The sequence below is a fragment of the Flavobacterium swingsii genome (genome assembly GCF_900111965.1).
GTDB classification, from domain to species: Bacteria; Bacteroidota; Bacteroidia; order Flavobacteriales; family Flavobacteriaceae; genus Flavobacterium; species Flavobacterium swingsii.
This window is the reverse complement of the sequence record NZ_FOJT01000005.1, coordinates 1-115,343: the sequence shown is the minus strand read 5'-3', so window position 1 is coordinate 115,343 and position 115,343 is coordinate 1. Positions and strand designations below refer to the sequence as shown.

At 33.0% G+C, this 115,343-nt stretch carries 117 protein-coding genes, 1 rRNA gene and 1 pseudogene (1 of these 119 running past the window's edge); 26 read left to right on the top strand and 93 right to left on the bottom strand.

Annotated features, from left to right (window positions below):
- From BM053_RS09685 to recR, 26 genes are all read right to left on the bottom strand, one after another.
- Positions 1-282, bottom strand: partial view of a GumC family protein gene (locus BM053_RS09685; RefSeq protein ID WP_091476892.1) — the 5' portion only. It extends 2,076 nt beyond the left edge of the window; only the first 282 of its 2,358 coding nucleotides appear in the window; it begins with the start codon at positions 280-282; its stop codon lies off the left edge, out of view.
- 8 nt (positions 283-290) lie between these two features.
- Entirely contained in the window at positions 291-1,088 is a 798-nt protein-coding gene (locus BM053_RS09680) for a polysaccharide biosynthesis/export family protein (protein ID WP_091476890.1), read from the bottom strand.
- A gap of 63 nt (positions 1,089-1,151) precedes the next feature.
- Positions 1,152-3,119: a polysaccharide biosynthesis protein gene (locus BM053_RS09675; protein WP_091476888.1), complete on the bottom strand. Its 1,968-nt coding sequence runs from the start codon at positions 3,117-3,119 to the stop codon at positions 1,152-1,154.
- Positions 3,120-3,226: 107 nt separating this feature from the next.
- Positions 3,227-4,363, bottom strand: coding sequence for a DegT/DnrJ/EryC1/StrS family aminotransferase (locus BM053_RS09670; RefSeq protein ID WP_091476886.1), 1,137 nt, complete (start codon positions 4,361-4,363; stop codon positions 3,227-3,229).
- On the bottom strand, positions 4,364-5,005 hold the full coding sequence (locus BM053_RS09665; protein ID WP_091476884.1) for an acetyltransferase: 642 nt from the start codon (positions 5,003-5,005) through the stop codon (positions 4,364-4,366).
- Positions 5,006-5,010: 5 nt separating this feature from the next.
- Complete coding sequence (locus tag BM053_RS09660; protein ID WP_091476882.1) at positions 5,011-5,616, bottom strand: sugar transferase; 606 nt, start codon at positions 5,614-5,616, stop codon at positions 5,011-5,013.
- A gap of 56 nt (positions 5,617-5,672) precedes the next feature.
- Complete coding sequence (locus BM053_RS09655) at positions 5,673-6,803, bottom strand: glycosyltransferase (RefSeq protein ID WP_091476880.1); 1,131 nt, start codon at positions 6,801-6,803, stop codon at positions 5,673-5,675.
- Positions 6,796-8,115 (bottom strand): glycosyltransferase, encoded by a 1,320-nt coding sequence (locus BM053_RS09650; RefSeq protein WP_091476878.1) that lies wholly within the window; start codon positions 8,113-8,115, stop codon positions 6,796-6,798. The genes BM053_RS09655 and BM053_RS09650 overlap by 8 nt, the downstream gene beginning before the upstream one ends.
- Complete coding sequence (locus tag BM053_RS09645; RefSeq protein ID WP_091476876.1) at positions 8,112-9,638, bottom strand: lipopolysaccharide biosynthesis protein; 1,527 nt, start codon at positions 9,636-9,638, stop codon at positions 8,112-8,114. Before BM053_RS09645 ends, BM053_RS09650 begins: the two co-directional genes overlap by 4 nt.
- Positions 9,639-9,644: 6 nt before the next feature.
- Entirely contained in the window at positions 9,645-10,643 is a 999-nt protein-coding gene (locus BM053_RS09640) for an acyltransferase family protein (protein ID WP_091476875.1), read from the bottom strand.
- 3 nt (positions 10,644-10,646) lie between these two features.
- Positions 10,647-11,651, bottom strand: a complete 1,005-nt coding sequence (locus BM053_RS09635; RefSeq protein WP_208600949.1) for a hypothetical protein — start codon at positions 11,649-11,651, stop codon at positions 10,647-10,649.
- Between the two features lie 29 nt (positions 11,652-11,680).
- On the bottom strand, positions 11,681-12,817 hold the full coding sequence (locus tag BM053_RS09630) for a glycosyltransferase family protein (protein WP_091476872.1): 1,137 nt from the start codon (positions 12,815-12,817) through the stop codon (positions 11,681-11,683).
- On the bottom strand, positions 12,817-13,953 hold the full coding sequence (locus BM053_RS09625; RefSeq protein WP_091476870.1) for an EpsG family protein: 1,137 nt from the start codon (positions 13,951-13,953) through the stop codon (positions 12,817-12,819). Before BM053_RS09625 ends, BM053_RS09630 begins: the two co-directional genes overlap by 1 nt.
- 4 nt (positions 13,954-13,957) lie before the next feature.
- Positions 13,958-15,163, bottom strand: a complete 1,206-nt coding sequence (locus BM053_RS09620) for a glycosyltransferase (RefSeq protein WP_091476868.1) — start codon at positions 15,161-15,163, stop codon at positions 13,958-13,960.
- A 6-nt stretch (positions 15,164-15,169) separates the two neighbouring features.
- A complete protein-coding gene (gene wecB, locus BM053_RS09615; protein WP_091476867.1) occupies positions 15,170-16,309 on the bottom strand; it encodes a non-hydrolyzing UDP-N-acetylglucosamine 2-epimerase in 1,140 nt (379 codons plus the stop codon).
- 14 nt (positions 16,310-16,323) lie between these two features.
- Positions 16,324-17,442: a polysaccharide biosynthesis C-terminal domain-containing protein gene (locus tag BM053_RS09610; protein ID WP_091476866.1), complete on the bottom strand. Its 1,119-nt coding sequence runs from the start codon at positions 17,440-17,442 to the stop codon at positions 16,324-16,326.
- A gap of 9 nt (positions 17,443-17,451) precedes the next feature.
- Complete coding sequence (locus tag BM053_RS09605; protein ID WP_091476865.1) at positions 17,452-17,868, bottom strand: cupin domain-containing protein; 417 nt, start codon at positions 17,866-17,868, stop codon at positions 17,452-17,454.
- Positions 17,869-17,875: 7 nt separating this feature from the next.
- Positions 17,876-18,907 carry a polysaccharide biosynthesis protein gene (locus BM053_RS09600; RefSeq protein ID WP_091476864.1) on the bottom strand — a complete coding sequence of 344 codons (1,032 nt, stop codon included), beginning with the start codon at positions 18,905-18,907 and terminating at the stop codon, positions 17,876-17,878.
- 18 nt (positions 18,908-18,925) lie between these two features.
- On the bottom strand, positions 18,926-19,798 hold the full coding sequence (gene rfbA, locus BM053_RS09595; protein ID WP_091476863.1) for a glucose-1-phosphate thymidylyltransferase RfbA: 873 nt from the start codon (positions 19,796-19,798) through the stop codon (positions 18,926-18,928).
- Between the two features lie 93 nt (positions 19,799-19,891).
- Complete coding sequence (rfbB, locus tag BM053_RS09590) at positions 19,892-20,938, bottom strand: dTDP-glucose 4,6-dehydratase (protein WP_091476862.1); 1,047 nt, start codon at positions 20,936-20,938, stop codon at positions 19,892-19,894.
- Positions 20,939-20,942: 4 nt separating this feature from the next.
- A complete protein-coding gene (locus tag BM053_RS09585) occupies positions 20,943-22,319 on the bottom strand; it encodes a UDP-glucose 6-dehydrogenase (RefSeq protein WP_091476861.1) in 1,377 nt (458 codons plus the stop codon).
- Positions 22,320-22,350: 31 nt separating this feature from the next.
- A complete protein-coding gene (locus BM053_RS09580) occupies positions 22,351-23,622 on the bottom strand; it encodes a nucleotide sugar dehydrogenase (RefSeq protein ID WP_091476859.1) in 1,272 nt (423 codons plus the stop codon).
- A gap of 22 nt (positions 23,623-23,644) precedes the next feature.
- A complete protein-coding gene (locus tag BM053_RS09575) occupies positions 23,645-24,625 on the bottom strand; it encodes an SDR family oxidoreductase (protein ID WP_091476858.1) in 981 nt (326 codons plus the stop codon).
- 2 nt (positions 24,626-24,627) lie between these two features.
- A complete protein-coding gene (locus BM053_RS09570) occupies positions 24,628-27,072 on the bottom strand; it encodes a polysaccharide biosynthesis tyrosine autokinase (RefSeq protein WP_091476856.1) in 2,445 nt (814 codons plus the stop codon).
- A gap of 9 nt (positions 27,073-27,081) precedes the next feature.
- Positions 27,082-27,873 carry a polysaccharide biosynthesis/export family protein gene (locus BM053_RS09565; RefSeq protein ID WP_091476855.1) on the bottom strand — a complete coding sequence of 264 codons (792 nt, stop codon included), beginning with the start codon at positions 27,871-27,873 and terminating at the stop codon, positions 27,082-27,084.
- A gap of 74 nt (positions 27,874-27,947) precedes the next feature.
- Positions 27,948-28,568, bottom strand: coding sequence for a recombination mediator RecR (recR, locus tag BM053_RS09560; RefSeq protein WP_091476854.1), 621 nt, complete (start codon positions 28,566-28,568; stop codon positions 27,948-27,950).
- A 145-nt stretch (positions 28,569-28,713) separates the two neighbouring features.
- Here recR and BM053_RS09555 point away from each other — a divergent pair, with 145 nt between their 5' ends.
- Positions 28,714-30,210 (top strand): sodium:solute symporter, encoded by a 1,497-nt coding sequence (locus BM053_RS09555; RefSeq protein ID WP_091476852.1) that lies wholly within the window; start codon positions 28,714-28,716, stop codon positions 30,208-30,210.
- Between the two features lie 58 nt (positions 30,211-30,268).
- On the top strand, positions 30,269-32,665 hold the full coding sequence (locus tag BM053_RS09550) for a T9SS type A sorting domain-containing protein (RefSeq protein WP_091476851.1): 2,397 nt from the start codon (positions 30,269-30,271) through the stop codon (positions 32,663-32,665).
- Between the two features lie 49 nt (positions 32,666-32,714).
- Here the strand turns inward: BM053_RS09550 and BM053_RS09545 are convergent, their stop codons facing one another.
- The gene (locus BM053_RS09545; protein WP_091476850.1) at positions 32,715-33,080 is read right to left on the bottom strand and encodes a CoA-binding protein; all 366 of its coding nucleotides are present in this window, start codon (positions 33,078-33,080) and stop codon (positions 32,715-32,717) included.
- 123 nt (positions 33,081-33,203) lie between these two features.
- On the opposite strand from BM053_RS09545, the gene BM053_RS09540 reads away from it, so the two are divergent.
- Complete coding sequence (locus BM053_RS09540) at positions 33,204-33,827, top strand: MarC family NAAT transporter (RefSeq protein WP_091476848.1); 624 nt, start codon at positions 33,204-33,206, stop codon at positions 33,825-33,827.
- Positions 33,828-33,892: 65 nt separating this feature from the next.
- Here the strand turns inward: BM053_RS09540 and ctlX are convergent, their stop codons facing one another.
- The 39 genes from ctlX to rpsL form a co-directional block, all read right to left on the bottom strand.
- On the bottom strand, positions 33,893-34,831 hold the full coding sequence (gene ctlX / locus BM053_RS09535; protein WP_091476846.1) for a citrulline utilization hydrolase CtlX: 939 nt from the start codon (positions 34,829-34,831) through the stop codon (positions 33,893-33,895).
- A 4-nt stretch (positions 34,832-34,835) separates the two neighbouring features.
- Entirely contained in the window at positions 34,836-35,789 is a 954-nt protein-coding gene (locus BM053_RS09530; protein ID WP_091476844.1) for an arginase, read from the bottom strand.
- Positions 35,790-35,918: 129 nt separating this feature from the next.
- Positions 35,919-37,319: a T9SS type A sorting domain-containing protein gene (locus BM053_RS09525; RefSeq protein ID WP_091476842.1), complete on the bottom strand. Its 1,401-nt coding sequence runs from the start codon at positions 37,317-37,319 to the stop codon at positions 35,919-35,921.
- Between the two features lie 27 nt (positions 37,320-37,346).
- Positions 37,347-38,987: a hypothetical protein gene (locus BM053_RS09520; protein WP_091476841.1), complete on the bottom strand. Its 1,641-nt coding sequence runs from the start codon at positions 38,985-38,987 to the stop codon at positions 37,347-37,349.
- 143 nt (positions 38,988-39,130) lie between these two features.
- The gene (locus BM053_RS09515; protein WP_091476839.1) at positions 39,131-40,414 is read right to left on the bottom strand and encodes a citrate synthase; all 1,284 of its coding nucleotides are present in this window, start codon (positions 40,412-40,414) and stop codon (positions 39,131-39,133) included.
- A 396-nt stretch (positions 40,415-40,810) separates the two neighbouring features.
- Positions 40,811-42,100 carry a phosphopyruvate hydratase gene (eno, locus tag BM053_RS09510; protein ID WP_091476837.1) on the bottom strand — a complete coding sequence of 430 codons (1,290 nt, stop codon included), beginning with the start codon at positions 42,098-42,100 and terminating at the stop codon, positions 40,811-40,813.
- A gap of 88 nt (positions 42,101-42,188) precedes the next feature.
- Complete coding sequence (gene carA / locus BM053_RS09505) at positions 42,189-43,298, bottom strand: glutamine-hydrolyzing carbamoyl-phosphate synthase small subunit (RefSeq protein ID WP_091476835.1); 1,110 nt, start codon at positions 43,296-43,298, stop codon at positions 42,189-42,191.
- Positions 43,299-43,553: 255 nt separating this feature from the next.
- Positions 43,554-44,042: a 50S ribosomal protein L17 gene (gene rplQ, locus BM053_RS09500; protein WP_091476833.1), complete on the bottom strand. Its 489-nt coding sequence runs from the start codon at positions 44,040-44,042 to the stop codon at positions 43,554-43,556.
- Positions 44,043-44,104: 62 nt separating this feature from the next.
- Positions 44,105-45,097, bottom strand: a complete 993-nt coding sequence (locus BM053_RS09495; RefSeq protein WP_091476831.1) for a DNA-directed RNA polymerase subunit alpha — start codon at positions 45,095-45,097, stop codon at positions 44,105-44,107.
- 24 nt (positions 45,098-45,121) lie between these two features.
- On the bottom strand, positions 45,122-45,727 hold the full coding sequence (gene rpsD, locus BM053_RS09490) for a 30S ribosomal protein S4 (protein WP_011963446.1): 606 nt from the start codon (positions 45,725-45,727) through the stop codon (positions 45,122-45,124).
- Between the two features lie 91 nt (positions 45,728-45,818).
- The gene (rpsK, locus tag BM053_RS09485; protein WP_091476829.1) at positions 45,819-46,202 is read right to left on the bottom strand and encodes a 30S ribosomal protein S11; all 384 of its coding nucleotides are present in this window, start codon (positions 46,200-46,202) and stop codon (positions 45,819-45,821) included.
- 8 nt (positions 46,203-46,210) lie between these two features.
- Complete coding sequence (gene rpsM / locus BM053_RS09480) at positions 46,211-46,585, bottom strand: 30S ribosomal protein S13 (RefSeq protein ID WP_011963448.1); 375 nt, start codon at positions 46,583-46,585, stop codon at positions 46,211-46,213.
- Between the two features lie 2 nt (positions 46,586-46,587).
- Positions 46,588-46,704: a type B 50S ribosomal protein L36 gene (gene ykgO / locus BM053_RS09475; protein ID WP_008992256.1), complete on the bottom strand. Its 117-nt coding sequence runs from the start codon at positions 46,702-46,704 to the stop codon at positions 46,588-46,590.
- Between the two features lie 3 nt (positions 46,705-46,707).
- Complete coding sequence (gene infA / locus BM053_RS09470; RefSeq protein WP_011963449.1) at positions 46,708-46,923, bottom strand: translation initiation factor IF-1; 216 nt, start codon at positions 46,921-46,923, stop codon at positions 46,708-46,710.
- A gap of 1 nt (position 46,924) precedes the next feature.
- Entirely contained in the window at positions 46,925-48,268 is a 1,344-nt protein-coding gene (gene secY, locus BM053_RS09465; RefSeq protein WP_091476827.1) for a preprotein translocase subunit SecY, read from the bottom strand.
- Between the two features lie 11 nt (positions 48,269-48,279).
- A complete protein-coding gene (rplO, locus tag BM053_RS09460; protein ID WP_059013710.1) occupies positions 48,280-48,732 on the bottom strand; it encodes a 50S ribosomal protein L15 in 453 nt (150 codons plus the stop codon).
- 12 nt (positions 48,733-48,744) lie between these two features.
- Positions 48,745-48,927 (bottom strand): 50S ribosomal protein L30, encoded by a 183-nt coding sequence (rpmD, locus tag BM053_RS09455; protein WP_011963452.1) that lies wholly within the window; start codon positions 48,925-48,927, stop codon positions 48,745-48,747.
- Positions 48,928-48,939: 12 nt separating this feature from the next.
- Positions 48,940-49,464 (bottom strand): 30S ribosomal protein S5, encoded by a 525-nt coding sequence (rpsE, locus tag BM053_RS09450; RefSeq protein ID WP_091476826.1) that lies wholly within the window; start codon positions 49,462-49,464, stop codon positions 48,940-48,942.
- A 6-nt stretch (positions 49,465-49,470) separates the two neighbouring features.
- Positions 49,471-49,821, bottom strand: coding sequence for a 50S ribosomal protein L18 (gene rplR, locus BM053_RS09445; protein WP_011963454.1), 351 nt, complete (start codon positions 49,819-49,821; stop codon positions 49,471-49,473).
- A gap of 11 nt (positions 49,822-49,832) precedes the next feature.
- Positions 49,833-50,378: a 50S ribosomal protein L6 gene (gene rplF / locus BM053_RS09440; protein ID WP_091476824.1), complete on the bottom strand. Its 546-nt coding sequence runs from the start codon at positions 50,376-50,378 to the stop codon at positions 49,833-49,835.
- Between the two features lie 16 nt (positions 50,379-50,394).
- Positions 50,395-50,793 carry a 30S ribosomal protein S8 gene (gene rpsH / locus BM053_RS09435; RefSeq protein WP_091476822.1) on the bottom strand — a complete coding sequence of 133 codons (399 nt, stop codon included), beginning with the start codon at positions 50,791-50,793 and terminating at the stop codon, positions 50,395-50,397.
- A 140-nt stretch (positions 50,794-50,933) separates the two neighbouring features.
- Complete coding sequence (gene rpsN / locus BM053_RS09430) at positions 50,934-51,203, bottom strand: 30S ribosomal protein S14 (protein ID WP_091476820.1); 270 nt, start codon at positions 51,201-51,203, stop codon at positions 50,934-50,936.
- A gap of 3 nt (positions 51,204-51,206) precedes the next feature.
- Complete coding sequence (gene rplE / locus BM053_RS09425; RefSeq protein WP_091476818.1) at positions 51,207-51,758, bottom strand: 50S ribosomal protein L5; 552 nt, start codon at positions 51,756-51,758, stop codon at positions 51,207-51,209.
- Positions 51,759-51,760: 2 nt separating this feature from the next.
- Positions 51,761-52,075 carry a 50S ribosomal protein L24 gene (gene rplX, locus BM053_RS09420; protein WP_091476816.1) on the bottom strand — a complete coding sequence of 105 codons (315 nt, stop codon included), beginning with the start codon at positions 52,073-52,075 and terminating at the stop codon, positions 51,761-51,763.
- Between the two features lie 12 nt (positions 52,076-52,087).
- Positions 52,088-52,456 carry a 50S ribosomal protein L14 gene (gene rplN / locus BM053_RS09415; protein ID WP_011963460.1) on the bottom strand — a complete coding sequence of 123 codons (369 nt, stop codon included), beginning with the start codon at positions 52,454-52,456 and terminating at the stop codon, positions 52,088-52,090.
- Positions 52,457-52,458: 2 nt separating this feature from the next.
- The gene (gene rpsQ, locus BM053_RS09410; protein ID WP_011963461.1) at positions 52,459-52,719 is read right to left on the bottom strand and encodes a 30S ribosomal protein S17; all 261 of its coding nucleotides are present in this window, start codon (positions 52,717-52,719) and stop codon (positions 52,459-52,461) included.
- 17 nt (positions 52,720-52,736) lie between these two features.
- Positions 52,737-52,928, bottom strand: coding sequence for a 50S ribosomal protein L29 (gene rpmC / locus BM053_RS09405; RefSeq protein ID WP_091476815.1), 192 nt, complete (start codon positions 52,926-52,928; stop codon positions 52,737-52,739).
- A gap of 11 nt (positions 52,929-52,939) precedes the next feature.
- A complete protein-coding gene (gene rplP / locus BM053_RS09400) occupies positions 52,940-53,365 on the bottom strand; it encodes a 50S ribosomal protein L16 (RefSeq protein ID WP_011963463.1) in 426 nt (141 codons plus the stop codon).
- 20 nt (positions 53,366-53,385) lie between these two features.
- Positions 53,386-54,147: a 30S ribosomal protein S3 gene (gene rpsC, locus BM053_RS09395; protein ID WP_011963464.1), complete on the bottom strand. Its 762-nt coding sequence runs from the start codon at positions 54,145-54,147 to the stop codon at positions 53,386-53,388.
- Positions 54,148-54,152: 5 nt separating this feature from the next.
- Positions 54,153-54,563: a 50S ribosomal protein L22 gene (rplV, locus tag BM053_RS09390; RefSeq protein ID WP_091476813.1), complete on the bottom strand. Its 411-nt coding sequence runs from the start codon at positions 54,561-54,563 to the stop codon at positions 54,153-54,155.
- 6 nt (positions 54,564-54,569) lie between these two features.
- Complete coding sequence (gene rpsS, locus BM053_RS09385; protein WP_007136562.1) at positions 54,570-54,848, bottom strand: 30S ribosomal protein S19; 279 nt, start codon at positions 54,846-54,848, stop codon at positions 54,570-54,572.
- 6 nt (positions 54,849-54,854) lie between these two features.
- Complete coding sequence (gene rplB, locus BM053_RS09380) at positions 54,855-55,679, bottom strand: 50S ribosomal protein L2 (protein WP_011963466.1); 825 nt, start codon at positions 55,677-55,679, stop codon at positions 54,855-54,857.
- A gap of 9 nt (positions 55,680-55,688) precedes the next feature.
- Positions 55,689-55,979 (bottom strand): 50S ribosomal protein L23, encoded by a 291-nt coding sequence (gene rplW, locus BM053_RS09375; protein ID WP_011963467.1) that lies wholly within the window; start codon positions 55,977-55,979, stop codon positions 55,689-55,691.
- A gap of 6 nt (positions 55,980-55,985) precedes the next feature.
- Complete coding sequence (gene rplD / locus BM053_RS09370) at positions 55,986-56,615, bottom strand: 50S ribosomal protein L4 (protein WP_091476811.1); 630 nt, start codon at positions 56,613-56,615, stop codon at positions 55,986-55,988.
- Complete coding sequence (rplC, locus tag BM053_RS09365; protein ID WP_091476810.1) at positions 56,615-57,232, bottom strand: 50S ribosomal protein L3; 618 nt, start codon at positions 57,230-57,232, stop codon at positions 56,615-56,617. The genes rplD and rplC overlap by 1 nt, the downstream gene beginning before the upstream one ends.
- Before the next feature lie 106 nt (positions 57,233-57,338).
- Positions 57,339-57,644, bottom strand: a complete 306-nt coding sequence (gene rpsJ, locus BM053_RS09360) for a 30S ribosomal protein S10 (RefSeq protein WP_011963470.1) — start codon at positions 57,642-57,644, stop codon at positions 57,339-57,341.
- 11 nt (positions 57,645-57,655) lie between these two features.
- Entirely contained in the window at positions 57,656-59,812 is a 2,157-nt protein-coding gene (gene fusA, locus BM053_RS09355) for an elongation factor G (protein WP_091476808.1), read from the bottom strand.
- Between the two features lie 10 nt (positions 59,813-59,822).
- Positions 59,823-60,299 carry a 30S ribosomal protein S7 gene (gene rpsG / locus BM053_RS09350; protein ID WP_011963472.1) on the bottom strand — a complete coding sequence of 159 codons (477 nt, stop codon included), beginning with the start codon at positions 60,297-60,299 and terminating at the stop codon, positions 59,823-59,825.
- Positions 60,300-60,325: 26 nt separating this feature from the next.
- On the bottom strand, positions 60,326-60,709 hold the full coding sequence (gene rpsL / locus BM053_RS09345; RefSeq protein ID WP_011963473.1) for a 30S ribosomal protein S12: 384 nt from the start codon (positions 60,707-60,709) through the stop codon (positions 60,326-60,328).
- A 400-nt stretch (positions 60,710-61,109) separates the two neighbouring features.
- On the opposite strand from rpsL, the gene BM053_RS09340 reads away from it, so the two are divergent.
- The 3 genes from BM053_RS09340 to BM053_RS09330 all read left to right on the top strand — a co-directional run bounded on the left by BM053_RS09340 (position 61,110) and on the right by BM053_RS09330 (position 64,672).
- Complete coding sequence (locus tag BM053_RS09340) at positions 61,110-62,759, top strand: BamA/TamA family outer membrane protein (protein WP_091477243.1); 1,650 nt, start codon at positions 61,110-61,112, stop codon at positions 62,757-62,759.
- A 116-nt stretch (positions 62,760-62,875) separates the two neighbouring features.
- The gene (gene rlmB / locus BM053_RS09335; protein WP_091476804.1) at positions 62,876-63,610 is read left to right on the top strand and encodes a 23S rRNA (guanosine(2251)-2'-O)-methyltransferase RlmB; all 735 of its coding nucleotides are present in this window, start codon (positions 62,876-62,878) and stop codon (positions 63,608-63,610) included.
- Between the two features lie 9 nt (positions 63,611-63,619).
- A complete protein-coding gene (locus BM053_RS09330; RefSeq protein WP_091476802.1) occupies positions 63,620-64,672 on the top strand; it encodes a hypothetical protein in 1,053 nt (350 codons plus the stop codon).
- 12 nt (positions 64,673-64,684) lie between these two features.
- Here the strand turns inward: BM053_RS09330 and BM053_RS09325 are convergent, their stop codons facing one another.
- Positions 64,685-65,455 carry a rhomboid family intramembrane serine protease gene (locus BM053_RS09325; RefSeq protein WP_091476798.1) on the bottom strand — a complete coding sequence of 257 codons (771 nt, stop codon included), beginning with the start codon at positions 65,453-65,455 and terminating at the stop codon, positions 64,685-64,687.
- A 207-nt stretch (positions 65,456-65,662) separates the two neighbouring features.
- On the opposite strand from BM053_RS09325, the gene BM053_RS09320 reads away from it, so the two are divergent.
- A complete protein-coding gene (locus BM053_RS09320) occupies positions 65,663-66,940 on the top strand; it encodes a replication-associated recombination protein A (protein ID WP_091476794.1) in 1,278 nt (425 codons plus the stop codon).
- A 150-nt stretch (positions 66,941-67,090) separates the two neighbouring features.
- On the opposite strand, the gene BM053_RS09315 is transcribed toward BM053_RS09320, so the two are convergent.
- From BM053_RS09315 to radC, 3 genes are read right to left on the bottom strand one after another with little or no spacing between them, the layout of a single operon-like run.
- Entirely contained in the window at positions 67,091-67,858 is a 768-nt protein-coding gene (locus BM053_RS09315) for a hypothetical protein (protein WP_091476791.1), read from the bottom strand.
- Between the two features lies 1 nt (position 67,859).
- Entirely contained in the window at positions 67,860-68,546 is a 687-nt protein-coding gene (locus tag BM053_RS09310; protein ID WP_091476788.1) for a YjjG family noncanonical pyrimidine nucleotidase, read from the bottom strand.
- A 3-nt stretch (positions 68,547-68,549) separates the two neighbouring features.
- Positions 68,550-69,239: a RadC family protein gene (gene radC, locus BM053_RS09305; RefSeq protein WP_091476786.1), complete on the bottom strand. Its 690-nt coding sequence runs from the start codon at positions 69,237-69,239 to the stop codon at positions 68,550-68,552.
- A gap of 53 nt (positions 69,240-69,292) precedes the next feature.
- On the opposite strand from radC, the gene BM053_RS09300 reads away from it, so the two are divergent.
- A complete protein-coding gene (locus BM053_RS09300; RefSeq protein ID WP_091476783.1) occupies positions 69,293-69,910 on the top strand; it encodes a DUF1287 domain-containing protein in 618 nt (205 codons plus the stop codon).
- Here the strand turns inward: BM053_RS09300 and BM053_RS09295 are convergent.
- From BM053_RS09295 to BM053_RS09285, 3 genes are all read right to left on the bottom strand, one after another.
- Positions 69,907-71,262, bottom strand: coding sequence for a UDP-N-acetylmuramate--L-alanine ligase (locus BM053_RS09295; protein ID WP_091476780.1), 1,356 nt, complete (start codon positions 71,260-71,262; stop codon positions 69,907-69,909). The two genes, BM053_RS09300 and BM053_RS09295, sit on opposite strands and share 4 nt — an antisense overlap.
- A 38-nt stretch (positions 71,263-71,300) precedes the next feature.
- Positions 71,301-71,993 (bottom strand): tetratricopeptide repeat protein, encoded by a 693-nt coding sequence (locus BM053_RS09290; protein WP_091476777.1) that lies wholly within the window; start codon positions 71,991-71,993, stop codon positions 71,301-71,303.
- An 81-nt stretch (positions 71,994-72,074) separates the two neighbouring features.
- A complete protein-coding gene (locus tag BM053_RS09285; protein ID WP_091476775.1) occupies positions 72,075-74,225 on the bottom strand; it encodes a S46 family peptidase in 2,151 nt (716 codons plus the stop codon).
- Between the two features lie 216 nt (positions 74,226-74,441).
- Between BM053_RS09285 and lysM the strand changes: the two genes are divergently transcribed.
- A complete protein-coding gene (gene lysM / locus BM053_RS09280) occupies positions 74,442-74,903 on the top strand; it encodes a peptidoglycan-binding protein LysM (protein WP_091476773.1) in 462 nt (153 codons plus the stop codon).
- A gap of 73 nt (positions 74,904-74,976) precedes the next feature.
- Here lysM and obgE read toward each other — a convergent pair whose 3' ends face one another.
- The 4 genes from obgE to hpt form a co-directional block, all read right to left on the bottom strand.
- Positions 74,977-75,984 (bottom strand): GTPase ObgE, encoded by a 1,008-nt coding sequence (gene obgE, locus BM053_RS09275; RefSeq protein WP_091476770.1) that lies wholly within the window; start codon positions 75,982-75,984, stop codon positions 74,977-74,979.
- Positions 75,985-76,206: 222 nt separating this feature from the next.
- A complete protein-coding gene (locus BM053_RS09270; protein WP_244148518.1) occupies positions 76,207-77,436 on the bottom strand; it encodes a hemolysin family protein in 1,230 nt (409 codons plus the stop codon).
- Positions 77,437-77,569: 133 nt separating this feature from the next.
- The gene (locus BM053_RS09265) at positions 77,570-78,142 is read right to left on the bottom strand and encodes an adenylate kinase (protein ID WP_091476765.1); all 573 of its coding nucleotides are present in this window, start codon (positions 78,140-78,142) and stop codon (positions 77,570-77,572) included.
- A gap of 33 nt (positions 78,143-78,175) precedes the next feature.
- On the bottom strand, positions 78,176-78,709 hold the full coding sequence (gene hpt / locus BM053_RS09260) for a hypoxanthine phosphoribosyltransferase (protein WP_091476763.1): 534 nt from the start codon (positions 78,707-78,709) through the stop codon (positions 78,176-78,178).
- Positions 78,710-78,782: 73 nt separating this feature from the next.
- On the opposite strand from hpt, the gene BM053_RS09255 reads away from it, so the two are divergent.
- Genes BM053_RS09255 through BM053_RS09235 form a run of 5 tightly spaced genes read left to right on the top strand, consistent with a single transcriptional unit; the run spans position 78,783 to position 83,545 of the window.
- A complete protein-coding gene (locus BM053_RS09255) occupies positions 78,783-79,313 on the top strand; it encodes a hypothetical protein (protein ID WP_091476760.1) in 531 nt (176 codons plus the stop codon).
- 51 nt (positions 79,314-79,364) lie between these two features.
- The gene (locus tag BM053_RS09250; RefSeq protein ID WP_091476758.1) at positions 79,365-80,516 is read left to right on the top strand and encodes a 5-(carboxyamino)imidazole ribonucleotide synthase; all 1,152 of its coding nucleotides are present in this window, start codon (positions 79,365-79,367) and stop codon (positions 80,514-80,516) included.
- A 6-nt stretch (positions 80,517-80,522) separates the two neighbouring features.
- Positions 80,523-81,008, top strand: a complete 486-nt coding sequence (purE, locus tag BM053_RS09245) for a 5-(carboxyamino)imidazole ribonucleotide mutase (protein WP_091476755.1) — start codon at positions 80,523-80,525, stop codon at positions 81,006-81,008.
- A gap of 56 nt (positions 81,009-81,064) precedes the next feature.
- Positions 81,065-83,092 carry a M3 family metallopeptidase gene (locus tag BM053_RS09240; protein WP_091476752.1) on the top strand — a complete coding sequence of 676 codons (2,028 nt, stop codon included), beginning with the start codon at positions 81,065-81,067 and terminating at the stop codon, positions 83,090-83,092.
- 3 nt (positions 83,093-83,095) lie between these two features.
- Positions 83,096-83,545, top strand: coding sequence for an SRPBCC family protein (locus tag BM053_RS09235; protein ID WP_091476749.1), 450 nt, complete (start codon positions 83,096-83,098; stop codon positions 83,543-83,545).
- A gap of 25 nt (positions 83,546-83,570) precedes the next feature.
- Here BM053_RS09235 and BM053_RS09230 read toward each other — a convergent pair whose 3' ends face one another.
- Complete coding sequence (locus tag BM053_RS09230) at positions 83,571-84,407, bottom strand: UbiA prenyltransferase family protein (RefSeq protein WP_091476747.1); 837 nt, start codon at positions 84,405-84,407, stop codon at positions 83,571-83,573.
- Positions 84,408-84,545: 138 nt separating this feature from the next.
- Here BM053_RS09230 and gcvP point away from each other — a divergent pair, with 138 nt between their 5' ends.
- The 3 genes and pseudogenes from gcvP to BM053_RS12125 form a co-directional block, all read left to right on the top strand.
- Positions 84,546-87,389, top strand: a complete 2,844-nt coding sequence (gene gcvP / locus BM053_RS09225; RefSeq protein ID WP_091476744.1) for an aminomethyl-transferring glycine dehydrogenase — start codon at positions 84,546-84,548, stop codon at positions 87,387-87,389.
- A gap of 127 nt (positions 87,390-87,516) precedes the next feature.
- Positions 87,517-87,894, top strand: a complete 378-nt coding sequence (locus BM053_RS09220; protein WP_091476742.1) for a group III truncated hemoglobin — start codon at positions 87,517-87,519, stop codon at positions 87,892-87,894.
- A gap of 9 nt (positions 87,895-87,903) precedes the next feature.
- Positions 87,904-88,046: pseudogene (locus BM053_RS12125) on the top strand (ketoacyl-ACP synthase III); the annotation flags it as partial.
- A 91-nt stretch (positions 88,047-88,137) separates the two neighbouring features.
- Here BM053_RS12125 and BM053_RS09215 read toward each other — a convergent pair.
- On the bottom strand, positions 88,138-89,283 hold the full coding sequence (locus BM053_RS09215; RefSeq protein WP_091476739.1) for a LamG-like jellyroll fold domain-containing protein: 1,146 nt from the start codon (positions 89,281-89,283) through the stop codon (positions 88,138-88,140).
- A 300-nt stretch (positions 89,284-89,583) separates the two neighbouring features.
- Positions 89,584-89,904 carry a hypothetical protein gene (locus BM053_RS09210; RefSeq protein ID WP_091476736.1) on the bottom strand — a complete coding sequence of 107 codons (321 nt, stop codon included), beginning with the start codon at positions 89,902-89,904 and terminating at the stop codon, positions 89,584-89,586.
- A 153-nt stretch (positions 89,905-90,057) separates the two neighbouring features.
- Here BM053_RS09210 and BM053_RS09205 point away from each other — a divergent pair, with 153 nt between their 5' ends.
- The 4 genes from BM053_RS09205 to BM053_RS09190 all read left to right on the top strand — a co-directional run bounded on the left by BM053_RS09205 (position 90,058) and on the right by BM053_RS09190 (position 94,202).
- Positions 90,058-91,908, top strand: coding sequence for a tetratricopeptide repeat-containing sensor histidine kinase (locus BM053_RS09205; RefSeq protein WP_091476733.1), 1,851 nt, complete (start codon positions 90,058-90,060; stop codon positions 91,906-91,908).
- Complete coding sequence (locus tag BM053_RS09200; RefSeq protein WP_091476730.1) at positions 91,901-92,662, top strand: LytR/AlgR family response regulator transcription factor; 762 nt, start codon at positions 91,901-91,903, stop codon at positions 92,660-92,662. The genes BM053_RS09205 and BM053_RS09200 overlap by 8 nt, the downstream gene beginning before the upstream one ends.
- A 182-nt stretch (positions 92,663-92,844) precedes the next feature.
- On the top strand, positions 92,845-93,018 hold the full coding sequence (locus BM053_RS09195) for a globin family protein (protein WP_208600948.1): 174 nt from the start codon (positions 92,845-92,847) through the stop codon (positions 93,016-93,018).
- A 125-nt stretch (positions 93,019-93,143) separates the two neighbouring features.
- Positions 93,144-94,202, top strand: coding sequence for a 3-oxoacyl-ACP synthase III family protein (locus BM053_RS09190; RefSeq protein WP_091476728.1), 1,059 nt, complete (start codon positions 93,144-93,146; stop codon positions 94,200-94,202).
- Here BM053_RS09190 and BM053_RS09185 read toward each other — a convergent pair.
- Positions 94,190-95,653 carry a lipopolysaccharide biosynthesis protein gene (locus BM053_RS09185; RefSeq protein WP_091476726.1) on the bottom strand — a complete coding sequence of 488 codons (1,464 nt, stop codon included), beginning with the start codon at positions 95,651-95,653 and terminating at the stop codon, positions 94,190-94,192. The genes BM053_RS09190 and BM053_RS09185 overlap by 13 nt on opposite strands.
- Positions 95,643-96,530: a glycosyltransferase family 2 protein gene (locus BM053_RS09180; protein ID WP_091477241.1), complete on the bottom strand. Its 888-nt coding sequence runs from the start codon at positions 96,528-96,530 to the stop codon at positions 95,643-95,645. Before BM053_RS09180 ends, BM053_RS09185 begins: the two co-directional genes overlap by 11 nt.
- 59 nt (positions 96,531-96,589) lie before the next feature.
- Here BM053_RS09180 and BM053_RS09175 point away from each other — a divergent pair, with 59 nt between their 5' ends.
- The 3 genes from BM053_RS09175 (at position 96,590) to BM053_RS09165 (ending at position 99,021) form a co-directional block, all read left to right on the top strand.
- Positions 96,590-97,441 (top strand): glycosyltransferase family 2 protein, encoded by an 852-nt coding sequence (locus tag BM053_RS09175; protein ID WP_091476724.1) that lies wholly within the window; start codon positions 96,590-96,592, stop codon positions 97,439-97,441.
- Between the two features lie 66 nt (positions 97,442-97,507).
- Positions 97,508-98,254 (top strand): MlaE family ABC transporter permease, encoded by a 747-nt coding sequence (locus BM053_RS09170; RefSeq protein WP_091476722.1) that lies wholly within the window; start codon positions 97,508-97,510, stop codon positions 98,252-98,254.
- Positions 98,254-99,021: an ABC transporter ATP-binding protein gene (locus tag BM053_RS09165; protein ID WP_091476720.1), complete on the top strand. Its 768-nt coding sequence runs from the start codon at positions 98,254-98,256 to the stop codon at positions 99,019-99,021. Before BM053_RS09170 ends, BM053_RS09165 begins: the two co-directional genes overlap by 1 nt.
- Before the next feature lie 114 nt (positions 99,022-99,135).
- Here the strand turns inward: BM053_RS09165 and BM053_RS09160 are convergent, their stop codons facing one another.
- The 9 genes from BM053_RS09160 to porU form a co-directional block, all read right to left on the bottom strand.
- On the bottom strand, positions 99,136-99,729 hold the full coding sequence (locus BM053_RS09160; RefSeq protein ID WP_091476717.1) for a super-infection exclusion protein B: 594 nt from the start codon (positions 99,727-99,729) through the stop codon (positions 99,136-99,138).
- Between the two features lie 58 nt (positions 99,730-99,787).
- Entirely contained in the window at positions 99,788-100,849 is a 1,062-nt protein-coding gene (locus BM053_RS09155) for a mannose-1-phosphate guanylyltransferase (RefSeq protein WP_091476714.1), read from the bottom strand.
- A gap of 9 nt (positions 100,850-100,858) precedes the next feature.
- Positions 100,859-101,458 carry a SprT-like domain-containing protein gene (locus tag BM053_RS09150; RefSeq protein ID WP_091476711.1) on the bottom strand — a complete coding sequence of 200 codons (600 nt, stop codon included), beginning with the start codon at positions 101,456-101,458 and terminating at the stop codon, positions 100,859-100,861.
- On the bottom strand, positions 101,459-102,136 hold the full coding sequence (locus tag BM053_RS09145; protein WP_091476709.1) for an SDR family NAD(P)-dependent oxidoreductase: 678 nt from the start codon (positions 102,134-102,136) through the stop codon (positions 101,459-101,461). It lies immediately after the preceding gene.
- Positions 102,137-102,220: 84 nt separating this feature from the next.
- Positions 102,221-103,837 carry a pyruvate dehydrogenase complex dihydrolipoamide acetyltransferase gene (locus BM053_RS09140; RefSeq protein ID WP_091476707.1) on the bottom strand — a complete coding sequence of 539 codons (1,617 nt, stop codon included), beginning with the start codon at positions 103,835-103,837 and terminating at the stop codon, positions 102,221-102,223.
- A gap of 2 nt (positions 103,838-103,839) precedes the next feature.
- Positions 103,840-104,838 carry a pyruvate dehydrogenase (acetyl-transferring) E1 component subunit alpha gene (gene pdhA / locus BM053_RS09135; RefSeq protein ID WP_091476704.1) on the bottom strand — a complete coding sequence of 333 codons (999 nt, stop codon included), beginning with the start codon at positions 104,836-104,838 and terminating at the stop codon, positions 103,840-103,842.
- A 140-nt stretch (positions 104,839-104,978) separates the two neighbouring features.
- The gene (gene cdd, locus BM053_RS09130; RefSeq protein ID WP_091476701.1) at positions 104,979-105,461 is read right to left on the bottom strand and encodes a cytidine deaminase; all 483 of its coding nucleotides are present in this window, start codon (positions 105,459-105,461) and stop codon (positions 104,979-104,981) included.
- 71 nt (positions 105,462-105,532) lie between these two features.
- Positions 105,533-106,726: a type IX secretion system outer membrane channel protein PorV gene (gene porV, locus BM053_RS09125; protein WP_091476699.1), complete on the bottom strand. Its 1,194-nt coding sequence runs from the start codon at positions 106,724-106,726 to the stop codon at positions 105,533-105,535.
- A 42-nt stretch (positions 106,727-106,768) separates the two neighbouring features.
- Complete coding sequence (porU, locus tag BM053_RS09120) at positions 106,769-110,593, bottom strand: type IX secretion system sortase PorU (protein ID WP_091476695.1); 3,825 nt, start codon at positions 110,591-110,593, stop codon at positions 106,769-106,771.
- A 203-nt stretch (positions 110,594-110,796) separates the two neighbouring features.
- Here porU and gldJ point away from each other — a divergent pair, with 203 nt between their 5' ends.
- A complete protein-coding gene (gldJ, locus tag BM053_RS09115) occupies positions 110,797-112,491 on the top strand; it encodes a gliding motility lipoprotein GldJ (RefSeq protein WP_091476693.1) in 1,695 nt (564 codons plus the stop codon).
- Positions 112,492-112,560: 69 nt separating this feature from the next.
- Positions 112,561-113,844, top strand: a complete 1,284-nt coding sequence (locus BM053_RS09110; protein WP_091476691.1) for a UDP-N-acetylmuramoyl-tripeptide--D-alanyl-D-alanine ligase — start codon at positions 112,561-112,563, stop codon at positions 113,842-113,844.
- 302 nt (positions 113,845-114,146) lie between these two features.
- Here BM053_RS09110 and BM053_RS09105 read toward each other — a convergent pair whose 3' ends face one another.
- Both BM053_RS09105 and rrf read right to left on the bottom strand, forming a co-directional pair.
- Positions 114,147-114,647, bottom strand: coding sequence for a CAP domain-containing protein (locus BM053_RS09105; RefSeq protein ID WP_091476687.1), 501 nt, complete (start codon positions 114,645-114,647; stop codon positions 114,147-114,149).
- A 373-nt stretch (positions 114,648-115,020) separates the two neighbouring features.
- Positions 115,021-115,130: ribosomal RNA gene (gene rrf, locus BM053_RS09100) — 5S ribosomal RNA — on the bottom strand.
- Positions 115,131-115,343: the final 213 nt, after the last annotated feature.

Below are 115,343 nucleotides of genomic sequence, written 5' to 3'. Positions count from 1 at the left end.
CTCCATCTCATCATCAATATCTCTTTTTACTCCGGAAAACATCGACAAATCTTGAAAAGCAGCGAGTTCAGAAGACATGCCTCCAGAATCTTCTCTTTTAATTAATAAAGTGGTTTGTGATCTGTATTCTGGAATTGAATACCTCAAATATAATTTAGCAAGAAATAAAAAGAAAAAAATACTTAATAAAAACCATTTCCATTGGCTTAAGTATTTTAAAATTTGCTCTCTTATGCCTGCAGAATTATCTTCGGACAAATCATTTATAGTATTGTTTAACATGAGTAAACTTAGTTTTTATTAATTATAAATATTGATAATACCACTGAAGATATTAATGAGGCTATGGCAATCCAAATAGGTCCATTTTGGGTAAATCCTGTCGAAGTGTTTGATTTGGCCTTATTTGGCTCGACATAAAGTAAATCATTTTGAGATAAATAATAATAAGGCGAATTGATAAAATCGGCTTTTGTAATATCTATTCTATTAAATGTTTTTTTGTTGTTTACTTCTCTAACCAAAATGATATTATCTCTTTTTCCGTAAATGGTTAAATCTCCAGCTAAACTTAGGGCTTCTGGCAAAGTAATGCGTTCGCTAGCAATAGTAAAACTTCCTGGCTTTACGACTTCTCCTTGTACGGTAACTTTAAAATTTACAATACGCATATTTACAATAGCGTCATTAATATATTTTTTAAGTTTACTTTTAATAACATTGATAACTTCCGATTTAGTTTGCCCTCCTGTTTTTATTTCCCCTAAAACTGGAAATTGAATAACTCCATTAGCATCTACTAGATACAATTGTTGTTGTTTTTGCGCTTGTGTTGTTTGTCCAATGGCGGTGGGAACAGAAATGGCTTCAAGATTAAATGGGGCTGAAGCTTCAGGATCAGGTGTAGAAACTACAATCATTAATAAATCATCTGGTTGAATTTTAGATTCAAAATTATTTGCGGTTTCCTGAGCCGCAACCTGATTGATATTTTGATAATAAGCAATTTGTTTTTTATCCCCACATGATGTTAGCAATAATAAGTTAAGTCCTAATAAAAAATATGATATTAAATTCCTTTTCTTCATTGTTTTAATTTTGCACTCAAAGATACTTTTTTTATTAAAAGTAGTTTGAACTCTGGTTTTTATTTAATTATCTAGAATTTCAAAAGTAGAATTCATACTTTTAAATTCTGGGATTAGCATTTTCATTTTTGTAACAATCAGATTATTATCGTAAATATTCGAAGCTTTAACTATTTCTAAAATTGCTGTTTCAACTTCACTATGAATATCGATTTCTTCTTGTGCCACCATTATTTTTTCGTGGTGAGTGGGTAGTGTTTTCGAATTATCGTTTAGTAATTCTTCGTATAATTTTTCGCCTGGACGTAATCCTACAATTTTAATTTTAATGTCCTTATCTGGAACAAAACCAGCCAAACGAATCATTTTTGTGGCCAAATCATATATTCTTACTGGTTTTCCCATATCAAAAATATAAATTTCCCCACCTTTGCCCATGGCACCTGCTTCTAGAACCAACTGACAAGCTTCGGAAATAGTCATAAAATAACGAATAATTTCTTCATGAGTGATGGTAATTGGACCTCCTTCGGCGATTTGTTTAGAAAATAGTGGGACTACCGACCCATTAGACCCCAATACATTCCCAAAACGGGTAGTTATAAATTTTGTTGTATGAGCATTATTCTTTTTTTGATCAAAATACAAGGATTGCACATATTTTTCGGCAATTCTCTTACTGGCGCCCATGACATTGCTAGGATTTACCGCTTTATCTGTAGAAACCATAACAAATTTTTCTACCTTATACTTTAAAGCTAAATCGGCTAAATTTTTTGTCCCCATCACATTTACAAATATCGCTTGCGATGGATTTTCTTCCATAAGTGGAACATGTTTGTAAGCAGCCGCATGGTATACTAAACTTGGTTGGTATTGTTCGAATATTCGTTCTAAACCAACTAAATCTCTGATATCTGCAATAAGAGAAACCAATTTGGTTTTTGAATTTAGTTTTTGAATCTCTAAGGTTAAATCATGCAAAGGGGTTTCGGCTTGGTCTAGTATGACCAAAGTTTCAGGATTAAAATCGATAATTTGTCTTACAATTTCACTTCCTATGGAACCTGCAGCTCCAGTAATTAAAATTGTTTTTCCTTTTATTTGCGAAGAAATTAATTTGTTATCTAAAACAATCAGTTTTCTTTCTAGTAAATCTTCAATTTGAAAACTCTTTATTTTTTTTGATATTTCTTTCTGATTTTCCCAATCTGAAATAAGTGGTACGGTATATACTTTCAGATTAAACTCTAAACATTCATCTACAATTGCGATTTGTTCTTCCTTTGTGAGTCCTTTGTCGGCAATGATTAAAGCATCTGCATTCATAGAACGCATAAGTACCGAAATCTTCTTTTTCTGATTTAAAATAGGTAAATCCAGAATCCTTTTTGATGAGTTTGAATTGTGCTTATCTATAAATCCCAACAACTTAAATCGCATAGGAATTTCGGAAATTAGTGCATTAGATACTGAAATCGCATTGGCATCGGAGCCGTAAACAATAGCGCTCACAAGTTTTTCATTCTGAATTCCTTTTAAGTAAGCTTCAAAAAACTGTTTCACCAATACCCTATATAAAAACAACAAACAAAAAGACACAATAATATTAATAACAAGTGCTGTGGTAAGAAACAAACTGTCTTTAAAATAGATTGAAAAAAGAAAATTAAAAAACACTAAAACTATAAAGGTGGAAACTTGTGAAAAAACAATTTTTATAGCATCTATAAATGAAGAATGCCTAATAATCCCTGAATAGGTTTTAAACCACCAAAAAAAGAAAATATTAGTTACAAAAAATAAAACAATTTTATAACCTTCATTATGGGATTTATAATATTGCAAACCTATTCCTTTAAACAAATAATAGGTTAATAATCCTGACATAAAAATAGCAAACACATCAATAGATAGAATTATCCACCTAGGCAAATAGCCTAAGTTTTTAATACTAAAACTTGATTTCGAACTATATCCAAGAATCTGTTTTAACACAGATTTTATTTTTGCTTTTTCTTCTATTTCCAAAGTAGCTTTACTTTAAAATACATTATGTTTTATTTTCGTAAGATAAAAACATCACGTAAACCTAGTTTCATTTCGGGTTTTCGTCTTTCGAAAAGTGTTGCAAAATACTAAAAAAATAGTTGAATTTCGGCAATTATTCTCTTTTTTTCTTCTTCCGTTAGATTTGAACCAGACGGCAAACACAATCCATTTTCAAATAATTGTTCCGAAACCTGAGTCCCGTAATAGGGATAGGATTCGAAAACGGGTTGTAAATGCATGGGTTTCCACAACGGGCGACTTTCTATATTGGCTTTTTCTAGTACCAATCGCAGGTCTTCACGAGTTTTTCCGTTTGTTTTTTCTGGGTTGATAATGATGGCACTTAGCCAATGGTTGGAAAAATAATCGGGGTTGGGCTCGGTAAGAACCGTAACACCCTCTATTGATGCAAAAGTATCGACATACAATTGATGCATTTCTCTTCTCAAACCAACATGTTTGTCTAAAACCTGCATTTGTCCGCGACCTATTCCCGCACAAATATTACTCATTCGGTAATTATAACCTACTTCGCTATGCTGATAATGTGGGGCATTGTCACGTGCTTGTGTGGCTAAAAAAACGGCGCGCTCTTTAATTTTTTCATCCTTAGCAACCAATGCGCCACCACCTGAAGTGGTGATAATTTTATTTCCATTGAATGATAAAACACCTATTTCTCCAAATGTTCCACATTTTTGCCCTTTGTACGAACTTCCCAAAGCTTCGGCACTATCTTCGAGAATCGGGATTTGATATTTATTTGATATGGCATCGATAGCATCAATTTGATATGGCATTCCGTAAAGGTGTACTGCTATAATTGCTTTTGGCTTATTCCCTTTTGAAATACTATCGATTATAGCTTCTTCAAGGGCTATTGGACACATATTCCAAGTTTCTAATTCACTATCAATAAAAACAGGTGTGGCACCCAAATACATAATAGGATTTGCTGATGCGGAGAATGTCATACTCTGACAGATTACTTCATCTCCTGCTTTAACACCTAATAAAATAAGTCCTAAATGCAAAGCTCCTGTCCCAGAACTTAACGCAGCAACATGTGTAGTTTGATCTAAGTATTTTTCTAAATCTTGTTCAAAACCATTTACGTTAGGCCCTAATGGTGCAACCCAGTTAGTATCAAACGCTTCTTGAACATATTTTTGTTCGTCACCGCCCATATGTGGAGAAGAAAGCCATATTTTTGAGTTATTCATTTAACTATTAAATTTTATAGTTTTAGCAGGAACGCCAACGGCAGTACAATTTTCAGGAATTGATTTTGAAACAACTGCCCCAGAACCAATAATTGAATACTTTCCAACTTTTACTTGATTTATTATTTTTGCGCCAGTTCCTATATAAACCCCTTCTTCAAGAACAACTTCTCCTGAAACATTTACTCCCGGCATGATTGAAACAAAATTTTCTAATACTGTATCATGACCAACTGAACACATTAAATTTATGGTAACAAAATTCTTGATTTCAATATTACAAGTTAGAACATTTCCGGCGCATATGATTGAGCCTTTACCTATTTCAACATACTCTCCTATCAATGCATTAGGATGAATTAAAGTCTCGAAACTAATTTTTTTATTATTAATTTTTTCTAAAATTGAGATTTTTGTTAATGGATTTCCAATAGCCATAGATATAGATAAAGGATACTCAACTTTATTTATATCTTCAATACTACCTAAAACAGGACAACCGTTTATCATGGTGTTTTTTTCAACTCCGTCATCAAAAAAACCTATAAATTCGTATACTTTATTTTTAAAATTTATTTGATCTATGAGCATCTTAACTTCTCTACCAAATCCTCCTGCTCCAATTATTGCTATTTTTTTCATATTTTTCAATATTGTCCTTGAAATGGTTCCATAGTTATATTTTTTCCTGCGTTAATTCCTTCTTTTTTAAAAACCTTTAAAATCGTTTTATATAAGATTTTAACATCTAATCTAAATGAACAATGATCTACATACCATACATCATATTCAAATTTTTTATCCCAACTTATTGCGTTGCGTCCATTTACTTGCGCCCAACCTGTTATTCCAGGTTTTATATCATGTCTTCTATTCTGAAAATCATTATACAAATGTAAATAATTTGTTAATAAAGGCCTTGGTCCTATAAGACTCATATCTCCTTTTAAAACATTTAGCAATTGCGGGATTTCATCTAAAGAGGTTTTACGTACAAAAGCACCAAATTTAGTTAATCTTTCTGCATCGGGAAGTAATTTACCATCACAGTCTTTTGCATCGGTCATTGTTTTGAACTTAATAATTTTGAAAGTTTTTCCATTTTTACCCGGACGTTCCTGGATAAAAAAAGCATCACCTCGATTTGCAATTTTAAGTAAAAGAAAAACCAAAATAAAAACTGGACTAATGAGTATAAACCCAATAAATGCGGCGAAAAAATCTAAAAAGGGCTTTGCAAAATTTTTATACATTTTTGATATTGATTCTTATTTAAAGTAATTATTTGCCAAATTTAAAATTAAATAATTTAATCGAGTAATGAATTATAATACTCTTTCCAAAGAACCGTTACTTTTTGTTTGGAAAAAAAATATTCGGTATACTTTCTCCCTTCAAAACCCATCTTATTCCTTTCGATTGGATAATCTATTAAATATTTCATTTTTTCGTAAAGTGAATTCGAATTGTATGTGACATGTCTTAATCCAGTCACATTATCAATAATTGTGTCTTGCAATCCGTATGTATCACTACAAACAATTGGCTTCTGGGAAGCAGAAGCTTCAACAACACTTAATCCAAAAGCTTCCCTATGGCTTGGAAGGCAAAAGACATCACAAACCTGCATTATTTTTTCAGGATTATCAGTTAAACCATAAATATGATATTTGTCTTTTGATTTTTGACTTAACAATTCTATAATATTTTCTTCGTCAGGTCCAACAATTAATAATTTCACATTAGAATAAACATCTGTAAGCTTATCAAATGCTTTTACCAAATCGAAAATGCCTTTATCTTTATTTAATCTTCCCAAGAACATAAAAACAATATCGCTTTCTTCATAATTCAATAACTTTCTTAATTCTTGTCTAACTTGAATATTGGGAGAAAATTTAGCCAGATCGATTCCGCTTATTGTTCCTTTACCTAAAACTAACGAATTCTTTTTTGTTATTATATTATTTTGAATTAAAAACTCCTGTTGTGGTCGTCCGTCTACTAAGATATTTGTGCTTAATGACACGACAAGTTTGTCGAGAAAAATTAAAAGCTTTTTAATAAAACCTTTTTTTGTATGCCATACTTGACCTGTGAAAAAATGTATTCTATGTTTTGTTTTAGCTAATTTCCCACTTACAATACCTATAAGTCCAGCTTTAGGAGTAAAAGTAGTTATAGCATCAAATTTATTTTGTCGCAAATATTTAGTTAACAAAAACAAGGATTTTAAATCTTCTATAAGGTTTATTTTTCGATTTATAGGAATATGTTTTATTTCCTGCAAATATTGATTTGAATAGTTAGGCAATTCTAAATCATCTAAGTTTGCTACTAGGTATACTTCATATTGCTTTGATAAACTTTCAAAATGATTCTCTAAAAATGCTTTTGCAGTATATGGAGTTGAAACTATGAAACATATTTTTTTACGCATAATCCTTTTTGTCTAACAAGTAAATCAAATCTGATTCAAAATTCTTTAATACATTATTTTTATTATGGTTTAAATTACCAAAATCCCATACTTTTTTAGCATATTCTTCTAATGAATTTGTATTGTCAATTAGTTTTAATAATTCCGAATGCAACTGCTCTTTGTTAGAAACCGTTATACCTATTTCATTCTCTTTAAGATAATTTATTGACGCCGAATGTTCCCAACCAATAGCTAAAATAGGTTTTGCAGCTTCAAAATAATCAACCAATTTAGTGGAGAAAGATAATGATGTAGCTAACATTTGTTCCTTTTCAAATGATTCTACATGCAGTAAAATATCGCTATTTGATAAAATTTTAGGTATTTCTTCATAAGGTACTTTACCCATAAGCTCCACCGCTTTATTATTTTCTAATTTCACTTTGATATTATCTTTTATTAAATTAGCAGTATAAATTTGTAATTTAATTTTTTGTTCATCTCTATTTATAATTGACAATACTTCCGATAACATAAGAATACTGTTTATTCTCCCATAAATTATGTTTCCTGTAAAAACAATATTGATTGGCAAGATTGTTTTTTTTACGGATGGATAAACTCTAAAACTTCCCGTTTTATATAATAATTTAAATTCTGAACGATAAATTGTACTGTATACTCTAGCTTGCTCATCTATTATACAATAATTTAAATCGGCCATTTTTATACTTTTATTCATATATTTTCGAAGGACAAATCTATTAACCCAATACCATGGAGATAGTGAATATTGCCTATAAGTAACTAAATCATCACAATGAAAATAAACGACTTTTGCCTTGGTTTTTTTTTGAACATAATACAGAACAGAGTGCATATAGAAAGAGTCATACGATGGAGAGTATATAATATCTGGACTAAATTCTTCTAAAAAATTATCTAATTCTTTGCTCTTCCATTTTCCTATAAACCATAACAACTCTCTTGCCCACAAAAAAATATGCCATCTATTATTTCTAAAAAAATCGTATAGTTTTTTTTCTGTTTTCTGGTATTCTATTTCATTGTCAACTTCTCTTGTTTCATCCAATCTTTTTTCAAACTTTAAACCAGCTACTTTTGTTTTTCGTAAAATTTTTCTAACAAGTAGGCTTTCAGAAATTTTAAAATATTGAGTACAAACTTTGTTGTTAGGAATTTCGTCTCTAAAATATAAATTAGCGATTTTATCAGATTCCCAGCATTGAAATAGATTGGACAAGGTGTTTCCACTATTGTTTGTATCATTCCAAGAATCTCGGCTTATTACTAAAACTTTAGGCTTCATACTAATTTTAGTTTTTGCAGCAATTTAGTTATTCCATTTTGAAACAACAATTTTTCATCCGTTTTAAGTCCAAAGAACCACATCATGATTAAATAAATAAAACTAATTATTATTACTTTCATAATAAATATTAATATACTTATTTGTGATATAAAATAGTTTACCGTTATGCCTACAAGTAATGTAACTACTATTGGCAAAACCATACTCAAATAGCATTCTTTAAAAAATCTGGGGATTTCCAGTTTAATTACTTTCCAATAAACATAATTCATTCCAAGAACATGACATAACATTGTAGCCGTAAATATCCCGATTGCACAACCAACAGCACCGTATTCTGGAGCCAAAACAAATGATATCAAGACACTTAATACCGAAGCAAAAACAAACATAATAGCTCTATACTTTAATTCATTTATAACAAATAAATAGGTATAACCAATTTCTTGGGTTAAGGTCACGAATCCTGGTAAGATTAATAAAATTGCTACATAATATGAGGTTTTAAAATCATCACCCATCCACAATATAATAAAGTCTTTTCCTAAAACAATTAATCCAATTAACAATAATCCCATTAAAAATAATTGTACTCTACCTACTCTAATCATAAGATTAGTAACCTGATGGAGGTTATTTTTTTGAGTATCTAATTGTGTTACTTTAGCCATAAACAGGCCGTTTAAAGCATGAGCAAATGTCCAAGTGTATCCTTCAATAATAATTCCAATAGAAAAAAGGGCTATTTGTGTTGTCCCGGAGAAAACACCTAAAATTGTTGGTGCAATATTAATTAGCAATCTTTGTGCAATACCAATAATAAAAACCCAAAACGAAAACTTGAGTAATTCTTTTAATACAGATTTGTCATGGTATTTTAAATTGACACTTACTGGTGTAAATTTAAATAAATAGACACATTTTACAATAATAATAAGCAATCCCACAACGGCATTGATAACTACTAAAGCAAATAAGTGATAACCTAAGAGTAAGGCTACAACCATAAAAATAACTATCCCAATTTTACTAATGGCATCACATAATTTTAGGACTATAAAACGCTCGTAAGCAATTAAAACACCATCGAGTGTTAGAAATGGAAAAGAAAACAAGCTAAAAGCGCCCGCAACAATATAAACTTTTTTAAACTTTTCTATTTCAGCAACTTCTAGTTCTACAAAAATATTAGCAATCAAAAAATACAGCATTATTAAAACAACACAAAGCAAGGCATTAATAAATAAGTAAAATTTAGTTGTTAACCCAAGTAGCTGATTGATTTTTTCTTGATTATTTTCTGTTCTATATTTAGCAATATATCTTGCAATAGTTTGACCCAAACCGAAATCCATAATAAAATATGACAAAAAAGAAGTAACTAAAATATACAAACCATAATCTGATTTGCCTATTGTTTTAATCATCCAAGGAGTATATAATATCCCTGCAACAATACTAAATGTGATTGCAAAATAAGAAATTAAGGCACCTGCCTTTATTTGATTTGTAGTTCCCATTAAAGTTTAATAAGCTTTTGATTTTTTGTTTACATTCCTAATTCCTAATAAAGTACAATATAAACCATCTAAGTTTATTAATTTAGAAATTCTCAAGCCTAATAGCAAAAAGACAACATTAAGTGATAAAATTATAAATGGATTGATAAATTCCATAAAAAAATAGGTGGGTAAGTATTTTCTAATGGGAAACATTAAAAAATGTGTCAAATAGATTCCAAAAGACAATTCGGCAATTCTAGCAAAAATGAAATGATTAAAAACGGGTAGTGTACACAGAGAAAACAGACACACGACCCCTATAAATTCCATAGGTAATGTCATTTTAGAAAAATACCCCCCCGATTCTGGTTCAATATAAACGCTAACAATCAAACAAATTAAATACAATCCAATTATGTAAATCATTTTTTTATTTAAAAAAAATAAAAAAGCTGCCATATTTTTTTTCAACAAAACACCTATAGAAAAAACACCTAACCAATTGAAAATGTTTAGATAATTATAAAAAACAATAGTTCCTTTGCTTAATTTAAAAACTAATAAATCTATATAACCATAACTTGTTAGAAAAATTGACAACGTCGTTAAAAAAACAAAAAAGTAGAGGTGGTTTTTTTTATTAAAAACACTTAAAACTAAAAAACAGCTCATGATAACTGTCAGGTAATACAAATATGTTTTGTAACCTATAATCCATAATAACCAATCGATTAAATCAAAATGCAATCCAACTAGATAAATTACTGTTCCTGTAAATACCCATGGAATGACTATGGTTTTTAGTTTGTTTTTAAAAAAAGGAACAAATCCATATTTATCAATATTAAAATAGTAACCCCCTATAATTAAAAAAGTTAAGACTCCTAGCGTACCTAATCTTTCGGTAATTGTACTTAAATAGTTATAATTTGTACTTCTAGAATGGGCAACAATAACTGATATGATAGCCAAAAATTTAGCCACATTCAACATGTTATTAGTACGTTCAACTGAATAACTCATATATTATTTGATAGAGAGTCTTCTCTTTAAACCTTTAATAATACTCTTGAAATCGCCATCTAAAACACGATATGAAATAGATTCGAAAAGACGGTATAAATTAACCAAAGGGTACCCGTTACCCATAATTCTGTCTATTCGTTTTTTATACTCTACATCCTCAATAACATACTTAGGATGTTTTAATGGAAATATTAATTCATGCGGTTTCATATAGAAAATTTTCTTAATCCCTTTAGGCAAAATTTTCATAGAAGTTGCTCCGTGAGTTGCATTTGAGTCGATTCCAATATTAGAAATCAAATTGTATTTAGGAACAATGTTTAATCTCGAGTTTAATATTGCTGCCGATCCAAAAATAGACTCATAATGAGCTCTACCTGTTGCTTTATGATTTTGACAGTTTTTATAAAAATTAGAGTACGCTTTTTTTCCTAAAACAGACTGGATACAGTGTTTGGCATAATTATCATTTAAGAAATCATATTCTTCTTCCCACTTATTAAAAACGCGTCTCCAAGAAGCCCAACCAGTTATTGAACCTGATTTTGAAAAAGTATAACTATGGGGTGTTTTGTCATAAACTTCCATTTGATTCATCCCACAAATCATATTTATTCTTTCATCAGTAGCGTAACGCTCTAATAATTCTTTGCAATAAGGAAAAAAACTTTGAGAAGGTATATCATCATCTTCTAAAACAATCCCATGTACTTCATTTTCAAACAGCCATTTTTGAGCCATATATTCAGATGGATCACAGCCAAAGTTTTTATCTTGGTAAATTTTAAAAACTTGACAATCCCAATCTATATGAGAAACTATCTCCCTGCATTTTTTAATATTCTCAACATCATCTTGACGGCCTTCTCTTGGCCCATCTTGATAAAGATAAAGTTTAGAAGGACGTGCAATTTTAACCTGTTCGAATACTTTTGCCAAAGGTTCTGGTCTAGCAAAGAAAAGTATTAAAACTGGTATATCTATTTTAAAGGAAGGTTCACTCATAATATTAATTAATCAAAGACAATAATAATTTATAATATAGCTTCTAAGTTTTTCTTAAAATCAAAGTCTAATTCTTTGATTCTAATAATTAGAGCTTCTCTATTTATTTCAGAAACATGAAGTACTGCGTTGGCAATAGACTCAGGCGTATCCTCATTATAATAAGTCACTAAATCGGCAATTTCAGATTTAACCACACAGGGTACGTAACATGAAACAACTGGTAATCCCATTCCAAGATAAGACAAAATTTTGCTAGGAAAAGAAGTATCTAAATAGGCTCCGCTCATTTTTTGAGTACTTAATCCAATATCACATTTCTTACAGTAATCAATGTATTCTTTATTTGTCTTAAGACCATCAAAAACAATTTTACAATCAGAAAACTCATTTATCATTTTTATTCTTTCTATAAGTTTTTGCGTTTCGCCAAAGCCAATAATATTAATTTGATAATTATCATTTAAATAGGGCGCTATTTCAATAGCATTAAATGCACCTGCCTTTTCAAAATCAATAATTCCCGCATATAACAAATGAATTTTTTTATCTGTTCTTATTATTAATTCATCATCTTCAAAAACAGAATAATTTCCGTAAATAATAACATAGGGTCTTTCATTCGCTAATTTTTCGGCTAACAATTCCGTAGAAAATAAGAAAGAGTCTGCTTTTTTAAATATTTTTTGTTCTAAACGATCAAAATAAGGATGCAATGAACCAACATCACTATATATTTCCTCAACTTCGAGAACTAGATGAAATCCTTTTATTTTTTTGGCAAATAGCACTGGAAAAACTAACCATGGAGAATGATACATGATAACTTTTTCTCCTTTTTTTGTATTTGATATTAAATAAAAAAACAGCCAAATTAAAGTAATTAATATTTTTATAGTCCTTGAAAATTTATTAGAAGTACCTATACTTGGCGCAAATACAATTGTTTTTTTTTCTGCTTTTGAAATTGTTTTTGAAGCAATAAACGGCGCGTTATTAGAAGAGTCTGCAATCCAAGAAGGAGAAATGATTTTAACACTACACCCTAATTCAATCATTGCTTGGGCAATATAATTCATTTTATTTATAGCCGCCTGAGCTCCAATACGATCGTATTGCAGTTCTGACAGATTGTAAAAACCAATATATTTAATGTTTTTTTGCATTAATCTGGAACAAAATAATGATTAGGCAAACGCATTTCTTCCCAAAAAAATCCGTACCGAACTTCCTGCGTAAAATTAGCTTTCAAAAATAATGAAATTAGAACTATCATAGTTAGAATAGTTACTTCATTTTTTATTTTTTTAGAAAATCTTTCAAATGATTTTAAAATTTCTGGAATAAATAAAACCATAAAAAAAGAAAAATATTGTACTACTCTCATATAACCATGAATTTGAAGCACAAATGCCATAAAGAATATTGCTATTGAAAAGGCTATAAAATAAAGCCTCGCATCAGGGTTTATTTTAATTATTCTGTCGTAATTTAAGGCTCCAACAAAAGTTAAAACCAGCATAAGTACAATAAAAGTAATTGGCCTATATTTTTCAGTAGCCTCATACTCACTATAAGAATTTGTCGCTGCAATAAAATAAGTAGATAAAGTATCGCTAAAAAATAGCAATATTGGGAATAACAACAAGACACTCCATGTAAGAATTTTTGCATTCTTTATATAAGATAAAAAATAAAATAAAATAAAAATCAATGCAGATTTATGAAAAAATGAAGCTAACAAAATAACCAAAAAATAGAGTATCATCCTTTTCTTTTTTAAGAATTCATACCCTAACAAAAGTATTGCTGTTGCTATTGTTTGCCTTATTCCTGTATAAGAATAAAATGTATAAAACATAATACTATACATAAAAAAAGCAATAATTAAATCACTTATTTTTGATGTATTTTTATACAAAAACCTTCCAAAAGCAGTAAAAAACAGAAAGGCCACAAAAAATAAAAAAACTTGAAAATCATTTGAAAAAATTTGAAAGAATTTTTGAAAAACTATAAACCCTGGATCTTTACCTATTCCATATCTAAAATAATCAAAAAAAATAGTCCTAACATTTTCCCATGATGTTCTACTAATATCATTAAATGCTAAATAATAAGTATAAGTATCTTCTCCAACAGCAACGTTTCTTAACCCTGATTGTAATATTAAAATAAAACATATAATCCTTATATATCTCTTTCTATTGGAAGAGCTATTTACAAGACCTAAAGTAGGAATATTATAAAAAACAAATCCAAAAAATAGGATTAAAAAAATCACACTTAAATTAACAATCATAACGTTAAATCAAACTTTTATAAACATCAATAGTTGTATTGATATTTGAATATATATTAAAATTTTCAACTACAAAATTTCGGCAATTTGCTGAATAAAATGTTTTTGAATTTTTCTTAATTGTGTTTATCGCACTTGCTATTTGATTTACATTACGTTTTTCAACGACATAACCACAGCCTTCTCCTATTATTTCTGGGCAAGCAGTAGAATCATACACAATAGCTGGAGTACCACAACTCAACGCTTCTGCAATTACTTTTCCGAAAGTATCTTCAGTGGACAAATGTACATAAACATCTGAAAAACTATACAATTGCGCTAGCTTAATTTTACTATTTATATAATTAATATGAAAAACATTTTCAGGTAATTTTGACTTGTTTTCAACATAACCAGCAACAATTAATTGTACATCGTTTGAAACAAGTTTCGACAATGCTAATAAATCTTTCCATTTTACATCATTCTCGTTCCAATGGGCACTCACTAAAAGTACTGTAAATTTATTTGTATTTAAACCATATCCTTTTATGACATCTTTTGAATCAGTAGATTTAAAAATTTCGGTATCTACCCAATTGTAAATGGTTTTGATAGTCCGTTCTTTAAAAAATGAATGTCTCACCTGCCCTTCTAACCATTCTGAAACCGTAATGACGCTCAGATTTTCAATACTTGTAAACCACTGTTTTTTATCGAAAAACATTGATTTTGACCTGTCTAAAAATAAACTTGGTGGGTATTTTTCAGTTTGCGGACAATGGTCACAAAAAGATTGCCACTTGTAACAAGCAACATCAGTATAATGGGCACATTTACCCGTAAAAGCCCAACAATCATGAAATGTCCACACAACAGGCTTGTTGTATTTTATTAGATAGGCAAATAAAAGTGGTAAGTTTAAATAATTACCATGTAAATTATGCAAGTGAATAACATCTGGACGAATTGAATCTATATAATTTAAGAGTTTTTTGGTTCCATTTGTAGTAAAATAACCTTGCTTCCCAAAAATTCTTGACCCTAAATTATGCAAGTGATTTTCAAGCTTAGTTCCAATTTTAAAGCCTTTTTTGTAATTAGTAGTCGCTTGACCATAAGCTATGAAACATTCATGCCCCTCCCTTTCAAGCACAAACGCAATGTCTTCACAAATTGTTCCAGTGCTTCCATATCCAGAAACAGAATTAATCATTAAAACTTTCATGTACTACTAAATATATTGTTTCCAGACATTCTGTTTAATATAGTCTGTATAACTTAAAAGTATGCGAACCATTTTCTCTGAAACATTTGGCATAGAATAATCGGCTACATAACGAAGATTTCGTTCGCTTCCTATTTTTTGATATTGAAGTTGTGTAAGTCCCTGCATAATTCTATCCACAGAAAGACCAACCATCATTACTGATGCTTCTTCCATAGCTTCAGGTCTTTCATGTGCTTCTCTAATATTTAAAGCTCTAAAATTTAAAATAGAAGACTCTTCTGAAATGGTTCCACTATCAGACAACACAGCAAAAGAATTCATTTGCAATGCATTATAATCATTAAACCCCATTGGCTTAAGAAATTGAATATGCGAATTCATTTCAATTTTTTCCTTTTCAATTCTATTTCTTGTGCGAGGATGTGTACTTACAATAATTGGATAATTGAATTTCTCAGCAATGGAATTTAAGCTTTTCATTAAATTGAAAAAATTCCTATCTGAACTAATATTTTCTTCTCGGTGTGCCGAAACCACAAAATATTTTTCTTTTTGTAGCCCTAAATCTTGAAGTATAGTTGATGATTTTATTGATGGTAAATAGTGTGTTAAAACCTCAAACATAGGCGAGCCTGTTTTTATTATTCTATCGGCAGGCAGGCCTTCTCTCAATAAATACTCTCTTGCTATATCACTGTATGTTAAATTGATATCAGCTGTATGATCTACAATTTTCCTATTGGTTTCTTCTGGAACTCTTTGATCAAAACAACGATTTCCAGCTTCCATATGAAATACTGGTATTTGTCTTTTTTTAGCTGGAATAGCGCATAAACAGCTATTAGTATCTCCTAAAACTAAAAAAGCATCTGGATTTTCAGAAATTAATAATGGATCAATTTTTATTAAAATTTGTCCAATTGTTTCCATGGCGCTATCACCAGCAGCGTTTAAAAAAAAGTCAGGTTTTCTAATTTGTAAGTCATCGAAAAATATTTGATTAAGTTCATAATCATAATTTTGACCCGTATGCACAATAATATGTTCAATTGCTTCCGAAGCATCTAAAGCAGCCATAACTCTTGAGAGTCTTATAATTTCGGGACGTGTCCCAACTACTGTCATTACTTTTAACTTTTTCATCATCATAAAATCAATTAAACATTTTCGAAATAAGTATCTGGATCGTTAGGATTGTAAGTTTCATTAATCCAAAAGTTGGTGTATAAAACCTCATCACCTACATTTTTTATATTATGGGTATACCAAATTGGCATATCAACATAGGCTGGACTATCACCGTCTAGATAGAAGTCTAAAACTTCTTGGGTTCCTATTTTTCGTAATTGTATCAAGGCTTTACCTTTTATGACTGAAAACCTTTCTATTTTTCTAGTATGAAAATGATTACCTCTTGTAATTTCTGGAAAAGTGGTCGAGAAAGAGACTTGACCTCCTATGCCTAATCTAATAATTTCAACAAAACTTCCCCTGTCATCTGTATGTTGTGTGTATTTTACTGGAAAATGTTTTTCTATATTCATATAACATCTGAATGTATTGAATAAATTTAATTCGAAAGTATTATTTATAACTGGAATTTCTCCACTATCCTGATATTTTGATTTATAGTTTTCCAACAAAGATAAAATTTCAGAAACTTTAGCTTCGGCAGTATGATTTAATAATACGAGTGGCTCTTGTTTTTTTTCTCTTATCTTAGTAATGATGGCTGAAACTAGCTCATCTACATAAATTAGTTTTAAATCACCATCTACTTGAATTTTAGGAACTTCATTATTAGTTAATTGATGCGAAAAAGTAGCTACAACTGAATTATAAAACGGCAACCCGAATGGTCCAAAAACATTAGGAATTACTAATCCTGTAAAAACAGCTCCTGAATTAAGCGCCCAGTTTGAAAGTAATTCTCGCCCTTCTTTTTTTGATTTTCCGTACAAATTGTCTTTTTCTTCTTGTGAAGAAGAAGACATAATAACATGTACTTTACTTTTAGTTCTTTCTAATGAATGAATAAGCTGATGAACTAAATTAATATTAGTATCATAAATCACTTGCGGATCAGCATGTCTATTCATCGCTGCTAAATGAACAATAACATCACATTGAGATACAAATTGATCTAAAAGCACATTGTTATTAAAGAAATTTTTATGAAAAATTACTCGTTCAAATTCTTTTTGATTCAGACCTAATGTATTAAACAAATGAGTTCCTACAAAACCTTGTTGTCCAGTTATTCCTACTCTTAACATATTTCTTTTTTAACTTTTAAAATAATCCGCTTCGAAACGATATTCATCGTGAATTTCTCCCAATAAATAATCTGACATAACGAGCAATTTTGACTCTTTTTCTAAAGATTGAATGCTACTAACATAACCAGAAGGAACATGAAGTACATCTAATTTTTCAGCCTTTAAATTGAATTCTGTTACTTCTAAATCTGTTGAAACTGATTCCCAATTATCGATTTTAATTAATTTGATTTTAAAAGCACCATTAGTGGCAGTAAACCAGCGTTGTTCTATTTTATGTCCTTGCCAAGCTCTTATAAAATCTACACTTTTATTTTCAATAATGTAAATTCTCCTAATTGCCGACAAATCAAAATTATTGTTATAAAACAAATTGCCTCTTTGATCTGTATGTAAATTGCCTTTTATTATTTTAGGAATCATATTACTTTTATCCTGGATATTGCATCACATCTTCACCAAAAACTTCTTTTCTAATAAGTGGTAAGCTGATTAATAATCGTTTCATTCCTTCAACATCTTGCTGTGATGTATTATGCGAATTATAATCATCTACTTCAGACAAGTCTTGTTCTCCTTCAGAGTAATATTGCGCATAATTTAAATCCCTGTTATCTGCAGGAATGCGATAAAAATCGCCCATATCTTCCGCTTTCACCATTTCTTCTCTAGTACATAGAGTTTCATAGAGTTTTTCACCGTGCCTAGTTCCTATAATTTTTATTTCACAATCTGATTTACAAATATCCTTTAATGCTTGAGCCAAATCTCCTATAGTTCCTGCAGGCGCTTTATTAACGAATAAATCCCCTGAATTCCCATGTTGGAAAGCGAATAGCACTAATTCTACTGCCTCTTCTAATGACATTAAAAAACGAGTCATTTTAGGGTCAGTAATAGTAATAATTTCATTGTTTTTAATTTGATTAAGAAACAATGGAATAACAGAACCTCTGGAAGCCATTACATTTCCGTAACGTGTCAGACAAACGGTGGTTTCGGTAACATTTCTAGAAGCTGCAATAGCTACTTTTTCCATTAATGCTTTAGATATTCCCATAGCATTAATAGGGTAAGCTGCTTTATCGGTACTTAAACAAATTACTTTTTTTACTTTACTAGCAATTGCTGCATCAATAACATTTTGCGTACCAAAAACATTAGTTTTTGTAGCTTCAATAGGGAAAAACTCACAAGAAGGCACTTGCTTTAAGGCTGCAGCGTGAAATACATAATCTACACCACGCATTGCAGTTTCAATACTTTTATAATCTCTAACGTCTCCAATATAAAACTTTAACTTATCGTTTTTCAATTGATTGCGCATATCATCTTGTTTCTTCTCATCTCGAGAAAAAATTCTAATTTCTTTAAAATGATCTGTATGAAGAAATCGTTGTAAAACTGCATTTCCAAATGAACCTGTTCCGCCAGTGATTAAAAGGATTTTATCTTTAAACATGTTTTGTTCTTCTTTTTATTATTTAGCTATTTTTCTCAAATAATCTGCATAGCTACTTTTTCCTAAATTGGTCGCTGTTTCTGCAAATTGTTCTTTGTTTATAAACCCTTTTCTATAAGCGACTTCTTCGATACAGGCTATTTTAAGCCCTGTACGTTTTTCTACTGCTTTGACAAATTCGGTGGCTTCGGTTAGTGACTCATGCGTTCCTGTATCTAGCCAAGCGAATCCACGACCCATCAATTGTAAATTTAGTTTTTTATCTTCAAGATACTCTTGATTTACGGTTGTAATTTCTAACTCACCGCGATGTGATGGTTTTACATTTTTAGCAATATTTACTACCGAATTTGGATAAAAATACAAACCAATAACCGCAAAATTAGATTTCGGATTTTCTGGTTTTTCTTCGATACTCAAAACTTTTCCGTCTTCAGAAAACTCGGCTACACCATAACGCTCTGGATCATCTACATAATAACCAAAGACAGTAGCTTCTTTCTTCTCAGTTACAATATTTACAGCATTATTTAGTAAGGTTTGCAATCCTGCTCCGTAAAAAATATTATCGCCAAGAACCAAACAAACATCGTCATTTCCAATAAAATCTTCTCCTAATATAAATGCTTGTGCTAATCCGTCTGGTGAAGGTTGCTCTACATAAGAAAGCGTCAATCCGATCTGGCTTCCATCTCCAAACAAACGTTTGAAATTAGGCAAATCTTGTGGTGTCGAAATAATTAAAATTTCTTTTATTCCTGCTAACATTAATACCGATAGCGGATAGTAAATCATTGGTTTATCGTAAATAGGTAACAATTGTTTTGATACCACTTGCGTCAAAGGGTGCAATCTTGTTCCAGAACCTCCTGCTAATATTATTCCTTTCATTTTTAGTTTTTTAGATTTCTTAGATTTTTAGACTTCTTAGATTTTTGGGTTCCATGCTTAAATGGTCTAAAAACCTAAGAAGTCTAAGCTAGTCTAATTATATTGTTTCTTATAGTAGTTGGCGTACTCTCCCGAAGTCACATTGTTTAACCAATCGGTATTACTTAAATACCAATCGATGGTTTGTTCTAATCCTTCTTCAAAAGTTACGGTTGGTTTCCAACCCAATTCGGTATTGATTTTGGAAGCATCAATTGCATAACGTAAATCGTGACCCGGACGGTCTTTTACGTAAGTGATTAATTTTGATGATTCGCCTTCTGAACGACCTAATTTTTCGTCCATTACTTTGCAAAGTAACTTCACTAAATCGATATTTTTCCATTCGTTGAAACCGCCAATATTATAGGTTTCGTGATTTTTTCCTTCGTGAAAAACCAAGTCAATCGCAATGGCATGATCTTTAACGAACAACCAATCACGAGTGTAATTTCCGTCGCCATATACAGGCAATGGTTTGTTATTGATGATATTATTAATGAACAATGGGATTAACTTTTCAGGAAAATGAAAAGGTCCATAATTATTAGAACAATTGGTTAAAACATAAGGCAAACCATACGTTTCACCGTAAGCTCTCACAAAGTGATCCGAACTCGCTTTTGATGCTGAATACGGTGAATTCGGGTCATAAGAAGTTGTTTCGGTAAACAAACCTTCTGCTCCAAGTGAACCATAAACCTCATCGGTTGAAATATGATAAAAGCGTTTGCCTTCCATATTATCTTTCCAAAGTTTTCGAGCTGCATTTAACAAATTCATCGTACCTATCACATTTGTTTTTACAAACGACAACGGATCTTCGATAGAACGGTCTACGTGAGATTCGGCAGCAAGATGCAAAACACCTTCAAAATTATATTTGGCAAACAATTCATTTATAAAACTTTCGTCGACAATATCTCCTTTTACGAAAGTATAATTTGATTCGTTTTCGATATCTTTTATATTCTCTAAATTCCCTGCATATGTCAAAGCATCTAAATTATAAATATGATAATTTGGATAATTTTGCACAAATCTTCTAACAACGTGCGAACCTATAAATCCTGCTCCTCCTGTAATTAATATGTTTTTCATTTTTTTATAAATTTGAACTTCCTACTGCAATATAAGTAAATCCTATTTTTGTCATTTGTTTTTTGTCTAAAAGATTTCTTCCATCGAAAATAAATGCAGGTTTTAGCATATTATTGTATATTTTTTGCCAATCATAAGTATTAAATTCGTCCCATTCGGTCAAGACTGCAATGGCATGGGAATTATGACAAGCTTCGTATGGATCTTGATTTACCTGTATTAATTTAAGTTGATTTTCGTCTAAACTGATTAAATCCTCTTTTATTTGCTTTTCAGAAACTTTAGGGTCATAAACAGCAATTTTTGCTTGTTCTGCAATGAGATTCTGAGCAATATTTATAGCCGCAGATTCCCTTGTATCATTGGTATCTTTCTTGAAAGCCCAACCCAAAAGCGTTATTTTTTTTCCCGAAATGGTATTATATAAAGTTTGCACAATATTTCTAGAAAAACGATTTTTCTGATGGTCATTCATAATTACTACTTGCTCCCAGTAATCGGCAACTTCATGTAAACCATACGATTTTGCAATATAAACTAGATTTAAAATATCTTTTTGAAAACAAGAACCGCCAAAACCCACTGAGGCTTTCAGAAATTTAGACCCAATTCGGACATCCATACCAATGGCTTTTGATACTTCTGAAACATCGGCACCTGTTTTTTCGCACAATTCAGAAATAGCATTTATCGAGGAAACTCTTTGTGCTAAAAAAGCATTGGCTGTTAGTTTAGACAATTCTGATGACCAAACATTTGTAGTTAATATTTTTTCCGCAGGAACCCAATTTGCATAAATATCGACTAAAGATTTGATTGCATCTTTATCTTCACCTCCAATAAGTACTCGGTCAGGATTGTGCAAATCTTGTACCGCAGTTCCTTCTGCTAGAAATTCTGGGTTGGATAATATTTGAAATTGAACCCCATTTCCTGTATGATCTAATATGTTTTTGATAGCTTCAGCAGTACGAACTGGCAAAGTCGATTTTTCGACAACGATTTTATCTTGTTTAGAAACACGGGCAATTTGACGGGCACACAATTCGATATATTTCAAATCGGCAGCCATTCCTTTTCCTGCTCCGTAATTTTTAGTGGGCGTATTTACCGAAATAAATATCATTTGGGCTTCATCTATAGCTTTGTCAACATCTGTCGAAAAAAATAAGTTTCTACCACGAGCTTCGGCAACCACGGCATCTAATCCTGGTTCGTAAACTGGTAAATTTTCTAAATTAGCATCATTCCAATCGGCAATTCTCGACTCATTTAAATCGACAACTGTAACTTTTATATGGGGACATTTTTGTGCAATCACAGCCATAGTAGGACCTCCTACATAACCTGCTCCGATACAACAAATAGAATTTATTTTCATGTAATGAAATTATTATAAAAATTTTACAAAATTAAAGTTTTCCATCGACATGATTGCCTAAAATCCCTTTAACATCATATAATATTGAATTTTCTTTTTGTAAAGATTTAAAATCTAAAGACAAGAACTCGTTGTGTGCAACACCTAAAATTATAGCATCAAATTTAGTTGATGGTAATTCTCTTGTTGTTTTCAAACTATACTCATGAGAAACTTCCGCTGGATTTACCCAAGGATCATATATGGTAACGTTTATTCCGTATTCTTTTAATGAGGAAATGACATCTACAATTTTTGTATTTCTGACATCAGGGCAATTTTCTTTGAAAGCAATTCCTAACATTAACAATTCGGCATTATTGATAGTAATTTCCTTTTTACTCATAAGCTTTACCACTTGCGAAGCCACGTATTCTCCCATACTATCATTAAGTCGTCTTCCCGCTAAAATAATTTCTGGATGGTAACCCATTTCTTGTGCTTTTTGAGCCAAATAATACGGATCGACACCTATGCAATGCCCTCCGACTAATCCTGGTTTGAATGGTAAAAAATTCCATTTAGTACCAGCCGCTTCTAAAACATCTTGGGTATCTATTCCTAAAACATTAAATATTTTTGCCAATTCGTTTACAAAAGCAATGTTGATATCGCGTTGTGAATTTTCAATCACTTTAGCCGCTTCAGCAACTCTAATGGTTGGAGCCAAATGTGTTCCTGCCGTAATTACCGATTTATATAATTCGTTTACTTTTATTCCAATTTCTGGTGTTGAACCTGAGGTTACTTTTAGGATTTTTTCGACTGTATGTTCTTTATCACCTGGATTGATGCGTTCTGGAGAATATCCTGCAAAGAAATCGATATTAAATTTTAATCCACTTACTTTTTCTAAAACAGGTACACATTCTTCTTCGGTAACACCAGGGTAAACAGTAGATTCGTAGACAACAATATCTCCTTTTTTTAATACTTTACCAACAGTTTCACTCGATTTATACAATGGTGTTAAGTCTGGTTTGTTGTTTTTATCGACTGGTGTAGGAACGGTAACAATATAATAATTACAATCTTTTATATCTTCAATATTAGTAGAACAAAGCAGACCATTTTTGTTGGTGTTTCCAGTTTTTAAAACAGATTTCAATAAGTCTTCACTAATTTCTAAAGTATTATCTAAACCAGAATTAAGTTCAGAAACTCTTTTAATATTGATATCAAAACCTATCACATCATATTTTGTAGCAAATAATCTTGCTAATGGCAAACCAACATATCCTAATCCTATTACCGCTATTTTCATGCTACTTAATCTAACTATTATTTTATTTTAAATTCCCCCAATACCATTTTACAGATTCTTTAAGTCCGTCTTTCATAGAGAATTTTGGGTTGTAATCTAACAGCCTCTTCGCTTTATCGATACTTGCCAACGAATGCGGAATATCGCCTGCACGATTTGGTCCGTAAATTATTTTTACATCGGCAATTTTCGAATCAAATTGTGCTAATTCAAATTGTAGTTTTTTTATTAAATCGTTTAATGTTGTTCTATCTCCAAAAGCAGTATTAAAAACGGTATTTATAGCTTCTGGATTTTGAGTAAACATGGCCAATTCATTCATTTGAATCACATTATCGATGTAGGTAAAATCGCGAGAATAATTTCCGTCTCCGTTTATCACAGGACTTTCATAATTCATAAATTGCTGAACAAATTTCGGAATTACTGCCGCATAAGCTCCTTTTGGATCTTGTTTTCTTCCAAAAACATTAAAATATCTTAAACCAATGGTTTCAATTCCGTATGTTTTACTAAAAATATCGGCATACAATTCGTTTACATATTTTGTAATGGCGTAAGGCGAAAGTGGTTTACCAATAATATCTTCTACTTTTGGCAAAGATTCAGAATCTCCGTAAGTTGATGAACTTGCCGCATATATAAATCTCTTTACATTCGCTTCTTTGGATGCTGATAACATATTCAGAAACCCGGAAACATTAACATCATTAGTCGTAATTGGATCTGAAATAGATCTTGGGACTGAACCCAATGCTGCTTGATGCAATACATAATCTACCCCAACCAATGCTTTCTGACAATCGGAATAATTGCGGATATCGCCTTCTATTAATGTGAAATTTTCATTATGCAACAAATTCTCAATATTATAACGATGTCCCGTCGAAAAATTATCTAGACAAACGACATTATGCCCTTTGTCTAAAAAATATTCGCACGAGTTAGAGCCTATAAACCCAGCTCCACCTGTTATAAGTATTTTAAATTTTGATGATTGCATCGTTATTTTTTGAATGTTTTTTTTACAAAATCCATAATCGGATTAACTGGTTTCTCTACTTCGTGATAACCATCTGCATAAGTTCCGTAACCGTAACCATAACCGTATTCATAACCGTATTTTGCTTTATTTTCGAAACCATTAAAAACAATACTAATATTACTTAGCTCACCTCGTTTGTGCTTATTATTAACCAAAGTTAGCATGTCTTTTTTAGTCACGTTTTGTCTCACAATATATAATGTAGCGTCACAATAAGGTGTTAGCTCTAAAGCGTCGGAAACCAAACCTACTGGTGGTGTATCTAGAATTATATAATCGTATTTTTTCTTCAATTCATCTAGCATTTCTTTCATACTTTCTCCCATAATTAACTCTGCTGGATTTGGCGGAACTGGTCCTGATGAAATAAAATCTAAAAAAGGAATTGATGTTTTTTGCGTAATTTCTTCGAGTGTTTTTTGTCCTATTAAGTAATTTACAGCACCAATCGTATTTTCTACATGAAAATCTTTAAAAATCTTAGGTTTTCTTAAATCGAGCCCAACGATTACTGTTTTCTTTTCGCTTAATGCAAAAACTGTTGCAATATTTATAGAACAAAAAGTTTTCCCTTCTCCACTTATAGAAGAAGTAAGCATTAATGTTTTTGCTCCTGCTTGTTGTTTTTTGTACAAAAATTGTAATGATGATCTTACGGCTCTAAAACTCTCGGCAAGTCCTGATTTGGGTTTTTCGAATACTGCTAAATTACTTTTGGTATTCTTTTTACCTACTACTCCTAAAACTGGAATTTTGGTTAATTTCGTTATTTCTTCTGTGTTTTTAATTGTATTATCAATTATAGTAACTCCAAATACCATCATTAAAGGGATTAGTAACCCTAAAAATAAAGCCAAAACATAATTTACATTTGTTTTTGGACCTAATAAGCCACCACCAGTATCTTTTGCAGGATCTATAACTTGTATGTCTGATAAATTTGCGGCTCTTACAATATCTGCTTCACTTCGTTTCTCAAGAAATGAGTTGTAAACGCTTTTATTTAAATCATATTTTCTATTAATTTTCACCAATTCTTGTTGTTGTCCTGGTAATTTTTTAATAGTATTTTCGGCCAATCCTAATTTCTTATTAACAACAGCCAAATCATATTGAATTGAAGCTTTTGCAGACGAAATGTTTTCGAGCAAGACTCTTTTTAAAGCGTCCATTTGAATGTCGAAATCTTTAAATTTTTTGTCGTTTTTTACAGCATAAGACATTTCTGCACGTTCTGCCGATAGCGATGTTAATTTTGACACATTTGAAATGATATTCGGATCATCTATTCCGGCAACAGACGGAGCTGGAAGCTTAGAATAATCGACACTATTTACTAAATAAGATTTTAGTGAGTTATAGTATGCAATTTTTCTGTTTATTAAATCTTTTTCAACATCTAGACTTGTTATCTGGTCGGTAAATTTTTCCCCGCCTAACTCTACTTCAAAAATATTTTTATCTCTGCTAAAATCTTTCAACTCGTTTTCGGTATCTTTTAACTGACCTTCCATGGCAACAAGTGTGCTGTCTATAAATCGAATTGTGTTGGTCGCAAACTGATTTTTAGCTTCCAATTGTCTGTTCATTAAAACGGAAATTGTTCCGTTCAAATAATCGACCATTCGGGCTTTATTTGTTCCTTGTAAATCGAGATCTATGATTGCACCACCTTTGGCATCGGTTTTGATTTCTAAATTTTTATAGGTTTCAACCACACCATTAAAATCGGCAAATCTAACCATATGACTAGAACCTTCGTAATAACCTGGATTGTCTGTTAGTTCTAACTTCCAATGCAAAAACGGCAACGAAACTTGCTCTCCAATTTTGTAACGTTTTTTGAATTCTCCTATCTGAACATTTGTATTACTTGACTTCTCTGTTGTATAATTCATCAAAGAAACACTTGGTTCTTCAAAATTTATAGATATTTCGTATTCGTTTGGGCTAATAAATTTTATATTGATTAGTTGGCCAGCAAGTTGCGGAAGGTTTTTATTGATATTTACATAAAAAGGAACTTCGCCATAAGCGTCTTGTATATTATATTTTCCTTGACGTAAATATTCTATGTAATAATTTAATTCTTTTACAACCCTTTCGTTATGAGAACGAGATTTTATAGTTGTCGTGAGGGTTTGCACCTGATCTGATGTTCCTCCCCAATTGAAAACCAAACTTGTATTTGCCGTAAAAAAAGGATTATTTTCTTCCTTGTAAGCAATGGTTGTAGAAATTCCGTATATTTTTTCTTTTCTTACATTTACTTGATATGCAATTGTAAAAGCTATTATTAAACTCACAAGAAACCAGTTCCAATGACCTAATATTTTTGTAAAAAAGGCTTTGAAATCGAAATTATTTTGTGCTTCAAAAAATGAAAAATCTTTAGTATCGAGCATTTGTGTAATTTATTTTTTTAGCAATAAAAAAGTAGTCATCAACAAGGTAAATGCAGTAAAAATAGCCGTAAACGACTGCAATCCATTAACACCAGTTCCCCAAGATTTTTGTTTGAGTGGCTTAATATATATAAAATCATTGGGTTGTACATAATAATATGGCGATTTTAGCGCTTCACTACTTGTTAGATCTATAGTATGCATTTCGGTTCCGTGAGGATATTGCCTAACTACCATAACATCTTTTCGGTTTCCTACCATTGTAATATCTCCTGAATTTGCAATCGCCTCAAGAATAGTAACCTTATCTTGAAAAAGAACTTTTGTTCCTGGGCTAGAAATTTCTCCATTTACAGTATAACGCATACCTGCAAGTTTTACCGTCACAAAAATATCCGCTTCTTTGTTAAAATATTCTTCCAATAATTGTTTCTCGACTTTTAGTCTAATTTCGTCTAATGTTAGCCCAAGCACATTTACTTCGCCTAAAACTGGCACACGAATATCGCCATGATCGTTTACAGAAAAACCATCAAAATAAAGCCCATCGGAAGAGTTTGTTTGCGTTCCTGCCGAAGTAGCTGGATTAAACATTTCTACCAGTTTCTGGTCTAATGCTTTTATTCTAACACTTAAAACATCGTTTACTTGTGCTCGGTAAGGTTTCAAAACTACTGGCGTTACAGCCGATTCTTGGCTTGAATTGTTTTTATTTTGAAGATATAGCAAATCTTTATTTGGTATACAAGAAGCAAACAAAAAAAGGACTACAAATGCGCAAAAACTATATATTTTATTCATTTTTAATGACAATTTTGGAAACAAATATAGTTTTTCATTTGGTAAAATAAAACCCTATATACTTTTTAATTCAATTAATTATTTTTAAAGGAATTTTCGAACGGAATTCTGTTCAAAATACTTCGTCCAAGTGTTACTTCATCGGCATATTCTAGTTCATCTCCCACTGAAATTCCTCTAGCAATTGATGATGTAATTATCTCACAATCTTTTATTTGTTTGTAGATATAAAAATTCGTTGTATCGCCTTCCATTGTTGAGCTTAATGCAAAAATAATTTCGAAAACATCTCCAGATTTTACTTTTTCTACCAATGATGTGATATTCAACTGGCTGGGACCAACACCATCAATAGGGGAAATTTTTCCACCCAAAACATGATAAATTCCACGAAATTGCCCTGTATTTTCAATCGCCATTACATCGCGAACATCTTCTACCACACAAACAATTTTATGATTTCGGTTATGATTTGAGCAAATTTCACAAATAGCTACATCGGAAATATTATGACAGCTTTTACAAAACCTAATTTCCTCACGCATAGTAAGCAACGATTGTGCCAAAAAACCAGTTTGCTCTTTGGGTTGTTTTAGCAAATGCAAAACCAATCGCAATGCCGTTCGTTTGCCTATTCCTGGCAACTGAGCCATTTCGTTTACCGCTTTTTCTAACAATTTTGATGAAAATTCCATGAGACAAAAGTAGTGTTTTTTGTTTATTTGTCGATTCGGTTATTTGTTTAACAAAAGACAAAACTATTACTATTTCCAAATAACCGAATAACCGAATCGACAAATAAACATTTTTTCGTATTTTGCGACAAATAAATTTTACTCAATGACACCATTTGCAATCTTATCACTTATTGTAATTTACTTCGGAATCTTATTTATAATCTCGCATGTTGTGAGCAAAAAAAACAGCGACAATGAAGCTTTTTTCAAAGCCAACAAAAACTCTAAATGGTATCTTGTCGCCTTCGGAATGATAGGAACAGCATTGTCTGGAGTAACTTTTATTTCCGTTCCGGGCGAAGTAGGAAATCCCGATTTGCAATTCAAATATTTCCAATTTGTATTAGGAAATGCGATTGGATTTATTATCATCGCAAAAGTATTGCTTCCTTTGTATTACCGAATGAATCTGACATCTATTTACGGATACATTGAACAACGATTGGGTGTAATTAGCTATAAAACTGCTGCGACCATTTTCTTGATTAGTCGCACGATTGGTTCGGCATTTAGATTGTATTTAGTGGTGATTGTTTTGCAACGTTATGTTTTCGATTATTATGGCGTTCCGTTTACATTTACAGTATTAATGTCGCTTTTATTGATTTTTGCTTACACTTACCGTGGCGGATTGAAAACGATAATTATTACTGATACTTTGCAAACATTCTTCTTAGTCTCATCAGTTTTTTTGACGATATTTTTTATTTGTAAAAGTTTAGATTTGAGTATCATTCAATCCTTTGAAGCTGTAAAAAACAGCAATTACTCTAAAGTTTTCTTTTTTGAAGATTATTTGAAAGGCAACTATTTTTGGAAACAAATTTTAGGCGGAATATTTGTAACTATTGCCATGGTTGGTTTAGATCAGGATTTAATGCAAAAGAATTTGAGTTGCAAAAACATTGGAGAAGCACAAAAAAACATGTTCACTTTTACAGGAATTTTTGTGATTATTAATATATTTTTCTTAAGTGTTGGAGCGTTGCTTTATATGTTTGCCGAGAAAAACGGAATTTCAGTTCCTATGGTTGATGGTGTTGCCAGAACCGACTTTTTGTTTCCTGAAATTGCGTTAAAATCTTTGGGATTAATTCCTGCAATTGTATTTTTATTAGGATTAACAGCTGCAACTTTCGCTACAACCGATTCTGCTTTAACAGCTTTAACAACTTCTTTTTGCGTCGATTTTTTAGGCATGGATAAGACCGAAAATTTAAATAAACCTAATATTGTAAGAACTCGTCATATTGTTCATCTAGGATTTTCGGGATTAATGTTTTTAGTGATTGTGATTTTCAATTCGTTTAACGATGCTTCAGTGGTGAAAATGATTTTCAAAATTGCATCTTACACTTACGGTCCACTTTTAGGATTGTATTGTTTCGGATTGTTTGTAAAATCGAAAACAGTACATGACAAATTGGTTCCTTTTATTTGTTTGATTTCTCCAGCGATTTGTTTTTTGATTTCTACTTATTCTAAGGAACTTTTTGGCAATTATGTGATTGATAATGAATTAATCATCATTAATGGATTAATTACTTTTGTTGGATTGTTTCTGATAAGCAAACCCGCAACGGAACAAACGAGGTTTTAAATTAAACTCAAATTAGCAAATTTGTTTCTCTTTATTTACCTTTGCAAAAAAATTGTACATGAAAAAAATTACCCTACTTATTGTATTGTTATTTGGATTATCAACTGGATTAAAAGCACAAATTCGTGCTTTTCAAGATTTCTTTTTTGTAGCCAATGGAGCACATGATTATAATGATTGCTTAATTTTTTCACCAGAAACATTTAATATTCTCGATAACGATTATTTAGACTTAACAAATAATATAAGAGCTACACCTAGTAATGTTACAATTGTAAATACGAACAATTTCCCATATTTAAATTCTAACGGTACAATAAATCTAACAACCTGTAATCTTGCACCTGGGAATTATTATATTCCTTATGATATTTATGAAACGGCAAATCCATCAAATATTAGTCAAACAACATTTGTATTGTATATTCCATTTCAAGATTCAGCAAAAGACGATTATTTTGAAATAGGAATCAGCGGAGGAGTTACACCAAATGTTTTGGCAAATGACTTTATTGATTGCCATCCATTATTTCCCCCATATAGTGAAATTGATAATGTACATTGGATCTCTACATCAAATGCACAATTTACACTTAATGTTAACGGAACCATAACTGTTACTCCTGAAACACCACCTGGGTTTTATACCTTTCAATATGCATATTATACTTTTAATTTAGGCACTTCAGATATTTCGAATGTAACCATAAACATAACCAACCCTATTAGCATATCTATTAATGGTAACTCCTACCAAGATTACAATGGTGATGGCATTACTAATGTAGGAGATGTTATTAATTACCAATACAGTATTACAAACAATGATACTTCACCTGTTACAAACATTAGTGTTACTTCACCTAATACTAGCATAACTGGCACTATTGCTTCCCTAAATGGCGGCGCAACCAATACGACTAGTATCACAGGAGTTTATGCACTCACTCAACAAGATATTAACGCTAGTTTTGTTACTGAAACCGCAACGGCTACTGGTTTAGATAGCTATAGCAATACACATACTGATATCACAGAAGCAATTACTAATTTAAACATAAGCAGCGGTATTAAACTAAATGCTTTTTATGACACTAACAATAATGGCACGCAAGATTCAGGAGAAGTAAATGTGAATTTTGGTGAGTTTCGTTATGAATTAAACAGTAGTGGCCAAATAAATAATGTTAGTTCTAATAATGGTACTGCTTATATTTTTGAAACAAATCCAGCAAACACTTATAATTTAGGATATATCTTAAACTCAGATTTTAGTGCAAATTATAGTGTTTCATCTAATTATACCAATGTAACTGTAACTAATGGTTCAGGAATTACTACTTATAATTTTCCTATTACTGCAACCAATGCTATTCGTGATTTAGCCATCACCACCATTCCTATAAGCGGTAATCCTCGCCCTGGATTTACTCATACGGTTCGTCTTAAATATGAAAACTTAGGCAACCAAATTAGTTATGGTGATATAGGTTTCGCTTATAATCCGAGTAATTACACTCACACAAGCTCCACTATTCCTCATTATTATTCTTTCAACAGTAATAATCTTGAATATCTATATTTTGATATTGGAGAAATACAACCTTTTACTTCAGGTTATATTGACATTGTACTCCAAGTTGCTACAATCCCCTCGGTTAACTTAAATGATATTGTAGAATTATATTCTGGAATCGGCGATCTATACGAAGATTACCCTAGCAACGTTGAAACAAATTATAATAATAACCAAAGTTATTTATACCAAACGGTTGTTGGTTCATACGATCCTAATGATAAAAACGAAAATCACCAAGCCGAAATTGATTATGACTCTTATTATATTAAAGACAAATTAACGTATACCATTCGATTTGAAAACACAGGAACGGCAAGCGCTATAAATGTGAAGGTAAATGATATGTTAGACACTAAATTAAATGCAAACACATTTAAAGTATTAGATGCAAGTCATCCATATAAAGTAGAACGTGTAGGCAGAAATTTAAGTTTTAAATTTGATGGAATAGATTTACCTCCTTCAGTTGCAAATACACAAATTGGAAAAGGATTTATAACTTATAATATTGAAGTTAATCCAACTTTAGAAGCTGGAGATATTGTTTCAAACACAGCAAATATCTTCTTCGATTTCAATCCGCCAATTGTGACCAATACTATTGACAGAGAATTTGTTTCGGCTTTAGGTACAAAAGAGTTTAATCATTCTAAATTTAGTTTATATCCAAATCCGGCGAAAACAATTCTAAACATTCAATCAGAAAAAAATATAGATTCGATTGAAATTATTGATACCAATGGAAGAGTAATTCACAAACAAAGAATTGATAATACAAACGGTACAGTAAATGTTGAAAGTTTTTCTAATGGAATTTATTTTATAAAACTACATAATGATCAAAACACAACAACCATTAAGTTTATCAAAAATTAATAATAGAAACAAAAAGGGCTTAGTTTAAAACTAAGCCCTTTTTTATTTATTAATATTGATTCGTAGTGAGAAGCACTAATGTACAAGCATCTTCAACTTTAATTCCGTTTGCTTTTAGCAACTGAGAAAACTCGGGATTTTCGGTTCCGGGATTGAAAATAACACGTTTTGGTTTGGTTTCTAATATATAGTTATAATAATCGCGCTGGCGTGTTGGATTAAGATAAAGTGTTACCGTATGAATGCTTGCCAACGGAATATTTTTAGTTCTAATGTTTATTCCGGCAACTTCCCCAGCATTTTGGCCTATTGCTATTACCGAATGACCTTTTTCGACCAACATCGTTATTGCCATAAATGCGTATCTATCTGGTTTTGTTGAAGCACCAAGTACCAACGTTTTTTTATTGCTCATTATATTATTTTTTTTACAAAAGTACTCAAAATTGTGGCTTTCCCTAAAAATATATACCTTTATGCAATATTGATGTTTTCGTAATAACCGAAAAAATCTAAACTATTACTTTTACAAAAAAACATGGAATTATTTATTTATTTATTCTTCGCTTTATTTTCTGTACTAAATCCAATAGGAACAATACCTATTTTTGTAGGACTTACGCAACATGATGACAAAAAAGAACGTTCTAGAATCTCTCTTTGGACATCGATAAATGTTTGTATTATTTTGATAATTTCTTTTTTTGTAGGTCAATATATTCTTTCCTTTTTTGGAATTACTATAAATGCCTTGCGAATTACTGGCGGAATTATTATTGCGAGTTCTGGTTTTTCGTTACTTTCTGGGAAGTTTAGCAAGAAAAGAGGTATTGGCAAAAAAGTACAAACCGATGTACAAAACAGAAATGATATTGCACTAACGCCACTTGCTATGCCCATGCTTGCAGGACCAGGATCTATATCGTTACTTATCGCTTTTTACCAAGAACACCATACAACAAATGAAATGATTCTTTCGTCGGCAGCAATATTAGCTATTTCAATTATTATCTATATAGTGTTACGAAGTGCCCATTATCTCTCTAAAATACTAGGAGCATCAGGAATTGTTGCAATTTCTAGAATTATTGGTTTCTTGACAATTGCGATTGGAGTTCAGTATATTATAAGTTCTATTTTGAGTATTGTGAGGGGAATATAAAAATAATTACGAATTATGAATTACGAGAAAATCATAATCCATAATTCGTAATTTATAATCAAAAACTAATCTTCTGTTGGTAAGAAAATTTCCGCCATCATACAACGAGCACTTCCACCACCACAAGCTTCGATAGTATCTAAACTTGAACTTACGATTGTGATGTGTTCTTCTAGTTGTGCAACTTGTTTTTTAGTTAAATTTTTGTGTGCCGATGCACTCATAATTAGATAACGACGTTCGTCGGCTCCTTGCAATTCGAGCATATTTCCTGCAAAATTATTCATTTGATCTTCTGTGATTAGAATAATTTCTTTTCCGTCAGATTTCAAACTATCGAGAACCATTTTTCGTTCTTTTTTATCGTCGATACAATCTGCACAAATAACGGCAAAAGTATCGGCAACACACATCATAACATTGGTATGATAAATAAGTTTTCGCTCAGTCCCTACTGTTTGAAAAGCTTCGAAAATAACTGGTGTATATTCGAAATCTTCACAGAATTCGATAAACAATTCTTCATCCGCACGAGGCGAAAGTGCACAATAGGCTTTGTCATTTTCTCTATCTAAAACAATACTTCCTGTTCCTTCTAGAAAAAAACCGTCTTCTTCTGCCGAAGAATAATCCATAATTTCGTTAACCACAAAACCTTTATCTTCAAGAACATCTAAAATTTCTTCACGGCGTTCTAATCTTCTATTTTCAGCAAACATAGGATATAAAGCTACATCGCCACTTTCGTGAAAAGAAATCCAGTTGTTAGGAAAAATAGAATCTGGCGTGCTTGGTTCTAATGTATCATCGACCACAGTCACATCAACACCAACCATTCGTAATTTATTTACGAAAGTGTCAAATTCTTCTTGTGCTTTGGCATTTACCGTTTCTGGTGACAAACCATCAATCACTTTTTGATAATAATTATTTACAGTCGTTTGTTCGTTCATACGAAACGCAACTGGGCGAATCATTAGTATGGAATTTGTAGTTTGTTTCACAGGATTATGTTTTAATAGTTTGAGTTATTGCTTCAACAATATCAAGTGTTATTTCGGCCATTGTATTTTCTTTTTCGTCAAGACATGGATTTACTTCAACCACTTCAATACAAATCGTTTTAGGATTTTTTGCCAATGCAATTAATATTTCTCTGGCTTCTTGAGGCGTTAATCCATCATCAACAGGAGTTCCTGTTCCATGTGAAGTTAAATCTGGATCCATTGAATCTACATCAAAAGAAACATAAATAATATCGCAATCTTTGAGTCTTTCATCGACAATTTTAATGATTTCAGAAACACCTTTTGAACGAACTTCAGATACCTGACAATTCTTAATATCCAAACGATCCATTATAGCATTCTCCTGAGCTTCGGTATCGCGAACACCAATATAAACGATATCTTCTGGCTTCACCTTTGGAGTGATATTTCCAACTTGTTTGAGTTGATTCCAAAACGAAACCGTTTCTTCATCTACTTCATTAGTTTTACATTCGAGATTATCAATATTTAAGGCTGTAGCCAAAGGCATACCGTGCATATTTCCAGACGGAGTGGTATAAGGCGTATGAATATCAGCGTGTGCATCAATCCATACAACACCTAATCTTTTTTGAGGAAAAGCGGACTTAATTCCTGCAATTGTCCCTCCTGCAGAACCATGATCGGCCGCTAATAAAATTGGAAAAGATTGATTGTTTAAAATCTCGGATACTTTCGTATTCAGCTCATTATATACATTCAGCAGTCCATCGATTCTTTTTGCAAATGGAAATTGAGTAGGTTTATCTAAGAAATTATTAACATTTAGTATTTTTTGAACTTCGTTCTCTCCAAAAATATAACTTCCTTTTTTCCGGGCGGCTGTCATTATCGCATCAGGCCCTAAAGAAGCGCCTCTTGTCCCTGCAGTTATTTCTGATTTATTGATTAAAAAAACAACATTCTTACTCATAAAGTATTTATTTGAAATATAGATTTAGATAAAAATCTACCTCTTACAACCTATTTGATTATTAGCAAATATAAAAAAAGCTTCCCGATTAAGAGAAGCTTTTCGTTTAAATTATTAAGAAATTATCTTTTAATTCTTAATAAGTTTTTCAGTAAGAATTGTACCATCAACCGTTAGTATTGATAAGGTATATATTCCGTTTTTAAAACCACTGATATCAAACTGATAACTATTTGTTGCTTCCATTTTCTGATTGTAAACCACTCTACCTTCCATCGAGGTTATCTTCACCTGATTGAATTTAGAATTGCTATAGCTTACATTAATCAAACTGTTTGTTGGATTAGGGTAAATAGTGATTTTGTTTTTGATTAAGTCAATTTGATTTATTTCTTCCTTAACACTATTATCTCCATTTTTATACACAAAGTCCCCTGAACAGCCTTCAATATAAGCTGAAAATTGTGAAGTATAAATTGCCTCGAATCCTGGATTTAACTCCACAAAATTACCTGCATGATATACAACACCATTCCCTTGTACACCATCTCCAAATGAAACCAAATCTGATGTTTTAATCCAATCTGACCTTTCCTCATGAATCATTGTGCTTATTGGCACAGAAGTTGTTAAAGTTGGCTGACAACAATTAGTAATGGCAACGACTAAAGGAGTTGTTGCACTATAACAGTTAATAGATTGATTATAAAAGGAAGCATAATAAGTTCCTACAGGAACAGCAGTGAGATCTAATACAGTATTCGCACTAGTCGCCGGAGTTGCGGTATGCCAGGTTAATATAGAATTACATGATATTAAATTACTAGCCGTAATATTTGTCAAATTAACAGTCGTAGCTGGACATACATTGCTTAATGTAGATGAACTTAATAAAGGCGCTGTCGCACACGAGTATTTTTGTAAGACGAAATTACAAGCATTACCTTGTACCCAACCTGAATGACCTCCTATATTTCTTAAAGTAATTTCAGTGAAAGGACAGGTAGAGTTAACTGTTATAGTAACATCTCCAAAAGTATCACTCCATGAACCCCATGAATCAGTTAAATTACAAGTTAAAACATCTCCAGCAACCGATACTCCACAAGGATTTACTAAACTTAGAGTCCCACCACCATCAATAAAAATTTGACCAACATCTGTATTCCCATGATAGTTGGCATTTACTGATGAATAAGTAATTGTAGCACTCATTATTGGCTGATTAAACTTATATATGACCCGCCCAATAGATGATGATGTCCAAGCCCCATTTCCTACATAAGATGCAGATGGCGCACAAAAAGTTGTTGACTGATTTGGCAGATACGCACCAACATTATCTCCTGTTACTGTAACATTTATACCATTATTTAAACAATTAACACCTGCCATAAGTCCCTGAGTCGTATCAGGCGGAAGAAGCTCACCTGAGTCATCTTCCTTATACTCTCCGTTAGCCATTAAAGTTTGTGAGATTCCTTCAAAGTTTATAAAAAGTATGAATATTATAAATATAAGTTTTTTCATTTTATCTTATTTTTAAAATTAAAATGATTACTTATTTTTATTTACTAAAGCATTTACTAAAACTTTCAGTTCTTCGATTTCTTTCTCTTGCTTTTCGATTTTCTTATTTTGCTCAATAGCATACAAAGTCAGCTCTTCAATTTTAGCCATTTGTTTGGCTTGCATTTCGCCTAAATCCAATCCTTCTTTCACAAGCTCTTCTGCTGAAGAAACCCCTGGTAAATGCTTATTTTCAGCAATAAAAGTTTCTACTTCTTTTAACGGCATTAATTTATAATCGTTTGCAAAAACGTAATCTGCCCAGTTAACAGAACTACTTAAAGCTACTTTCACTTTTTCGGTTAAAATTCCACCTTCAACTAACAATCTGTATTTACTTTCACTACCCGGTGTAAAATTTAAATTTGGAAAATTAACAGTATTTCCAATATAAATTCTTCCAAAACCATGCGTTCCTTCTACAAAACCACTATCAAATGTTTTGAAGAATAAGTTGGTATTTTTCATATCAACAGTTCTAAGATTATCTGAAGTGGCTGTAGTTGTCTGATTGATAAAACCATCATTTGCATAAATACTTGTGTCTGTATCACCGCCAGCTGTCAAAGCTACAGGAGTACTCGATACTCCATTTACAGTTGTTGTTAATTGACCTGTAGTTATCGTATTTACAACCGTATTTACAATAGGAGCATTAGCCACAACACTATTTACAGTACTTGTCATGGTATTTACAGCATTATTTGTCAAAGTATTTGTAGTTGGACTAGCAATTGTATATCCAGCGGTTGGATTTCCAGTTACAACTATATTTTGACCTGCAGTAACAACAGTACTTCCTGGACCACCCGTCCCTGATGCATTTTGCAATACCACATCTCCATTTGCATCAACTGTTAAAAATTTTGATGCTGTAGTAGTAGGTACAAATGTGCTATTTAAATTACTAAAACGCAATCCAGAATTACCCGATACACCATGTTTCACTTCCAATTTATTTTGAGGAATCACATTATTCCCAAGACCAATACCTGCATTTCCGTTAGAGTGAATATAAAGTCTTTGATTATTTAACCCGTCAGCAAGTATTATTGTACCATTAATTGTAGGCAAAGTTGAATTTATATTTCCTAAAAAAGTATTATAACTTCCTGTTGTAATTCCACTACCAGCAGCAACTCCAATAAATGTATTACTTTCTCCGCTGGAAATAACCGATCCTGATTGCCAACCTATAAATGTATTCTTTGATCCAGTTACAAGAGTTGTTCCACGTCCTGAATTATAACCTAAAAAAACATTATAATTACCCGTCGTGTTTTTAAATCCTGATAAAGCACCTGCAAATAAATTTTCACTCCCCGTATTATTATAAAATCCGGAAGCATTACCTAAAAAAGTGTTGTTTTTTCCTAATGAATTAGAAACTGTTCCAGTACCCGCTTGATGACCTACATAAGTATTAAAAAGACTCGTCCCAGCAATATTTGAAGAATTAAAAGGAATTGTATTTGTCCCTGCTTGTGAACCAACATATACGCTGTATCCAGAAGTTCCAGCTACATCTCCAAATGAAGTAACAAAATTATTCAACACTTGACAATTGCTATTACTAGTTACACCAAAAATCACTAAAAAGGTGATTAAAAAAAGATTGTTCGTTTTCAAAATTGTTTGTTTTAAATTAGTTCCCGTAAAGGAAAAGAAAAAAAATAGCTTTTGATTATTTTCTATTAAAACATATTAACAAAAAAATCCTCACATCAAATTAATTGATAATGAGGATTAGATTCGTTTAAATTATTAAGAAATTATCGTTTTTCTACAGCGACAAAATCCCTTAATGGATGTCCTGTATAAACTTGACGAGGACGACCAATAGGTTCTTTGTTTTCACGCATTTCTTTCCATTGTGCTATCCAACCTGGAAGACGACCAATTGCAAATAATACGGTAAACATATCTGTAGGAATTCCTAATGCTCTGTATATAATTCCTGAATAGAAATCGACATTTGGATATAATTTTCTTGATACAAAATACTCATCTACCAAAGCTGATTCTTCTAATTTTTTTGCAATTTGAAGAATTGGATCATCAACACCTAAAGTTCTTAAAACTTCATCGGCTGCTTTTTTGATGATTTTTGCTCTTGGGTCAAAGTTTTTGTACACTCTATGTCCGAATCCCATCAAACGGAATTCGTCATTTTTGTCTTTGGCTTTAGCTAAATATTTTTCGGCATCTCCACCATTTTTTTGAATTTCTTCAAGCATTTCTAACACTGCTTGGTTTGCACCACCGTGAAGTGGCCCCCAAAGTGCAGAAACTCCCGCTGATATTGACGCGAATAATCCTGCATGAGAAGATCCTACCATTCTTACTGTTGACGTAGAACAGTTTTGCTCATGGTCTGCATGAAGTATAAATAATTTATCTAATGCTGCTACTACAACTGGATTTGCAGCGTAAGGTCCTGTAGGCAATTTAAACATTAATTGCATGAAATTCTCTACATATCCTATTGTATTATCGTAATAATTTAGAGGATAACCCATGCTTTTTCTAAATGTCCAAGTGGCAAGAACTAGGAATTTACCCATAGTTTTGCAAACCGCTTCGTACATTTCTTTTTCATTTTCTACATTAACCACTTTTGGATTAAATGCAGTTAAAGCACTTGTTAGCGAAGACAAAACACCCATTGGATGTGCTGTTTTAGGAAAACCATCGATGATGTTTTTCATTTCTTCGTTTACTAAAGTGTATTTACGAATATTATTTTCAAATCTTTCTAATTCTGATTTTGTAGGTAATTCTCCAAAAATAACTAGGTAAGAGACTTCAAGAAAATCTGCTTTATCGGCTAAATCTTCGATTGAATATCCTCTGTAACGTAGGATTCCTTCTTCTCCGTCTAGGAATGTTATTTCTGATTTACAAACTCCTGAGTTTTTGTAACCTGGATCCATAGTGATGGCTCCTGTTAAATCTCTTAGTTTGCTAATATCTATAGCTACTTCGTTTTCGCTTCCTGTTATTGTTGGAAATTCATACTTTTTGCCATCAATTTCTATTGTTGCTGTATTTGACATAATATAATCTGGGAATTTATCTAAAAAATATATAATTTAACAAATCTAATGAATTCTTAATTAAATAAAAAAGTTTTGTGGTAAGGTTTTAGTTAAATAATTGATAAAAATAGTTTTATTTTAAAATTTATATTGAATATGGAAACTAATTCATTTCTTTTTGAACCATATAAGTTCATTTAAGTTTTGCATTAAGTGTTAATTTTTTTTAAATTTTGAATAACGAACGCTGAAATTCTAGCCCCGATTGAAGCGGAAAGCTACGAAATGAAAAAAACTCTTTTTTCTTGGAACAACAGAGCGACCAAAGGAAGCTCCTGTTGTTGTTTAGAAAAAAGAGTTTTTTGAATGAGTACTTGTAGTGGAAAGCAGGAATTGCTTCTCATTACAATATTTTTATTTTTTGAATGCTCTTGCTCCTGGAAAATAAGCCACATCGTTTAATTCCTCTTCGATACGCAACAATTGGTTGTATTTTGCCATACGATCTGAGCGTGAAGCAGAACCAGTTTTTATTTGTCCGCAATTTAATGCTACGGCTAAATCGGCAATGGTATTATCCTCGGTTTCGCCCGAACGATGCGACATTACTGAAGTATATCCTGCATTGTGAGCCATATTTACCGCTGCAATAGTTTCGGTTAATGTTCCAATTTGGTTTACTTTTACAAGGATTGAATTTGCAATTCCTTCTGAAATTCCGCGTGACAAACGAGTTACATTGGTTACAAATAAATCATCCCCAACGAGTTGTGTTTTGTGTCCGATTTTTTCGGTTAAGTATTTCCACCCTTTCCAATCGTCTTCGTACATTCCGTCTTCGATAGAAATAATTGGATATTTTGAAGCCAATTCGGCTAAATAATCTGCTTGTTCTTCTGATGTTCTGATTTTTCCTGTCGTTCCTTCAAATTTCGTGTAATCGTATTTTCCATCAACATAAAACTCAGAAGCAGCGCAATCTAAAGCAATCATAATATCGTCGCCAAAAGTATATCCTGCACTTTCTACAGCTTTTTTAATCGTATCTAAAGCGTCTTCCGTTCCGCCAGCTAAATTAGGCGCAAAACCACCTTCGTCACCAACAGCAGTTGACAATCCTCTGTCATGCAATACTTTTTTCAAACTGTGAAAAATTTCGGTTCCCATTTGCATGGCTTGTGTAAAAGAAGTTGCTTTTACTGGTATAATCATAAATTCTTGAAACGCAATGGGCGCATCAGAATGTGAACCACCATTGATGATATTCATCATAGGAACTGGTAAAGTATTGGCAGAAACGCCACCAATATATCTGTATAACGGCAATCCTAATTCGTTTGCTGCGGCTTTTGCTGCGGCTAAAGAAACTCCAAGAATTGCATTGGCACCTAGATTTGATTTATTAGGTGTTCCATCTAAATCGATCATGATTTTATCGATTAGATTTTGCTCGAAAATAGAAGTTCCAAGTAATTCGGAAGCGATTATTGTATTTACATTTTCTACGGCTTTTAGCACTCCTTTTCCAAGATAAGCTTTTCCGCCATCACGCAATTCCATCGCTTCATGTTCGCCTGTTGATGCTCCAGAAGGAACTGCTGCGCGTCCTAAAACCCCATTTTCGGTTACTACATCGACTTCGATAGTTGGATTTCCTCTTGAATCGAAAATTTGTCTTGCGTGAATTTTGATAATTATGCTCATTATAATTTTAGATTTATGATTTTAGACTTTACCCTTCGACTACGCTTAGGGTGATAGTACAAATATATTTAAAGTTTAAGATAACGTTTTAGTTTTTTGAAAGTTTTATATTTTCGATAAAATCATCAAACAAATAACTAGAATCGTGCGGACCAGGGCTTGCTTCTGGGTGGTATTGTACTGAAAAACAGTTTTTGCTTTTCATACGCATTCCCGCAACAGTCAAGTCATTGATATGTAAATGGGTTATTTCTAAATCGGGATGATTGTCTAACTCTTCTTTATTAACAGCAAATCCGTGGTTTTGAGAAGTTATTTCGCCTTTTCCTGTTACTAGATTTTTTACTGGATGATTGATTCCTCGGTGTCCGTTGAACATTTTATAAGTTGACACTCCGTTTGCCAAAGCAATAACTTGATGTCCCAAACAGATTCCAAAAAGTGGATTGTTGTTTGCTATGATTTCTTTAGCTACTGAAATAGCACTTTCTAAAGGATCAGGATCACCAGGACCATTGGACAAAAAATAACCATCTGGAGCAAAAGCTTTTAATTCTTGATAACTTGTATTGTATGGAAATACTTTGATGTAACAATCTCTTTTTGCTAGATTACGAAGTATATTGGTTTTTATTCCTAAATCTAAAGCTGAGATTTTATATTTTGCATTTTCATTTCCATAAAAATAGGGTGTTTTTGTAGATACTTTTGATGCCAACTCTAATCCTTTCATGTCTGGGATTTGAGCTAATTGCTTTTTAAGTTCTTCGATTGAAGTTCCGTCGGTTGAAATTACGGAATTCATAGCGCCGTTGTCACGGATATAACTCACGAGTGCTCGTGTATCTACATCGGAAATGCAAACTAGATTTTGTTTTTTGAAATAATCAAATAGGTTACTTTCTGAGTCTGGACGAGAATGAAAATCTGAGAAATTCTTGCAAACTAATCCTGAAATCATGATTCTATCCGATTCTATTTCGTCTTTATTTACTCCGTAGTTTCCTATGTGCGCATTGGTAGCAACCATGATTTGTCCAAAATATGATGGGTCGGTAAATATTTCTTGATAACCTGTTGTTCCTGTATTGAAACATACTTCTCCAAATGTAGTTCCGCTTATTCCGATTGATTTTCCGTGAAAAATGGTTCCGTCGCTTAGTAATAAAATTGCTGCTTGTTTTGTTGTGTGTTGCATTGTATTGTTTAGTTGTGGTGCAAAAATAAAGTTTTTTTCTTAAACTGTATTCAATCGATTAAGGAATATATTTCCAAGTATTCGAATAATTTACTCTTTAGCCCTGATGGAAGTGAAAATCCTCGTCATTTTTCTTGGCGAGATTGTAACGACAGCAGGAATATGATTTACTGGTAAAGCCCGAACAATTCGCTTCAAAAAAAAAGGATAAACTAGTAAAAGTTTATCCTTAATATTTATGAACTGAATGTCATATTATTCTGCACTATCAGTAGTTTCTTCAGTTGTGTCAGCTGCAGCATCAGTAGTTGGTTCAGCTTTTTTAGCTTTTCCACCACGACGGCTTTTAGTTTTCACTTCTTCTTTCTTACCACCGTTGTATAGTTCGTTAAAGTCTACTAATTCGATCATTGCCATATCAGCATTATCTCCTAAACGATTACCTAATTTGATAATACGTGTGTATCCTCCTGGACGATCACCTACTTTAGCTGCTACGTCTCTGAACAAGTCAGTTACTGCATATTTGCTACGTAAGTAAGCGAAACATATACGACGATTGTGAGTTGTATCGTCTTTAGATTTTGTTATAAGCGGCTCAACAAATTGTTTAAGCGCTTTTGCTTTAGCGACAGTAGTGTTAATACGTTTGTGCTCGATTAGAGAACAAGCCATATTTGCAAGCATTGCTGCTCTGTGACCTTTTTGTCTGCTTAAGTGATTGAATTTTTTTCCGTGTCTCATGACTATTTTTTTAAACCTTCATCTTGCTTCAATCCTCTTTGGAGAGCAAAATATGAAGTAATTTATTCTTTATCTAATTTGTATTTCGCTAAATCCATTCCGAAGGTTAAATTTTTAATAGCTACTAGTTCGTCTAGTTCTGTTAAAGATTTTTTACCAAAATTACGGAATTTCATTAAGTCATTTTTGTTGAATGATACTAAGTCTCCTAATGTATCAACTTCAGCTGCTTTTAAGCAATTTAATGCTCTTACAGAAAGATCCATATCAACAAGCTTAGTTTTAAGCAATTGTCTCATATGTAATGACTCTTCGTCATAAGATTCTGTTTGAGCTATTTCATCAGCTTCAAGTGTAATTCTTTCGTCAGAAAACAACATGAAATGGTGAATTAATACTTTTGCAGCTTCAGTAAGGGCGTCTTTTGGATTAATAGATCCGTCAGTTTTTATTTCAAAAACTAATTTTTCATAATCTGTTTTTTGCTCTACACGGAAGTTTTCAATTGCATACTTCACATTCTTTACTGGTGTAAAGATAGAATCGGTAAAAATAGTACCAATTGCAGCATTTTGTTTTTTGTTTTCCTCAGCTGGAACATATCCTCTACCTTTTTCGATAGTCATTTCCATGTTAAGGTTCACTTTACTATCCAAGTTACAAATTACCAATTCTGGGTTTAATACTTGAAATCCAGAAATATATTTTTGGAAATCACCAGCAGTAATTTGATTTTTTCCTGAGATTGCTAGTGTAACAGATTCGTTATCTATATCTTCAATTTGACGTTTGAAACGTACTTGTTTAAGATTAAGGATAATTTCTGTAACATCTTCAACAACTCCAGAAATAGTTGAGAATTCGTGATCTACACCTTCTATACGGATAGATGTGATTGCGTAACCTTCTAAAGCAGAAAGTAAAACTCTTCTAAGTGCGTTACCAACTGTTAATCCGTAACCAGGTTCTAAAGGTCTGAATTCAAACTTACCTTCAAAATCGGTTGAATCGATCATGATAACTTTATCGGGCTTCTGAAAATTAAATAATGCCATAAATTATAAGACTGATGTCAATTATTATTTGTTGTACAATTCGACGATTAGTTGTTCTTTAATGTTTTCTGGAATTTGCAATCTTGCAGGAACAGAAACAAAAGTTCCTTCCATTTGTGCAGTATTCCAAGTAATCCACTCATAAACATGACTTGAATTTGATAAAGAACGGTCGATAGCTTCTAATGATTTAGATTTTTCACGAACAGCAACTTTGTCACCAGGTTTTAAATGGTATGAAGGTACATTTACAAGTTCACCGTTTACAGTCACGTGTCTGTGAGAAACGATTTGTCTTGCTGCTCTTCTAGTTGGAGCAATACCCATTCTGTAAACTACGTTATCTAAACGCGCTTCACATAGTTGTAAAAGGATTTCACCAGTTACACCTTTAGAAGCTGCAGCTTTTTTAAATAAACCTCTGAATTGTTTTTCTAAAATTCCGTAAGAATATTTAGCTTTTTGTTTTTCCATTAACTGGATAGCAAATTCAGATTTTTTTCCTCTTTTTTTAGCCATCCCGTGTTGTCCGGGTGGGTAATTTCTTTTTTCGAATGATTTATCATCTCCGAAAATAGCTTCGCCAAATTTACGAGCTATTCTTGTACTTGGACCAGTATATCTTGCCATTTCTAAAAATTTAATTAAGGTAGAGATTATGAATTCAGGTCATATCCTTCGATAATCTTAAATTCTACCTATTATACTTACTACTATAAAATTATACTCTACGTCTTTTTGGAGGACGACATCCGTTGTGAGGAAGTGGTGTAACATCGATAATCTCTGTTACTTCAATTCCAGCATTGTGCAAAGAACGAATAGCAGACTCACGCCCGTTTCCTGGTCCTTTTACATATACTTTCACTTTTTTCATACCAGCTTCCATCGCTACTTTAGAACAATCTTCAGCAGCCATTTGAGCAGCATACGGAGTGTTCTTTTTAGAACCTCTAAAGCCCATTTTACCAGCTGACGACCAAGAAACAACTTCACCTTTTTTGTTTGTTAACGAAATGATGATGTTGTTAAAAGTTGCACTAATATGAGCTTCGCCTGTTGACTCTACTATAACTTTACGTTTTTTTGTACTTGCCTTAGCCATACTACTTATTATTTAGTTGCTTTTTTCTTGTTCGCAACAGTTTTTCTTTTACCTTTTCTAGTTCTAGAATTGTTCTTAGTTCTTTGACCTCTTAATGGAAGCCCAGATCTATGACGGATTCCTCTGTAACATCCGATATCCATTAAACGTTTGATGTTTAATGAAACTTCTGAACGCAATTCTCCTTCAATTTTATAAAAAGAAACTGCCTCACGGATACCACCGATTTCGTCATCATTCCAATCTTGTACTTTTTTGTCTTGGCTAACTTGAGCTTTTTCTAAAACCTCAATAGCTCTGCTTCTACCTACTCCGAAGATATAGGTTAATGCAATGACACCTCTCTTATTTTTGGGAATATCTACCCCTGCTATTCTTGCCATAATTATCCTTGTCTTTGTTTAAATCTAGGATTCTTTTTGTTAATAACGTACAATCTCCCTTTTCTACGTACAATTTTGCACTCGGGACTTCTCTTTTTTACTGATGCTCTTACTTTCATTTTTTAGTATCTATAAGTAATTCTTGCTTTTGACAAATCGTAAGGACTCATTTCAAGTTTCACTTTATCACCAGGTAATAATTTGATGTAATGCATTCGCATTTTTCCTGAAATGTGAGCAATAACGATATGCCCATTTTCTAATTCAACACGGAACATCGCATTTGATAATGCTTCGATGATAGCTCCGTCTTGTTCTATTGCTGATTGTTTTGCCATATTAAGCTATTGCTTTTCTGTTTTTACCACTTTTCATTAAACCATCATAATGTTTGTTTAACAAATATGAATTGATTTGCTGAACAGTGTCTATTACAACACCAACCATAATTAATAATGATGTACCTCCGAAGAAATGTGCCCATTGTGCTTGAACATCCATTACACTTACTACAATAGCTGGGAACACAGCAAGTAAAGCAAGACATAATGATCCTGGAAATGTAATCAAAGACATAATATGATCTAAAAAATCTGCAGTTTCGACACCTGGCTTAACACCTGGTATAAATCCACCGCTTCTTTTTAAATCATCTGCCATTTTATTAGTCGGAACTGTAATTGCGGTGTAAAAGTACGTAAAAATAACGATTAACAAAGCAAATAATAAATTATACTCCCAACCAAATACATTTTGAAATCTTGAAGCTAATGATTGTGCTGTTTCAGATTTTGATAATCCTGCAACCGCAGCTGGTATAAACATAATTGCTTGTGCAAAAATGATTGGCATAACTCCTGAAGCATTTAGTTTTAATGGGATAAATTGTCTGTCTCCACCTAGCAAATCTTGCTCTAAATCTCCTGTTACAGAACGACGAGCGTACTGAACTGGTATCCTACGAACTGCCATAACTATTAAGATACAACCAATAATTACCAATAACCAAAGAATAATTTCAAGAACAATTAACATTATTCCTCCAGTATTATTTGTTGTTACAGATGAAAATTCTTGAATAAATGCTTGAGGCATTCTAGCAAGAATCCCTGCCATAATCAATAATGAAATACCATTACCTATTCCTTTATCAGTGATTTTTTCACCTAACCACATTGCAAAAATTGTTCCTGTAGCTAATATTATTACTGAAGAGAAAATAAATGCTGGAGAATTTCCTAACAAAAATGCATCTTGTGGTAAAGTTCTGTATAGATTATAAATATAACCAGGACCTTGAACTAGTGTAATACCAATAGTTAACCATCTTGTAATTTGGTTCATTTTTTTTCTACCACTTTCTCCTTCTTTTTGAAGTTTTTGCAAATAAGGAATCGCAATTCCCATTAACTGAACAACAATCGAAGCAGAAATGTATGGCATGATTCCTAGCGCAAATACAGAGGCTTGTGAAAAAGCTCCTCCTGTAAATACGTCTATTAACCATCCAATTCCTTTATCAGTTTGATTTGTTAAATTTCCCAATTTAGTTACATCAATACCTGGCAACGGAACCTGTGCTCCAAAACGATAAACCAACAGAAATCCTAATGTAATTAGGATTCTGTTTTTTAGTTCCTCAATTTTCCAAACGCTTAAAAACGATTCAATAAGTTTTTTCATCGTTTAGAAAATTACAATTCTATCGCTTCTCCACCAGCAGCTTCAATAGCAGCTTTTGCAGTAGCAGTAAATTTATGTGCACTAACTTTTAATTTTGCTTTAAGCTCACCTCTACCTAAAATTTTAACAACTTCAGTTTTAGTAGCCAAACGGCTTGTAATAAATACTGTCATATCAACAGTATCAGTAACAATTCCGTTATCAACAAGTAATTGAAGATTGTCAAGATTTACACCTTGATACTCAATTCTATTGATGTTTGTGAAACCAAACTTAGGCACACGTCTTTGAAGTGGCATTTGCCCTCCTTCAAAACCAATCTTTTTAGAATACCCAGAACGAGATTTTGCTCCTTTGTGACCTCTTGCAGAAGTACCACCTTTTCCAGAACCTTCTCCTCTACCTAATCTTTTATTTTGATTATGTGTTGAACCTTCAGCTGGTTGTAAATTACTTAAATTCATAACAGTGTTTGGTTATTTAGCTTCTTCTACAGAAACTAAGTGTTTAACTTTGTTTATCATCCCAAGGATAGTTGGATTTGAATCATGCTCTACAACTTGACCCATTTTACGTAGACCCAAAGCTTCTAATCCTCTTTTTTGATCAAGTGGACAGTTGATTTTGCTTCTAACTTGTTTTACTAATAATTTAGCCATAATTTCCTTGAATTAACCTTTAAATACTTTCTCTAATGAAATTCCTCTTTGTCTTGACACTGTGTAAGCGCTTCTCATTTGCAATAATGCATCGAAAGTTGCTTTTACCACATTGTGTGGATTAGAAGATCCTTGAGATTTTGATAATACATCGTGAATACCTACAGATTCAAGTACCGAACGAACGGCACCACCTGCAATTACTCCAGTACCATGGGAAGCTGGCATTAAAAATACTCTTGCTCCACCAAATTTACCTTTTTGTTCGTGAGGAACTGATTGTCCACTTAAAGGAATTTTCACTAAATTTTTCTTAGCATCTTCTACTGCTTTCGCAATTGCTTCAGAAACATCTTTAGATTTTCCTAGTCCGTGTCCTACCACTCCGTTCTCGTCGCCTACAACTACAATAGCAGAAAAACCGAAAGCTCTACCACCTTTTGTAACTTTAGTAACACGATTTACACTTACCAGACGGTCTTTTAATTCAAGACCACTTGGTTTTACTAACTCTACGTTTTTGTATTTATGATACATAATTTCTTAGAATTTTAATCCGGCTGCTCTCGCACCTTCTGCTAATGATTTCACACGACCGTGGTATAAATAACCACCTCTATCGAAAGTAACTGTATCGATACCTGCTTTTAAAGCTGTTTCTCCAATTAGTTTCCCAACTGCAATTGCAACTTCAATTTTAGTACCTGTGTTTACACCTTTCTCACGTGATGATGCTGTAGCCAGTGTTACACCGTTTACATCGTCAATAAGTTGAGCATAAATTTCTTTGTTACTTCTGAATACAGATAAACGAGGTCTTGCAGCAGTTCCGCTAACAATCTTTCTAATTCTGTACTGTATTCTCTGTCTTCTATCAGATTTTGTTAATGACATAATCTTAATTTTTAAGCTGATTTACCTGCTTTTCTTCTTAATACTTCACCTACGAATTTAACCCCTTTTCCTTTGTATGGTTCTGGTTTGCGGAAACCTCTAATTTTCGCAGCCACTTGACCTAAAAGTTGTTTATCGAATGAAGTTAATTTTACAATTGGGTTTTTTCCTTTTTCAGATATTGTTTCTAAAGTAACTTCAGATGCAATTTCTAAAACGATGTTGTGAGAAAATCCTAAAGCTAAATCAAGTTTTTGACCTTGATTAGACGCTCTATAACCTACTCCAACAAGTTCTAACTCTTTTGTAAAACCAGTAGATACACCAGCAACCATGTTATTGATTAAAGCTCTATACAATCCGTGTTGAGCTCTTTCTTGTTTGCTATCAGCAGCTCTTTCTACTAAAACTTGACCATCTTCTAACTTTACAGTTACATTGTTGGTATAGCTTTGCGTAAGTTGCCCTAATTTTCCTTTTACGGTAACGATAGAATCATTGATTTCTACAGTTACTCCAGCAGGAATTGCAATTGGATTTTTACCTATTCTTGACATTTCTAGTAGTCTATTATTAGTATACGTAACAAATTACTTCTCCACCAACATTGAGTTGCTTAGCTTGTTTCCCAGTCATAAGACCTTTTGAAGTTGAAACTATAGCAATTCCTAATCCGTTAAGGATTCTTGGGATTGTAGAAGAACCTGAATACTTACGTAAACCTGGTTTACTAATTCTTTGGATATCTCTGATTACTGACTCTTTAGTAACTTTGTCGTACTTTAGAGCGATTTTGATTGAACCCTGAACAGCGTTGTCTTCAAATTTGTAACTTAAGATATATCCTTGATCGAATAAAATCTTTGTGATCTCTTTCTTCATGTTAGATGCTGGAATCTCAACCACTTTGTGGTTTGCTTTCGCTGCATTTCTAACTCTCGTAAGATAATCTGCAATTGGATCTGTATACATTATGTATCAATTTGCGGTTATGGTTTTCAGTATGATACTCATCAAACGAACCTTTAACCAGTTTATACTTGTTTAATTAAAAATATCAAATTACGAATTCGATTTAATTCAAATTCGTAATTTGAAATTCTAATTGAATTTTACCAAGAAGCTTTTTTAACTCCAGGTATCAATCCGTTGTTTGCCATTTCACGAAATGTAACACGTGAAAGACCGAATTGACGCATATACCCTCTTGGTCTTCCTGTTAATTTACAACGATTGTGCAAACGAACTGGTGAAGCATTCTTCGGTAATTTTTGCAAACCTACGAAATCTCCAGCTTCTTTCAAAGCTTTTCTTTTCTCAGCATATTTAGCTACCGTATTTTCTCTTTTTACCTCACGGGCTTTCATTGATTCTTTAGCCATGTCTTAGTTCTTTTTAAATGGTAAACCCAATTCAGTTAATAATGACTTTGCTTCTTTGTCTGTAGCAGCAGATGTTACGAAAGTAATATCCATACCTGAGATTTTATTCACTTTATCAATATCAATTTCTGGAAAGATAATTTGCTCAAGAACACCTAAGTTGTAATTTCCTCTTCCGTCGAAACCTGTAGCTTTAATACCACTAAAATCTCTTACACGTGGTAAAGATGAAGTAACTAATCTGTCTAAGAATTCATACATTCTTTCTCCACGAAGTGTTACTTTAGCTCCAATTGGCATTCCTTTTCTCAATTTAAAAGACGCAACGTCTTTTTTAGAGATAGTAGCTACCGCTTTTTGTCCAGTAATTTTCGTTAACTCTTCTACAGCATAATCAATCAATTTCTTGTCTGATACTGCCGCACCAACTCCTTTACTAATCACGATTTTTTCAAGTTTTGGAACTTGCATTACGTTTTTGTAACCGAATTCTTCCGTAAGAGCAGAGATAACTCTACTCTTATATTCTTCTTTTAGTCTAGGTATATAAGCCATTACTATAGTACTTGATTAGATTTTTTTGAAAATCTTACTTTCTTATCTCCTTCAACTCTAATTCCTACTCTTGTAGCTTCCTTAGTTTTAGGATCTATTAGAGAAATGTTAGATATTTGGATAGGAGCTTCTTTCTTAACGATACCACCTTGAGGGCTTTTTGCACTTGGTTTAGTATGTTTCGAAACCATGTTTACACCTTCAACGATCGCTTTATTTTTCTCACGATCTACCTTTACAACTTTACCTTCAGCACCTTTGTGGTCTCCAGCAATAACTCTAACGATATCTCCTGTTTTTATTTTTAACTTTATCATCTTAATAAATAATTAAAGCACCTCTGGCGCTAATGATACAATTTTCATGAATTGTTTTTCACGAAGTTCTCTTGCAACTGGACCAAAAACACGAGTTCCTCTCATTTCTCCTGCAGCATTCAAAAGAACACATGCATTGTCATCGAAACGGATATAAGAACCATCGGCTCTTCTCACTTCTTTTTTAGTACGTACAACAACTGCAGTTGAAACTGACCCCTTTTTAACGCTTCCGTTAGGAGCAGTATCTTTGATTGAAACTACAATTTTATCTCCAACAGATGCATACCTTCTTTTGGTACCACCTAATACACGGATAGTCAAAACTTCTTTTGCTCCTGTGTTATCTGCGACTCTTAGTCTTGATTCTTGTTGTACCATAATTATTTAGCTCTTTCAATGATTTCAACTAGTCTCCAACATTTAGATTTAGATAAAGGTCTTGTTTCCATGATCTTTACTGTATCTCCAACGTTACAGTCGTTTGTTTCGTCGTGTGCTACAAATTTCTTTGTTTTTAACACGAACTTACCGTATAATGGGTGTTTTACTCTAGTTACTTGTGCAACAACAATAGATTTATCCATTTTGTCTGAAGTAACAACACCAATTCTTTCTTTTCTTAAATTTCTTTTATCTTCCATCTTTAGCAGAATACAAATTATAGTAGCTCTCTTTTGCTAATTTCAGTGGCAATTCTTGCAACTGAACGTCTTAAACTTCTTATTTGAAGTGGGTTCTCGATTGGCGAAATTGCATGTGCGATTTTTATATCGTTATACATTTTCTTTAACTGAACTAATTTAGCTTGTAACTCAGCAGCAGATAGATCTTTAATTTCTAATTGTTTCATAATTATATTTATTATGCTTCGAAATCTCTAGCAACGACGAATTTAGTTTTACATGGAAGTTTTTGTGCTGCAAGACGTAACGCCTCTTTTGCAACTGACAAAGGTACTCCTCCAACTTCAAACATAATTCTTCCTGGTTTAACAACAGCAGCCCAGTATTCAACTGCACCTTTACCTTTACCCATACGTACTTCAAGAGGCTTCTTTGTTATTGGTTTGTCTGGGAATATTTTGATCCATAATTGACCTTCTCTTTTCATAAAACGAGTTGCAGCAATACGTGCAGCTTCGATTTGACGTGATGTTAAAAACATACCATCTTCATGAACAGATTTAATTCCAAACATTCCATTTGAAAGTTCATGTCCTCTTTGAGAATTTCCTTTCATTTTACCTTTCTGTACCTTACGGTATTTTGTTCTTTTAGGCTGTAACATTTTTCTTTAAATTTTAAAAATTACTTTCTTTTACGAGCGTCTGGTTTTCCACCTTTATTAAAAGGTTTTCTATCGCCTCTTGGAGAATCTCCACCTTTACCACCACCTTGACCAGCTTGTTTTTTGTCCATGCCTGCAAGCGGAGAAAGATCTCTTTTTCCATAAACTTCACCTTTCATGATCCATACTTTGATACCCATTCTACCGTAAGTAGTATGTGCTTCAGCCAAAGCATAATCAATATCGGCTCTGAAAGTTGATAAAGGAACTCTTCCTTCTTTGAAACCTTCTGAACGTGCCATTTCAGCACCATTCAAACGACCAGAAATTAAAACTTTAATTCCTTCTGCATTCATACGCATAGAGGCTGCGATTGCCATTTTGATTGCTCTTCTGTATGAGATACGGCTTTCAATTTGACGACAAATGCTAGTAGCAACTAAAAATGCATCTAGTTCAGGTCTTTTGATTTCAAAGATGTTTATTTGAACCTCTTTGTCAGTAACTTTCTTAAGTTCTTCTTTCAACTTGTCTACCTCTTGTCCACCTTTTCCGATAATAATACCAGGTCTAGCTGTAGTGATAGTAACGGTTACAAGTTTTAAAGTTCTCTCGATGATTACTTTTGATACACTAGCTTTTGATAAACGAGCGTGGATATACTTTCTGATTTTGTAGTCTTCAGCGATTTTATCACCGTAGTCATTACCACCATACCAGTTAGAGTCCCATCCTCTGATGATACCAAGTCTATTTCCAATTGGATTTGTCTTTTGTCCCATCTTTATTAATTTGCTTGTGTGTTATTAATAGATCCTAACACGATTGTTACGTGATTAGAACGTTTTCTAATTCTGTGTGCTCTACCTTGTGGCGCTGGACGAAGTCTTTTTAACATCATTCCACCATCAACAGTGATAGTTTTTACAAATAAGCCTGCTTCTTCCATATTAGCGTCAGGGTTTTTTGCTTGCCAGTTGGCAATAACAGATAAAACCAATTTTTCTAATTTTCTTGAAGCTTCTTTAGAGCTAAATCTTAATATATTAAGTGCTCTATCCACTTTCTGACCTCTTACCAAGTCCGCAACTAAGCGCATTTTTCTAGGTGAAGTAGGGCAGTTATTTAACTTTGCGAAGGCTAAAGACTTATTAGCCTCTTTTCTTGCGTCTGCTGTTTCTCTTTTACGAACTCCCATTGCTTCTTATTTTTTACCTTTATTTTTTGCTCCAGCGTGACCTCTAAACGATCTTGTTGGTGAAAATTCTCCTAATTTGTGACCTACCATATTTTCAGTAACATAAACTGGTACGAATTGACGACCGTTGTGAACTGCAATAGTTTGACCTACGAAATCTGGAGTAATCATAGATGCGCGAGACCAAGTCTTTACAACACCTTTGTTTCCACCTGCAATATTTTCTTGAACTTTCTTGTCTAATTTATAGTGTACGAAAGGTCCTTTTTTTAATGAACGTGCCATATCTTATTATTTCTTTCTACGTTCTACAATATACTTGTTACTTGGGTTTTTCTTAGAACGAGTTCTATAACCTTTAGCTGGGATACCATTTCTAGAACGTGGGTGACCTCCTGAAGAACGTCCTTCACCACCACCCATTGGGTGATCGACAGGGTTCATTGCAACTGGTCTTGTTCTTGGTCTTCTACCTAACCATCTAGTTCTACCTGCTTTTCCAGATACAATTAATTGATGATCAGAGTTAGATACAGCTCCAATAGTCGCTGAACAAGTAAGCAAGATTAATCTTGTTTCACCTGAAGGCATTTTAATTGTTGCGTATTTCCCGTCTCTTGCCATTAACTGAGCAAATGTTCCAGCTGAACGAGCAATAACTGCTCCTTGACCTGGACGTAACTCGATACAAGATATTACAGTTCCTAATGGAATTTTGCTTAATGGTAATGTATTTCCAATTTCTGGCGCTGAACCTTCTCCTGAAACTACTTTTTGACCAACTTGCAATCCGTTTTGAGCAATAATATATGTTTTCTCTCCATCAGCATAAGCTAATAAAGCGATAAATGCAGTTCTGTTTGGATCGTATTCGATAGATTTTACTGAAGCTGGAATCCCATCTTTAGTTCTCTTGAAATCGATAATACGATAACGCTGCTTGTGACCACCACCCGTATAACGCATGGTCATCTTTCCTTGACTATTTCTACCGCCTGAGTTTTTTATCGGTGCGATCAATGAACGCTCCGGCTTATCAGTTGTAATGGCGTCAAAACCATTAACAACTCTAAAACGCTGACCCGGGGTAATAGGTTTTAATTTTCTTACTGACATCTTATTCTATTAGATATTGTTGTAAAAATCGATTGTTTCTCCTTCTTGTACTTGAACAATTGCTTTTTTGTAAGCATTTGTTTTTCCAGTAATCAATCCACTTTTTGTGTATTTAGTAGATCTATCTGGGCGTACGTTCATTGTATTTACATCAACAACTTTAACACCATAAGCAGCCTCAACAGCTTTCTTAATTTGCACTTTGTTTGCTTTTTTGTCTACAACGAAGCCAAAACGGTTGAATACTTCACCTGCTTTGGTCATTTTTTCTGTTACGATAGGTTTAATTATGATACTCATGGCCTATTATTTGCTTAAATTTTCTTCAATTCCTTCTAAAGATCCTTCTAAAAGAACTAAATTATTTGCGTTTAATATCGCATAAGTACTTAATTCTGAGTTAGTTAACACATTAGACGCTTTTAAATTACGTGACGACAAATATACATTTTTATTTGAATCACCCAACACGAACAATGATTTTTTATCTTCTAACCCTAACGCTTTCAAAACATTAATGAAATTTTTAGTGTTTGGAGCTTCGAATGTGAAGTCTTCTAATACTATAATATTTGCTTCTTGTGCTTTGATTGAAAAGGCTGATCTTCTAGCCAAACGTTTTACAGATTTATTCAATTTGAATGAATAACTTCTTGGACGTGGACCAAAAACTCTACCTCCACCTTTAAACAATGGATTCTTTGCACTACCCGCACGAGCAGTTCCAGTTCCTTTTTGTTTTTTTATCTTACGAGTACTTCCAGCAACTTCAGCTCTTTCTTTAGCTTTGTGAGTTCCTTGTCTTTGATTTGCTAAGTATTGCTTAACATCAAGATATACTGCGTGCTTATTAGGCTCGATTGCGAAAACTGAATCAGATAGTTGAACTTTTCTGCCAGTTTCTTTTCCGTTGATATTTAAAACTTTTACTTCCATTACTTCTGAATGATTACGTAAGAGTTGTTACAACCAGGAATACATCCCTTAATAACAAGTAGGTTCTTTTCAGCTACTACTTTTAAAACTCTTAGATTTTGTACTTTTACATTATCTCCACCCATTCTTCCAGCCATTCGCATTCCTTTGAATACTCTAGATGGATAAGAAGAAGCCCCTACAGATCCTGGCGCTCTTAAACGGTTGTGTTGTCCGTGAGTTGCTTGTCCAACACCACCAAAACCGTGACGTTTAACTACACCTTGGAAACCCTTACCTTTAGATACACCTTGTACATCTACAAATTCTCCTTCTGAGAATAAATCAACAGAGATAACATCTCCTAATTTGTGCTCACTTACAAAATCTTGGAATTCAACGACTTTTTTCTTAGCTACAGTTCCAGCTTTTTTAGCATGACCTAAGTCAGCTTTAGTGGAGTGTTTCTCGTTTTTGTCATCGAAACCAAGTTGCAAGGCCTCATACCCGTCAACACCAATGGTTCTGACTTGGGTAACTACGCATGGTCCTGCTTCAATAACAGTACAAGGAATATTCTTCCCGTTCTCGTCAAAGATGCTAGTCATGCCAATTTTTCTTCCGATTAACCCAGACATATTTAATTAATTATAATTACTACTTATTATTTTTTGAGTGTGCAAAAGTAGGGATTAAGTTTTGATTATCAAAACTTAATCCCTAAATACTTTTTTATCTAACTAATTAGACTTTTATCTCTACTTCAACTCCTGAAGGCAACTCTAATTTCATTAGAGCGTCAATTGTTTTTGATGAAGAAGAATAAATATCAATTAATCTCTTATATGACATCACTTCAAATTGCTCTCTCGCTTTTTTGTTAACGTGTGGAGAACGTAATACAGTGAAAAGTTTTTTGTGAGTTGGCAACGGAATTGGACCAGTTACAACAGCACCTGTACTTTTTACAGTTTTTACAATCTTTTCAGCAGACTTGTCTACCAACATATGATCGTAAGATTTCAATTTTATTCTGATTTTTTGACTCATTTTCTTAAGAATTAGGCGTTACCTTTTGCTTTTTTAATTACCGCTTCTGAAATATTAGAAGGTGTTTCTGCATAGTGTGAAAACTCCATTGTTGAAGTTGCTCTACCAGATGACAATGTTCTTAACGTTGTTACATAACCGAACATTTCTGATAAAGGCACATCAGCCTTGATTGTTTTAGCACCATTTCTGTCACCCATGTCATTCACTTGACCTCTACGACGATTGATATCACCAACGATATCTCCCATGTTTTCTTCAGGTGTAATAACTTCCATTTTCATGATTGGCTCAAGAACAATTGCTCCAGCAGCTTTAGCTACTTCTCTATAACCCATTCTTGCTGCAAGTTCAAAAGAAAGTGCATCTGAATCGACTGGGTGAAAAGATCCGTCAGTTAAAGTTACTTTTAAACTATCTACTTGGTATCCTGCAAGAGGACCAGTTTTCATAGCTTCACGGAAACCTTTTTCTACAGATGGAATATATTCTTTAGGAACGTTACCACCTTTTACTGCATTAATAAACTGTAATCCAACAGGAGCTTTACCGTCAACTAAATCAGCAGGCTCTAATGTAAATACGATATCACCGAATTTACCACGACCTCCAGATTGTTTTTTGTAAGTTTCTCTGTGTGTTGCAGATCTTGTAAATGCTTCTTTGTATTCAACTTGAGGCTCACCTTGGTTTACTTCAACTTTGAATTCACGACGCATTCTATCAACAAGAATATCTAAGTGAAGCTCACCCATTCCTGAGATAATAGTTTGCCCTGAAGCCTCATCAGTTCTAACTGTAAATGTAGGATCCTCTTCAGCTAATTTAGCTAAAGCCATACCCATTTTATCTACGTCAGCTTTTGTTTTAGGCTCGATTGCAATACCAATTACTGGCGCAGGGAATTTCATAGACTCAAGAATGATTGGGTGTTTTTCATCACACAATGTATCTCCAGTTTTGATATCTTTAAATCCAACTGCCGCTCCAATATCTCCAGCTTCGATATATTCGATTGGATTTTGTTTGTTAGCGTGCATTTGATAGATACGAGAAATTCTTTCTTTATTACCAGAACGAGTATTTAAAACATACGAACCTGCGTCTAAACGACCAGAATAAGCACGGAAGAAAGCTAAACGACCTACGAATGGGTCGGTAGCAATTTTAAATGCTAAAGCAGCGAATGGCTCTTTAACATCTGGCTTACGCAAAATTTTAGTTTGATCTTCTTCTAATAATTCAGCATCATCAGGATGAATCCCTTCGATACCTTCTTTATCCATAGGAGAAGGTAAATATTTACAAACAGCATCTAACATGAATTGAACTCCTTTGTTTTTGAAAGAAGATCCAGCAATCATTGGAATGATAGCCATATCCATTACGGCTGCTCTCAAAGCTATATTGATTTCCTCCTCTGTAATAGATTCTGGATTCTCCATATACTTATCAAGTAAATTCTCATCATAATCAGCTACTGCCTCAATAAGAATGTCTCTGTATTCTTTAACTTCGTCTAGCATTTCAGCAGGAATATCTACAACTTCATAAGTTGCTCCCATTCCAGCGTCGTCCCATACAATAGCTTGGTTTTTTACTAAATCGACAACACCTTTGAAATCATTTTCTTCACCAATTGGCAAAGTGATTGCAACTGCGTTAGATTTTAACATATCTCTTACTTGTTGACATACCATCAAAAAGTTAGAACCTTGTCTATCCATTTTATTAACAAAACCGATACGTGGCACTCTGTATTGATCAGCCAATCTCCAGTTAGTTTCCGATTGAGGCTCAACACCATCAACAGCACTAAATAAGAAAACCAAACCATCAAGTACACGCAAAGAACGGTTTACTTCAACTGTAAAGTCAACGTGTCCTGGGGTATCGATAATATTAAAGTGATAAGGCAATGTTTCTGGCAACATTTTACCTTGAGTAGTTGGGAAATTCCATTCACAAGTTGTAGCTGCCGATGTAATTGTAATACCTCTTTCTTGCTCTTGCGCCATCCAGTCCATTGTTGCAGCACCATCGTGCACTTCACCAATTTTGTGTGATTTTCCTGTATAAAATAAGATACGCTCTGTTGTTGTTGTTTTACCAGCATCAATATGAGCAGCGATTCCTATATTTCTTGTATATTTAAGTTCTCTAGCCATTTCTTAAGAATTAAAATCTAAAGTGAGAGAAAGCCTTGTTAGCTTCTGCCATTTTGTGAGTATCCATTCTCTTTTTTACAGCAGCTCCTTCTTCTTTAGCCGCAGCTAAAACTTCTGAAGCTAACTTTTGAGCCATAGATTTTTCATTCCTTCTTCTTGAATAAAGAATCATCCATTTCATCGCCATAGAAATTTTTCTATCTGGACGAATTTGCATAGGAATTTGGAATGTTGCTCCACCTACTCTACGACTACGTACTTCTACGTGAGGCATAACGTTTGTAAGCGCATCTTTCCAGATATCTACTGACGATTTTTCTTGATCTTGCTTCTTAGCTTCTACGATATCCATTGCATCATAAAACACTTTGAAAGCTGTTGATTTCTTACCATCCCACATTAAGTTGTTCACAAAACGCGTTACCAGTTGGTCATTAAACCTTGGATCTGGTAAAAGTGGTCTTTTCTTTGCCGCTCTTTTTCTCATTTCTTTTTCTTAAAAGTTTTTAAAAATTACTTTTTAGCCTCTTTTGGGCGTTTTGCTCCGTACTTAGATCTTCTTTGTGTTCTTCCTGCCACACCTGATGTATCAAGCGCACCACGAACAATGTGATACCTAACTCCTGGCAAATCTTTTACCCTTCCACCTCTGACTAATACTATCGAGTGCTCTTGAAGATTGTGTCCTTCTCCAGGGATGTAGGCATTTACTTCGTTACCATTTGTCAAACGTACACGCGCAACTTTACGCATTGCAGAGTTTGGTTTTTTTGGAGTCGTAGTGTAAACACGCGTACAAACACCTCTTCTTTGAGGACAAGAATCTAGGGCAACCGATTTAGACTTCTTAGTCATTTTGGTTCTTCCTATTCTTACTAATTGTTGAATTGTTGGCATAATTAAATACTAAAAATTACTTGTTTATAAAATTCCCGCTTTTTACGGGGTTGCAAATGTATAAAATATTTTTGATGAAACAAATCATAATTCATTAATTTTCAATGTTATTTTATACTTTTGAGTTTTAATAAGAAACTCTGCATTTTTTGCGTTAGTTCTAAACGAGAGAAAATAGATGGTAGATAAAAGACCATCATAGTTGAATTAAAAATTTAGACTATTTTTCTTTTTGAATGTTTAAAGTTAATTTTGAATGTTTAATTTTAATGAATGCCCGCGTGAGGGATTGAAGCGGAAAGCCCACAGCCTGACGAAGGAAGTGCGAGGACTTGGAACGGAAAGCCAGACCCCGCCATTAAAAGCGGGATCACGCCCAAAAAAACTTAAAAAAAATAATTTGAAATTTCTTTTATCTATTATTACCATCTTCATTTGTCAAAATATTTTGGCACAAAATTCTTATTTGCAAATAAAAGGAAGCAACGAAACGGAAAATAAAACAATCGATTCGCTGACTTACTCTAAGAAACATACCAATACAAAATTGCTTATTGATGAAGTAAATTCTTTTTCTGATAAATTATTACAAAACGGCTATTTGGCTTCTAAACACGAGGAAGTGATTAAGGTAAATGATTCTACTTTTTTGTTTAATTATAATCTTGGATTGCGAAATAAATTTATACATATATATATAGGTGAAAATTTCGAATTATTAAATTTGAAAAACAACTCGCTAAAAATGTCACTTTCTGAAACCGAAAACTTTATGAATACGGCTTTGCTTTTATTAGAAAAGAAAGGGTATTCGCTAGCGAGATTGCAGCTCATTAATTTTAAAAAAGAAAATAACGAACTTTTTGCCGATTTGAGTTTAGCAGCAGAAAAAATTAGAACGCTCGACGATATTGTAATAAATGGTTATGATAAATTTCCTGCAGGCCACAAAAAACAAATTAAAAGATTGTACAGAAAGAAAGTTTTCAACCAAGAAAATTTAAAAAAAGTATATACCGATTTTGAAAAATTTAGATTTGTAAGCCAGCCAAAATATCCCGAAATTCTGTTTACCAAAGATTCCACCAAAGTGTATGTGTATCTCGAAAAAGCAAAGCCGAATACTTTTGATGGCTTTATAGGATTTACCAATGGCGAGCAAAAAAAACTAATTGTAAATGGTTATCTCGACCTGCAGTTACAGAATATTTTGAATGGCGGCGAGAAAATTTCTATTTATTGGAAAAGCGACGGAAAGGATCAAAAAACCTTTAATGGTGCGATTGAAATTCCTTATATTTTTAAAAGTCCATTGGGATTGAAAACACAATTAAATATTTTTAAGCAAGACAGTTTGTTTCAAAACACACAAACAGCAATCGATTTGGGCTATTATTTCAACTACAATACCAAAGTTTTTTTAGGTTACCAAAGTGCCGAATCTAGCGACATTCAAAACACAAATAATAGCACAATAAGCGATTACAAAAATTCATTTATTACGACGCATTTAGATTTTTCGGTTTACAATCCAGACGATTATTTATTTCCTGACAAAACCCAAATTTATTTTAAACTTGGTACCGGAAAAAGAGATTTAGAATTCAGCAGCAATAAACAAGTTTTTACAGAATTAAACCTGAGTCATAATTTTTATTTGAACAAGAAAAACATCGTTAACATACGGAGTTTGAATCATTATTTAAACAGTGATTCTTATATTATTAATGAGTTGCATCGTTTTGGAGGCATCAATTCAATAAGAGGTTTTAATGAAAATAGTTTACAAGGCAATACTTTCACTTCTATTCTGACAGAATATAGATATGTTGCCAATTCCAATGTTTACATTCATTCCATTATCGATTATGGTTATTACCAAGACAAATCTTCCAATACATCGAACAGTTTAATTGGTTTGGGCTTCGGATTTGGACTACTCACAAAAAACGGTCTTTTCAATTTAGTTTATGCCAATGGAAGCACGAAAGAGCAAGCTATTAAGCTATCTAATTCGATAGTTCATATTAGTTTTAAAGCTAGATTTTAAAGTAGATTGTTAGAATTTTAGATTGTTAGACTACTTAGATTATTTTTAGCGATTAAACTATCTAGGTTGTCTAAAATCTAATTGCCTAAGTAGTCTAAAAAAACTATCTTTGCCCCATGGAAAAAGAAAACCAAATATTTGGAATACGTGCGATTATCGAAGCTATAAATGCTAAAAAAGAAATTGATAAGGTCTTTATACAAAGCGACGCACAAAGTGAATTGATGCAAGAATTACAAAAATTGATGAAGAAAAATAGCATCAATTTCTCGTATGTTCCTGTCGAAAAACTAAACAGATTAACTCCTAACAATCACCAAGGCGCTGTGGCAACCATTGCTCCTATTACATTTCAGGATTTAGAAAAACTAATAGACACCGTTGTAGAAAGTGGCAAAAAACCATTATTCCTTATTTTAGACCAATTGTCTGATGCAAGAAATTTTGGCGCTATTATTCGTACTGCCGAATGTACTGGTGTTGATGGAATTATTGTACAAAAACAAGGTTCTGCTCCAGTAAACGGAGATACTGTAAAAACTTCTGCTGGCGCTGTTTTTAATGTGCCAATTTGCAAAGTAGATCATATAAAAGACGCTGTATTCTTACTACAAGCTTCTGGTATAAAAATCGTAGCAGCTACCGAAAAAACAGAAAGTAATATTTATGACATTTCACTAAACGAAGGAGTTGCCATTATTATGGGAAGCGAAGATCGCGGTGTAAATCCTTCTGTTTTAAAAATTGTAGATGAAAAAGCTAAGTTACCAATGTTCGGAACTATTGGTTCGCTAAATGTTTCTGTAGCTTGTGGCGCATTCCTTTATGAAACCGTTCGCCAACGTTCATAAAACTAATTTATGGCTCAAAAAGATGTCAAAATAAAGTTTAGAAAAGAAAACTATCGTATTTCTGATGAATTATTTCATTATTTAGAAAAATATGGTCGTATTACAAAAACCAGCGTTTTTTATGATGATTTACTTCGCTTTTCTGGCTTTATTAATCTAGAAGATAAAGACGGAAACGACACTTTATGGCATCGCGTGTATTACCCAGAATTTGAGCAACAAGAACTTGAAGCAAATATAAATAAGATATATACTTTGCTTCATTCAGACGGAGATGTGAAGACACTTCCCTATCTTCATGTCGATTCTATAGATTATTGTACTTTTGGAAATTCGAACCCGTTTCGAGTAAAAGTAAGAAATATCCTGAATGACAATTTCACCAATTTTTATATCAAAAAAGCTGATGCTTCCCGTATATATGGTTTAGAGTTAGAAGAAATATTATCTCCAAACCGTATCAATTATTTGGTTTACAAAGACACACTAATCGAGGAGCATATTATTGGGATTCCTGGAGATATTTTCATCAAAAAAATACTGCCAACTTGTACCGAACACGAAAAATCGCAAATCGCAAAAGAGTTTGTTAAGTTTAACGAACGTTGTATTATTGGATTATTAGGTGACATGAGATCCTACAATTATGTCATTATTCCAATTCATGATTTTGATCATGTCGAATTCCGCATTCGTCCCATCGATTTCGATCAACAGTCTTATGAAGGCAATATAAAAATATATTTTCCGCAGTTTTACAAAGAAAATTTTCAGATGGTAAAATTGGTAATCGACAAGCTTAAACCAAATTCGATAGAACAATACAGAAAAGAAGTTCGATCGGCAACAGTAAAAAGAATTCATGGACAAGAAACACGATTTGAAGAATTGATTTCTATCATGAAAAAAGAAGAACTCGCTCCAATTGAACATATCGAATCTTTAAAAAAATCGCTTCAAAGATTTACGCACGATATGAAGTTTAAAAAATGTAAAACTATGGGTGAAATTGTGGCGACTGGACTTGATTACATTTTAAAAAATTATAAAAACTCATTTTAAATTATTATTTTCTTATAATTTATTTGCATTGTAGAAATAAACTACAGTTGCATTATCTACAGATGTATTAGTTATTTTTAATTCTTCGTCAGTAATTTCATCTTCTACAACTTCTTTCGGAATAGGTGCAAAATTTCCATCTTCGTCAAAGTGCTTCATAAACTCGTCTTGACTTGGGTCGAAATCCGGACGTTCCCAATCGTATTTTATAGGTTTTTGATACTCACCGGTTTTGGTATAAAAAGACAATAAATAACCTGCAATAAATCCTGACAAATGGCCTTCCCAAGAAATATTTTCCTCTACCGAAGGAAATACGAACCAAATCATTCCGCCGTAAACAACTACAATTGCTAAAGACAAAGCGACTAATCTGAAATATTTAGATTGTATTCCTTTGAAGAAAATAAAACTCACCAAAACATAAATTAATCCGCTGGCGCCAATGTGATAACTTTCTCTTCCTATAAGCCAAGTGCCAAATCCTGAAAGCAAAACACCCAAAACCAAAACTTGCAAAGATTGATTTCGGTAAAAGAAACGTAGAGCTGCCACCAAGAAAAATAAAGGAAGTGAATTGTTAAATAAATGCATAATATTGCCATGTAAAAACGGACTCAACACTATTCCTTTGAGTCCTGAAACTGTTCTTGGCAAGATTCCGAAATGAGAAAAATCACCCGGAAAAATAATTTCAATAGTGTAAACCAACCAAAGCAATAGCACAAGATACAATGGCCATGCTAGTACTGATACAGAAAATTTGAAATCGGTTTCTTTCATTAGTAATTTAAAGATTCAAAAATTGAATGATTTAAAGATTTGTAGTCAAAAATACTACCAAAGTGAAATTAGTGATATTTTGTCATAAATAGGTTATTTGGTTATTTGTTTATTCGGTTATTTGTTAATTTGAAAGTAAAAATGTCATAAATTTGAAGCTGTATTATTCGATTAAACGAATAACCAAATAACCGAATCAACAATCAATTGGAAGCACCGTTAGCAGAGCGAATTCGTCCGCAAAATTTACAGGATTATATAAGTCAGTCACATTTAGTTGGCGAAAACGGCTCGTTGACGCATCAAATTGCGAAGGGAATTATTCCGTCGCTCATTTTTTGGGGACCACCTGGCACAGGAAAAACGACTTTGGCACAAATTATTGCCCAAGAAAGTAAACGTCCGTTTTATATTTTGAGTGCGATAAATTCTGGTGTAAAAGACATTCGCGACGTGATTGAAAAAGCCAAGCAAAGTGGCGGATTATTTACTGCTCGAAATCCTATTTTGTTTATAGATGAGATTCACCGTTTTAGTAAATCGCAACAAGATTCTTTATTGGCTGCCGTCGAAAAAGGATGGATTACACTGATTGGAGCTACTACCGAAAATCCAAGTTTTGAAGTAATTCCCGCTTTATTGTCAAGATGTCAGGTTTATATTTTGAATGCTTTTTCGAAACAAGATCTCGAAGCGCTTTTGCATCGCGCTATGACAACTGATGCTTTTTTGAAGACGAAAAATATCGAATTAGCCGAAACTGAAGCTTTATTACGACTTTCTGGTGGCGACGGACGCAAACTATTAAATATTTTTGAACTGGTCGTAAACGCAACGAGTGAAGACCGCATTTTGATTACCAATGAAAAAGTAATGCAATTGGTTCAGAAAAATACAGTTTTGTATGACAAGACAGGTGAACAACATTACGATATTGTTTCGGCATTTATAAAATCTATTCGTGGTAGTGATCCGAACGGCGCAGTTTATTGGCTCGCAAGAATGATTGAAGGTGGTGAAGATGTGAAATTTATTGCTCGAAGAATGCTCATTTTATCCAGTGAAGATATTGGCAATGCCAACCCAACGGCTTTTATTATGGCCAACAATACTTTTCAGGCAGTAACAACAATTGGTTATCCTGAAAGCAGAATTATTTTGAGCCAATGTGCTGTTTATTTAGCAACTTCTCCTAAAAGCAACGCGAGTTATCTAGCTATTGGTGAAGCGCAAAAAGTCGTCAAACAAACTGGTGATTTGCCTGTTCCTATTCATTTGCGAAATGCACCCACAAAACTCATGAAGGAATTAGGTTATGGTGATGAGTACAAATATTCTCATGATTACAGTAATAATTTTGCCGAACAAGAATTCTTGCCGAACGAAATTTCGGAAACTGTTTTTTATAACCCTGGAAATAATTCTCGTGAAAACGGAACTAGAGAATTTTTAAAAAATAGATGGAAGGATAAGTATGGTTATTGAAAAAATTACGAATTACGAATTACGAATTAATAACATTATAATTTATATTAAAATCCAATTATAAAAGCTTGTTGTCATTCCGACGAAGGAGGAATCTCATAAGAGAATCTAATACTGAGATTCCTCCTTCGTCGGAATGACAAAATAAAACTAAAGTTTAATATCTAATTTCTCTGAAACTACTTTATCGTTTTCTAAATATTCGAAAAACCAAATATTGTTTTTAGAAACCACAACTCCATTTTTATCATTTTGCGTACATAAATAAACGCTAGGTTTTGATGTTTTATACAATGACATTTCTGTTTTGTTAATCAGATTAACAACTTTAACAAACAATACCACTTCCTCAAGTTTCTCAGTTTTTTCAACTTTTTCGTATTTTGTTTCATTTTCAGACTTTGTTACCTTAGTAACTTGTGTCGAAACATTTTCTACATCATGAGATTTTAGTTTTTCTTGCGCTTCTTCATCATAATAAGTTCTTCCTGAAAACTTATATTTAGCTTTGTCGAAAGATTTTAAAGTTATTAATAACGTTTGATTGTAAGCTTTTGCAAGATCTTTTTCTCTACTTTCCGCTAAATCGGTGGTGAATAAAACTGCATTTTTACAATCTTTAAATTCGATTTTTATTTTTGTCGAAAACACAGTGTTTTCTTCTAGAACGTTTACAAAAACTTTATTGCAATTGTAATCTAAAAATCCTTCTGGCAAAGCATCGCTCGAGAGATAAACTTCGAATCCTTTTTGTTTTAGATAAGCTTTAATTGTTGAATTAATTCTGTACTGATTGTCTTCTTTTTGGAATTCAAATTTTGCAGGAATTATCGCCATTTCATAATCATTCAAAGAGGATTGAGAAAACGACAAACTTGAAATTAAAGCAAATACGAGTATAGAAAGATGTTTTTTCATTTTAAAAAAGTTTTTTTAGTTCTGCTAAGTTAATAATTTGATTGATACTTTGTACTACTTCTATTTGATTTGGATTAAAAAAAATAGCTTCCATTCCAAAATCTAACGCACCATTTATATCCGCATCGAGACAATCTCCTATCATAACGCTTTCTTTTTTATGAGCATTGGCAAGGCTTAAAGCGTGTTCGAAAATAATTGGATTCGGTTTTTTAGCACCTGCTAATTCTGAATTTGTAATGGTTTCGAAATAATGATTAATATTAGAGTTGCTCATTTTTTTATATTGTACTTCGGCAAAACCATTGGTAATTATGTGTAACTGATACTTTCCTTTTAAAAAATCTAAAACTTCGATGGCATCATCAAACAAATGATTGAAATCGGGTAGAAATTCGATATATTCTTCTGAAATCACATCAATTTGTTCGTCAGTAATTTCTTGTTTCAAAATATCGAAAGTATCTTTTAATCTTTTGTAACGCAATTCTTGGTGCGTGATTTTGTCTTTTTGATATAGTTTCCAACATACTTGATTGATTGGCGCATAAATTTTGACAAAATCTTCAACCTTAATATTTGGAAAATAATTGTTTAAAATTCGCTCGAAAGCCAATTCCGAATTTTTGTCAAAATCCCAAAGTGTGTGATCTAAATCGAAAAAAATATGCTTTATTCTGTTTTTCATATTTTAAAAAATATTTTCGTCTTGAAAACTTAAGTACCCATTTTCAGTAATAATAATGTGATCTAAAACAGGAATTGACAGTTGTTGCCCAGCTAATTTTAACTGTTTGGTTAATATTTTATCGGCATCACTTGCCTCGAGTTTTCCTGAAGGATGATTGTGCGTCAAGATTATCGAAGTTGCATTTTGCTCTAATGCCATTTTAAAAACCATACGGACATCGACTACAGTCCCAGTAATTCCGCCTTTGCTAATTTGCGATTTATAAATTACTTTATTAGAATTATTGAGAAACAAAACCCAAAATTCTTCATGTACTAATTCGCCAATAATGGGTTGCATCATATCGAAAACTGCTTTGCTAGAAGTGATTTTTGTAAGCTCTACCGTTTCTTCAGCTCGGCGACGACGACCTAATTCGGTTGCGGCAACGATTGAAATGGCTTTCGCTTCTCCAATTCCTTTAAATTCTATTAATTGTTTGATAGACAATTTTCCTAATGCATTCAGGTTATTATCGACGCTAGACAAAATTCGTTGTGATAATTGCACGGCGCTTTCCGACCGACTTCCTGAACCAATGAGAATCGCAACCAACTCAGCATCACTTAAAACTTGTTTGCCCTTTAGCATCAGTTTTTCTCGTGGTTGGTCGTCTTCTGACCAATTTTTTATGGATAGATTTTGTTCCATGGCTTATACAATTACATTTGTGTTTTTTACGTTACTAATATAAATACAAAATAATGAAAGTAATTTATCTTATACTATTCTCTTTATCTTTTTTTACTTGTAGTTATAATTCTAAAGAAAATACTAGTCAAGAAACTATTATAAAAACCTTTGAAGAACAACTATCTGACGTTGCTATTTCTATAATTGATGAAAATATCGAATATGACCCGTCTTATTTTGCCATAAAATATCCAAATGGGGATATTCCAAAAAATAAAGGAGTATGCACAGATGTTGTTATTCGTTCTTATAGAAAATTAAATATCGATTTGCAAAAAGAGGTTCATGAAGATTTGAAAACTAACTTCTCAAAATATCCAAATTTAAAAAAATGGGGATTAACAAAACCAGACACAAATATCGATCATAGACGAGTTCCTAACTTAGAAATATTCTTTTCGAGAAAAGGTCAGAAATTAAAGATTACGAATAATTCTGATGATTATAAAGTTGGCGAAATTATAACTTGGATGATTAATAATAAATTACCGCATATAGGAATTATTACAAATAAAAAATCATTGGACGGAAAACGCCCAATGATTGTTCATAATGTAGGAAATGGTCAAGTTCTTCAAGACTGCTTATTCAGTTATGAAATCGTTGGACATTATAAATATGGAAATTAACCTATAAGTCCCTTAACCTCATCAAAATTTAATCCCCCGTAATTCCCTGAACTCATTAATAATAATGCAGAATTTTCTAAATTAAGGTTAAATAAATAATCTTTAAAATCTTTTGGATTCGTATAAATAATCAAATCTTCTCTATTAAATGCTTTTGCAATTTGCTCATAAGTCACTTCTTCGAGTTGTTTAATTTTTACAGCATCTGGCGAGTAGAAAACAACGGCAACATCGGCATATTCTAACGCGCCTTCATATTCTTTAAGAAACTCAGCATTCAAACTACTATAAGTATGCAATTCTAAACAAGCCACAACATTTCTGTTAGGATATTGTTCTTTTACGGCTTTTGTCGTTGCCGAAACTTTACTGGGTGAATGTGCAAAATCTTTGTAAGCTACTTTTGTTTTGCTTTCTGCAATTTTTTCTAATCTTTTTGAAGCCCCTTTGAAACTAGCAATGGCTTGGTAAAAATCGGCTTCATCTACACCCATATTTTGACAAATCCATTTGGCACCAGCCAGATTATTGAGATTATGAGCTCCAAAAACCTCGATTGGCATGTCACCTTCTGGTGTTTCTAACAGAGTTATTCCATCGTTTACAGTATATTTTGGCGTATGATAAGCAATTCGTCGAATAGGATTGGTTGATGCTTCAGCAACTCGTTTTACTTCCGAATCGTCTTCATTGTAAACTAGAATTCCGCCATTGGTAATTTTTTGAATAAAAATTTCGAATTGTTCTACATAATTTTCATACGTCGGAAAAACATTTATATGATCCCAAGCAATACCTGAAATTAATGCAATATTAGGTTGGTATAAATGAAATTTTGGTCTTCTATCCATTGGTGAAGACAAATATTCGTCACCTTCCAGAACAATAAAATCGTTTTCTTCGGTAAGATGCACCATCGTATCGAAACCTTCTAATTGTGCTCCAACCATATAATCGACTTCGATATTATGATAATGCATTACGTGTAAAATCATAGACGTAATCGTTGTTTTTCCGTGAGAACCACCTATAACAACACGTGTTTTATTTTTAGATTGTTCGTATAAAAATTCTGGATACGAATATATTTTCAATCCTAATTCTTGTGCTTTTAGCAATTCTGGATTATCGTCTTTGGCATGCATTCCTAGAATTATCGACTCGATATCTGAAGTGATTTTTTCAGGAAACCACCCTAACTCTATTGGCAGAATTCCTTTTTTTTCTAAACGCGATTTTGATGGTTCGAAAATCGCATCATCGCTTCCTGTAACTTGATATCCTTTATTATGTAAGGCCAATGCTAAATTGTGCATTGCGCTTCCGCCAATGGCGATAAAATGTGTACGCATTTCTATTTATTTGGTTATTTGGCAAATCGAATTAACGATTAAACCTTTTTATCGAATTCTTCTTTTAATTTTTGAGCTTTTTGTTTGTCTTTCAATTTATTCAAATATAAATCATATAATTTATTGAAAGTAGTTTTTGAGTCACCAATTTCTCGGGCTTTCTTATAATTTTTTTCGGCATCTTGATAGCGTTTGAAATACACATCGATATAGCCTTTTGCGAGATAACCATCTACTTTTGAAATCCCTATCAATTCATTGGCATATTTCTGGGATTTGGTTTCGCTTCCACCAAGAATTGCTGGTAATTCGACATAAAAAATGACTAACGCCCAACGGGTTTCTATGTGTTTTACATCGAGTTTTGCTGCAGTTAAAAACGCCTTCTCTATATCGTCAATCATTCCTATTGCCTTGAATTTATTGATAGATTTTGCTTTCAATCCTAATGCACCACCAAATTTGAACCAATAATTAGCATTTTTTGGAAACGTAGTTATTAGTTTTTTATAGTAATAAATAGCATGATTCCATTTTTGTTCATATCCCGAAATATCCCCCAAATACTCGATAGTTTTTGAATTGGTTGGATTCTCTTTCAAATAGTTTTCAAATAACGGTTCTGCCAAAACATATTTTCCTTGCTCGAAAAAGATCTTACCTTTTTCGAACGATGTTTGCGACCAAATAAACATTGGTAACAATAGAAAAACAACTATTATTTGTTTCATTTTTCAAAAGTAAGGAAATGCTATCAATAAAAAAACCGCTCCAAGAATGGAACGGTTTAATTTTATTTATTTTGACGGTGATTATTTCACCAAAGTCATTTCATCGACAATATGTTTTGCTCCAGAGAAGTTCTCGATTACCCAAAGCACGTAACGAATATCTACGTTGATTGTTCTTTGTAATTTAGAATCGAAAATAACATCACCAGCCATAGCTTCAATATTACCATCGAAAGCAAGACCAATTAGTTCTCCTTTTCCGTTAAGTACTGGAGAGCCTGAGTTACCACCTGTAATATCATTGTCAGTCAAGAAATTCACGTGAAGTGAACCGTCTTTGTCTGCAAAACGACCAAAATCTTTGTTTTTGTTCATTTCTAATACACGAGTTGGTAAATCAAATTCTTGATCTCCTTTTTTGTATTTTTTTACTTGACCATCAAGAGTTGTGTAGTTGTTTACTTTAGCATCATTACGTTTGTCAGCAGGTAACGAACGTACTTTTCCGTAAGTTAAACGCAATGTTGAATTTGCATCTGGATATTTAATTGCTCCAATTTTAGACTCACGCAATCCTTCAACCAATAAACGGAAAGATGCTCCGTAATCGTTTTGCGCTTTTGCAATTACATCAGATTTTGATCTAAAATGTGTCATCATATCGTTTGAAAGCGTGTACAACGGATCGTTTGCTAATGCTTCGGCAGTAGGCAATTCTAAGAAAGCTTTAATTTTTTCTTTTGAAGTAAAAATACTAGCATCGAAAGTGTCATTTACATATTTAGTAAAGTCATTGTTGTTTTCTTTTCCAATTTTCTCAACCATTGGTGCAATTGCATAACCTGTAGATTTTGTAGCATATAATTTTAATTGTGCTGCCATAATATCTTTTTCAGCTGGAAGATGTAATTCTTTGAACATTTCTTCTGCCATTCCTGAAATTTTTGGCGCTAATTCTGCACGTTTTACAACATCAGCTTTCACATAAGTATCTAATTGTTTTCCTAAAGTTCCTCCAACAGTTGCAAAAGCATTAGTTCTGAATAATTGAGTTATATAATTATCATGACGTGACTTTTCGTTTGTTAAAGCGTAGAAATTGTTGATTGTTGAAACTACATTTCCGTATTTCGCTTTGTTAGCTGGTAAGTTAGCCCATTTGTTGAATTTAGCTTCTTGAGCAGCTTTAGATTTTGCAGTACCAAATTTAGTTAATGCATCAATCATACCTTGACGGTTTTTCCAGTAGTTGGCAACACCCGCATATTTTGAAGCATATACAAGGTTAAGCGCATCGCTTTGATCCATGTATTTTTTCATATTATCCATACCTGTTTTAGATCCTTCAACCCAAGCAGGATAAGCAAATTTTACGTTTTGTTCAATTCCACCAGCTGGCATCCAACGGTTTGTACGTCCTGGATAACCTAAAATCATAGCGAAATCATTTTCTTTTACTCCACCTAAATTAACTGGCAAGTAATGTTTTGGTTGTAATGGAACATTGTTCTCAGCATAATCTGCTGGGTTTCCGTTAGCATCTCCGTAAATACGGAACATAGAGAAATCGGCAGTGTGACGTGGCCATTCCCAGTTGTCAGTATCCCCACCAAATTTTCCTAAACTTTCAGGAGGTGTACCTACTAAACGAACGTCTTTGTAATCTTGGTAAACGAAATAATAGTATTCGTTTCCTTGAAAGAAAGGACGAACAGAAACAGTATATTTTCCACCTTCGTTATTTTCTTTTTCGATTAAAGCAATTTCTTTATTTATAGCTGCTTCACGCTCCAATTCAGTCATTGAAGGGTTCACTTTTGCCAAAATACGTTTAGAACAATCGTCCATACGAACAAAGAAACGTACAAATAAACTTGATGGTTTGATTTCTGCTTTTCTGTTTTCTGCCCAGAAACCATCTTTTAGAAGATTTTTCTCAGCAGTAGAAAGTTCAGCGATTGCATCGTAGCCACAGTGGTGGTTTGTTAATACTAATCCGTCTTTTGAAATTACTTCGGCAGTACAACCACCATTAAACTGAACGATAGCATCTTTTAAACTATGGTGATTGATACTGTAAATTTCTTCAGCAGTTAGTTGCAATCCCATTTTTTGCATGTCACGGTGATTTAAACGTTCTATGAACATTAAAAACCACATTCCTTCGTCAGCTTTTACACTTGTAGGAACAAGCATAATTGAAACGATTAAGGATAAAATAATTTTTTTCATAATTGATATTTTTTGTGGTGCGAATATAATTTATTTTTGAAAAATCTGAAAGAATACCTTAACTAATAACAGTTTGTTAAGACAATTTTAACTTAATGTTTAAAAATCAATATATTAGCAATAATTTAAATATAAATTTAAAAAAACACATGGGGTTTTTAAACTTTGGCATTTATTTTGCTAAATTTGAGTTTATAACAATTAAAAAAATTAATTATGGGATTATTTTCGTTTATTAAAGGTGCTGGAAAAAAATTATTTGGCGCAAAAGAAGAAGCTGCTCCAGCTGAGGAGAAATCACAATTGAAAGCAAGTGCTTTATTAGCACACGTACAAGCATTAGGTTTGGCTTTCAAAACTTTAAAAGTTTCGGTAATGGCAGATGAGTCTGTAGTTGTAAGCGGGGAAGTTGACCAACAAGCGGATTCAGAAAAAATCGTTTTGGCTTTAGGAAATGTTGACGGTGTTGAAACTGTTGACAACCAAATGACTGTTGCTATTCCTGCTCCAGAAGCTAGATATCATACAGTTGTGGAAGGTGATTGGTTGTCTAAAATTGCTAAAACATATTATGATGACGCTACTAAATATGATGTTATTTTTGAAGCTAACAAGCCAATGCTTGCAGATCCAGACGAAATTTATCCAGGTCAGGTTTTAAGAATTCCTAATTTGTAATCATTACTTTTTAAGATAAAAAAAGGGCTTCAAGTTTATTTGAAGCCCTTTTCGTTTTGGTTTTTATTTTATTTTAAACCTCCGTATTTAGCATTGCCCATAATTTGTCTTTCAATTCAGTTAGCCCTTGTTGCGCTACTGATGAGATAAATAAATAAGGAATGTCTTTGAAATCTTTATCCAATTGTTTTTTCATTTCTACTTGTAATTCTGCGTCAAGCATATCGCATTTAGAAACAACAATTAGTCGGTCTTTATCTAGCATTTCTGGGTTGTAACGACGCAATTCGTCTAGTAGAATATCATATTCTTTCTTAATATCATCAGCATCAGCAGGAACAAGAAACAATAATGTCGAGTTACGCTCGATGTGACGCAAGAAATAATGTCCTAATCCTTTTCCTTCGGCTGCTCCTTCTATAATCCCTGGAATGTCGGCGATTACAAATGATTGATAATCACGATAAGCTACAATTCCTAAATTTGGTTTTAGCGTTGTAAAGGGATAATCGGCAATTTTTGGTTTTGCAGAAGTCAATACAGACAATAAAGTCGATTTTCCTGCATTAGGAAAACCTACTAAACCTACATCGGCCAAAACTTTTAGTTCTAATACAATATCCGCTTCTTGAGCTGGTAATCCTGGTTGAGAATATCTTGGCGTTTGATTCGTTGAACTACGAAAATGCCAGTTTCCTAAACCGCCTTTCCCGCCTTCGGCGATGATTCTTTTTTCTCCGTCTTCGGTGATTTCGAAAAGGATTTCGTTGGTTTCTTTGTCACGAACTACGGTTCCTAACGGTACTTCGATATACTTATCTTCTCCATCACTTCCTGTGCTTCGTGAGCTTCCGCCATCGCCACCATGTCCTGCTTTTACGTGTCGTGCAAATTTTAGGTGAAATAAGGTCCAAAGTGCTTTGTTTCCTACCAAAAACACGTGCCCACCGCGACCACCGTCACCACCATCTGGCCCTCCTTTTTCGATAAATTTTTCTCTATGTAAGTGCGTAGATCCTTTTCCTCCTTTTCCAGAGGATACATATATTTTTGTGTAGTCTACGAAATTTCCTTCAGTCATTTTATTTTAGATTTCAGTGTTTAGAGTTTAGATTTTCGTATTAAAGTGAAAATCATTTCTAAAAACTATTTTTTCAAGTAGGCGAATAATTTGCTTTTTAACCCCGATTGCAGCGGAAATCCTTTGCTTTTTTTCTTTAGAAAAGCAAAGATTATAGCGAAAAGCGGGGATATGGTTTGCTAAAAAAGCCCGAACTATTCGTTCTTGATAATTATTATTATTTTATTTTTCTGCTAATGAACTTACTAAAACTTTATCGATTTTTACGCCGTCCATATCGATTACTTCGAGTTGCATTTTGTTCCAGATGAGTTTTTCTCCTACTTTTGGAATGTATGATAACTCGGTCATTATGAGTCCGCTAACCGTAGTTACGTCGTAATCATTTATGAGGTCGTCCATATCGAAATAAGTTAAGAAATCGTGTAGGGAATAATGTCCGTCGACCAACCATGTGCCGTCTTCACGGGCGTTTAGCTGAAATTCTTCTTCGTAAAAATCGGCCGCATCGCCTACTAACGCTTCTAGAATATCGTTTAGGGTTATAATTCCTTGTATCATTCCGTGCTCATCGGTCACGAGGGCATAATGTACTTTAGATTTTTTGAATATTTCTAAGGCTTTGTACGCTGATGTGTGTTCGATAAAATAGACTGGCTCTTTTGTGATGGCTCGCAAATCGAAATTTCCTTTTTCGAAACTGGCGAACAAATCTTTTAGAAACACAATTCCGACAACTTCATCTAGATTGTCCTCGCAAACTGGATAAACAGAATGTAATTCGTTAAGCATTTTTGCTTTTAGTGAAGTGATATCGTCATCTTCGATTGATAGGTAAACTAATGAATTTCTGTGTGTCATTAGCGAGTTTACTTTCCTGTCCCCAATATGAAAAACACGTTCTACGATGTCTTGCTCTATTTCTTGTACTTCTCCGCCTTCAGTTCCTTCTTTGATAATTGCTTTTATTTCTTCTTCGGTTACTTTCCCGTCGGCTGTTGGTTTTATTTTTAGAATATCTAAAATAAAATCGGTTGTCGTGGTTAGCAACCAGATAAATGGCGCGGTTATTATCGAAACTATTTTCATAGGAACAGCAACTGCTTTTGCAATCGCTTCCGGATGATTCAATCCGATTCTTTTAGGTAATAATTCGCCTAAAACTAAAGAGAAAAAAGTTAGAATAACTACTACAATTCCTACCGATAAATTATGCGAATAAGGTTGCAAAACTGTAAATCCTTCTAGAAATAATCTGACATCGGTTGTTATTTTGTCGCCAGAATATATACCAGTAAGAATTCCTATTAAGGTGATTCCTATTTGTACTGTCGACAGGAATTTGTTTGGCGAATTGGCTAAATCTAAAGCTGTTTTTGCACTGGTATTTCCTTTTTTTGCCGCCGATTCTAGTCGGTTTTTACGAGCAGAAATCAATGCTATTTCTGACATTGAGAACACTCCGTTTAAAAGAATTAAAAAGAAAATGATAAGTATTTCCACTTTTTATTGATTTGGTTATTCGTTTATTTATCTATTCGGGATAACGAAACCGTTTTGTTATTAATTTTTTCTTATTGCTAAGTTACAAATTATCAATGACTTTACTAAGTCGTTCGGTAATTTCTTGAATTGTTCCAATTCCGTTTACAGCATGAAACTTGTCTTGATTTTTGTAATAATTCATCAATGGTGCTGTTTTTTCGTTGTATTCTTGGTAACGATTTCTTATTTTTTCTTCGTCTTGATCATCAATTCTTCCAGATGTTTTTCCTCTTTCTAATAATCGTTGCACCAAGATTTCATCATTAGCTTCAAGCGCTACAGTTGCTGTAATGCTTTGTTTTTTTGATAATAAAAATTCATCTAAAGCGTTTGCTTGTGCTAAAGTTCTCGGAAATCCATCAAACAAAAATCCTTTTGAATGTTGGTTTTTATCTACTTCCGATTCTAGCATTTTGATAGTTACTTCATCTGGAACCAAATCGCCTTTATCGATAAATGTTTTGGCTAACTTTCCTAATTCAGTTTCATTTTTTATATTAAATCTAAAAATATCTCCTGTAGAAAGATGTGTTAGATTGTATTTTTCTTTCAAAAATTCTGCTTGTGTACCTTTTCCTGCACCCGGTTTCCCGAAAAGAACTATGTTAATCATTTTAAAAAAATTGTGTAGTTATGTTGTATTTATTTAATCTTTTAATTGATAAACCTCTGGCAAATTTCTACCCAAACCATCGTAATCTAATCCGAATCCGACGATAAATTTATTGGGAATTCTAATACCTATATAATCTAGTTTAATATCTTTTTTGTAGGCTTCTGGTTTAAAGAAAAGCGTCGCAATTTTGAAATGTTTTACGCCTTTATTTTTGAATAAAATCTTCAACTCTTCGACCGTATTTCCAGTATCTACAATGTCTTCGATAACAATTACCGTTCTTCCTGTTAAATCCTGATTGATACCTATAAGTTGTTTTACTTCGTTTGTCGAAGCCGTTCCTTCATAAGAAGCCATTTTGATAAAACTAACTTCGCAAGGCGATTTGTAGTGTTTCATAAAATCTGAAACTACCATAAATGCACCGTTTAAAACACCCACAAAAACAGGTGTTTCGTCAGCAAAATCAGCTTCTACTTGAGCTGCCATGGTTGCAATTGCAAAATCTATTTCTTGTGCCGAAATAAAAGGAACAAAATGTTTGTCGTGTAATTTGATTTCCATAGTTATTTTATAGAATAATTCGCAAAGATAACAAATTAGCGTTCATTTAGAAGATTTTATTTATTTTTGAAGTATGAATTTAGAATTACTTCAAAGAATCGAAAAAAGCTCTGCTCATAGAAAAAGTCGGGAAGACAATGCACAATATATTTTAAACAATCATGAACAGTTTTCGGAGTTAATAAAATTTGCTTTTAACACAAGTAATAAAAATCATTATAAATCCTGCTGGATTTTAGAATTGATATTAGAAGAAAGACTTCATTTAATAGTTCCATTTTTAGATACATTTAGTAATGAAATTTCGAAATACACTAATGAAAGTGCTCTACGTTCAATTTCCAAAATCTGCATGTTCCTTGCCAAGCACATGGTATTGACTAAAGATCAAGAACAAAAAATCATTGAATCTTGTTTCGATTGGCTCATTCTTGAGAATGTAAAAGTAGCAACCAAGGCATATTCAATTAGAGCATTATTTGAATTAGGCAAAAAAAACGAGTGGATTTATCTAGAATTGAAACGGATTATTTCTGAGGATTACACAAAATATTCTGCAGCTTACAAAGCCGTTGCAAGGGAAATTTTAAAGAAATTAGAATAGATTTTTCTCTATTAAACCTTTATAAAGTATCTTTGCCCAAACACAACTACAATGAATTATTTTTCTTCCGATTTTAAATTAGGAATTCTCGGCGGCGGACAATTAGGCAAAATGTTATTGGCCGAAACCAGAAAATTCGACATCCAAACTTATGTGCTCGACCCGAGCGACGAAGCTCCTTGCAAAATAGCTTGTAATCATTTTGTTCAAGGAAGTTTGATGGATTTTGAAACCGTTTACAACTTCGGAAAACAAGTCGATGTTCTAACTTTCGAAATAGAACTCGTTAATCTCGAAGCATTAGAAAAATTAGAAAACGAAGGCAAAAAAGTATATCCGTCTCCAAAAACTTTAAAACTGATTCAAAACAAAGGAATTCAGAAAGAATTTTATATTCAAAATAATATTCCGACAGCTCCTTTTGAAAAATTTGAAAGTCTCGAAAATCTAAAATCTAAAATCCAAAATCTAAAATTACCATTTATCTGGAAATGTACCGAATTTGGTTACGACGGAACAGGTGTAAAAGTAGTAAGAGCAATTTCCGATTTAGAAAATTTACCCAACGTAGAATGTATTGCCGAAGAAATGATTGCTTTCAAAAATGAATTGGCAGTTATTGTTGTTCGAAATGTTTCAGGCGAAGTAAAAACCTATCCTGTGGTCGAAATGGAGTTTCACCCAGAAGCTAATCAGGTAGAATATGTAATTTGTCCGGCAAGAATTGATGATAAAATTGCACAAAAAGCACAAGAAATTGCTTTACAAGTTTCCAAAAAATTTAATCACGTTGGTTTATTGGCTGTAGAAATGTTTCAAACCCAAAACGATGAAATATTAGTAAACGAAGTGGCACCAAGACCACATAATTCAGGACATCACACAATCGAAGCCAGTTATACATCACAATTTGAAAATCATTTGCGAGCAACTTTAAATCTTCCTTTAGGAAATTGCGATAGCAAAGTTGCCGGAATTATGGTAAATTTGGTTGGCGAAGAAAATTTTTCTGGACCAGTAGTTTATGAAAACATCGAAAAAATAATGGCAATAAACGGAGTAACTCCACACATTTACGGAAAAAAAGAAACACGCCCGTTCAGAAAAATGGGACACGTTACCATTGTAAATGAAGATATGAAAATTGCCCGAAAAATTGCCGAAGAAGTCAAGAATAGTATTAGAGTAATAAGTACAAAATAAAACCATATGAGCAAAGTAGCCATAATAATGGGAAGCATTTCCGACATGCCAGTAATGCAAGAAGCCATCGACATCTTAAAAGAATTTAATATAGAAACCGAAGTCGATATTGTTTCGGCTCACAGAACGCCCGAAAAATTATTCGATTTTAGCAAAAACGCACACACTCGCGGCATTTCGGTAATTATTGCAGGAGCAGGTGGCGCAGCGCATTTGCCAGGAATGGTCGCTTCAATGTCACCATTACCAATAATTGGTGTTCCGGTAAAATCGAGCAATTCTATCGATGGTTGGGATTCTGTTTTGTCTATTCTTCAAATGCCAGGTGGTGTTCCCGTGGCAACTGTCGCTTTAAACGGCGCAAAAAATGCTGGAATATTAGCAGCTCAAATCATTGGCTCTTCAAATAAATCGGTTTTAGATAAAATTATTTCTTACAAAGAAAGTTTGAAAGACGCTGTGAATAAATCTTCGCAAAATTTAAAGAAATAAAACATTCCTAACCCTATCAGGGTTCAAAACCCTGATAGGGCTAAATTTTACACGAAATGAAAATACTTACTCAAAAATTCAACACAAAATACGATACTGCGCCATTTTCTCAAATAAAATTAGAAGATTACAAACCCGCTTTTATCGAAAATATAGCCGCTGCAAAAGCAGAAATCGACACCATAATAAACAATTCTGAAACTCCAACTTTCGAAAACACTATCGAAGTATTGGATTTTTCAGGAAACGCTTTAGACAGATTATCGTCTGTTTTCTTCAATCTAAATTCAGCAGAAACCAGCGACGAAATGCAAAAAATCGCACAAGAAGTTTCACCTTTATTAACGGAATTCAGCAACGACATTACACTAAACGAAGATTTATTCAAAAGAATAAAAACCGTTTACGAGCAAAAAGACAATTTAAATCTATCAACAGAGCAAGCGACTTTATTAGACAAAAAATTCAAAAGTTTTTCTCGAAATGGAGCTTTATTATCGGAAGAAAAAAAATCAAAACTTCGTGAAATTGATACCGAATTGGCAAAGTTAAAATTGACTTATGGAGAAAATGTTTTGGCTGAAACCAATAATTATCAATTGCACGTTACCAACGAATCTGATTTAAAAGGTTTACCAGAAGGAACAATCGAAGCCGCAAAAGCATTGGCTAAATCTAAAAACTTAGAAGGTTACATTTTTACGCTCGATATGCCAAGTTATTTGCCGTTTGTAACCTATGCTGAAAATCGTGAGTTGCGAAAAGAAATTTCTATCGCAGCAGGGAAAAAAGCATTCCAAAATAACGAATTCGATAATCAGGAAATCACGCTTAAAATTGCAAAATTACGTTTCGAAAGAGCCAATTTATTAGGCTATGAAACCCATTCCCATTTTGTTCTCGAAGAACGAATGGCGCAAAATCCAGACAAGGTAAAATCATTTTTGAATGATTTATTGGTTAAAGCAAAACCTGCGGCCAAACGTGAATTTGCAGAATTAACAGCATTCGCCAAAGAAATAGACGGAATTGAACAACTCGAAAAATGGGACGGTTCTTATTATTCAGAAAAATTGAAACAGAAATTATTCAATTTAGATGACGAAAAATTGAAACCTTATTTTCAATTAGAAAATGTTCTGAATGGTGCTTTTACCATCGCAGGAAAATTATACGGATTAACATTTACCGAAGTTTTCAATATCGATAAATATCATGAAGAAGTAACAACTTATGAAGTAAAAGACGAATTTAACGAACTGGTTGCCATTTTTTATGCCGATTTCTTTCCAAGAAAAGGAAAACGAAATGGTGCTTGGATGACGAGTTTCAAATCACAATATATAAAGGACGGAAAAAACGAACGACCACATATTTCCAATGTTTGTAATTTTACACCGCCAACAAACAGTAAACCATCTTTATTAACTTTCAATGAAGTAACCACTTTATTCCACGAATTTGGTCACGGATTGCACGGAATGTTAGCAAACACTGTTTACCCAAGTTTGTCAGGAACATCAGTTTATTGGGATTTTGTAGAATTACCAAGCCAAGTAATGGAAAACTGGTGTTACGAGCCAGAAGCATTGGCAATTTTCGCCAAACATTATGAAACTGGCGAAATTATTCCACAAGAATATGTCGAAAAAATCAAAGAAAGTGCGAGCTTTCAGGAAGGAATGGCAACTTTGCGTCAAATTAGTTTCGGATTGCTTGATATGGCTTTTCACAGCAACAATCCATCCCAAATTACCAATGTAAAAACATTCGAAAAAGCAGCTTTTGAAGGCACAACTTTATATCCTGATGTGGCCGAAAATTGTATGTCAGTTTCCTTTTCACATATTTTTGCTGGCGGATATTCTTCTGGATATTACAGCTACAAATGGGCAGAAGTTCTCGATGCCGATGCTTTTGCGTATTTCCAAGAAAAAGGAATTTTCAATAAAGAAGTAGCAACAAAATTCAAAGACAACGTACTTTCTAAAGGTGGAACCGAATTACCAATGGAATTGTACAAACGTTTTCGTGGTCAAGAACCAAAACCAGATGCATTGTTGAAACGTGCTGGATTGATTTAGATTATGACAACAATAAATATAATTACTAAAGTAAACGCGCCAATTCAGAAAGTTTTTGATATTAATCGAGATATTGATATTCATCAAAAATCCGCAAGCAAAACCAACGAAGTCGCTATTGCTGGCGTAACTTCTGGATTAATAAATCTTAATGAAACCGTGACTTGGCGTGGCAAACATTTCGGAATTTATCTTACACATAAAAGCCGAATGACGGCTATGAATTTTTATGATTATTTTGTTGATGAAATGGAAGAAGGTAAATTTAAATTCTTCAAACACGAACATTTTTTTGAAGAACAAAACGGAGTTACCACTATGACCGATAAGTTGTGCTATGAAACTCCATTTGGTTTTTTTGGAAAAATATTTGATAATTTATTCTTAAAAAAATATCTAACTCAGTTTTTATTGGAACGTAATCAAGTTTTAAAAGAATTGTCCGAGAATTAAATTTTTATTGATTCACCAATATCAATTACTTACTCAATAAAATAAGTGAAATCCACAAAACTATCGGAATACTTTCTACCCAAAAGGAAGTGTAATATTTGGGACGTTTTTCGTTAGCAAAAAATATAAAAATTGCAATAATAACGGCTATAATCGATTGTAATGACAATGAAAAAAAATGATTACTGAGATTGTCATTTCCATTGACATTAAAAACCTCTAATGCACAAAAAATCAGCAATAAAACATAGCCTAAATATTTCGTTCGCTTCACTCCTATTTGTTGCGGAACAGTTTTCAAATGCGGGTCATCATATTGCAAATCGATGATTTCGAAAATTAAAACCAGAACAAAAACTAAAATAAAACGTTGAACACATTTTAAATAAAAATCAGAAGTGATTTCAATTCCTGAATTCAAGATAGGTAAAACTAAGGTAACTCCAACCCAACTTAAGGCAACAATATAAATTTTGACACCAGCCCAATTTCTCGCATTTTTTCTATTAGGAAAAAACGGAAGTGTATATAATAATGTCAGTCCCAAAAAAACAACTGCGACAATTTGGGTATATTTCTGCAATTGAAAAAAACAAATTCCAACAGCAATTAATGACACAAAACTTAAAAAAGCGATTGCTTTTAGTTCATTTCGCATTTGTAGTTTTTTGATTCTAGCCAAAGCATCATACTTTACAAAATTATAACCTACGATTGTTCCGAAAAAAGCAAAACAAACCATGGCTTCGTCATCGGAAACATGAAACATATATTGTGTCATTTTCACCAACGCATAAACGGACAAAGCCACGTGAATACTACTGTTTATATAAAAATCGAATATTTGTTTAAAAATCTTCATTCAACAAAATTAGTCAAACTGTTAATAAGATTCTTATTTAGTTGAAAAATCGATAAAAAATTGAACTTTAAAACTACATTTATTAGCAGATTAATATTTATTTTTGCAATCAAAATTACACAACACATTTCTACCTATATGAAAACAGATGCTTTTGCTTTAAGACACATTGGAACTGGTGAAAACGACCTAAGTCACATGTTAAAAACTATTGGAGTTGAATCAGTAGATCAATTACTTTACGAAACTTTTCCTGATGGAATTCGTTTAAAAAAAGAATTGAATTTAGAAGAACCTATGTCGGAATATGAGTACTTAAATCACATTCAAGAATTAGGCAAAAAAAATAAAGTATTCAAATCATATATAGGTTTAGGATATAATCCTGCAATTGTACCTGCAGTTATTCAAAGAAATATTTTTGAAAACCCAGGTTGGTATACAGCTTACACACCTTATCAAGCAGAAATTGCTCAAGGGCGTTTAGAAGCGATATTAAATTTCCAAACTACAGTTATCGAATTAACTGGAATGGAAATTGCAAATGCGTCTTTATTAGATGAAGGAACTGCTGCTGCTGAAGCAATGGCATTATTATTTGATGTTCGTTCTCGTGATCAAAAAAAGAACAACGTAAATAAATTTTTCGTTTCTGAGGAAATTTTACCACAAACACTTTCTGTATTGCAAACTCGTTCTACACCAATTGGAGTAGAATTAGTAGTTGGAAACCACGAAACTTTCGATTTCTCTACAGAATTTTTCGGAGCAATGTTACAATATCCAGGAAAATATGGTCAAGTTAATGATTATACTGGATTTATCGCAAAAGCGAAAGAAAACGGAATTAAAGTTGGTGTAGCTGCAGATATTTTATCTCTAGTAAAATTAACTTCACCTGGTGAGATGGGCGCTGATGTTGTAGTTGGAACTTCGCAACGTTTTGGTATTCCAATGGGTTACGGTGGACCACACGCCGCTTTCTTCGCAACAAAAGACGAATACAAACGTTCTATGCCAGGAAGAATTATTGGAGTTTCTATCGATGTTAACGGAAACCGTGCTTTACGTATGGCATTAGGTACTCGTGAACAACATATTAAACGTGAAAAAGCGACTTCAAACATTTGTACAGCGCAAGTTTTATTAGCGGTTATGGCTGGAATGTATGCTGTTTATCACGGACCAAAAGGTTTACAATATATTGCAAATAAAGTACACGCATCAGCAAATACAATTGCTGAAGCATTAAATAAATTAGGTATTTACCAAACTAATACATCTTTCTTCGATACGATTTTAGTAAAAGCAGATGCTGCTAAAGTAAAAGCGATTGCCGAAAGAAATGAAGTGAATTTCTATTATGTAGATGCAGAAACAATTTCAATTTCATTCAACGAAACGACTTCAATTGCAGATATCAATCAAATTATTGGAATTTTCGCTGAAGCAGTTGGAAAAGAATTTACTCCGGTTAAAATCCTTTTACCTTCTGGTAGAATTGCTGAAAGTTCAGTAAGAACGTCAACTTTCTTACAACATGATGTTTTCAACAACCATCATTCTGAAAGTCAGTTAATGCGTTATATCAAAAAATTAGAGCGTAAAGATTTATCGTTAAATCATTCGATGATTTCTTTAGGTTCTTGTACTATGAAATTAAATGCTGCTGCCGAAATGTTGCCTTTATCTATGGCGAATTGGAACAGTATTCACCCTTTTGCTCCTATCGAACAAGCTGAAGGATATATCACAATGCTTAAAAAACTAGAACAACAATTAAATGTGGTTACTGGTTTCACAGGTACAACTTTACAACCAAATTCTGGTGCGCAAGGTGAATATGCTGGTTTAATGGCAATTCGTGCATATCACGCTTCTCGTGGAGACGAGCACAGAACAGTTTGTTTAATTCCTTCATCTGCTCACGGAACAAATCCGGCTTCTGCAGCAATGGCTGGAATGGACATTATCGTTACAAAAACAACTCCAGAAGGAAATATTGACGTTGAAGATTTAAGAGCAAGAGCGATTGAATTTAAAGATAGATTATCATGTTTAATGGTAACTTATCCATCAACTCACGGGGTTTACGAATCATCAATTATTGAAATTACACAATTAATTCACGAAAATGGTGGATTAGTATATATGGATGGTGCAAATATGAATGCACAAGTTGGATTAACAAATCCAGCTACAATTGGCGCTGATGTTTGTCACTTAAACTTACACAAAACGTTCGCTATTCCTCATGGTGGTGGTGGACCAGGTGTTGGACCAATTTGTGTGAACGATAAATTAGTTCCATTTTTACCATCAAATCCTGTAATTCATGTTGGTGGTGATCAAGCAATTACTGCTATTTCATCTGCTCCTTATGGTTCTGCTTTAGTTTGTTTAATTTCTTACGGATACATCTGTATGTTAGGTGCTGAAGGTTTAACTCAATCTACTAAACATGCTATTTTAAATGCGAATTATATGAAAGCGCGTTTAGAAGCTCATTATCCAATTTTATATTCTGGAGAAATGGGAAGAGCGGCTCACGAAATGATTTTAGATTGTCGTTCTTTTGAAGACAACGGAATTAAAGTTACAGATATCGCAAAACGTTTAATGGATTATGGTTTCCACGCTCCAACGGTTTCTTTCCCAGTTGCTGGAACATTAATGATCGAACCAACAGAATCTGAAGATTTACCAGAATTAGATCGTTTCTGTGATGCTATGATTTCAATTCGTAAAGAAATTGAAGCTTCAACAAAAGATGATGTTCAAAATATCTTGAAAAACGCACCTCATACTTTAGCAATGGTGACTTCTGACGAATGGGTTTTCCCATACACAAGAGAAAACGCTGCATTCCCATTAGAGTATATTGCTGAAAACAAATTCTGGCCATCAGTTCGTCGTGTAGATGAAGCGTATGGAGACAGAAATTTAGTTTGTAGCTGTGCTCCAATTGAAGCATATATGTAATTAAAAATATTACCCAATAACAAAAGGTTTCAAGTTTTATAATTTGAAACCTTTTTTGTTTATAAACTGATTTTTATCAGTAATTTTAAAATTGAATTACAATACTTTTGAAATTTAAAAGACAATAATGAAAGATATACAAAACCAAGAAGATTTATATTTGCTCGTCGATTCGTTTTATAAAAAACTACTTTCGGACGATTCGATAAGTTATATTTTTACTGCTGTTGTGAAAATAAAAATCGAAGAACATTTACCCATATTAGTTACCTTTTGGTCGCAAGCCATTTTAGGAACTGGCGGCTACACAAAAAATCTAACCCAAATACATTTGGATATTGATAAAAAAGAGCATCTAACTCCAGAGTTATTCAAAATTTGGCTACATCATTTTTACACTACTGTTGATGAAAATTTTATCGGCGAAAAAGCCGAACAAATAAAAACCCAAGCTTTGAGTATTGCTACAATAATGCAAATTAAAATCATACAACAAAATGAATAATTTTTTTAATTAAAAATGGAAAGTGACACTTATGTCTATGACGAAGCTAATTATTTATTCTTTAGAAAATCATACAATCCAGATTTAGAAAAGAAGATACTCGCTACATCAAGATGTATGGTCGTAAAATTTATGAATTTGCATTAAGCAATGAAAAGCTACTTTGTTTATCGATATTAAAAAAGCAAAAACCCTTTTAAGAAAAATTTCTTAAAAGGGTTTTTCAATTAATAAAAATACTTATTATTGTTTCACTATCTTTTTAGTAACAACTCTATTATTTTCATCTTGAATTCTTACTAAATAAATTCCAACAGATAAATCAGAAACATTGATTTTGTGTTCTTTTGAAGATAGTACTTTCTGACCTTGTAAAGCATACACTTCTACAGATGAAATCTCCTCTTTCATATCAATATTTAAAACATCATTTACAGGATTTGGGAACAAAGAAACTTTTAAATTGTTTTGTGCAAAATTGGATGTAAAAAGTGCATTATTATTAAAAATCTCACCAACCTGAGTAGCTGTTAACTCATAATTATAAAATTGTAAGTCGTCAAATTCAACTATTGCAGCGTTTCCACCTAATCTAAAAGTAGACGTATCTGTATTTAGTGTCATTGTTGTAGAATCTTTAAAATTTCCATTTGTATAGAGTTTTACAATACCATTTTTGAAAGTAACAACACTATGTACCCAAACACCACCACCTGTAGAGCTCGATGGAAAGGTATAATCTGTTCCGTAACTTTGAAATACATAATTACCATTTGCAGCCAAATATAGTCCAAATGTTCGCCCACTAGAACCTGTGCCATAAGCAAACAATCCTATTGCTACAGAATGTGCTGGTTTTTTATGCCAAAATGATATCGATCTTTCTGAATTCCCTACTGGTAAATTTGGAATTGTTGCAGTTGCAGGGACTGATGTACTTCCTACTCTAATAGCAGATATTATTTGGCTATTTCTGTTGTTAACAAAACTAGTGTTGGCTGCTGCAAAAGGGCTGTTTCCTTCCGAATTATTTAATGAGTTATCAAAAGGATAGTTTGCAATTTGGGTAGGTAGCGCAGATCTTGTAAAATTACCAATTGAACTTGTCGAAGTTCCTGCAGAGTTTGTTGCTTCCACTTGATAAAAGTAAGTGGTGTTTTGACTTAATCCTGATAAACTAACATTTCCCGCAATAGTTGTGTTTCCCGAAACTGAAAAACCCGTAACTTCCGTGGTAAGATTACCACTAGACAAACCGTATCTTACTAATGAAGTTGTTGCCAATTCTTTGTCCCATATGGAATAGTTTATTGTAGCAGAATTTGTAGTTATTGCGGAAGAAGTTACACTATAAATTCCGGGTGCTTGTGTGTCGGTTGTAAAACTCAATATAGCACCCGTGGAAGTACCCGCAGAATTAGTAGCTTCGATTTGAAAATAATATGTAGTGTTAGATAAAAGTCCTGATAAGTTAGCAAATGCAGAAATAGCAGAAGTTCCTGATGCAGACGAACCTATAACTTGATTAGATAAATTTCCACTTGTTAATCCATATCTAATTAACGAAGTTGTTGCAAATCCATTAGCATTTAAAGAGTAATTTACAGTAGCTGTGCTATAAGTACCCGGACTATTTGTAAAAGTGATTGTTGGAGCAGCACTTAAAGTTGTAAAAGTGCCCGTTGTAGATTAGGAAGTTCCAGAAGCATTATCACATCTATATCTAAAATAATAAGTAGTATTTGGCGTTAATCCCGTCAAATTTTTCGGCGAAACCCAAGTTCCTGCGGCACTTCCTCCAGCTCCAGAAAGTGGCGCAAGAGCTACATTTCCAGCATTACCCGTAGCCAATTGAGAATAAAGTGTTGTGGTAGTACTTGATGTTACCTGAAAGCTAATTGTTGCCGAAGTAGCTGTAATATTATACGATGATGGAGCAGAGAATGTAGCGACCTGAGCCTTGGCAAAAGAAAATGCCATAAACATAAAAAATAGTAAACGTGTTTTCATAATAGATAGTTTTTAAGATTATGAAGCAAAACTATTGTAACAATCAAAACAAAAACCCGCCAGTTTGAGAACTGCCGCTTTGAGTTTGAGAACCATCTTTTTATATTGTATATTTCCTATACTTTTACAAAAAAATAATTTAGTGTATCGCAGATGAAAAAAATAGTACTCCTTTTTATCCTTACAAGCTATTGTTTTGGACAGTCCAACCCAAAAGATGCTTTAAAAAAAATAAACTCTTATTCTAAAAAAGACACTGTAAAGGTCGAAATGATTGTAGATTATTGCGTAGCCAATACTTTTTCAAACTCTGCCAAAGTGTTGAAAATGGCGCAAGAAGCTTATGTAATTTCAAAAGAAATTAAATATACATTAGGCGAAATCCGTTCGCTCAATTGTATTGGAAACTCCTATTACCAACAAGCCATCTATGATAAAGCAATTGCTAATTATACCAAAGCACTTTCTATAGCCGAAAAATTAAAAGACACCAAAAATATCGTCATTGGAAAAAATAATTTAGGAAATCTTTATGTTCGAACCAATCAACCCGAAAAAGCATTGCCAATTCTAAAAGAAGCCGACTCTATTTTAGTAGAATCTGGACAAGAATTTACTCAAACCCGGGCTGCAATTCTGACCAATATTGGCGGGTTATATTCTTCGTTAAAAAAACACAAGGAGGCCATCGAATACCACAAAAAAACATTAAAACTTTGCGAAAAACTGAAAATATCTTTTGGAATTGCCATTGCCACTTGCAATATTGGCGAAGAATATGTCCTGTTACAGGATTATAAAACAGCTTTCGGGTATCTAAAAAAATCTCAACTACTATCCGAAAAAGAAGGTTTTGATAATTTTCTAGGAAAGAATTATAAAAATATTGGAGTTGTACTTTGGCATCAAAACAAAAAAGAAGAAGCTTTTGAATATCTAAAAAAAGCCATAGTAGTTTGCGAAAAAACAAACGAACAAAACGTAATAATCGAAACATTAGAAATACTACAACAATATTATGCCGAAAGCAACGACTATAAAAATGCTTTTCTTACCAGTTTAAAATTGAAGAAAGTAAATCATAGCGTCATTAGCATCGAAAAACAAAAAGCCGTTTCCGAAATCAACACCAAATACGAAACCGAGAAAAAACAAAATCATATAGTATCACTAAAGAAAGACAATGATATTGCCAATCTAGAAAATAAACGGCAAAAATCAATTGTATTATCACTTTCATTATTTATTCTTTCGTTATTAATTTTCGGCTATTTTATATTCAATCGTTTCAAAATAAAGAAACAAAACGAGCTTTTAAAACTGCAACTTCTCGAAGCCGAGAAAACAATTATTGCAGAGAAAAAAGCATCACAAAGTGAACTTAAAGCATTGAAATCGCAAATGAATCCGCATTTTTTCTTCAATGCACTCAACACCATCCAATCGTATATCGCAACAAATGAAACGGAAGAAGCCACTGATTATTTGAATAAATTTTCGAAACTGACTCGAATAATCCTAGAAATGACCGACAAAAACTGGATTACTATTGATGAAGAAATAAAAATGCAAACCTTGTATTTGAATCTGCAAAAAACACGTTTATCTAATTTTGATTTTCAAATCAACATCAAAAACAACAGCATTCACAACGCAACCATTCCCACCATGCTCTTACAACCTTACATCGAAAATGCGGTCATTCACGGACTTTCGCACAAATTAGGAAAAAGAAATCTATGGGTTAATTTTGAAATAAATACCAAAAACCAATTGAAAATCGAAATAAAAGACAACGGAATTGGACTAACCAAAGCCAACGAAATCAATCAGAAAAACGCGAATAAAAACACTTCCTTTGCAACAAAAGCAACACTGGAACGATTGGAAATCATCAACAGAAATGATTTGAAAATTGCCATCGAAACAAACGAATTATTCGACGACAACGAAAAGTCGGAAGGAACAGAAATAAAAATCACAATGGATTTGCGTTATGAATAAATACAAAACCATCATCATCGAAGACGAAAAAAGAGCACAAATTCTTTTGCAAAACATCTTGGAAAAATATTTTCCAAATGTCGAAATTATGGCTATTGCCGACGATTTGCCTTCTGGAGTAAAAGCTATTCACAAATACAAACCCGATTTTGTTTTCCTTGATATTGAAATGCCCAATTTTAGCGGATTGGAAATTTTGGATTTTTTCAATGAAAAAGAAGTTGATTTTTCTATCATTTTCACTACCGCCTATAATCATTATGCTATAGAAGCGCTGAAAATTGCTGCCGTAGATTATTTGCTAAAACCTTTAAACAAAGAAGATATAAAAGAAGCATTAGAACGCTTTGAAAAGAAAAATAACACTTACAATCAAGAATCTTTTTCGAGTTTAAAAAGCATTATTTTGGATAAAAAAATCAACAAAATCGCAGTTCCAGAAGGCAGTCAACTGCATTTTATAAAACCCGAAGATATTGTTTACATCAAGGCAGACAATTCGTATTCGGAACTTTATTTAGAAAACGGAAAACAAATGATTGTGAGCCGTTCCATAAAAAACTTCGAAGATGGACTAAAAGAAAATTCGTATTTTTGCCGAATCCACAAATCCTATTTAATCAATACCCGTTTCGTGGAGAAATACGACAAATCGAATGGTGGCTGGATCACACTTTCCAATAAAAAAGAACTTCCAGTTTCTTCTGAAAGAATTGATGCTTTTTTGGGTTTAATCAACAAAATCTCTCGCTAAATTTGATTTCAAAAAGATATCAAAACTTTATACATTTACAGTTTAATTAAACTCCAGAACGAGAAACTGTTTCGTTACTCGCAACCTTATGTACGAAAAAACATTTCTCAATATTAGTTACTTTTTGGTCGCAAGCTATTTTGAGAACTGGCAGCCATACGAAAAATCTGACCCAAATACATTTGGATATTGATAAAAAAGAGCATCTAACTCCTGAATTATTCAAAATTTGGTTACATCATTTTTACACTACTGTTGATGAAAATTTTATCGGCGAAAAAGCCGAACAAATAAAAACCCAAGCTTTGAGTATTGCTACAATAATGCAAATTAAAATCATACAACAAAATGAATAATTTTTTATATTATCAATAAATTAAGATAATGTTAAATGAATATTCTGTAATAATAATTAAATTTTAAATTTTTTAATTAAAAAAGGAGATTTTATTGATACTTTAGCTTAACCAATTACTACAAAATGAACATCAAAATAACAGGTTCCGGAAGTTATATCCCGAATCAAATCGTAACCAATTTAGATTTTGCAAAACACCAGTTTTTAAATGAGGACGGAAGTGCTTTTAACGCGTCAAACGAAGTTATTGCTCATAAATTCAAACAAATAACCGGTATTGAAGAACGACGTTATGTAGATGAAAATCTTGTCACATCAGACATTGCTCTTTTTGCTGCTCAAAAAGCCATTGATACTGCAAAGATTGATCCCGAAACTTTAGATTATATTATTTTTGCTCACAATTTTGGTAATGTAAAACAAGGTGCAATACAAGGAGATGCCGTACCAAGTCTTGCTGCCAGAGTAAAGCAAAAATTAAGAATAAAAAAACCAAAATGTGTTGCGTATGATATTTTATTTGGCTGTCCTGGTTGGGTAGAAGGTGTTATTCAAGCGCAAGCTTTTATCAAAGCTGGAATGGCAAAAAAATGTTTGGTAATTGGTGCCGAAACTTTATCAAGAGTGGTTGATATTCACGACAGAGACAGTATGATTTATTCTGACGGAGCTGGCGCAACTATTATTGAAGCGACAAATGATGACGGAGGAATATTGGCACACGCTTCAGCAACTTTTGCTACTGATGAAGCTGATTATTTGTTTTTCGGGAATTCATTTAACAAAAATCTCGACAAAGATGTTCGTTACATTAAGATGCAAGGACGAAAAATATACGAATTTGCATTAAACGAAGTTCCAAAAGCTATGAAAGACTGTCTCGACGAAAGCGGCATTCCAATTTCTGAAGTAAAAAAAGTCTTAATTCATCAGGCAAACGAAAAAATGGACGAAGCTATAATTCATCGTTTTTTCAAACTTTACAATCAAGAAACTCCAGAAGGCATTATGCCAATGAGTATTCATAAATTAGGAAATTCGAGCGTGGCAACAGTGCCAACTTTGTACGATTTGCTTATTAATGGGAAAATAGAAAATCAAGAAATCAACAAAGGCGATGTGATTATTTTCGCATCTGTTGGAGCGGGAATGAATATTAATGCGATTGTTTATCGTGTATAATTTCTAATTCTATCTATCCAAATCGTAACTTGATAAACCAATTTTAGTTTATAAATAATCAAGATATTTAGTAATAAACTTAAGGAAACCTTATATACTAAGGTGTACATTTCGTTTATTAATTTTGGTAAAAAATAGACAACTCCTAAAGTCATTACAAAAATTAAAACCAATTTCAGGTAATTATAATCGAAAGGGAAAAGTTTAAATTTTTTGTAAATAAATAACAATTTAGCAAAATTGAAAACTACCATTGATAATAAAGAAGCTACTGCAACCGCTTCTATTCCAAAATTAAAATAAAGTATAAACAGTAAATTTAAACCCACATTGAGCACAATAAGTATGGCAATGGCGATTAAATTGAACTTATAATACTTCGAATACGTAATTATTTCGCCATTAAAACCCGTTCCCATATTGACTAAAACATTAAATCCTAAAATGAGAATGATAGGGATTGATGCTATCAGGTTTTCGTGGGTGGGCAAAAGCATAAATAAATTTTCGATTCCAAGGAAAATACAACTGTATAAAAGTGCGCCAATAAAAAAAAGCAACTTTGAGGTTTCTTTGTACTTTAAATTCAATTCTGATAAATTATCATTTTTTAAATAATTGGAAATGATTGGTGCATATAATGCAAAAACACCAGTCGCTGGTATTGCTAATGCCGATGCTAAAGTCACACCGATGCTAAATGTTCCGTTGGCTTCCATCGAAATGAATTTCGGAATCATTAAAGCATCAATCCTAAACGCAAAAACGGACCCTAAACTTCCCGCAAAAGCATACATCGAAAACTGATAATAATCTCTTTTAGAAACTTCATTAAAAAGTGATTTAAAATCTAAATTAAACTTAGGTTTAAAATGTTTATGCAAATAAATCGTCAGTAAAATAAGTATCAGTCCGTACGAAATAATATAAAAAACAACCGATTGACTGAACGTTATGTAATGATACATCAACAATAAGAAAATAATGGGCAGCGAAATTTTAGGAATAATATTGTCTAAAAATGTAGGCACTGCAATTTTCTGAATGATTGTCGCTTGCTTTTTGAACAACTCAATAAATGCTAAAAATAGCGCAATAGGAAAAGCAAAATAAACATATTTCATTCCTTTAAAAGCTGGAATAAATGAAATTATAAAAAGTAATCCGAGAATAAAACTACTTATAATTAGAATCGAAAAAATACTGTAATTAAACAGCTTTTTTTTGTGCAATTCGTCAAGTTTTGGTGTGAAGTTCACCAATGCTTGCGATGCTCCTATAAGCATTATTGGAAATAAAACATACGAAATGGCATCGATATATCTGAAAATACCAAGTAATTCTTTGTCATTTGGGTAAATAAAAAGTGTAGAAATTACTCCAATAACAATCCCAACATAATTAATTATGGTAAAGAAAAAAGCTTGTTTTTGGGAAATTTTATTCGACATAAGTCATCGATTTTTTTCTGGATTTTATGATGGTTTGCATTCTAAAAACAAGCTGCAGATAATAAACAACCAAATTATAAAATAACTTTACAATAGATGTAAAAGAATAACTTTTTTTGAAATATTTTGGCAATCCGAAAACCGATTTTAATGCATTTGCATAACTCACAAACAAAGTATTATTTATATCCAAAACCTGCGATAACATTCTGTATTTCGATTGGATTACATCTTTTTTGAAACTACGCGTAATTTTTCGATCGTGGCAAATTTTAGCATTTTCAACAATTACAATCTGAAATTGATGGTACAAAACGCGGTCACAGTAATTTCTATCTTCTCCATAATGTCCAAAAAGTGGCTCGAAACCACCAACTTTTCGTAAACAATCGCTCGAAACAAGCCAGGCTGCAGCATTTACAAAAGGAACAATCGCAATAGTTAGATCTGAATTTTCTTCAATTTTTCTATTATAATAAGTTACAAAACCTTCGTCTAGCGTTTTTTCATTGCCCGAAAAATGCATTGGACTCACAATTCCAAATGAAGGATTTTTTTGAGCAACGGTAACTAAATTCGAAATCGTATCATCAAAAACCCAAGTATCTTGGTTCAGTAAAAAAACATAATCCGCGTTATTTTTTAAAGCATAATCAATTCCAATATTATTAGCTTTTCCAAATCCTAAATTTTCTTCGGATTGAATAAAATGAATCTCCGAAAATTGTTTCAAAAGTTCGACCGAATCATCAGTAGAAGAATTATCGATAACAACAATATCGACAGGATAAATCGAATGCAACAAAGAATTGATACATTTCTCTATCCATTTCGAGCCATTATACGTCACAATGATGACAAAAACCTTTTTATTCAAAGCCAATATTTTTATTATCCTACAAAAATAAGGATATTTGTATTCGAGTTTAGTATAAAATGAAATATTACATCATAATTCCTGCACATAACGAAGAATCGTTTCTCAGTTTGACTTTACAGTCAATTATCGAGCAGACTATTTTGCCTTCAAAAATCGTGGTCGTCAATGACAATTCGACCGATAAAACGGCAGAAATTGCATCGGCTTTCGCCGAAAATAATCCAACTATAACTTTAGTAAACAAAACTTCGGAAGCGATACATTTGCCAGGAAGTAAAGTCATACAAGCCTTTAACAAAGGATTAGAAACGGTAGATGATGATTACGATTTTATTGTAAAAGCAGATGCTGATTTAATTTTCCCAAAGAATTATTTCGAAACCATTATCAATCATTTCAAGTCTGATGACAAGACAGGAATGGTTGGCGGATTTGCTTATATCGAAAAAAATAATGATTGGATTCTAGAAAACCTGACCGATAAAGATCATATTCGTGGTGCTTTTAAAGCCTACCGAAAAGAAACTTTCAAACAAATTGGCGGACTAAAACCTGCGATGGGTTGGGATACGGTTGATGAATTATTATGCAAATTTTACAATTGGAAAGTCGTAACCGACCAATCGTTACAAGTAAAACATCTCAAACCAACAGGCGCAAACTATAATAAAACCGCTCGATACAAACAAGGCGAAGCATTTTATAGTTTAGGATACGGATTTTTTATTACCGCAATTGCATCGGCAAAACTGGCGATGATGAAAAAGAAACCTTTATTATTTCTAGATTACATCAATGGTTTTTGGAAAGCAAAATCAGCAAAAAAACCTTTATTAGTTTCCGATGAACAAGCCCGATTTATTAGAAATTATCGTTGGAAGAAAATGAAAGAAAAATTGTTTGGTTGATTCTTTAATTTGCATTATCAATTGTAAATTGTCAATTATTAATTACTTTAGCCATTATTTAAACTTATGATGTTAATTCGTTATTTATCGCAAATCGGAAGATATTTTCTGATGATAGCAGAGATTTTCAAAAAACCAACCAAATGGTCGGTGATGCGAACGCTTATCTTCAAAGAAATAGATGATTTAATTATTGGTTCCTTAGGTATTGTAGCCTTCATTTCATTTTTCGTAGGTGGTGTTGTAGCCATACAAACCGCTCTGAATTTGACCAATCCGCTAATTCCTAAATATCTTATTGGTTTTGCGACCAGACAATCTATTATTTTAGAATTTGCGCCTACTTTTATCTCCATCATTATGGCAGGAAAAATGGGTTCGTTTATCACGTCGAGCATAGGAACCATGCGTGTTACCGAACAAATTGATGCGCTCGAAGTAATGGGTGTAAACTCCTTAAACTATCTTGTATTTCCAAAACTAATTGCCTTGTTATTATATCCGTTCCTTATAGGAATCGCGATGTTTTTAGGTGTTCTGGGTGGTTATATCGCCAGTGTTTACGGCGGTTTTGGTAGTAGTGCTGAATTTATAGACGGACTTCAAAAAGAATTTATTCCTTTTCATATTACTTATGCATTCATAAAAACATTAATTTTTGCTTTAATTCTGGCTACGATTCCATCATTTCACGGTTATTATATGAAAGGTGGCGCACTTGAAGTAGGGAAAGCAAGTACGGTGTCGTTTGTTTGGACATCGGTCATGATTATTTTGATGAATTATATTTTAACTCAACTACTTTTAACCTAATGATAGAAGTAAAAAATATCGAGAAATCGTTTGGCGAAAGCAAAGTTTTAAAAGGAGTTTCGACTGTTTTTGAAACTGGAAAAACCAATTTAATCATTGGTCAAAGTGGTTCTGGAAAAACAGTATTACTAAAAAGCTTGTTGGGAATTCATTCGCCAGAAGTGGGAACTATTTCCTTTGATGGAAGAATATATTCCGAATTATCTGCCGATGAAAAACGGGAATTACGTACCGAAATTGGTATGGTTTTTCAAGGAAGTGCTTTATTCGATTCGATGACAGTCGAAGAAAATGTAGGTTTTCCTCTAAAAATGTTTACACAGAATTCTAAATCAGAAATTCAGGATCGTGTCGATTTTGTATTAAAAAGAGTCAATCTTATTGATGCTCATAAAAAATTACCTTCTGAAATTTCGGGCGGAATGCAAAAACGTGTTGCCATTGCTCGTGCCATTGTAAACAATCCTAAATATTTATTTTGCGACGAACCCAACTCTGGTTTAGATCCAAATACGGCTATTTTGATTGATAATTTGATTGGCGAAATCACCGAAGAATACAACATTACAACCGTGATTAACACCCACGATATGAACTCCGTAATGGAAATTGGGCAGAATATTTTGTTCCTAAAAAACGGTTTGAAAGCTTGGCAAGGAACCAAAGAAGAAATTTTTAGAACGGATAATGAAGCCGTTGTTGATTTTGTGTATTCGTCAGAATTGTTTAAAAAAGTGAGACAAGCTGTGTTGAGTGAAAAGGCTTAAAGTCTTGTCTTTTCTATATTATAAGTTTACTTACTCTTAGAGGAACTAGGGAATCTCCTTTTTAATCGAAACCACTATTAAAACAGACAGAAGTGTAATATAGAAATTATAATTCTATATATATTGTAAATCATTCTCCGTCCAATGCGGACGATTTTTTAAAATATAATCGGCTTCTCTTTTGTTTGGATTATCTGTTAATCCTAAGTCTTTTTTTATGTCAATTATTTCCTTTAAATAGCTATTTATTTTAAAAGTGGAATTTCTACCACTTAGCATTATACTTCCTCCAAATTGGGAAGCAAAAAATAAAATTTTTTTATCTACTAATCCTTTTATAATGTTATCCTCGTAAGGAAAATCTAATGTGTTTTTATTGTATAAGTAAAATTCCCTCAAAACTGCTCTTTCATAATCATCAAGATTATTAAGTAAGTTTTTGTATTCTTTTTTTATTTGTCTTGATAAGAAAAGGTCTTTTATATAATTAAAAATTCCAGTAACGCAATTAACAACAAATATTCCTGAGCAAACTAAGTAGATGATATATACATATATTTTTAAATCACTACCATTTTTGAACTGAATTGAAACTAAATTATTTGGCGCATAAAATATAAATGTTCCGACTATAAACATTACAAAGAATATTTTTGTCGGTATTTTTTTAATGTCAAATATTCCTTTAAATATTTCTTCTATTCCCATATATTTAGGTTTTACACGGATTCCAAATATTTCTGCTAACTAATAATTCTACCTAACTTTAATTCTGTTCCAATTTTTTCACAATACTTTTTATATCTTGTTCTTTACTTTTTGGGTAAATTAGTAAAATCCCTTCTTTATCTACAATGATATAATCGTGCAAACCATCAATAATGATTAGTTTGTTGGCATCGGAACGGACAATATTATTAGAGGAATTTTCGAGCAAAACTTTGGCATTTACAACCGCATTATTGTTCTCATCTTTGTCTAATTTTTCGTGAAGCGAGCCCCAAGTCCCCAAGTCATTCCAGTCGAAAGTGGCAGGCAAAACATAAACATTTTTAGCGTTTTCCATCACAGCATAATCGATAGAGATATTTTCGGCAAGCGCATAATTTTCTTCTATAAATTGCGTTTCATCCGAAGTATTATAACTTTCTAATCCTTTTAGAAACAAGTCATTCATTTTAGGTTGAAATTCAGAAAAAGCTTCTGTAATTGTTTTGACGCTCCAAATAAAAATTCCACCATTCCAAAGGAAATTACCAGAATCTAGGAATGATTTTGCCGTTTCGTAATCGGGTTTTTCTCTAAACTGGTTTACTTTTTTTATCGGATTGGCATCGGTTTTATCATATTCGATATAGCCAAAGCCTGTATTGGGAAATGTAGGTTGAATCCCTAGTGTCATCAATGCGTTTTCATGGGTGCAAAAATCGAAACATTGTTGCAAATTTTTGGTAAATGCATCTTCATTTTCAATCCAATGATCACTTGGCGCCACAACTATCACCGCATTTGGGTTTTGCTTTTGAATTTTTAATGACGCATACAAAATACATGGCGCTGTATTTCGCATGGCTGGTTCCAGCAAAACTTGTTCTTGCTTTACCATTGGTAATTGTTCTAAAACCAAATGATTGTAACTTTCGTTGGTTAAAATCAGAATGTTTTCGACAGGAATTAACTTAGATAATCTCGAAAAAGTTTTTTGTATTAATGTTTCTCCCGAACCTAACATATCGTGAAATTGCTTAGGGAATTCGGCGGTGCTTACTGGCCAAAATCGTGATCCAACGCCACCAGCCATTAATATTGCGTAATAATTTTTATTCATTTTCTATACCTAATTTGGTAACAATTCTACTTCTGCATTTGGGTTAAATAAATAAGTTCGTCCAGAATTTACTTCTAAACATTCGTATCTTTTTAATCTTAAGGCTACTTTTTTAAAAATTTTTCCATTATGAATACGAAATACACTTCCGTAAGGTATCTCAAAGATATAGTTTTTATCGTTCTCTGGGTCAAATTGTTTTAAGGCCAATGACAAAGTAGCATCGGTATCGCTACTCGCTTTTGGATTTCTGAAATGTCTGGCCAACAAAGGCAATAATTGACTTGGAAATATCTCGGGACGAATAAACGGAACCATCAATCGCTGAAAAGTCAGTTTCCATTCGTCGCCGTGTGGTTTTATATTTCTTCCGTATTTTTCGAAAGCAACTAAATGTGATATTTCATGAATTAATGTCATTAAGAAACGATATTTATTCAAACTGGTATTTACTGTAATTTCGTGTTTCCCAGACAATCCTTTTCGATAATCCCCATGACGAGTCACTCGCTCGTTGACGATTTTGAGATGCACTTGATTGATTTTGATTAATTCAAAAACTGGCTCTACCGAATGTTCTGGTATGTATTTCTCTAAAACGGTTTTCATTTATGGTGTTGTTGTTGAAACTTGCAAAACCCTACCATTATAATATTTATTCCCTGTTAAAGAAAAATTATAAATATAATCGGCCATTTCCGTTGCTGAAAGTGGCGCTTCATAACCTGGAAAAGCTTCTTGTAACATTTCGGTATTTACAGAACCTAACGCTAAAACATTGAACGAAATTCCACGTTCTTTATATTCTTCTGCTAATAATTCCGACAACGTAATCACAGCTCCTTTACTAGAACTATAAGCTGCTAATCCTGCAAACTTCATACTTCCCTGAATTCCGCCCATAGAACTTATCGTAACGACATGACTTCCTTTTTGAAGATAAGGCAAACAAACGCGTGTTAGATTTGCTACGCCAAAAACATTGACTTTATATATATTTTCGAATTCCTGTGATGTGATTTCTCCGAAAGGTTTTAATAAAAGTGAACCCGCATTATGAACTATAACATCAACTTTTTTCCAAGTTTGAGAAAGGAAATTTTCTACTTGCTGTAGTTCTTTTTCATTAGACAAATCGACAGAAAGACAAGTAATATTTTCATTATCGATTAATGCTTGTGGTGTTTTTCTAGAAATAGCCAAAACGTTATGTCCTGCATTTGCAAATTGCAACGCCAATTCGTAACCAATTCCTCTAGAAGTACCTGTAATGATGATGTTTTTCATAAAAAATGAATTTAAGCTAAAATAAAAAAAAATCTCATCATGATTGAATCAAGATGAGATTAAATATTAAAAATATATTGACAATTATGCCAACATAGTTACTGGATTTTCAACAAATTGTTTCAATGTTTGTAAGAATTGTGCTCCCGTTGCTCCATCGACCGTTCTGTGATCGCAAGCAAGAGTTACTTTCATCGTATTTCCAACTACAATTTGACCATTTCTAACTACTGGTTTTTCGACAATAGCTCCTACTGATAAAATTGCAGAATTCGGCTGGTTTATGATTGAAGTAAATTCGGTAATACCAAACATTCCAAGATTAGAAACCGTAAATGTACTTCCGTCCATTTCTGCTGGTGTTAATTTTTTAGTTTTAGCTTTTCCTGCTAAATCTCTAACACTTGCTCCTATTTGAGTTAAACTCATTTGGTCTGCAAAGTTTAAAACTGGAACTACCAATCCGTCTTCAACAGCTACGGCAACACCAATATTTACATGATGATTGATGATCATAGCATCTGCTGTCCATTGAGAATTTACTTGCGGGTGTTTCTTTAAAGCCATCGCACAAGCTTTGACAACCATATCGTTAAACGATACTTTAGTGTCAGGAATAGTATTTATTGTTGCACGAGATTTCATAGCTTCATCCATCGCAATTTCGATAGTTAAATAGAAATGAGGTGCTGTAAATATAGATTCTGATAAACGTTTTGCAATGGTTTTACGCATTTGCGAATTTTTGATTTCTTCTGAGAATTTTTCTCCAGCAGGAACAAATGGTTTTACTACAGAAGCAGCACTATTTGTTACAGGTGAAGTAGAAACTGCTTGTTGAACTGCAGCTTGAGGTGTAAATCCTTCTACATCTCCTTTTACGATTCTACCATTTTCTCCAGAACCTTTTACTTGAGATAAGTTAATTCCTTTGTCTTGAGCAATTTTTTTAGCTAATGGCGAAGCGAAAACTCTATCCGTTGAGTTTGATGTTGGGTTTTCGTTATTTGATGTTGCATTAGGAACTTCAGCCGCTTTTTCAGCAACTGGAGCAGCAACATTTCCACCTTTTTTATAATTTTCTGCAATTCCTGCAATATCCGTTCCTTCTGGTCCAATAATCGCTAAAACACTATCAACTGGCGCAGATTCTCCTTCATTAATTCCTACAAATAATAAAGTCCCTGCATTGAAAGATTCAAATTCCATAGTGGCTTTATCGGTTTCAATTTCGGCAAGAATATCGCCTTCGGCAACTTTATCACCTACTTTTTTCAACCAAGTTGCAACAGTTCCGTCAGTCATAGTGTCTGAAAGTCTTGGCATAGTAACAACTACAACTCCTTTTGGAAGGCTAACTGATTTAGATTGCTCTTCGACTGCATTTGGAGTTACAACTTCCGGAGCAGCTTCTGTTTTTGCGGCTACTGGATTTCCATTTAATAAAGCAGAAATATCTTCTCCTTCTTTTCCAATAATAGCTAAAAGTGAATCTACTGGTGCCGATTCTCCTTCTGGTATTCCAATATATAAAAGCGTTCCTGAGTTGAAAGATTCAAATTCCATAGTTGCTTTATCGGTTTCAATTTCGGCAAGAATATCGCCTTCTGAAACTTTATCGCCTACTTTTTTTAACCAAGTTGCTACTGTTCCTTCCGTCATCGTATCGCTTAGGCGAGGCATTGTGATTACTGTTGCCATAATTATAGTCTATGAGGAATAAATGGATAATTTTCTTGGTCGTAAACTACATCGTATAATTGTTGTACTTCTGGGAAAGGAGATTCTTCGGCAAATGCTACACATTCTTCTACTAAATCTTTTACTCTTTCGTCAATTACTTCAATTTCTTCTTCTGTAGCATATTTTTTCTCCATGATTACATCAAGAACTTGAGTAATTGGATCTATTTTTTTGTATTCTTCTACTTCTTCTTTAGAACGATATAGTTGCGCATCAGACATCGAGTGACCTCTAAAACGGTATGTTTTCATTTCTAAGAAAGTTGGTCCATCACCACGACGTGCTCTATCTATAGCTTCATGCATGGCTTCAGCAACTTTTACAGGATTCATTCCGTCTACTGGTCCACAAGGCATTTCGTATCCTAAACCTAGTTTCCAGATATCCGTATGATTGGCCGTTCTTTCTACCGAAGTTCCCATGGCATAGCCATTATTTTCAACGATAAAAACCACTGGTAATTTCCACAACATCGCCATATTAAAAGCTTCGTGTAAAGAACCTTGACGTGCTGCTCCATCACCAAAATAGGTTAAAGTAACACCGTCACGACCAAAATACTTATCTGCAAAAGCCATTCCAGCTCCAACAGGAATTTGAGCTCCTACGATTCCGTGACCCCCAAAAAATCCTTTTTCTTTCGAGAAAATATGCATCGAACCACCCATTCCTTTAGATGTTCCCGTTACTTTTCCAAGCAATTCAGCCATAACAGCTTTTGGATCTACACCCATTCCGATTGGTTGAACGTGGTTACGATACGCCGTAATCATTTTGTCTTTCCCTAGTTCCATTGCGTGCAAAGCACCTGCAAGAACTGCTTCTTGACCGTTATATAAGTGAAGAAATCCTCTTACTTTTTGTTGTATATAAAGTGCCGCTAGTTTGTCTTCAAACTTTCTCCAAAGTAGCATGTCTTCGTACCACTTTAAGTAAACTTCTTTTGTAATTTCTTTCATCTAAATTTTCTTTTTCTAGTATTTTACGCTTGCAATCTATCTTATAAACTTTAAATATCGACCTCTTACAAATTTGCGAAAAGCAAAAATAAGACATTCCACGTAAGAAGTAAAATTTAACTGCTTTTTTTTAATAAAAATTACAAGAAGTTCTTATCAAATGTTAATGGGAGTAAATTTTGTATTGAATTTGATTTGTAAACTTCTCCCGTTTCTCCCATAAAATAAATTTCTATTGGATTGTCTTGTCTAAACTCATATTCGAAAATTGCTTGACGACAAGCACCACACGGCGGAATAGGTTTTGTCGTTGCCGATGTTGTCGAGCCAGCCGTAATTGCCATTTTTACAATTTTTGCGTTAGGGTAAATAGCTCCTGCGTGAAAAATAGCTACTCTTTCCGCGCACAATCCGGAAGGATACGCCGCATTTTCTTGGTTCGAACCCAAAGCAATTTCGCCATTATCTAATAAAATAGCCGCTCCTACATTAAACTTAGAATATGGAGCATAAGCATTTTTTCTTACATCGATGGCTTTTTGCATTAAGTCACGTACATCGTTAGGTAATTCTTGCATCGATTCAAAAACCGATAATCGCGTATTTATATTAATCTCTTTCATAATTTAAATTGGAAAAAAAATCCAAATCTCAGTAATTGAAATTTGGATTGTTTATTTATTATTTATTGATTTTAATTCTGATCATAATCGTCACCGAAATTGAATGTTAGAGAAAAACGCAATGTATTCTCTAAAGGATTTGGCACTTTTGATGCCGAAAACAAATAAGAAACATCTAAAGTTACAACATTATATTTGAAACCTGCTCCTAAAGTAAAGTATTTTCTCTTTCCTTTTTGCTCACTTTCGTGAAAATATCCTAAACGCAAAGCAAATGAATCTTGGTACCAATATTCTGCTCCTGCAGCATAAGTAAACTCTTTTAACTCTTCACTAAAACCATCTGGTGCATCACCAAAAGATTTGAAAACTCCCGAAGTCCAACCAATTGCTTTATAATCTGCATTAGCTTGTGCCACACCGTTTTCTCCAGCATCTAAAGTATCTCCGTCTCCGTTTAAATCGACAGGAACTGGGATTTGTGGTGTTGGAACTAATAGTTTTGCAAATTCAACATTGGCAGAAATTTTGTTATAATCGTCTAAAATAAAATCGAAACCACCACCTATGCGTAAGTTTGAAGGTAAGAAATTTGCATTATTTTCGACACCCGTATTTCCGTCATAACTTAATTTAGGCCCTAAATTTTGAAGATTAAAACCACCTCTCCAACGACCATTAAAATCACTATAAGCAATCTCTTCCGATTGATAATAACCAGCAACATCTACCGCAAAAGTACTTGCTGCCGAAGCATCTACTGTTCCTGAAGCTACTTTTAAATTAGATCTAATATAACGTGCTCCTACTGCCATAGAATATTTTTCGCTCAGCTTTAATGAGTAAGATAAATCTAATGCCAATTCGTTTGGTTTTACTATGTTTAGTGCTGTTCCTTGGTCGTCCGTCAATTGAATTTCGCCTAAACTAAAATAACGCAAACTTGACCCTATAGCACTTCGTTCGTTTATTCTGTTAAAATAGTTAAGTTGCCCTAACGAGATATCATTAACAAGCGCTGTCAAATATGGCGTATAACTTACTGCAAAACCTTGTTTTTTTGTTGAAAAAGCATACTTTGCAGGATTATATTGTTGCGAATAAGCATCAGGCGAAGTGGCAACTCCGTTATCTCCCATACCTGCGGCACGAGCGTCGGAAGCGATTAATAAAAACGGAACACCTGTTGTTATAGGTCGTTCGGTTTGTGCATTAACATTAATTCCTATAAATAATCCTGATAATATAAAAACAATTCTCTTCATTTTATTTTTTGATATAATAATTAACAAATATATATTCTTTTATTAAAGAATTACTAATTTCTCGATTTTTTCGATCTTTTTATTAGTAACATTCGACTTTACGGTTAATTTATAAACATAAACTCCCTTCCCTATTTTGTCTCCAAAATCATCCCGTCCGTCCCAAGTAATGTCACGCGAAGTAAAACCTCCATTGCTTACGATTTGGTTTTTTGTCCAAACTACCTTACCTGTTATAGTAAATACTTGCACTTGCACTTCTAGTTCTTCTAATGGTCTGTTGTGAGTAAACCAAAATTCGGTATGGTTTACAAATGGGTTTGGATAATTTAAAACATTTGTTAATGATAATGTTTCGTCGCCTGCTACTATAAACTGCAAATCGGCCGTTACTATATTATTATAAACGTCCCAAGCTTTGAATGTTAAGATATGCAAACCTACTGCTAAGTTTCTGAAAGGATATTTTAGTTTTCCTTTTGTATAATCATTTAGTTCGGTTTCGTAATAATCATTCAAAATATATGGTTTTGTTTCGTCACCATCTAAATACGCAACAATGTCATGACCTATTCCACTCGCTGTATTTATACCGTGTTCGTCTTCCAGAAAGGCTAAAAATAATGGCGACTGATTTGTGATTCCGCCAGAAGCGAATGTTCTATCATTCATATAAATTTCTATTCTAGGAGGCACGACATCGGCAACAGCATTAGCGTTTAATCCTCCGATTTTTACAGAAAAATCAGAACCTGTTTGATCTTCTAGCGCATTATTATTTTTTGCATAGAAACTTACTTTCCCGTTTCCTACAGGTATTTTTATATCACGCGGCACAACAAATCCGAACTCGAACTGACCATTTGTAACCGATGCATTTCCTCTAAAAATGGTTTCACCTAATGTGGTGAAATTCATGGTATGAAGAACGCCATTAATATATGTTCCGTCATTTGCTAAAGTGGTACGACTTATATCTTTATCATATATATTTACTGCTAATTCTCCGTTGTAGCTTGTTAACGGTACATCAAATTCATCCGTAACTTCTCCCGAAATGGTTGCAAAAGCTAACGCTTGTAACACATCTGGTGTACCAGTAATAGGCACTCCATTTATTTTTGTTAATCTTACTTTTGGTTTTGGAATAGCTAATTTTAATGCTGGATCACCAATATAAAAAACCACATTATTTCCTGAATTCCCAGACATGACCTTAGTTAATCTAACAGATTCTGCTACAGAAGTGTAATTATTTGAGCCGTAAGCAAATAAATTTGAAGCTAAATTAACATTAAACGTTTCTCCTGTTGATTGTCCTATTTGTCTTGTTGTTGTAACCATTGACACCGCTCCGCCAAAAGGATTCCAATAAGTATGCTCGCCAGCGGTCGGTCTTAACGGATCATCAAAACGAGTAAACTCGCAGGTTACAGTTATAAATAACGGATATTTGTATCGATTATTCAATGCCATTGCATCTTTTGTTTCGAAAAGCCTTTCTCCTGAAAGACCGTCTTCGCCTCCATGTCCGAAATAATTAAAAACCAAAGCTCCTTGTCCAAAAGAATTTATAAAATCTTCTTTGGCTTTAGGGTATTTTTGTCCGCCCGATGTTGTTTCTTGTACGTAAGAATCGATATGTATTTTTTTTGCGTTAAAAAAAGGTTTTTCTTGCGTAACTCTGTTTGCTAAATCATCTAAATCCGACTGTAATGTATAATCACTATCTTTATCTATATCGTCGGATATAAAGACTAAATTATTTCGCCATCTTCCGTAGGATTTTTTGTCGTAATAATCTATAACTTTTGTTACCATTTGTTCGGCTTGTTGCAAACTCGAGATTAGCATCCTTCCTACAGCTACATCTAAACCTAATGCACCTATCATACTTCCTTCGTTAGGATCCATCAATCCAAAATAATCATCGGAAACAAATGATCCTGAAAGAGAGAAGCTTTCCATTGATTGAAATACAGGAACAACATTAGTGTTGTTTTTAACTCTATCTTTAAAATCAAACGAAGCATCACCAAAAAGACATAAATATTTTAGTTTTTCGCTTGGAACTGATGGATTGTCATAAACGTATTTTACAAAATTTCTAATGGCACCTATATCTTGTTTTCCTGACGAAAATTCTTCGTACAAATTCTCGAGGTTAATCACTTTTACATTCAGATTAGAGTTTGTTCGATGAAAATTTGCCAATCGCTCTGCTTGACTACTTAATGAGGCTGGCGTAACGATAAGATAATCTACATCATCAAAAACACCTTGTTTATTTAAGAAAATTGTTCCTTTTAAATCTTGATTAGCAACGATTGTGTTAGCGTCTTTTAGTGGTGTATAAACATCAAAATTATCCACAATTAAATATTTTTTATCTTCACCCATAAAGGATTTGAACGAAAATTGTGACTGCCCAGCATTTGATTTTGCCGTAACATTAAATATATCGGTAATATCCCAAACCTGCCCTATTGCTGATGCGTTACTTATCTGATATTCGCAAGTTCCTATAGATGTAGAAACAGCATCGACCGAGAATCTGAATTGCCTACCATAACCATTTAGATTTGATTTTGCTTTTAAAGTTATATAATCCAAATATCCTATGGCACTTGGCACACCATTGTTATTGTAATTTAAATTGATAGAAATATTTGCACTTGTTGTATTTATCGTATTCAAAAGAGCCGCTTCATCAGCAAGCGATGCCGATGAAGCTGCAGATAAATTAACATTCCCAACATTTATATTATTAGCTTTTACAATAAATGTAGAATTATTAACACTAACAGCAGCAGCCTGAACTTTTAACAATACAGGATTTGTTGTAACGATATTGGGAAACGAAAACTGAAAATTCTGGTCATTAGTAATCTTAAACTGTTCACCATACCATTTTCTTCCTAAGTGTGCGAGATTAGCTCTGTCAACTTCATGATACTGATACTCATCATAAGTAGTAAATATTACATCTGGCGGTTGCGGAGATTCTACAATTGGTGTAATTCTTTTTCCGCTTGATGCAGATGATGTTACATAATAATAAGATTTGTCAGCATATAAATTAACGTGAGTGTCGCTATCGTCATTGTAATTATCAACACCCTCGGCATAAAACAAAATAAAATCACCATCATTAAAAACACCATCATTTTCTCCATTAAATTGTATGGCATTCTCAGCTAAATCTGTCGGATAAGGAACGGAATTTGTAAGCGGAATCATTCTTCCCCCATTTCCATAAATTTTTATTGTTCGAGGATCAACATTTACATCAAAACCCAATCCTGCTAAAAATGCTTTAGAAATCCTATATACTCCAGATGTTTGAACATAAAATCTGCGCCAAGCACCTGTTTTTAATACTGAACTAGATAATGCCGTAATATTTTTCTGGTTCAACCCATTGTCTATTCCAGCAGTATAATCAAAAGAAAGTGATTTTACTCTTTTGTAAATATTCCCCTCTTTTATTATAGGTGAAAAAGTTAGCAGTCCATAATTTACCTCTCTTGCTTTTGCATTTTGAATCGCTGCATTAAGTGTCTTTGGAATTTGAGATTTATCTAAATCCCCTAATTTTTCTTCAGAAAGAGTTTCAAAAACAATATTTGATAATTTTAAGCTCTTCTCATCGATAGCAAAAGGCACTTCGAACTTTTTAGAAAAAAAAACACTCCTTTTTACCTCATTATATATAAAGGACTCTGATTTAAAATTAGGAATACTTACTTTATAGTTTTCAGTAACGGAATAATTTCCATCTACCCAACCAATAGTAACAATATTATTGTTTTGAGCAACAGCTACTTGGAAAACAAATAAGATAATTAAACTAACAATTTTTTTCATATTCAAATATAACGCTTTTAAGTGCTTTTTATTTTAGTCAGTAAAAATAAAATTTTAAATACAATATAAAAAGATATAGTTCGTTTATATACAAATAGCCTAAAAATATTTTTTTTGTTGTTTTTTTAAATATTTCTAAAAAAGGTGTTGCAGTTTAATGGTTAATTGTTATATTGCGCCACAAAATAATTACCTACGAAAGTATGAAAGTAAACAAAATTGTGACTGTAAGAGTACTGTTTTCATTAATAGTACTGTTTGGATTTACTAGTTGTAGTAAAAAGTCTAGTTCGAAAAACACTTCTTCCGCTACCGGATGGAAGATTAACGACCCTAGTGGTGGTTTCCAATACAACAATAATTTTACTAAACAAGAGACTGCTCCTGGATTAGTATTAGTTGAAGGTGGAACATTTACAATGGGTAAAGTTCAAGATGATGTTATGCATGATTGGAACAATACCCCAAATCAGCAACACGTTCAATCTTTTTATATGGATGAAACTGAGGTGACAAACCTTATGTACATGGAATATTTAGACTGGACAAAAAGAGTCTTTCCTCCTACTGAAGAAACTTACAAAAACATTTACGAAGGTGCTCTTCCAGACACATTAGTTTGGAGAAATAGATTAGGTTATAACGAAACTATGACCAATAACTATTTGAGACACCCTGCTTACTCTCAATACCCAGTTGTAGGAGTAAACTGGATTCAAGCTAGCGAATATGCTAAGTGGAGAACTGACCGTGTAAACGAATCAGTACTTGAGAGAGAAGGTTATATGAAAAAAGGCGCTAAGATTGTAGATGTAGATGCCAACAATACATTTAGTACCGAAGCATACTTAGCTTCTCCATCAACATCATTTGGTGGGAATGATAGTATTGTTTTGAAAAAAGTAAAAGGAAGATCAAAAAAATCAGCCGATTCAACAAATGTATATGCGCAAAAAACTTCAGGAATACTTTTACCTGAATACAGACTACCAACCGAAGCAGAATGGGAATATGCATCTGCTGCCGATGTAGGAAACAGAGAATACAACCTTTACAGAGGTCAAAAGAAATATCCTTGGAAAGGTTCTTACACACGTTCTGGAAGCAGATCTTCAAGAGGAGATCAATTAGCCAATTTCAAACAAGGAAAAGGTGATTACGGAGGAATAGCAGGTTGGTCTGATGACGGAGCTGATATTACTGCTCCTGTAAAATCATACAAACCAAATGACTTTGGATTGTACGATATGGCAGGTAACGTTGCTGAATGGGTACAAGATGTTTACAGACCTATAGTTGATGACGAAGCAAATGATTTCAACTACGTTCGTGGAAACGTTTACACTAAAAATAAAATTGGTGATGACGGTAAAATCGAATTAGTAACTTCAGAAAACATTAAATACGATACACTAAGTAATGGTAAAGTTATTGCCAGAAACAAACCTGGAGATATTGCTCAAGTACCTGTTGACGAAAAAGAAACTTATTTAAGACAAAACTTCGACAAGAGTAATGAAATAAACTACAGAGATGGTGACAAGGCGTCTACACGTTTCTTTGACTATGGCTCTGCTGAAGAAGGAGAAGCTAAAAAAGACAATAAAAACAGAATGTACGATTCTCCAATTCACCAAGTAGGTACTGTTATTGCCGATACAGTTACTAAAGAAAAGAAAATGGAACGTAAATTTGATAAGTCTGACAAAAGAACCTCATTAATTGGTGACGATGTAAGAGTTTACAAAGGTGGCTCTTGGAGAGACAGAGCATACTGGTTAGACCCAGCACAAAGAAGATATTGCCAACAAGATATAGCATCTGATTATATTGGATTTAGATGTGCAATGTCTAGAGTTGGACCAAAATCTGACATGCCAAAAAGAGCAAGAAATTAATATTTCTCTTATACAATATTTAAAAGCCCTAAATTTTTAGGGCTTTTATTTTTTTATTACTTTCGTATTATGAAAATCGAAGAAATTTACCAATGTTACTTACAGTGTACTTCCGTAAATACGGATACACGAAAAATAGAAAACAACTCCTTATTTATTGCCCTAAAAGGAGAAAACTTTGATGCCAATACATTTGCAGAAGAAGCAATAAACAAAGGCGCATTATTTGTAATCATTGATGACAAAAAATATTATACAGACAAGAATAAAATGATTCTTGTTTCAAACAGTTTACAAACACTGCAAGAACTAGCAAAATACCATCGCCAACAATTAGGACTTCCTATTATAGCCCTAACAGGAAGTAACGGAAAAACTACAACCAAAGAACTTATAAACGTTGTGCTTTCAAAAAAATACAATACTAAAGCAACCGTTGGCAATCTAAACAATCATATTGGAGTTCCGCTAACACTACTCTCATTCAACGAAGATACTGATATTGGTATTGTAGAAATGGGTGCAAATCACCAAAAAGAAATCGAATTATTATGTTCTATTACTGAACCTGATTTTGGTTATATAACAAATTTCGGCAAAGCACATTTAGAAGGTTTTGGAGGTATCGAAGGTGTTATCAAAGCAAAAAGCGAACTATATCATTACTTAGAAGAAAATAAAAAAATGGCTTTCATAAATCTTGATGATGAGATTCAGAACGAAAAAACGACACAAATAACACGTTATAGTTTTTCACACAAAGCAAAAAGTGATGTTAAAATAGATTCTGTTACAGCAAACCCAATGGTTATAATTAATTATAACAAAGTCGAAATTCAGTCGCATCTGATAGGATTATATAACACAAACAATATAAATGCGGCTATAGCTATCGGAAAATATTTCAATATTTCTGATAATGATATTAAAGAAGCGATCGAAAATTATATCCCTACAAATAATCGCTCTCAATTAATCGAAAAAAATAGCAATCACATTATTTTAGATGCCTATAATGCAAATCCGAGCAGCATGAGTGCAGCAATTTCGAACTTTATACAATTAGAAGGGAAAGAAAAAATTGCCATTTTAGGAGACATGTTCGAATTAGGAAAAGAAAGCTTAACCGAACACAAAAGAATAATCGAACTCCTCATTAACAAACACAAAATAGAAACCTATTTTGTCGGAAAAGACTTTTACAGTAATAAATTAGACCATAAAAACATTCATTTTTTTGAAACTTACGAATCATTCTCCGAAAGTTTTAAAACAAAAAGGCCAAGCAAAAAAACAATTTTAATCAAAGGTTCAAGAGGAATGTCATTAGAAAGAACACTCGAAATACTATAATTTTCTAATAATACTGCCATACTGAGCGTAGTCGAAGTATGGCGTGACCACAAGGGTCGGGCTTCCCGATAGCTATCGGGACGCTATAATCTTTTATTTTTTAAAGAAAAAAACTAAAGGATTTCCGCTGCTATCCCTCACGCGGACGAAACTTCAACATTCAAAATTCCCACACAAAACAAAAAATCCGTTTAAATCCGTTTCATCCTCGTTCCAAAAGACAAACCAATAAACCATAAAAAATGCTTTAGTTTCCCAACTAAAGCATTTTTTTTATCAAACAAACTAAAAACAAACTCTCTTTATTTTTTCACAAATATATTCGTGTAGTATCTTTTTCCATCGCTGTTGGTTCTAATCGCAATTCCAAAATGGGTAAAATCACCATCAATATTCACTTTGTGCGATGCACTGTTTAACCATGCGTTTACTACACCCTCTGGAGTACTATAATTATAAGCCAAATTCTCAGCTACATTCTTTGCGCCAATCACCTGAACTAAGTTCTCATAACGATCCTGAAAATAATTATGGCTTACCGTTCCAGTTGATATCATATAATTGTCATGCTCTTCCGATTTGATAGAGATATAATCTATTTTTTCTAATGTATTTTTACCAATACTGGCTCTATAGTTGTTTACTAAAGTCAACACTTGTGTTTCTTCAGTAGTATAAGTATATTTTGCGCTGACCTGAGACATATCTACAGCAGGAGCACTAACAGCCTCTTCTTTAGAACAAGAAACAATAGAAATAGAAACTAAAACTAAAAAAACAATTTTTGATAAAGTACTTCTCATAATCAGATTATTTGTGTTGTTGTATCCAAACCCACTTGTTACGTTTAGACAGGACAACATTACAATTAAAATCGATTAAACACCTAATAAAATCGTCAAACTGTTAATATTCAACTGATTAGTAAATAAATTCTTGCGGTATAGCAATAATAATATTCTGTTATTCGTCGGTAAAACAAAACATATTATCTATAAATTATAGAAAACCATATTAGAAAAAACCTCTTATAAACAAAAACCCCTATCCGAATTGGATAGGGGTTTTTAAAAGTTCCGATAGCTATCGGAATACGACGAATCGAGCCGTTAGGCGAACACGTCAATCCTATAAAAAATAAAAAACCCTATCCGATTTGGATAGGGTTTTCTTAAAGAAAGGCGACGACATACTCTCCCACAAAAATGCAGTACCATCTGCGCAGGCGGGCTTAACTTCTCTGTTCGAGATGGGAAGAGGTGAGCCCCGCCGCAATAACCACCTTAAGAGGTTATAATTGCTTTGGCAATTATTTCCAAAGTTAATTAGCAATTATACATTGTTAATTATCAATTGGACAATATCTTAACATACTGAGATAAAGAAGTATTTATTTAGAAAGTTTCTTCCCCGCCGAGGCGGGGAAAAGTTTGTACATAAGCTTACGGGTTATTAGTACTACTCGGCTATGACATTACTGCCTTTACACCTATAGCCTA

What these genes read in the sequence shown, in the direction of transcription:
- BM053_RS09680 (WP_091476890.1), bottom strand. Translation starts at nt 1,088, where the DNA reads ATGAAGAAAAGGAATTTAATATCATATTTTTTATTAGGACTTAACTTA.
- BM053_RS09670 (WP_091476886.1), bottom strand. Translation starts at nt 4,363, where the DNA reads ATGAATAACTCAAAAATATGGCTTTCTTCTCCACATATGGGCGGTGAC.
- BM053_RS09665 (WP_091476884.1), bottom strand. Translation starts at nt 5,005, where the DNA reads ATGAAAAAAATAGCAATAATTGGAGCAGGAGGATTTGGTAGAGAAGTT.
- BM053_RS09660 (WP_091476882.1), bottom strand. Translation starts at nt 5,616, where the DNA reads ATGTATAAAAATTTTGCAAAGCCCTTTTTAGATTTTTTCGCCGCATTT.
- BM053_RS09655 (WP_091476880.1), bottom strand. Translation starts at nt 6,803, where the DNA reads ATGCGTAAAAAAATATGTTTCATAGTTTCAACTCCATATACTGCAAAA.
- BM053_RS09650 (WP_091476878.1), bottom strand. Translation starts at nt 8,115, where the DNA reads ATGAAGCCTAAAGTTTTAGTAATAAGCCGAGATTCTTGGAATGATACA.
- BM053_RS09645 (WP_091476876.1), bottom strand. Translation starts at nt 9,638, where the DNA reads ATGGGAACTACAAATCAAATAAAGGCAGGTGCCTTAATTTCTTATTTT.
- BM053_RS09640 (WP_091476875.1), bottom strand. Translation starts at nt 10,643, where the DNA reads ATGAGTTATTCAGTTGAACGTACTAATAACATGTTGAATGTGGCTAAA.
- BM053_RS09635 (WP_208600949.1), bottom strand. Translation starts at nt 11,651, where the DNA reads ATGAGTGAACCTTCCTTTAAAATAGATATACCAGTTTTAATACTTTTC.
- BM053_RS09630 (WP_091476872.1), bottom strand. Translation starts at nt 12,817, where the DNA reads ATGCAAAAAAACATTAAATATATTGGTTTTTACAATCTGTCAGAACTG.
- BM053_RS09625 (WP_091476870.1), bottom strand. Translation starts at nt 13,953, where the DNA reads ATGATTGTTAATTTAAGTGTGATTTTTTTAATCCTATTTTTTGGATTT.
- BM053_RS09620 (WP_091476868.1), bottom strand. Translation starts at nt 15,163, where the DNA reads ATGAAAGTTTTAATGATTAATTCTGTTTCTGGATATGGAAGCACTGGA.
- wecB (WP_091476867.1), bottom strand. Translation starts at nt 16,309, where the DNA reads ATGAAAAAGTTAAAAGTAATGACAGTAGTTGGGACACGTCCCGAAATT.
- BM053_RS09610 (WP_091476866.1), bottom strand. Translation starts at nt 17,442, where the DNA reads ATGTTAAGAGTAGGAATAACTGGACAACAAGGTTTTGTAGGAACTCAT.
- BM053_RS09605 (WP_091476865.1), bottom strand. Translation starts at nt 17,868, where the DNA reads ATGATTCCTAAAATAATAAAAGGCAATTTACATACAGATCAAAGAGGC.
- BM053_RS09600 (WP_091476864.1), bottom strand. Translation starts at nt 18,907, where the DNA reads ATGTTTAAAGATAAAATCCTTTTAATCACTGGCGGAACAGGTTCATTT.
- rfbA (WP_091476863.1), bottom strand. Translation starts at nt 19,798, where the DNA reads ATGAAAGGAATAATATTAGCAGGAGGTTCTGGAACAAGATTGCACCCT.
- rfbB (WP_091476862.1), bottom strand. Translation starts at nt 20,938, where the DNA reads ATGAAAAACATATTAATTACAGGAGGAGCAGGATTTATAGGTTCGCAC.
- BM053_RS09585 (WP_091476861.1), bottom strand. Translation starts at nt 22,319, where the DNA reads ATGAAAATAAATTCTATTTGTTGTATCGGAGCAGGTTATGTAGGAGGT.
- BM053_RS09580 (WP_091476859.1), bottom strand. Translation starts at nt 23,622, where the DNA reads ATGAAAATAGCGGTAATAGGATTAGGATATGTTGGTTTGCCATTAGCA.
- BM053_RS09575 (WP_091476858.1), bottom strand. Translation starts at nt 24,625, where the DNA reads ATGCAATCATCAAAATTTAAAATACTTATAACAGGTGGAGCTGGGTTT.
- BM053_RS09570 (WP_091476856.1), bottom strand. Translation starts at nt 27,072, where the DNA reads ATGCTCGATACTAAAGATTTTTCATTTTTTGAAGCACAAAATAATTTC.
- BM053_RS09565 (WP_091476855.1), bottom strand. Translation starts at nt 27,873, where the DNA reads ATGAATAAAATATATAGTTTTTGCGCATTTGTAGTCCTTTTTTTGTTT.
- recR (WP_091476854.1), bottom strand. Translation starts at nt 28,568, where the DNA reads ATGGAATTTTCATCAAAATTGTTAGAAAAAGCGGTAAACGAAATGGCT.
- BM053_RS09555 (WP_091476852.1), top strand. Translation starts at nt 28,714, where the DNA reads ATGACACCATTTGCAATCTTATCACTTATTGTAATTTACTTCGGAATC.
- BM053_RS09550 (WP_091476851.1), top strand. Translation starts at nt 30,269, where the DNA reads ATGAAAAAAATTACCCTACTTATTGTATTGTTATTTGGATTATCAACT.
- BM053_RS09545 (WP_091476850.1), bottom strand. Translation starts at nt 33,080, where the DNA reads ATGAGCAATAAAAAAACGTTGGTACTTGGTGCTTCAACAAAACCAGAT.
- BM053_RS09540 (WP_091476848.1), top strand. Translation starts at nt 33,204, where the DNA reads ATGGAATTATTTATTTATTTATTCTTCGCTTTATTTTCTGTACTAAAT.
- BM053_RS09530 (WP_091476844.1), bottom strand. Translation starts at nt 35,789, where the DNA reads ATGAGTAAGAATGTTGTTTTTTTAATCAATAAATCAGAAATAACTGCA.
- BM053_RS09525 (WP_091476842.1), bottom strand. Translation starts at nt 37,319, where the DNA reads ATGAAAAAACTTATATTTATAATATTCATACTTTTTATAAACTTTGAA.
- BM053_RS09515 (WP_091476839.1), bottom strand. Translation starts at nt 40,414, where the DNA reads ATGTCAAATACAGCAACAATAGAAATTGATGGCAAAAAGTATGAATTT.
- eno (WP_091476837.1), bottom strand. Translation starts at nt 42,100, where the DNA reads ATGAGCATAATTATCAAAATTCACGCAAGACAAATTTTCGATTCAAGA.
- carA (WP_091476835.1), bottom strand. Translation starts at nt 43,298, where the DNA reads ATGCAACACACAACAAAACAAGCAGCAATTTTATTACTAAGCGACGGA.
- rplQ (WP_091476833.1), bottom strand. Translation starts at nt 44,042, where the DNA reads ATGAGACACGGAAAAAAATTCAATCACTTAAGCAGACAAAAAGGTCAC.
- BM053_RS09495 (WP_091476831.1), bottom strand. Translation starts at nt 45,097, where the DNA reads ATGGCATTATTTAATTTTCAGAAGCCCGATAAAGTTATCATGATCGAT.
- rpsD (WP_011963446.1), bottom strand. Translation starts at nt 45,727, where the DNA reads ATGGCAAGATATACTGGTCCAAGTACAAGAATAGCTCGTAAATTTGGC.
- rpsK (WP_091476829.1), bottom strand. Translation starts at nt 46,202, where the DNA reads ATGGCTAAGGCAAGTACAAAAAAACGTAAAGTTATAGTAGAGTCAACA.
- rpsM (WP_011963448.1), bottom strand. Translation starts at nt 46,585, where the DNA reads ATGGCAAGAATAGCAGGGGTAGATATTCCCAAAAATAAGAGAGGTGTC.
- ykgO (WP_008992256.1), bottom strand. Translation starts at nt 46,704, where the DNA reads ATGAAAGTAAGAGCATCAGTAAAAAAGAGAAGTCCCGAGTGCAAAATT.
- infA (WP_011963449.1), bottom strand. Translation starts at nt 46,923, where the DNA reads ATGGCAAAACAATCAGCAATAGAACAAGACGGAGCTATCATCGAAGCA.
- secY (WP_091476827.1), bottom strand. Translation starts at nt 48,268, where the DNA reads ATGAAAAAACTTATTGAATCGTTTTTAAGCGTTTGGAAAATTGAGGAA.
- rplO (WP_059013710.1), bottom strand. Translation starts at nt 48,732, where the DNA reads ATGAATTTAAGTAATTTACAACCAGCTGAAGGTTCAACACATAATCAA.
- rpmD (WP_011963452.1), bottom strand. Translation starts at nt 48,927, where the DNA reads ATGGCTAAATTATTAGTAAAACAAGTTAGAAGCAAAATCAACTGTCCA.
- rpsE (WP_091476826.1), bottom strand. Translation starts at nt 49,464, where the DNA reads ATGTATCATAAATACAAAAACGTAGAGTTAGTAAAACCAAGTGGTCTT.
- rplR (WP_011963454.1), bottom strand. Translation starts at nt 49,821, where the DNA reads ATGTCATTAACAAAATCTGATAGAAGACAGAGAATACAGTACAGAATT.
- rplF (WP_091476824.1), bottom strand. Translation starts at nt 50,378, where the DNA reads ATGTCAAGAATAGGTAAAAATCCAATTGCAATTCCTGCTGGAGTAACT.
- rpsH (WP_091476822.1), bottom strand. Translation starts at nt 50,793, where the DNA reads ATGTATACAGATCCAATTGCAGATTATCTTACGAGAGTTAGAAATGCA.
- rpsN (WP_091476820.1), bottom strand. Translation starts at nt 51,203, where the DNA reads ATGGCTAAAGAATCAATGAAAGCCCGTGAGGTAAAAAGAGAAAATACG.
- rplE (WP_091476818.1), bottom strand. Translation starts at nt 51,758, where the DNA reads ATGGCTTATATACCTAGACTAAAAGAAGAATATAAGAGTAGAGTTATC.
- rplX (WP_091476816.1), bottom strand. Translation starts at nt 52,075, where the DNA reads ATGATAAAGTTAAAAATAAAAACAGGAGATATCGTTAGAGTTATTGCT.
- rplN (WP_011963460.1), bottom strand. Translation starts at nt 52,456, where the DNA reads ATGGTACAACAAGAATCAAGACTAAGAGTCGCAGATAACACAGGAGCA.
- rpsQ (WP_011963461.1), bottom strand. Translation starts at nt 52,719, where the DNA reads ATGGAAGATAAAAGAAATTTAAGAAAAGAAAGAATTGGTGTTGTTACT.
- rpmC (WP_091476815.1), bottom strand. Translation starts at nt 52,928, where the DNA reads ATGAAACAATTAGAAATTAAAGATCTATCTGCTGCTGAGTTACAAGCT.
- rplP (WP_011963463.1), bottom strand. Translation starts at nt 53,365, where the DNA reads ATGTTACAGCCTAAAAGAACAAAATACCGTAAGGTACAGAAAGGTAAA.
- rpsC (WP_011963464.1), bottom strand. Translation starts at nt 54,147, where the DNA reads ATGGGACAAAAGACAAATCCAATTGGAAATAGACTTGGTATCATCAGA.
- rplV (WP_091476813.1), bottom strand. Translation starts at nt 54,563, where the DNA reads ATGGGAGTTCGTAAAAGAGAAACAGCAGACGCAAGAAAAGAGGCTAAT.
- rpsS (WP_007136562.1), bottom strand. Translation starts at nt 54,848, where the DNA reads ATGGCACGTTCATTAAAAAAAGGACCTTTCGTACACTATAAATTAGAC.
- rplB (WP_011963466.1), bottom strand. Translation starts at nt 55,679, where the DNA reads ATGTCAGTAAGAAAATTAAAACCTATTACCCCGGGTCAGCGTTTTAGA.
- rplW (WP_011963467.1), bottom strand. Translation starts at nt 55,979, where the DNA reads ATGAGTATCATAATTAAACCTATCGTAACAGAAAAAATGACCAAAGCA.
- rplD (WP_091476811.1), bottom strand. Translation starts at nt 56,615, where the DNA reads ATGGAAGTAAAAGTTTTAAATATCAACGGAAAAGAAACTGGCAGAAAA.
- rplC (WP_091476810.1), bottom strand. Translation starts at nt 57,232, where the DNA reads ATGTCTGGGTTAATCGGAAGAAAAATTGGCATGACTAGCATCTTTGAC.
- rpsJ (WP_011963470.1), bottom strand. Translation starts at nt 57,644, where the DNA reads ATGAGTCAAAAAATCAGAATAAAATTGAAATCTTACGATCATATGTTG.
- fusA (WP_091476808.1), bottom strand. Translation starts at nt 59,812, where the DNA reads ATGGCTAGAGAACTTAAATATACAAGAAATATAGGAATCGCTGCTCAT.
- rpsG (WP_011963472.1), bottom strand. Translation starts at nt 60,299, where the DNA reads ATGAGAAAAAGAGCGGCAAAGAAAAGACCACTTTTACCAGATCCAAGG.
- rpsL (WP_011963473.1), bottom strand. Translation starts at nt 60,709, where the DNA reads ATGCCAACAATTCAACAATTAGTAAGAATAGGAAGAACCAAAATGACT.
- rlmB (WP_091476804.1), top strand. Translation starts at nt 62,876, where the DNA reads ATGGAAAAAGAAAACCAAATATTTGGAATACGTGCGATTATCGAAGCT.
- BM053_RS09330 (WP_091476802.1), top strand. Translation starts at nt 63,620, where the DNA reads ATGGCTCAAAAAGATGTCAAAATAAAGTTTAGAAAAGAAAACTATCGT.
- BM053_RS09325 (WP_091476798.1), bottom strand. Translation starts at nt 65,455, where the DNA reads ATGAAAGAAACCGATTTCAAATTTTCTGTATCAGTACTAGCATGGCCA.
- BM053_RS09315 (WP_091476791.1), bottom strand. Translation starts at nt 67,858, where the DNA reads ATGAAAAAACATCTTTCTATACTCGTATTTGCTTTAATTTCAAGTTTG.
- BM053_RS09310 (WP_091476788.1), bottom strand. Translation starts at nt 68,546, where the DNA reads ATGAAAAACAGAATAAAGCATATTTTTTTCGATTTAGATCACACACTT.
- radC (WP_091476786.1), bottom strand. Translation starts at nt 69,239, where the DNA reads ATGGAACAAAATCTATCCATAAAAAATTGGTCAGAAGACGACCAACCA.
- BM053_RS09300 (WP_091476783.1), top strand. Translation starts at nt 69,293, where the DNA reads ATGAAAGTAATTTATCTTATACTATTCTCTTTATCTTTTTTTACTTGT.
- BM053_RS09295 (WP_091476780.1), bottom strand. Translation starts at nt 71,262, where the DNA reads ATGCGTACACATTTTATCGCCATTGGCGGAAGCGCAATGCACAATTTA.
- BM053_RS09290 (WP_091476777.1), bottom strand. Translation starts at nt 71,993, where the DNA reads ATGAAACAAATAATAGTTGTTTTTCTATTGTTACCAATGTTTATTTGG.
- BM053_RS09285 (WP_091476775.1), bottom strand. Translation starts at nt 74,225, where the DNA reads ATGAAAAAAATTATTTTATCCTTAATCGTTTCAATTATGCTTGTTCCT.
- lysM (WP_091476773.1), top strand. Translation starts at nt 74,442, where the DNA reads ATGGGATTATTTTCGTTTATTAAAGGTGCTGGAAAAAAATTATTTGGC.
- obgE (WP_091476770.1), bottom strand. Translation starts at nt 75,984, where the DNA reads ATGACTGAAGGAAATTTCGTAGACTACACAAAAATATATGTATCCTCT.
- BM053_RS09270 (WP_244148518.1), bottom strand. Translation starts at nt 77,436, where the DNA reads ATGTCAGAAATAGCATTGATTTCTGCTCGTAAAAACCGACTAGAATCG.
- BM053_RS09265 (WP_091476765.1), bottom strand. Translation starts at nt 78,142, where the DNA reads ATGATTAACATAGTTCTTTTCGGGAAACCGGGTGCAGGAAAAGGTACA.
- hpt (WP_091476763.1), bottom strand. Translation starts at nt 78,709, where the DNA reads ATGGAAATCAAATTACACGACAAACATTTTGTTCCTTTTATTTCGGCA.
- BM053_RS09255 (WP_091476760.1), top strand. Translation starts at nt 78,783, where the DNA reads ATGAATTTAGAATTACTTCAAAGAATCGAAAAAAGCTCTGCTCATAGA.
- BM053_RS09250 (WP_091476758.1), top strand. Translation starts at nt 79,365, where the DNA reads ATGAATTATTTTTCTTCCGATTTTAAATTAGGAATTCTCGGCGGCGGA.
- purE (WP_091476755.1), top strand. Translation starts at nt 80,523, where the DNA reads ATGAGCAAAGTAGCCATAATAATGGGAAGCATTTCCGACATGCCAGTA.
- BM053_RS09240 (WP_091476752.1), top strand. Translation starts at nt 81,065, where the DNA reads ATGAAAATACTTACTCAAAAATTCAACACAAAATACGATACTGCGCCA.
- BM053_RS09235 (WP_091476749.1), top strand. Translation starts at nt 83,096, where the DNA reads ATGACAACAATAAATATAATTACTAAAGTAAACGCGCCAATTCAGAAA.
- BM053_RS09230 (WP_091476747.1), bottom strand. Translation starts at nt 84,407, where the DNA reads ATGAAGATTTTTAAACAAATATTCGATTTTTATATAAACAGTAGTATT.
- gcvP (WP_091476744.1), top strand. Translation starts at nt 84,546, where the DNA reads ATGAAAACAGATGCTTTTGCTTTAAGACACATTGGAACTGGTGAAAAC.
- BM053_RS09220 (WP_091476742.1), top strand. Translation starts at nt 87,517, where the DNA reads ATGAAAGATATACAAAACCAAGAAGATTTATATTTGCTCGTCGATTCG.
- BM053_RS09210 (WP_091476736.1), bottom strand. Translation starts at nt 89,904, where the DNA reads ATGAAAACACGTTTACTATTTTTTATGTTTATGGCATTTTCTTTTGCC.
- BM053_RS09205 (WP_091476733.1), top strand. Translation starts at nt 90,058, where the DNA reads ATGAAAAAAATAGTACTCCTTTTTATCCTTACAAGCTATTGTTTTGGA.
- BM053_RS09200 (WP_091476730.1), top strand. Translation starts at nt 91,901, where the DNA reads ATGAATAAATACAAAACCATCATCATCGAAGACGAAAAAAGAGCACAA.
- BM053_RS09190 (WP_091476728.1), top strand. Translation starts at nt 93,144, where the DNA reads ATGAACATCAAAATAACAGGTTCCGGAAGTTATATCCCGAATCAAATC.
- BM053_RS09185 (WP_091476726.1), bottom strand. Translation starts at nt 95,653, where the DNA reads ATGTCGAATAAAATTTCCCAAAAACAAGCTTTTTTCTTTACCATAATT.
- BM053_RS09175 (WP_091476724.1), top strand. Translation starts at nt 96,590, where the DNA reads ATGAAATATTACATCATAATTCCTGCACATAACGAAGAATCGTTTCTC.
- BM053_RS09170 (WP_091476722.1), top strand. Translation starts at nt 97,508, where the DNA reads ATGATGTTAATTCGTTATTTATCGCAAATCGGAAGATATTTTCTGATG.
- BM053_RS09165 (WP_091476720.1), top strand. Translation starts at nt 98,254, where the DNA reads ATGATAGAAGTAAAAAATATCGAGAAATCGTTTGGCGAAAGCAAAGTT.
- BM053_RS09160 (WP_091476717.1), bottom strand. Translation starts at nt 99,729, where the DNA reads ATGGGAATAGAAGAAATATTTAAAGGAATATTTGACATTAAAAAAATA.
- BM053_RS09155 (WP_091476714.1), bottom strand. Translation starts at nt 100,849, where the DNA reads ATGAATAAAAATTATTACGCAATATTAATGGCTGGTGGCGTTGGATCA.
- BM053_RS09150 (WP_091476711.1), bottom strand. Translation starts at nt 101,458, where the DNA reads ATGAAAACCGTTTTAGAGAAATACATACCAGAACATTCGGTAGAGCCA.
- BM053_RS09145 (WP_091476709.1), bottom strand. Translation starts at nt 102,136, where the DNA reads ATGAAAAACATCATCATTACAGGTACTTCTAGAGGAATTGGTTACGAA.
- BM053_RS09140 (WP_091476707.1), bottom strand. Translation starts at nt 103,837, where the DNA reads ATGGCAACAGTAATCACAATGCCTCGCCTAAGCGATACGATGACGGAA.
- pdhA (WP_091476704.1), bottom strand. Translation starts at nt 104,838, where the DNA reads ATGAAAGAAATTACAAAAGAAGTTTACTTAAAGTGGTACGAAGACATG.
- cdd (WP_091476701.1), bottom strand. Translation starts at nt 105,461, where the DNA reads ATGAAAGAGATTAATATAAATACGCGATTATCGGTTTTTGAATCGATG.
- porV (WP_091476699.1), bottom strand. Translation starts at nt 106,726, where the DNA reads ATGAAGAGAATTGTTTTTATATTATCAGGATTATTTATAGGAATTAAT.
- porU (WP_091476695.1), bottom strand. Translation starts at nt 110,593, where the DNA reads ATGAAAAAAATTGTTAGTTTAATTATCTTATTTGTTTTCCAAGTAGCT.
- gldJ (WP_091476693.1), top strand. Translation starts at nt 110,797, where the DNA reads ATGAAAGTAAACAAAATTGTGACTGTAAGAGTACTGTTTTCATTAATA.
- BM053_RS09110 (WP_091476691.1), top strand. Translation starts at nt 112,561, where the DNA reads ATGAAAATCGAAGAAATTTACCAATGTTACTTACAGTGTACTTCCGTA.
- BM053_RS09105 (WP_091476687.1), bottom strand. Translation starts at nt 114,647, where the DNA reads ATGAGAAGTACTTTATCAAAAATTGTTTTTTTAGTTTTAGTTTCTATT.